The sequence below is a fragment of the Bacillus sp. EB01 genome (assembly GCF_000613125.1).
In the GTDB taxonomy this organism is placed as follows: Bacteria; Bacillota; Bacilli; order Bacillales; family Cytobacillaceae; genus Bacillus_D.
This window is the reverse complement of sequence record NZ_HG964497.1, coordinates 4,303,127-4,418,469: the sequence shown is the minus strand read 5'-3', so window position 1 is coordinate 4,418,469 and position 115,343 is coordinate 4,303,127. Positions and strand designations below refer to the sequence as shown.

Annotated in this window: 118 protein-coding genes and 1 other RNA gene (1 of these 119 cut by a window edge); 20 read left to right on the top strand and 99 right to left on the bottom strand. The window is 42.7% G+C overall.

The annotated features are described in order from the left end of the window. The 6 genes from TY16_RS20670 to TY16_RS20645 form a co-directional block, all read right to left on the bottom strand. On the bottom strand, window positions 1-138 hold the start of the coding sequence (locus TY16_RS20670; RefSeq protein ID WP_043933667.1) for a DegV family protein. It extends 711 nt beyond the left edge of the window; only the first 138 of its 849 coding nucleotides appear in the window; the start codon lies at window positions 136-138; the stop codon falls past the left edge of the window. A gap of 70 nt (window positions 139-208) precedes the next feature. After that, complete coding sequence (locus TY16_RS20665; protein WP_043933666.1) at window positions 209-691, bottom strand: glutathione peroxidase; 483 nt, start codon at window positions 689-691, stop codon at window positions 209-211. A 294-nt stretch (window positions 692-985) separates the two neighbouring features. Continuing rightward, complete coding sequence (locus TY16_RS20660; RefSeq protein ID WP_043933665.1) at window positions 986-1,519, bottom strand: hypothetical protein; 534 nt, start codon at window positions 1,517-1,519, stop codon at window positions 986-988. A gap of 74 nt (window positions 1,520-1,593) precedes the next feature. After that, window positions 1,594-3,270: a formate--tetrahydrofolate ligase gene (locus TY16_RS20655; protein WP_442853259.1), complete on the bottom strand. Its 1,677-nt coding sequence runs from the start codon at window positions 3,268-3,270 to the stop codon at window positions 1,594-1,596. A gap of 726 nt (window positions 3,271-3,996) precedes the next feature. Next, window positions 3,997-6,222 (bottom strand): type IA DNA topoisomerase, encoded by a 2,226-nt coding sequence (locus TY16_RS20650; RefSeq protein WP_043933664.1) that lies wholly within the window; start codon window positions 6,220-6,222, stop codon window positions 3,997-3,999. 122 nt (window positions 6,223-6,344) lie between these two features. Then, a complete protein-coding gene (locus TY16_RS20645; protein ID WP_043933663.1) occupies window positions 6,345-6,611 on the bottom strand; it encodes a hypothetical protein in 267 nt (88 codons plus the stop codon). Between the two features lie 250 nt (window positions 6,612-6,861). Here TY16_RS20645 and cspD point away from each other — a divergent pair, with 250 nt between their 5' ends. Then, window positions 6,862-7,062 (top strand): cold-shock protein CspD, encoded by a 201-nt coding sequence (gene cspD, locus TY16_RS20640; protein WP_043933662.1) that lies wholly within the window; start codon window positions 6,862-6,864, stop codon window positions 7,060-7,062. A gap of 154 nt (window positions 7,063-7,216) precedes the next feature. Here the strand turns inward: cspD and TY16_RS20635 are convergent, their stop codons facing one another. Together TY16_RS20635 and TY16_RS20630 are read right to left on the bottom strand one after the other, a co-directional pair. Next, entirely contained in the window at window positions 7,217-7,414 is a 198-nt protein-coding gene (locus TY16_RS20635) for a zinc-finger domain-containing protein (protein WP_442853234.1), read from the bottom strand. Window positions 7,415-7,424: 10 nt separating this feature from the next. Then, the gene (locus TY16_RS20630) at window positions 7,425-8,081 is read right to left on the bottom strand and encodes a reverse transcriptase-like protein (RefSeq protein ID WP_043933661.1); all 657 of its coding nucleotides are present in this window, start codon (window positions 8,079-8,081) and stop codon (window positions 7,425-7,427) included. 405 nt (window positions 8,082-8,486) lie between these two features. On the opposite strand from TY16_RS20630, the gene TY16_RS20625 reads away from it, so the two are divergent. Beyond that, on the top strand, window positions 8,487-8,897 hold the full coding sequence (locus TY16_RS20625; RefSeq protein WP_043933660.1) for a reverse transcriptase-like protein: 411 nt from the start codon (window positions 8,487-8,489) through the stop codon (window positions 8,895-8,897). Beyond that, the gene (locus TY16_RS20620; RefSeq protein WP_043933659.1) at window positions 8,897-9,838 is read left to right on the top strand and encodes a DMT family transporter; all 942 of its coding nucleotides are present in this window, start codon (window positions 8,897-8,899) and stop codon (window positions 9,836-9,838) included. The genes TY16_RS20625 and TY16_RS20620 overlap by 1 nt, the downstream gene beginning before the upstream one ends. Window positions 9,839-9,871: 33 nt before the next feature. Here TY16_RS20620 and TY16_RS20615 read toward each other — a convergent pair whose 3' ends face one another. Further along, window positions 9,872-10,153 carry a DUF6123 family protein gene (locus TY16_RS20615; RefSeq protein ID WP_442853233.1) on the bottom strand — a complete coding sequence of 94 codons (282 nt, stop codon included), beginning with the start codon at window positions 10,151-10,153 and terminating at the stop codon, window positions 9,872-9,874. Window positions 10,154-10,407: 254 nt separating this feature from the next. Further along, a complete protein-coding gene (locus TY16_RS20610) occupies window positions 10,408-10,938 on the bottom strand; it encodes a divergent PAP2 family protein (protein ID WP_043933658.1) in 531 nt (176 codons plus the stop codon). A gap of 82 nt (window positions 10,939-11,020) precedes the next feature. On the opposite strand from TY16_RS20610, the gene sspL reads away from it, so the two are divergent. Then, window positions 11,021-11,158, top strand: a complete 138-nt coding sequence (sspL, locus tag TY16_RS20605) for a small, acid-soluble spore protein L (RefSeq protein WP_043933657.1) — start codon at window positions 11,021-11,023, stop codon at window positions 11,156-11,158. A gap of 336 nt (window positions 11,159-11,494) precedes the next feature. Here the strand turns inward: sspL and TY16_RS20600 are convergent, their stop codons facing one another. From TY16_RS20600 to TY16_RS20575, 5 genes are all read right to left on the bottom strand, one after another. Further along, window positions 11,495-12,400, bottom strand: coding sequence for a 5'-3' exonuclease (locus TY16_RS20600; protein WP_043933656.1), 906 nt, complete (start codon window positions 12,398-12,400; stop codon window positions 11,495-11,497). A gap of 435 nt (window positions 12,401-12,835) precedes the next feature. Next, window positions 12,836-16,474 (bottom strand): dynamin family protein, encoded by a 3,639-nt coding sequence (locus TY16_RS20595; RefSeq protein ID WP_043933655.1) that lies wholly within the window; start codon window positions 16,472-16,474, stop codon window positions 12,836-12,838. 673 nt (window positions 16,475-17,147) lie between these two features. Further along, on the bottom strand, window positions 17,148-17,720 hold the full coding sequence (locus TY16_RS20590) for an isoprenylcysteine carboxyl methyltransferase family protein (protein WP_269320315.1): 573 nt from the start codon (window positions 17,718-17,720) through the stop codon (window positions 17,148-17,150). Further along, window positions 17,717-18,799: a type III polyketide synthase gene (locus tag TY16_RS20585; RefSeq protein ID WP_043933654.1), complete on the bottom strand. Its 1,083-nt coding sequence runs from the start codon at window positions 18,797-18,799 to the stop codon at window positions 17,717-17,719. The genes TY16_RS20590 and TY16_RS20585 overlap by 4 nt, the downstream gene beginning before the upstream one ends. A gap of 1,004 nt (window positions 18,800-19,803) precedes the next feature. Further along, the gene (locus tag TY16_RS20575) at window positions 19,804-20,577 is read right to left on the bottom strand and encodes an SDR family NAD(P)-dependent oxidoreductase (RefSeq protein ID WP_043933652.1); all 774 of its coding nucleotides are present in this window, start codon (window positions 20,575-20,577) and stop codon (window positions 19,804-19,806) included. Window positions 20,578-21,149: 572 nt separating this feature from the next. Between TY16_RS20575 and TY16_RS20570 the strand changes: the two genes are divergently transcribed. From TY16_RS20570 to TY16_RS20560, 3 genes are read left to right on the top strand one after another with little or no spacing between them, the layout of a single operon-like run. Further along, window positions 21,150-21,311 (top strand): cytochrome c oxidase subunit 2A, encoded by a 162-nt coding sequence (locus TY16_RS20570; protein ID WP_043933651.1) that lies wholly within the window; start codon window positions 21,150-21,152, stop codon window positions 21,309-21,311. 21 nt (window positions 21,312-21,332) lie between these two features. After that, window positions 21,333-21,809, top strand: a complete 477-nt coding sequence (locus tag TY16_RS20565; RefSeq protein ID WP_043933650.1) for a cytochrome c oxidase subunit II — start codon at window positions 21,333-21,335, stop codon at window positions 21,807-21,809. After that, complete coding sequence (locus tag TY16_RS20560; protein ID WP_043933649.1) at window positions 21,809-23,464, top strand: b(o/a)3-type cytochrome-c oxidase subunit 1; 1,656 nt, start codon at window positions 21,809-21,811, stop codon at window positions 23,462-23,464. The genes TY16_RS20565 and TY16_RS20560 overlap by 1 nt, the downstream gene beginning before the upstream one ends. A 34-nt stretch (window positions 23,465-23,498) precedes the next feature. Here the strand turns inward: TY16_RS20560 and TY16_RS20555 are convergent, their stop codons facing one another. The 3 genes from TY16_RS20555 to TY16_RS20545 all read right to left on the bottom strand — a co-directional run bounded on the left by TY16_RS20555 (window position 23,499) and on the right by TY16_RS20545 (window position 26,524). Continuing rightward, entirely contained in the window at window positions 23,499-24,407 is a 909-nt protein-coding gene (locus TY16_RS20555; protein ID WP_043933648.1) for a DMT family transporter, read from the bottom strand. A 9-nt stretch (window positions 24,408-24,416) separates the two neighbouring features. Continuing rightward, a complete protein-coding gene (locus TY16_RS20550) occupies window positions 24,417-25,946 on the bottom strand; it encodes a carboxypeptidase M32 (protein ID WP_043934881.1) in 1,530 nt (509 codons plus the stop codon). 344 nt (window positions 25,947-26,290) lie between these two features. Continuing rightward, on the bottom strand, window positions 26,291-26,524 hold the full coding sequence (locus tag TY16_RS20545; protein ID WP_043933647.1) for a DUF2249 domain-containing protein: 234 nt from the start codon (window positions 26,522-26,524) through the stop codon (window positions 26,291-26,293). A 396-nt stretch (window positions 26,525-26,920) separates the two neighbouring features. Here TY16_RS20545 and TY16_RS20540 point away from each other — a divergent pair, with 396 nt between their 5' ends. From TY16_RS20540 to TY16_RS20520, 5 genes are read left to right on the top strand one after another with little or no spacing between them, the layout of a single operon-like run. Continuing rightward, entirely contained in the window at window positions 26,921-27,610 is a 690-nt protein-coding gene (locus tag TY16_RS20540) for a Crp/Fnr family transcriptional regulator (RefSeq protein WP_043933646.1), read from the top strand. A gap of 19 nt (window positions 27,611-27,629) precedes the next feature. Beyond that, a complete protein-coding gene (locus TY16_RS20535; RefSeq protein ID WP_043933645.1) occupies window positions 27,630-27,872 on the top strand; it encodes a DUF2249 domain-containing protein in 243 nt (80 codons plus the stop codon). Next, a complete protein-coding gene (locus TY16_RS20530; RefSeq protein WP_043933644.1) occupies window positions 27,869-28,075 on the top strand; it encodes a DUF2249 domain-containing protein in 207 nt (68 codons plus the stop codon). The genes TY16_RS20535 and TY16_RS20530 overlap by 4 nt, the downstream gene beginning before the upstream one ends. A gap of 14 nt (window positions 28,076-28,089) precedes the next feature. Further along, a complete protein-coding gene (locus TY16_RS20525) occupies window positions 28,090-29,334 on the top strand; it encodes a membrane protein (RefSeq protein WP_043933643.1) in 1,245 nt (414 codons plus the stop codon). Between the two features lie 14 nt (window positions 29,335-29,348). Next, complete coding sequence (locus tag TY16_RS20520) at window positions 29,349-29,648, top strand: metal-sulfur cluster assembly factor (protein WP_043933642.1); 300 nt, start codon at window positions 29,349-29,351, stop codon at window positions 29,646-29,648. Between the two features lie 57 nt (window positions 29,649-29,705). Here TY16_RS20520 and TY16_RS26370 read toward each other — a convergent pair whose 3' ends face one another. The 9 genes from TY16_RS26370 to TY16_RS20490 all read right to left on the bottom strand — a co-directional run bounded on the left by TY16_RS26370 (window position 29,706) and on the right by TY16_RS20490 (window position 37,504). Further along, window positions 29,706-29,867 (bottom strand): hypothetical protein, encoded by a 162-nt coding sequence (locus TY16_RS26370; protein ID WP_155922291.1) that lies wholly within the window; start codon window positions 29,865-29,867, stop codon window positions 29,706-29,708. A gap of 232 nt (window positions 29,868-30,099) precedes the next feature. After that, on the bottom strand, window positions 30,100-31,236 hold the full coding sequence (locus tag TY16_RS20515) for a THUMP domain-containing class I SAM-dependent RNA methyltransferase (RefSeq protein ID WP_043933641.1): 1,137 nt from the start codon (window positions 31,234-31,236) through the stop codon (window positions 30,100-30,102). Window positions 31,237-31,457: 221 nt separating this feature from the next. After that, window positions 31,458-31,834: RNase P RNA component class B (rnpB, locus tag TY16_RS25905), an RNA gene on the bottom strand. Between the two features lie 82 nt (window positions 31,835-31,916). Further along, complete coding sequence (gpsB, locus tag TY16_RS20505; RefSeq protein ID WP_043934880.1) at window positions 31,917-32,228, bottom strand: cell division regulator GpsB; 312 nt, start codon at window positions 32,226-32,228, stop codon at window positions 31,917-31,919. 96 nt (window positions 32,229-32,324) lie between these two features. Continuing rightward, the gene (locus TY16_RS20500) at window positions 32,325-32,912 is read right to left on the bottom strand and encodes a DUF1273 domain-containing protein (RefSeq protein WP_043934879.1); all 588 of its coding nucleotides are present in this window, start codon (window positions 32,910-32,912) and stop codon (window positions 32,325-32,327) included. 70 nt (window positions 32,913-32,982) lie between these two features. Further along, window positions 32,983-33,153, bottom strand: coding sequence for a CotD family spore coat protein (locus tag TY16_RS27340; protein WP_442853258.1), 171 nt, complete (start codon window positions 33,151-33,153; stop codon window positions 32,983-32,985). A 112-nt stretch (window positions 33,154-33,265) separates the two neighbouring features. Then, a complete protein-coding gene (locus TY16_RS26975) occupies window positions 33,266-33,364 on the bottom strand; it encodes a hypothetical protein (protein WP_231505655.1) in 99 nt (32 codons plus the stop codon). Window positions 33,365-33,900: 536 nt separating this feature from the next. Then, window positions 33,901-35,211: a ribonuclease H-like domain-containing protein gene (locus TY16_RS20495; RefSeq protein WP_052342813.1), complete on the bottom strand. Its 1,311-nt coding sequence runs from the start codon at window positions 35,209-35,211 to the stop codon at window positions 33,901-33,903. A gap of 4 nt (window positions 35,212-35,215) precedes the next feature. Then, complete coding sequence (locus tag TY16_RS20490; protein WP_043933639.1) at window positions 35,216-37,504, bottom strand: DEAD/DEAH box helicase; 2,289 nt, start codon at window positions 37,502-37,504, stop codon at window positions 35,216-35,218. 194 nt (window positions 37,505-37,698) lie between these two features. On the opposite strand from TY16_RS20490, the gene TY16_RS20485 reads away from it, so the two are divergent. Next, the gene (locus TY16_RS20485; protein WP_043933638.1) at window positions 37,699-38,394 is read left to right on the top strand and encodes a Crp/Fnr family transcriptional regulator; all 696 of its coding nucleotides are present in this window, start codon (window positions 37,699-37,701) and stop codon (window positions 38,392-38,394) included. Window positions 38,395-38,501: 107 nt separating this feature from the next. Here TY16_RS20485 and hcp read toward each other — a convergent pair whose 3' ends face one another. Further along, the gene (gene hcp / locus TY16_RS20480) at window positions 38,502-39,803 is read right to left on the bottom strand and encodes a hydroxylamine reductase (RefSeq protein WP_043933637.1); all 1,302 of its coding nucleotides are present in this window, start codon (window positions 39,801-39,803) and stop codon (window positions 38,502-38,504) included. Window positions 39,804-40,045: 242 nt separating this feature from the next. On the opposite strand from hcp, the gene TY16_RS20475 reads away from it, so the two are divergent. After that, entirely contained in the window at window positions 40,046-40,531 is a 486-nt protein-coding gene (locus tag TY16_RS20475) for an Hsp20/alpha crystallin family protein (RefSeq protein WP_043933636.1), read from the top strand. A gap of 617 nt (window positions 40,532-41,148) precedes the next feature. Here the strand turns inward: TY16_RS20475 and TY16_RS25410 are convergent. Next, entirely contained in the window at window positions 41,149-41,631 is a 483-nt protein-coding gene (locus TY16_RS25410; RefSeq protein ID WP_052342812.1) for a YppG family protein, read from the bottom strand. 182 nt (window positions 41,632-41,813) lie between these two features. Here TY16_RS25410 and yppF point away from each other — a divergent pair, with 182 nt between their 5' ends. After that, entirely contained in the window at window positions 41,814-42,014 is a 201-nt protein-coding gene (gene yppF / locus TY16_RS20465) for a YppF family protein (RefSeq protein ID WP_043933635.1), read from the top strand. Between the two features lie 34 nt (window positions 42,015-42,048). Here the strand turns inward: yppF and TY16_RS20460 are convergent, their stop codons facing one another. The 3 genes from TY16_RS20460 to TY16_RS20450 form a co-directional block, all read right to left on the bottom strand. Next, on the bottom strand, window positions 42,049-42,426 hold the full coding sequence (locus tag TY16_RS20460; RefSeq protein ID WP_052342811.1) for a DUF1798 family protein: 378 nt from the start codon (window positions 42,424-42,426) through the stop codon (window positions 42,049-42,051). Between the two features lie 118 nt (window positions 42,427-42,544). Then, window positions 42,545-42,808, bottom strand: a complete 264-nt coding sequence (locus TY16_RS20455) for a hypothetical protein (RefSeq protein ID WP_043933633.1) — start codon at window positions 42,806-42,808, stop codon at window positions 42,545-42,547. A 463-nt stretch (window positions 42,809-43,271) separates the two neighbouring features. Then, window positions 43,272-44,243, bottom strand: coding sequence for a DUF2515 domain-containing protein (locus tag TY16_RS20450; RefSeq protein ID WP_043933632.1), 972 nt, complete (start codon window positions 44,241-44,243; stop codon window positions 43,272-43,274). 124 nt (window positions 44,244-44,367) lie between these two features. Here TY16_RS20450 and recU point away from each other — a divergent pair, with 124 nt between their 5' ends. Together recU and TY16_RS20440 are read left to right on the top strand one after the other, a co-directional pair. Beyond that, window positions 44,368-44,979: a Holliday junction resolvase RecU gene (gene recU / locus TY16_RS20445; RefSeq protein WP_197028431.1), complete on the top strand. Its 612-nt coding sequence runs from the start codon at window positions 44,368-44,370 to the stop codon at window positions 44,977-44,979. A gap of 32 nt (window positions 44,980-45,011) precedes the next feature. Then, window positions 45,012-47,801: a penicillin-binding protein 1A gene (locus tag TY16_RS20440; protein ID WP_043933631.1), complete on the top strand. Its 2,790-nt coding sequence runs from the start codon at window positions 45,012-45,014 to the stop codon at window positions 47,799-47,801. Between the two features lie 60 nt (window positions 47,802-47,861). Here TY16_RS20440 and TY16_RS25405 read toward each other — a convergent pair whose 3' ends face one another. The 18 genes from TY16_RS25405 to TY16_RS20355 all read right to left on the bottom strand — a co-directional run bounded on the left by TY16_RS25405 (window position 47,862) and on the right by TY16_RS20355 (window position 65,790). Next, window positions 47,862-48,338, bottom strand: coding sequence for a YpoC family protein (locus TY16_RS25405; RefSeq protein WP_052342810.1), 477 nt, complete (start codon window positions 48,336-48,338; stop codon window positions 47,862-47,864). Next, window positions 48,325-48,990, bottom strand: a complete 666-nt coding sequence (nth, locus tag TY16_RS20430; RefSeq protein ID WP_043933630.1) for an endonuclease III — start codon at window positions 48,988-48,990, stop codon at window positions 48,325-48,327. The genes TY16_RS25405 and nth overlap by 14 nt, the downstream gene beginning before the upstream one ends. 166 nt (window positions 48,991-49,156) lie before the next feature. Next, window positions 49,157-49,861, bottom strand: coding sequence for a DnaD domain-containing protein (locus tag TY16_RS20425; RefSeq protein ID WP_043933629.1), 705 nt, complete (start codon window positions 49,859-49,861; stop codon window positions 49,157-49,159). Window positions 49,862-50,244: 383 nt separating this feature from the next. Further along, the gene (asnS, locus tag TY16_RS20420) at window positions 50,245-51,537 is read right to left on the bottom strand and encodes an asparagine--tRNA ligase (RefSeq protein WP_043934874.1); all 1,293 of its coding nucleotides are present in this window, start codon (window positions 51,535-51,537) and stop codon (window positions 50,245-50,247) included. 209 nt (window positions 51,538-51,746) lie between these two features. After that, entirely contained in the window at window positions 51,747-52,934 is a 1,188-nt protein-coding gene (locus tag TY16_RS20415) for a pyridoxal phosphate-dependent aminotransferase (RefSeq protein ID WP_043934873.1), read from the bottom strand. A gap of 30 nt (window positions 52,935-52,964) precedes the next feature. Then, on the bottom strand, window positions 52,965-53,438 hold the full coding sequence (locus TY16_RS20410) for a cell wall elongation regulator TseB-like domain-containing protein (RefSeq protein WP_043933628.1): 474 nt from the start codon (window positions 53,436-53,438) through the stop codon (window positions 52,965-52,967). Window positions 53,439-53,449: 11 nt separating this feature from the next. Continuing rightward, on the bottom strand, window positions 53,450-53,620 hold the full coding sequence (locus tag TY16_RS25895; RefSeq protein ID WP_081773056.1) for a YpmA family protein: 171 nt from the start codon (window positions 53,618-53,620) through the stop codon (window positions 53,450-53,452). A gap of 253 nt (window positions 53,621-53,873) precedes the next feature. Further along, window positions 53,874-56,660, bottom strand: coding sequence for an ATP-dependent DNA helicase DinG (gene dinG / locus TY16_RS20405; RefSeq protein WP_043933627.1), 2,787 nt, complete (start codon window positions 56,658-56,660; stop codon window positions 53,874-53,876). Between the two features lie 97 nt (window positions 56,661-56,757). Then, window positions 56,758-57,141 (bottom strand): aspartate 1-decarboxylase, encoded by a 384-nt coding sequence (gene panD / locus TY16_RS20400; protein ID WP_043933626.1) that lies wholly within the window; start codon window positions 57,139-57,141, stop codon window positions 56,758-56,760. Window positions 57,142-57,183: 42 nt separating this feature from the next. After that, window positions 57,184-58,029: a pantoate--beta-alanine ligase gene (gene panC, locus TY16_RS20395; protein WP_043933625.1), complete on the bottom strand. Its 846-nt coding sequence runs from the start codon at window positions 58,027-58,029 to the stop codon at window positions 57,184-57,186. Beyond that, a complete protein-coding gene (panB, locus tag TY16_RS20390) occupies window positions 58,026-58,862 on the bottom strand; it encodes a 3-methyl-2-oxobutanoate hydroxymethyltransferase (RefSeq protein WP_043933624.1) in 837 nt (278 codons plus the stop codon). The genes panC and panB overlap by 4 nt, the downstream gene beginning before the upstream one ends. Window positions 58,863-60,186: 1,324 nt before the next feature. After that, on the bottom strand, window positions 60,187-61,191 hold the full coding sequence (locus TY16_RS20385) for a biotin--[acetyl-CoA-carboxylase] ligase (RefSeq protein WP_043933623.1): 1,005 nt from the start codon (window positions 61,189-61,191) through the stop codon (window positions 60,187-60,189). After that, the gene (locus TY16_RS20380; protein WP_081773055.1) at window positions 61,164-62,366 is read right to left on the bottom strand and encodes a CCA tRNA nucleotidyltransferase; all 1,203 of its coding nucleotides are present in this window, start codon (window positions 62,364-62,366) and stop codon (window positions 61,164-61,166) included. Before TY16_RS20380 ends, TY16_RS20385 begins: the two co-directional genes overlap by 28 nt. A gap of 6 nt (window positions 62,367-62,372) precedes the next feature. Beyond that, complete coding sequence (gene bshA / locus TY16_RS20375; RefSeq protein WP_043933621.1) at window positions 62,373-63,503, bottom strand: N-acetyl-alpha-D-glucosaminyl L-malate synthase BshA; 1,131 nt, start codon at window positions 63,501-63,503, stop codon at window positions 62,373-62,375. A 3-nt stretch (window positions 63,504-63,506) separates the two neighbouring features. Beyond that, the gene (gene bshB1 / locus TY16_RS20370) at window positions 63,507-64,223 is read right to left on the bottom strand and encodes a bacillithiol biosynthesis deacetylase BshB1 (RefSeq protein WP_043933620.1); all 717 of its coding nucleotides are present in this window, start codon (window positions 64,221-64,223) and stop codon (window positions 63,507-63,509) included. Next, window positions 64,220-64,627, bottom strand: coding sequence for a methylglyoxal synthase (mgsA, locus tag TY16_RS20365; protein ID WP_043933619.1), 408 nt, complete (start codon window positions 64,625-64,627; stop codon window positions 64,220-64,222). The genes bshB1 and mgsA overlap by 4 nt, the downstream gene beginning before the upstream one ends. A 12-nt stretch (window positions 64,628-64,639) precedes the next feature. Beyond that, window positions 64,640-65,461, bottom strand: coding sequence for a 4-hydroxy-tetrahydrodipicolinate reductase (gene dapB / locus TY16_RS20360; RefSeq protein ID WP_043934872.1), 822 nt, complete (start codon window positions 65,459-65,461; stop codon window positions 64,640-64,642). A 2-nt stretch (window positions 65,462-65,463) separates the two neighbouring features. Further along, a complete protein-coding gene (locus TY16_RS20355; RefSeq protein ID WP_043933618.1) occupies window positions 65,464-65,790 on the bottom strand; it encodes a nucleotide pyrophosphohydrolase in 327 nt (108 codons plus the stop codon). 192 nt (window positions 65,791-65,982) lie between these two features. Between TY16_RS20355 and TY16_RS20350 the strand changes: the two genes are divergently transcribed. Then, complete coding sequence (locus TY16_RS20350) at window positions 65,983-66,855, top strand: YitT family protein (protein ID WP_043934871.1); 873 nt, start codon at window positions 65,983-65,985, stop codon at window positions 66,853-66,855. 45 nt (window positions 66,856-66,900) lie between these two features. Here TY16_RS20350 and TY16_RS20345 read toward each other — a convergent pair whose 3' ends face one another. From TY16_RS20345 to TY16_RS20195, 30 genes are all read right to left on the bottom strand, one after another. Continuing rightward, window positions 66,901-67,575 carry a zinc metallopeptidase gene (locus TY16_RS20345; RefSeq protein WP_043933617.1) on the bottom strand — a complete coding sequence of 225 codons (675 nt, stop codon included), beginning with the start codon at window positions 67,573-67,575 and terminating at the stop codon, window positions 66,901-66,903. A 56-nt stretch (window positions 67,576-67,631) separates the two neighbouring features. Then, on the bottom strand, window positions 67,632-68,423 hold the full coding sequence (ypjB, locus tag TY16_RS20340) for a sporulation protein YpjB (RefSeq protein WP_043933616.1): 792 nt from the start codon (window positions 68,421-68,423) through the stop codon (window positions 67,632-67,634). A gap of 207 nt (window positions 68,424-68,630) precedes the next feature. Beyond that, entirely contained in the window at window positions 68,631-69,221 is a 591-nt protein-coding gene (locus TY16_RS20335) for a DUF1405 domain-containing protein (RefSeq protein ID WP_043933615.1), read from the bottom strand. Window positions 69,222-69,817: 596 nt separating this feature from the next. Next, window positions 69,818-70,591 carry a menaquinol-cytochrome c reductase cytochrome b/c subunit gene (locus tag TY16_RS20330; protein WP_043933614.1) on the bottom strand — a complete coding sequence of 258 codons (774 nt, stop codon included), beginning with the start codon at window positions 70,589-70,591 and terminating at the stop codon, window positions 69,818-69,820. 211 nt (window positions 70,592-70,802) lie between these two features. Next, window positions 70,803-71,477 (bottom strand): menaquinol-cytochrome c reductase cytochrome b subunit, encoded by a 675-nt coding sequence (gene qcrB, locus TY16_RS20325; protein ID WP_043933613.1) that lies wholly within the window; start codon window positions 71,475-71,477, stop codon window positions 70,803-70,805. 3 nt (window positions 71,478-71,480) lie between these two features. Continuing rightward, the gene (locus TY16_RS20320; protein WP_043933612.1) at window positions 71,481-71,987 is read right to left on the bottom strand and encodes a ubiquinol-cytochrome c reductase iron-sulfur subunit; all 507 of its coding nucleotides are present in this window, start codon (window positions 71,985-71,987) and stop codon (window positions 71,481-71,483) included. A 217-nt stretch (window positions 71,988-72,204) separates the two neighbouring features. After that, a complete protein-coding gene (locus TY16_RS20315) occupies window positions 72,205-72,669 on the bottom strand; it encodes a DUF2487 family protein (RefSeq protein ID WP_043933611.1) in 465 nt (154 codons plus the stop codon). Between the two features lie 207 nt (window positions 72,670-72,876). Next, window positions 72,877-73,443, bottom strand: coding sequence for a ReoY family proteolytic degradation factor (locus tag TY16_RS20310; protein WP_043933610.1), 567 nt, complete (start codon window positions 73,441-73,443; stop codon window positions 72,877-72,879). A 31-nt stretch (window positions 73,444-73,474) separates the two neighbouring features. Next, window positions 73,475-74,734, bottom strand: coding sequence for a tetratricopeptide repeat protein (locus TY16_RS20305; RefSeq protein WP_043933609.1), 1,260 nt, complete (start codon window positions 74,732-74,734; stop codon window positions 73,475-73,477). 167 nt (window positions 74,735-74,901) lie between these two features. Next, window positions 74,902-75,789, bottom strand: coding sequence for a hypothetical protein (locus TY16_RS20300; protein WP_043933608.1), 888 nt, complete (start codon window positions 75,787-75,789; stop codon window positions 74,902-74,904). A gap of 513 nt (window positions 75,790-76,302) precedes the next feature. After that, window positions 76,303-77,589: a 3-phosphoshikimate 1-carboxyvinyltransferase gene (gene aroA / locus TY16_RS20295; protein WP_043933607.1), complete on the bottom strand. Its 1,287-nt coding sequence runs from the start codon at window positions 77,587-77,589 to the stop codon at window positions 76,303-76,305. A 19-nt stretch (window positions 77,590-77,608) separates the two neighbouring features. Beyond that, on the bottom strand, window positions 77,609-78,715 hold the full coding sequence (locus tag TY16_RS20290) for a prephenate dehydrogenase (protein WP_043933606.1): 1,107 nt from the start codon (window positions 78,713-78,715) through the stop codon (window positions 77,609-77,611). Window positions 78,716-78,727: 12 nt separating this feature from the next. Beyond that, window positions 78,728-79,831, bottom strand: a complete 1,104-nt coding sequence (gene hisC / locus TY16_RS20285) for a histidinol-phosphate transaminase (protein WP_043933605.1) — start codon at window positions 79,829-79,831, stop codon at window positions 78,728-78,730. Window positions 79,832-80,186: 355 nt separating this feature from the next. Next, window positions 80,187-81,260 (bottom strand): 3-dehydroquinate synthase, encoded by a 1,074-nt coding sequence (aroB, locus tag TY16_RS20280; protein WP_043933604.1) that lies wholly within the window; start codon window positions 81,258-81,260, stop codon window positions 80,187-80,189. After that, a complete protein-coding gene (gene aroC, locus TY16_RS20275; RefSeq protein WP_043933603.1) occupies window positions 81,260-82,429 on the bottom strand; it encodes a chorismate synthase in 1,170 nt (389 codons plus the stop codon). Before aroC ends, aroB begins: the two co-directional genes overlap by 1 nt. A gap of 328 nt (window positions 82,430-82,757) precedes the next feature. Further along, on the bottom strand, window positions 82,758-83,204 hold the full coding sequence (ndk, locus tag TY16_RS20270; RefSeq protein WP_043933602.1) for a nucleoside-diphosphate kinase: 447 nt from the start codon (window positions 83,202-83,204) through the stop codon (window positions 82,758-82,760). A gap of 413 nt (window positions 83,205-83,617) precedes the next feature. Next, window positions 83,618-84,580, bottom strand: coding sequence for a heptaprenyl diphosphate synthase component II (hepT, locus tag TY16_RS20265; protein ID WP_043933601.1), 963 nt, complete (start codon window positions 84,578-84,580; stop codon window positions 83,618-83,620). Window positions 84,581-84,706: 126 nt separating this feature from the next. After that, window positions 84,707-85,411, bottom strand: coding sequence for a demethylmenaquinone methyltransferase (locus TY16_RS20260; RefSeq protein WP_043933600.1), 705 nt, complete (start codon window positions 85,409-85,411; stop codon window positions 84,707-84,709). Window positions 85,412-85,415: 4 nt separating this feature from the next. Continuing rightward, a complete protein-coding gene (locus TY16_RS20255) occupies window positions 85,416-86,204 on the bottom strand; it encodes a heptaprenyl diphosphate synthase component 1 (RefSeq protein ID WP_043933599.1) in 789 nt (262 codons plus the stop codon). Between the two features lie 386 nt (window positions 86,205-86,590). Further along, entirely contained in the window at window positions 86,591-86,827 is a 237-nt protein-coding gene (gene mtrB, locus TY16_RS20250; protein WP_043933598.1) for a trp RNA-binding attenuation protein MtrB, read from the bottom strand. Between the two features lie 28 nt (window positions 86,828-86,855). Then, a complete protein-coding gene (gene folE, locus TY16_RS20245) occupies window positions 86,856-87,422 on the bottom strand; it encodes a GTP cyclohydrolase I FolE (RefSeq protein WP_043933597.1) in 567 nt (188 codons plus the stop codon). Window positions 87,423-87,797: 375 nt separating this feature from the next. Beyond that, on the bottom strand, window positions 87,798-88,070 hold the full coding sequence (locus tag TY16_RS20235) for an HU family DNA-binding protein (RefSeq protein ID WP_043933595.1): 273 nt from the start codon (window positions 88,068-88,070) through the stop codon (window positions 87,798-87,800). Window positions 88,071-88,652: 582 nt separating this feature from the next. Continuing rightward, window positions 88,653-90,131: a stage IV sporulation protein A gene (gene spoIVA / locus TY16_RS20230; protein ID WP_043933594.1), complete on the bottom strand. Its 1,479-nt coding sequence runs from the start codon at window positions 90,129-90,131 to the stop codon at window positions 88,653-88,655. A gap of 426 nt (window positions 90,132-90,557) precedes the next feature. Beyond that, the gene (locus TY16_RS20225; protein WP_043933593.1) at window positions 90,558-91,274 is read right to left on the bottom strand and encodes a hypothetical protein; all 717 of its coding nucleotides are present in this window, start codon (window positions 91,272-91,274) and stop codon (window positions 90,558-90,560) included. Between the two features lie 27 nt (window positions 91,275-91,301). Further along, window positions 91,302-91,502: a DUF2768 domain-containing protein gene (locus tag TY16_RS20220; protein WP_043933592.1), complete on the bottom strand. Its 201-nt coding sequence runs from the start codon at window positions 91,500-91,502 to the stop codon at window positions 91,302-91,304. Between the two features lie 277 nt (window positions 91,503-91,779). After that, window positions 91,780-92,817 carry an NAD(P)H-dependent glycerol-3-phosphate dehydrogenase gene (locus tag TY16_RS20215; protein ID WP_442853257.1) on the bottom strand — a complete coding sequence of 346 codons (1,038 nt, stop codon included), beginning with the start codon at window positions 92,815-92,817 and terminating at the stop codon, window positions 91,780-91,782. Window positions 92,818-92,843: 26 nt separating this feature from the next. Beyond that, on the bottom strand, window positions 92,844-94,154 hold the full coding sequence (gene der, locus TY16_RS20210; RefSeq protein WP_043933590.1) for a ribosome biogenesis GTPase Der: 1,311 nt from the start codon (window positions 94,152-94,154) through the stop codon (window positions 92,844-92,846). A 188-nt stretch (window positions 94,155-94,342) separates the two neighbouring features. After that, on the bottom strand, window positions 94,343-94,528 hold the full coding sequence (locus TY16_RS20205) for a capping complex subunit for YIEGIA (protein WP_043934870.1): 186 nt from the start codon (window positions 94,526-94,528) through the stop codon (window positions 94,343-94,345). Between the two features lie 12 nt (window positions 94,529-94,540). Beyond that, a complete protein-coding gene (locus TY16_RS20200; protein ID WP_043933589.1) occupies window positions 94,541-95,416 on the bottom strand; it encodes a YIEGIA family protein in 876 nt (291 codons plus the stop codon). Then, a complete protein-coding gene (locus TY16_RS20195) occupies window positions 95,409-96,020 on the bottom strand; it encodes a YphA family membrane protein (protein ID WP_043933588.1) in 612 nt (203 codons plus the stop codon). Before TY16_RS20195 ends, TY16_RS20200 begins: the two co-directional genes overlap by 8 nt. A gap of 106 nt (window positions 96,021-96,126) precedes the next feature. Between TY16_RS20195 and TY16_RS25890 the strand changes: the two genes are divergently transcribed. Next, a complete protein-coding gene (locus TY16_RS25890) occupies window positions 96,127-96,267 on the top strand; it encodes a YpzI family protein (RefSeq protein WP_081773053.1) in 141 nt (46 codons plus the stop codon). Window positions 96,268-96,341: 74 nt separating this feature from the next. Here TY16_RS25890 and rpsA read toward each other — a convergent pair whose 3' ends face one another. From rpsA to TY16_RS20100, 19 genes are all read right to left on the bottom strand, one after another. Then, window positions 96,342-97,481, bottom strand: coding sequence for a 30S ribosomal protein S1 (gene rpsA, locus TY16_RS20190; RefSeq protein WP_043933587.1), 1,140 nt, complete (start codon window positions 97,479-97,481; stop codon window positions 96,342-96,344). A gap of 146 nt (window positions 97,482-97,627) precedes the next feature. Further along, complete coding sequence (locus TY16_RS20185; RefSeq protein WP_043933586.1) at window positions 97,628-98,221, bottom strand: lysophospholipid acyltransferase family protein; 594 nt, start codon at window positions 98,219-98,221, stop codon at window positions 97,628-97,630. Further along, window positions 98,221-98,898, bottom strand: coding sequence for a (d)CMP kinase (gene cmk, locus TY16_RS20180; RefSeq protein ID WP_043933585.1), 678 nt, complete (start codon window positions 98,896-98,898; stop codon window positions 98,221-98,223). Before cmk ends, TY16_RS20185 begins: the two co-directional genes overlap by 1 nt. Window positions 98,899-99,261: 363 nt before the next feature. Next, window positions 99,262-99,441 carry a DUF5359 family protein gene (locus TY16_RS20175; RefSeq protein WP_043933584.1) on the bottom strand — a complete coding sequence of 60 codons (180 nt, stop codon included), beginning with the start codon at window positions 99,439-99,441 and terminating at the stop codon, window positions 99,262-99,264. Window positions 99,442-99,669: 228 nt separating this feature from the next. Further along, entirely contained in the window at window positions 99,670-101,019 is a 1,350-nt protein-coding gene (ypeB, locus tag TY16_RS20170) for a germination protein YpeB (protein ID WP_043933583.1), read from the bottom strand. 12 nt (window positions 101,020-101,031) lie between these two features. Further along, a complete protein-coding gene (sleB, locus tag TY16_RS20165; RefSeq protein ID WP_231505717.1) occupies window positions 101,032-101,730 on the bottom strand; it encodes a spore cortex-lytic enzyme in 699 nt (232 codons plus the stop codon). Window positions 101,731-101,889: 159 nt separating this feature from the next. After that, window positions 101,890-102,579 (bottom strand): glutamic-type intramembrane protease PrsW, encoded by a 690-nt coding sequence (gene prsW, locus TY16_RS20160; protein WP_043933581.1) that lies wholly within the window; start codon window positions 102,577-102,579, stop codon window positions 101,890-101,892. 165 nt (window positions 102,580-102,744) lie between these two features. After that, complete coding sequence (locus TY16_RS20155; protein ID WP_043933580.1) at window positions 102,745-103,701, bottom strand: asparaginase; 957 nt, start codon at window positions 103,699-103,701, stop codon at window positions 102,745-102,747. A 311-nt stretch (window positions 103,702-104,012) separates the two neighbouring features. Further along, window positions 104,013-104,969 carry a YpdA family putative bacillithiol disulfide reductase gene (locus TY16_RS20150; protein WP_043933579.1) on the bottom strand — a complete coding sequence of 319 codons (957 nt, stop codon included), beginning with the start codon at window positions 104,967-104,969 and terminating at the stop codon, window positions 104,013-104,015. A gap of 222 nt (window positions 104,970-105,191) precedes the next feature. Then, window positions 105,192-106,466 (bottom strand): Glu/Leu/Phe/Val family dehydrogenase, encoded by a 1,275-nt coding sequence (locus TY16_RS20145; protein ID WP_043933578.1) that lies wholly within the window; start codon window positions 106,464-106,466, stop codon window positions 105,192-105,194. A 367-nt stretch (window positions 106,467-106,833) separates the two neighbouring features. Then, window positions 106,834-107,412, bottom strand: a complete 579-nt coding sequence (locus tag TY16_RS20140) for an adaptor protein MecA (protein ID WP_043933577.1) — start codon at window positions 107,410-107,412, stop codon at window positions 106,834-106,836. Window positions 107,413-107,531: 119 nt separating this feature from the next. Continuing rightward, on the bottom strand, window positions 107,532-108,302 hold the full coding sequence (locus tag TY16_RS20135) for a metallophosphoesterase (protein ID WP_043933576.1): 771 nt from the start codon (window positions 108,300-108,302) through the stop codon (window positions 107,532-107,534). Between the two features lie 14 nt (window positions 108,303-108,316). Continuing rightward, entirely contained in the window at window positions 108,317-108,670 is a 354-nt protein-coding gene (locus TY16_RS20130) for a hypothetical protein (protein WP_043933575.1), read from the bottom strand. A gap of 70 nt (window positions 108,671-108,740) precedes the next feature. Further along, a complete protein-coding gene (locus tag TY16_RS20125) occupies window positions 108,741-109,376 on the bottom strand; it encodes a CBS domain-containing protein (RefSeq protein ID WP_043933574.1) in 636 nt (211 codons plus the stop codon). Between the two features lie 594 nt (window positions 109,377-109,970). Continuing rightward, a complete protein-coding gene (locus TY16_RS20120; RefSeq protein WP_043933573.1) occupies window positions 109,971-110,429 on the bottom strand; it encodes a YpbF family protein in 459 nt (152 codons plus the stop codon). Window positions 110,430-110,622: 193 nt separating this feature from the next. Further along, on the bottom strand, window positions 110,623-111,372 hold the full coding sequence (locus TY16_RS20115; RefSeq protein WP_043933572.1) for a LysM peptidoglycan-binding domain-containing protein: 750 nt from the start codon (window positions 111,370-111,372) through the stop codon (window positions 110,623-110,625). Then, complete coding sequence (locus tag TY16_RS20110; RefSeq protein WP_043933571.1) at window positions 111,369-111,959, bottom strand: CPBP family intramembrane glutamic endopeptidase; 591 nt, start codon at window positions 111,957-111,959, stop codon at window positions 111,369-111,371. The genes TY16_RS20115 and TY16_RS20110 overlap by 4 nt, the downstream gene beginning before the upstream one ends. Then, window positions 111,949-113,448: a RecQ family ATP-dependent DNA helicase gene (locus tag TY16_RS20105; protein ID WP_043933570.1), complete on the bottom strand. Its 1,500-nt coding sequence runs from the start codon at window positions 113,446-113,448 to the stop codon at window positions 111,949-111,951. The genes TY16_RS20110 and TY16_RS20105 overlap by 11 nt, the downstream gene beginning before the upstream one ends. Beyond that, complete coding sequence (locus TY16_RS20100) at window positions 113,448-114,527, bottom strand: helix-turn-helix domain-containing protein (protein ID WP_043933569.1); 1,080 nt, start codon at window positions 114,525-114,527, stop codon at window positions 113,448-113,450. Before TY16_RS20100 ends, TY16_RS20105 begins: the two co-directional genes overlap by 1 nt. Before the next feature lie 222 nt (window positions 114,528-114,749). On the opposite strand from TY16_RS20100, the gene TY16_RS20095 reads away from it, so the two are divergent. Next, a complete protein-coding gene (locus tag TY16_RS20095) occupies window positions 114,750-114,998 on the top strand; it encodes a ferredoxin (RefSeq protein WP_043933568.1) in 249 nt (82 codons plus the stop codon). Window positions 114,999-115,343 lie beyond the last annotated feature (345 nt).

Here is a 115,343-nt window from a genome sequence, read left to right as displayed (position 1 = left end):
TGCGGTTAAATCAATGCCGTCCGCATATTCCTCTCCGTCCATGATCACGGTCAATGGAATAGAATACAGGTCCGGATTGCCGCGCAGTTCCTCATCGAGGAAGGCAGTGCTATCCGTAACCCAGGCCGTCTTTTTCAAAAAAAGTCCCCCTTGTCCCTAAAATATTCGTATTTAGTCTTAATATAATGGACGATGCAGAAAAATAGTCCTATTTTGATAGCAGCTTCTCAATATCCTTCTTTATATCTCCTGGTTTTATCGTGGAGGCATACCTTGCTACCGGCTTTCCATCCCGGTCCACAAGGAATTTTGTGAAATTCCATTTGATGCTTTTGCTCCCGAGGATACCCGGAGCCTCTTTTGACAAGTACTCAAAAAGCGGATGCGCATCATCACCCTTGACATCCACCTTGGCAAACATCGGGAAGGTCACACCGTAATTCAGGCTGCAAAACGATTCAATCTGCTCTTCGGTCCCGGGTTCCTGGCCGCCAAACTGGTTGCTTGGAAAGCCTAAAACAGCCAGGCCCTTATCCTTATATTCAGTATAAAGCTCCTGAAGGCCGTCATATTGAGGAGTAAATCCACACTTGCTAGCCGTATTGACAATGAGCAGAACCTTTCCTTCGTAATCACTCAGGGAAACTTCCTCGCCTTTGATTGTCCTAGCTTTAAATTCATATACTGACATAGGTCCCTCCACTATTCGTTATAGTTTCACCATTCACCATTTATTTAATTTATATTGCTTGGGTTCGTTCTGTTAAACTGAAGTTTTTCTGTAATTTCCGCTCCAGGCACTTCGCTTTCCTCGGGCGGCCTGGGAGCCTCCTCGTCGCTTTGCTCCTGCGGGGTCTCCCACTGACCTTTTCTCCCGAAGGAGTCTTCGTGCCTTCCGCTTCAATTAATAAAACGCCTATGCTTTAAATTTTTAAGTTTACTTGCATGGTCAACTTAAGTAAGAGTGGAAACTTATAGAAGGAATCTACTCTATGCTTTCCAGGTATGTTTGGAGGCGGCCGAGTGTTTCTGAGGTATATGCGATAATCTCGGGAAGGTCCTCCATTTGTCCTTCTGTTATAAGCCTATTAAACTCAACGCTAATGCAATTATGTATATAGTCTTCGCTTGAAAAAGGATCAAAGGAAGCTTTCTGGACAATCGTACGCTCCACCCCCCATAAAGATTCCATAAGGGATTGAATATCCTCGTAGACATCTGTGTCATCTGGATGTTTGGTGCGGAATTGCAGCACAAGTTCGCTTCCGGATTTGCCCTTAGTTGACTCGCCAGGCAATAGTTCGGCGGCGAGATTGATAAGCCCCGCATGAAGTGATACTTCCGCTTCTATGTCCGGGATACCATCCTGCATGAAGATGATGGAAAACTCCCTCGACAGCGTGGCAAGGTCAACGATATCCCTGCGTCCGCTAATGATAATCTTCCCTGCTATATCCATATCGTATAGGGACCCTTCAACTATTACCTTCATATTATCAAATGCCGTTGGATCGAACAATTTTTGACCTCCATCATTAAAATTATATTGAAAAGAGGCTCCGATAAAGAGCCTCTCGCATATTCCTATTTTCCCTAGAAAAGCCCGACCGCGTTCCCGTTATCATCAACATCCATATTCATCGCGGCAGGACGTTTTGGTAGGCCTGGCATTGTCATAACTTCTCCGGTCAGAGCGACCAAAAACCCTGCGCCAATCGACGGCTTAAATTCGCGGACAGTTACCGTGAATCCTGTTGGTTTTCCAAGCAGGGATGGGTTATCTGATAAAGAGTACTGTGTTTTTGCCATACAGATCGGCAGATTCGACCAGCCGTATCTGTCATATTCCTCAAGCTGTTTTTTTGCTTTTGCCGAAAACTCGACATCAAGGCCGCCATACACTTTTTGGACGATGGTCCGTACCTTTACATCAATTGGATCGGCAAGGTCATAAAGCGGATGGAAAGTGTTAGGTGTTTCCTCAATTGCCTTCAACACTTTTTCAGCGAGGTCAATACCGCCTTCTCCGCCTTTTTCCCATACTTCGGTCAACGCAACAGGAATTTGTTCCGCCTCACACCACTCGATCAACGTTTTAACTTCTTCAGCACTATCGGTTACAAATTTGTTAACCGCAACTACTGCTGGCAAACCGAATTCCCTGATTGTTTCAATATGTTTTTTCAAGTTGTCAAAGCCGAGAGTCAGAGCCGGGATATTTTCAGTTGAAAGTTCATTTTTAGGTACCCCGCCATGCATCTTCAGCGCGCGGATCGTTGCAACAATGACAACCGCTTCCGGATTGATTTGAGCACTGCGCGATTTAATATGCAAAAACTTTTCCGCTCCAAGGTCTGCCCCAAATCCAGCCTCTGTTATCACATAATCAGCCAGTTTCGCCGCAGTCGTCGTCGCAATGACAGAGTTACATCCATGTGCGATATTAGCGAATGGACCCCCATGCACCATCGCAGGTGTATGCTCGATCGTCTGGACTATATTTGGCTTAACCGCATCCTTAAGCAGCAAGGTTAGTGCGCCTTCAACACCAAGGTCGCCCGCAGTGACAGGCTCCTTTTGGTCATTATAGGCGACGACCATCCGGGCAAGCCTTCGTTTTAAATCCTCCAAATCAGTAGCAAGGCAAAGGACTGCCATAATTTCGGATGCTACCGTAATATCAAAACCATCCTCACGCGGAACACCCTGGATTGGTCCGCCAAGGCCGATAATTACTTTCCGGAGTGCCCTGTCATTCAGGTCGACGGCACGTTTCCAGACAATCCGCCTGGAATCAATGCGAAGTTCATTTCCTTGCTGCATGTGGTTATCAATTAAAGCAGCCAATGCATTGTTTGCTGTGGTAATCGCATGGAGGTCGCCAGTAAAATGAAGGTTAATATCCTCCATCGGCAGCACCTGGGAGTAACCGCCGCCAGCGGCACCTCCCTTTATGCCCATTGTTGGGCCAAGCGAAGGCTCGCGCATCGCAATCATCGCTTTTTTTCCAATTTTATTAAACGCATCGCCAAGTCCGACTGTAACCGTCGACTTTCCTTCTCCCGCCGGAGTTGGATTAATAGCAGTTACAAGAATAATTTTACCGCTAGGCCGGGTCTGCAATTTTTTAAGTACGTCAGTCGAGAGCTTTGCTTTGTACTTTCCGTATAGCTCCAAATCGTCTTCAGCCAGTCCGAGCGTTGCTGCGATCTCAGTGATTGGCTTCATTTTTGCTTGCTGTGCAATTTCAATGTCGGACTTGTGCTTAATTTTTTCCAAAAGTATCCCCCGCATCCATGACTGAATTAGTGTAAACTTTTCTAACAATTTCTATTGTAACAAATTCTCCGTCTTCTGTGAGTGATTTTTATCCCACTCTTAACGGGCAGTAAGACCACCAACCTTATGATTCAGAGATAAAGAAGAATATATGTAAGGGTCGACTGCCCGTAAAGGTCCGATTGGCTCACCTAACCATCAGCGGGGATGAACACCCCCCACTGATGGAAGGTTCACTTTATCCCACTCTTAATGGGCAGTAAGACCACCAACCTTATGATTCAGAGATAAAGAAGAATATATGTAAGGGTCGACTGCCCGTAAAGGTCCGATTGGCTCACTTAACCATCAGCGGGGATGAACCCCCCACTGATGGAAGGTTCACTTTATCCCACTCTTAATGGGCAGTAAGACCATCACTGATGGACGGATCACTTTACTAGACAAATCTCATCATCCTGACCTCTGTTTCGTCGAGTAAACACACTTTACTAGACGAATCTCACCTTCATAACCTCGGTTGCGTCGAGTAAACACACTTTACTCGACGAATCTCACCTTCATAACCTCAGTTTCGTCGAGTTAACTTACTTTACTAGGCGAATTTCACTCTCATAACCTCAGTTTCGTCGAGTAAAAATACTTTACCAGATGAAATCTAGTACAAACTTTAAAAGAGGCAGGTGCCTTTAGAATTCTACCGGCCCTGCCAAATTATTACACTGTCGGGTTGGAAGTTTTCCGAGTTCTTGCCGAAGCGGCTTTTTTAGCAGGCCCGGTAGTCTTTTCCGGAAACTCCATTTTCCACGAGTAATACCCTTTTTCCTCGTTCTTTTCATAACGGAGGATTGCATCAAACTTCGTGCCTTTCTTGCTCGTTAGTCCCTTGACATTGGCATAACCATTTTTCAGGATGCTTTTCACCATTGTTACGGTAGGCTTCTTTTTTAACGCAGCAAGGAATTTATCGTTTTTCCAGACTACAAACTTGCAGCCGCTCTTCCAGTTGCTGCAGCCGAATCCCTTAAACCCTTCAATAATGCTGCCCTCGCTGCATTCCGGGCATTTGCCAAGAGCTTCCGCAGACTTCCGCTCCCTTTTTACTTCCTGGAGGATTGTGGCCTCGCCGGCCTTAATCTTTTCAACCGATTCAGACGTAAATCCGAAAATCATCGATAAAAATTCATCCTTTGCGACCCTTCGCTTTTCAATATCAGCAAGTGTCTTTTCAAGTCTTCCGGTAAATTCGAGGTCAAACAGCTCGTGGATCGGAAACGTTTCGACCAGCCTTCTGCCAAGCTCGGTACAAATCAAATTCTTGTTCTGAGCTTCGATATAACCAATATCCTTCAGCTTCTTGATTGTTTCCGCCCTTGTCGCCGGCGTACCGATACTGAAGCCTGCGAGGATCGCCTCCATCATTTCGGTGCTATCTTCTTCCTCGTGCCCTTTTCCGCAAGTCTCCATCACCCGGAGCAGCGTTTTCTCGGTATGGTGCTTTGGAGGCTTGGTTTGGTGCGTTGACAAATCGGTTCCGGCAACTGCGACTTTTTCCTGAACCTGCACATTTGGAAGGAGAGTCTCCTTCGAATCAATTTTTTCAACCTTCTTCCAGCCTTCGACAAGCTCAATTCGCCCCTTGGATAAAAATACCCCGGCGAGAGCTGCCTCTGGAATTTCAGTCGTAATCCTTGTTTCCTCATACTCTGCCGCGGGCATAAACTGCATAATGAAACGGTTCTTGATTGCGTTGTAAACAATCGCTTCGTCAGCAGTAAGCGACTTCGGCATCATATAGGTCGGCATGATCGCACTATGGCTTTCAACCCTTGACGAGTCAAATACGCGCTTTGATTTTTTAAAAACAACTTCATCCTTGTATGGGAGGTCCTTTTTTAAATTATCCAGAACCTTTGCTGCCTTGCCCGCAAGTGATTCCTCAAGCACAGAGCTGGCCGTCCTCGGATATGTGATGAACTTTTTCTCATAAAGCGACTGGGCAACCTTCAGCACCTTATCTGCTGTCCAGCCCTTGTATTTGCTCGTAATATATCCCTGCAAGTTGGAAAGATTGAACAGGAATGGAGGCAGCTCCCGCTTTTTCTCCACCTTCTTGTCGGTAACAACTCCATCGTGCCCTTCAAGCTTTGCAACAATTTCCTCTAGCTTGGACTTATCCTTGAACTTTTCCGTCTCTTTCTCGTTATAAGTTCCCTCGTATTCTTCATTCTTTGAAGTCTTGAATAGTGCCGAAAGCTTGAAATATGTTTCCGGGACAAACCTTTCAATTTCAAGGTCCCTGTCATAAATGATTTTCAACGTTGGCAGCAGCACCCGCCCGATATTGAGAGCCTTCCCAGAACCCTTCTGGTACTTTAATGTCGCAGCTGATGTCAGGTTGATGCCAATCGTCCAATCCGCCCACTGGCGGCTCACCCCTGCATCCTGCAGCGGACGTAAATCCGTATTTGGCTTCATTGAAGCAAGGCCATTCAGCACTTCATTCGGTGTCCATTCATTCAGAAGCAGCCGAAAAACAGGCTTCTTCGTTTTACTGTTGTAAATAATACTGTCGCCAATCAACTGGCCTTCCCGGTCGAAGTCGCATGCCGAGACAATTCCGTCAACATCCGCTCGCTTAATCAGGCTATGGATAACCTTTAGCTGCTTTTTCGCGCCAAGGTCCTCCTTATCCCGATTCCTCGGATCGCTCTTCACTTTATATTTAAACTGTTCGGGAATGAAAGGGAAATTATCCATTTTCCACTTTGCCATCTTCGTATCATAATCTTTCGCATCCCAGAGCTGCAGCAGATGCCCGAACGCCCATGTAATAATATAGTCGTCCCCTTCATAATAACCGTCCTGTTTTCCCTTGATTTTCAAGGCATCGGCAATGTTTTTCGCAACCGACGGCTTTTCGGAGATAATTACTTTTTTCACGTTTTACCCACCAATCCAACTAGACAAGATATCTCCATTTTAGCCTAAATTGGATTCTTTTTGTGAAAGAAAACTCAAGTGCTTTTTTTTTCGCAAAAAAAATATGCCTTTCGGCAAAGGGTCTACAGCTCCCTATAATTGAACCATCTATTCTTTGGCACTACTGCCGTCACTGTTAAAACAAGAGATGGCATCCGCTCCACGTCTAGGGCCACCGCCCCCACATTTTCAACAAAAAGCAAGGCGCTGCCATCAGAAGCAATTTCTGAAATCTTTACGTTGCAGCCAGTGAATGCCCTGCAAATTTCCTCTTTCTGGTTCAATGTCAAGTTCAGCTTCGGCCAAAATCTAAGAATTAGTTCCTGGTTTTTTTGTGCGATGCGGTACAATACGCTCACCCTCCCATACTAGAGAGTATGGCCTGTTATAGGCGATTATGAAATATTTTTATAATGTTGGGAAAATTGGATCTATTCCCAGGAAAAGCGCTTACATCCCTTGACTGCCCTGTAGGTATCATGTATAGTTAAATCATCATGATACAGACTAAATCAGGACATACCTGTTACATCTGTTTCATGATAATATTCAACTTGGGCATATTTTATGCTTCGAAGGTTTTAGGAGGAAAAGGTTACTATGCAAAACGGTAAAGTAAAATGGTTCAACAACGAAAAAGGCTACGGTTTCATTGAAGTAGAAGGCGGAGAAGACGTATTCGTTCATTTCTCAGCAATCCAGGGAGACGGTTTCAAATCCCTTGAAGAAGGTCAAGAAGTTTCTTTCGAAATCGTTGAAGGAAACCGTGGACCACAGGCTGCGAACGTAGTAAAACTTTAATTTTCATTGCGTTTACAAAGTCGAATGTTTCAGGCTGGCAGATGCCAGCCTTTTTGTATGGTTAAAATAATTACATTAGTGCCATGAAGCGATAGCTTTATCAGTGAGTGAATTCTAACCAAGCAACTATTCAGCCAAATAAATTAAGGTAAAGTTATTTTCCTGATAACTGGTCTCCAAGCGATTTCAGCTGCTCGCCTACCGTACATTGGCTAATGCAAAATTTATGTGACTTTCTTCTTCCGGAGTCGGCCAGATTCTGCTTTTGCAAAAAACAGCCATCACAGTATTGAACCAGGAGAGAATTGATTTCCCGGAACAACTGCCTCCGTTCAATTGTTCTTTTTTCCATCCCCTACCTCCTACAGCAATTGGGTCTTTGCCATGATTTTTTTTCCTGCCAGCGCCTGGCTTGCAAGCTTATCCGCTTCTTTATTTTCATTACGCGACAGAACCTTGTAAGAAGGTTTAATCCCTAATTCCTCTAATTTCTTTTCAATTCGATCGAGCCATTTGTTCAGTACTTCTTCATAGCATGGCCATTCGCCTTCGAGCTGCTTCAGTACTCCCTGGGAATCGCCGCGGAACTCGCAAGGCATATTGCTGATCCCATACTCCTCGAATAATGAGACAGCAAAGTACATCGCCGCATATTCCGCCTCATTGTTCGTTTCCATCTCGGCGATTTTTTCATTGGCGCGCACCCGGAACTTTTTCTTCCCCTGTTTGAAAAAGACAACAGCTCCAAGCCAGGCCTCATTTGTTTCTTTTTGGAAGCCGCCATCAAAATAAACGACAACATCATGCGGGTCTTCCTCGGTCTCTTCAAGCAATTTCCGCATTTCCTTTAACGTCCAGGTTGTACCTAGTTCATCCTCATACGAAATTTCAACCGCTTTTCCTGTCTTTTCAAGTTCTTCGCCGGTTGAAAGTGCGGTTTCTCCGTCCAGCAAATCTGAGCTGAAATGGACATTGTCACTGCCCTTTATTTTAAAATCCCATTCTAATCTATATTTCATCTGCATAGCCTCCGGTTAATGAGAGTACTCTTATTTTTGCCTATTCCTTAAAAATATGGCGGCCTAAAGAAAAAATGTATTAATTCTTTTCAAAGATACCGTCTTAAGGTGATTATGTCATCTTTATTGGAAACGTTTCGGATTGAATTTTGGTTGAAAATGTTACCAACATCATCTATTGGTAACGTTATACTGTAATTTTTAACATAAAATGTCGCCAATAGCCTTTATTGGGGACGTTTTGATATCGAATGCAGCTTAAAATGTCTTCAATAATTGTCCTTTAAAAATGAAGCGTCATTCAATACGTTTATACACAAATGCAACTTGCTAAACCAATTTACACTAAAATTCTCAGCCTGTTTGTGATAAAATCGCTTTAGCACATTAATGGGGGAATGGAACTTGATAGAAGTATACGTCGATGGGGCCAGCGCAGGCAATCCCGGGCCGAGCGGTGCTGGTATTTTCATCAAGGGGCATGGCGGAGCCGACAGCTTTTCAATTCCGCTCGGTACAATGTCCAATCATGAAGCTGAATACCACGCCTTTATAAAAGCCCTGGAAATTTGCCTTGAAAAAGGATACAAGACAGTTTCCTTCAGAACAGATTCAGAATTAGTTAACCGGGCTGTTGAGAAGGAATTTGCCAAAAATAAGAACTTTGCCCCCCTGCTTGAACAAGCTCTCAAGCTCAGCAGGCAATTTGATTTGTTTTTTATGAAATGGATCCCAAGCAGTGAAAACAAGACTGCCGACGAGCTTGCAAGAATTGCAATTAGAAAGAACATCCCGATTGCAGGGGAGGAAGCCTGATGAACAAACAGCTTCTAGCAGACGGTACCCTAATACTCGTTGCATTTATATGGGGGACCACCTTTGTCCTCGTGCAAAATGCGATTAGTTTTCTCGAGCCTTTTTCTTTTAATGGAGTTAGGTTCATGGCTGCCGCCCTGGTTTTAGGACTCTGGCTTATTTTATTTGAACGGAAACAGCTAAAGCAGCTAAACAAAAACATAATCGTTGCAGGATTTTTACTCGGTGTGTTTTTATTTATCGGCTATGCCGCGCAAACTGCTGGACTGTTATACACAACTTCTTCAAAGGCTGGATTTATTACTGGGCTTAGCGTCGTCCTTGTTCCGATGTTTTCTTTCTTGCTGATGAAACAGCAGCCAAGCCGAAATGCCATTCTCGGTGTCATTATCGCGACTATCGGACTGTTTTTACTGACAATGGGCGGTGTTGCCGGACTGAATAAGGGTGATGCCCTTGTATTTATTTGTGCAATTGGTTTCGCATTGCAAATCATTCTTACTGGTAAGTACAGCAGCAGCTTCCCTTCGCTATTATTAACTGTTATACAAATTGGAACAGTCGGCATTCTTTCAACTGGCTCCGCTTTTATTTTTGAGGATTGGGGAAATGCATTCAAACCGGACATTTTGCTCTCCACGGAAGTATTGGTCGCCCTTATCATTTGTTCTTTATTTGCGACTGCTTTCGCATTCCTGGTTCAGACATCACTTCAGAAGCATACTTCTCCAACAAGGGTAGCATTAATTTTTGCAATGGAGCCAGTTTTTGCTGCAGGCGCCGGATATTTTTGGGCGAATGAGACCCTTACATTGTCTGCACTAATTGGTTGTTTATTGATTTTTGCAGGGATGATTTTCTCAGAACTTCCTTCAAAGGCAGCAAGGCGGCTTGATCAGCAAGCAACTCTTGACTATAGCACCGAAAAGCCGGGCGCGTAAGATGCGTCCGGCTTTTTACAGGTATATGTGTTTTTAAATGGCAAGCAGCTGGTTATCTTTTACAAATTTCAGAGCTGCTTTACGTGTTTTAACTTTATTTGCAACAAGTGTTTCCAGCAGGGAAACATAAAAACTCCCCTCGAAGCTGAATTGGGCCTTCAGCGTGAGTTCAACAGCAGCAATCGCAAGTTCATCGCTCGCATTCGTATAAAGTTTCCCAAAATAAATGAACCCGATTGCGTCTTCCTGAAATTGGAATCCCTTGCTCTGCAAACCTTGCAGAAAACTATCAAGCGTCTGCACGTTCACACCCATTCCTTCCTGATTTTCAACTGATACTCCCACAGCTATTGCAAATGGGGTAAACGGCCTATCTTCCTACCAGCGGTCACAGCAATGCTTGGCATCCAAGGGTGGCTCTAAAGCTTTTTTATTGCAGACACGCCCTCTTTATGCGAACATTTGTTTCCTTAATTATAATATTAATACAAAAAAAAGACAAGAGTTTCCTCTTGTCTTTGAATTATTTTAATCGCATTTAGTGCCATAAAGGGTCGTTGTACTCACGTTCATCTCTCACCTGTAGCTGTGTTCTTTCTTTCCCGGTTCATCTGTAAAGTAAAATCAGACATCGTTCCATCGTTTTTTGTCAAAACGTGTCCGACATATCCCATCAGGATCCCGAGTGCTGCACCTCCAAGCACTTCCTCGGGCTTATGGCCCAGCATTTCTTTTAACTTTTTCGGTGTTTTTTCCACAAACTCAACTTTTGCATCTTCATCATGGATTTTATCAACCAACTCACCAAGAGAGTTCACCTGCAACGTTAATTCCCCAGTTTGCCTTCTGATTCCCTGGGCATCGTACATAACAATCAGCCCATACACGAGGGAAAGGGCAAAATCGACTGTTGGAACTCCTCTTTTTAAAGCAATGAATGTTGTCAGTGAAGAAACTCCAGCCGAGTGTGAACTTGGCATCCCGCCAGTTTGGAAAAATAATTCCGGACGCCATTCTCTCTTCTTTGCATAGTGGATAGGTATTTTCAAGCCCTGCGCCAACCCAATGCTTAGCAGGGATACGATTACGCCTTTATTCATATCTCCTCACCTCATCTACTTGTTTAACGATCGTGTTTTATTATTCCCCGTGGAGATACTAAGAAAACAGGAGGTGACGAGAATGAGCAAAAATAACTCAAACCGCGGGACTAAAGCCCCAGGTGTAAATCCGCAGGGTTTCGGCCAGGATGCCGACTTCACTCCTGCTCCGAAAAGCCAGCTTGAAAACAACGCGAAGAAAAGCAATACAAAGCGATAAACACTTAGGAGCCCCTGGCTTGAGGGCTCCTTTAAAATGAAACAACCTTATTGGGTTCATGATGTCTTTGTTCCCCTATATGGCTAATATTAGGGGTAATTGGAATGACACAGCTATGTCTTTTACCTTTTTAGCCTGAGTGCCTCGCTTCGGGCACTGACAGGCCTTTTCTGTTACCTTTTGAAGCTCGGGTGATTCATTTCGGGCACTGATAACGCTTCTCTGTTACCTTTAAAGATCGAGTGACTCCTTTTCTGGAACTGATACCGCTTCTCTTAAGTTAATGATATAAAAAAGACCATCCTTAATAATAAGGACAGCCTTAGAAACAAATAATTAAAATACTGGTTCTGGATCAAATGGAATCATCTTGGAGACTCCGCGAATGCCGGTTTCAGTTAACATGGATTCAACCTTTTGCCTGTCTGGTTTAAACAGAGCTGAGTCGATATCGCAAATGACAGGGACATTGCAATCAATTTCGGCAAGCCTTCTTGAGAGATGAAGCATCTCAAGGTCCTGCTCAATTTTCGATTTGTGTGACTTTGAAAGCTTCTCAAGGTTTTCAAGAATGCCTTCTATGTGGCTATGCTCAAGCAATAGCTTTAAAGCTGTCTTTTCACCTATTCCCTTAACTCCTGGATAATTGTCACTCGGGTCACCCATTAGTGCCTTCAAGTCAATCATCTGGCGAGGAATAAGCCCGCATTCATCATAAAATGTTTGAGGAGTATGGACAAGGTAATTTCCGAAGCCCTTTTTGAGCAAAATAACCGAAACTTGTTCATCAAGTAACTGCAAGATATCACGGTCACCTGTCAAAATTGACACGGGCATAGTTCCGCTAAGCTGCCGGGCAATTGTACCGATACAGTCGTCCGCTTCGTACCCAACCAGACCGATATTCGGGATATCGAAAGCCTCGACAACCTCTTTAGCAAGGTCAAACTGAGGAATTAGTTCAACAGGCGCTTCTCCTCTATTTGCCTTATAGCCATCAAACAGCTCAGAGCGGAAGGTTTTTGATCCCATGTCCCAGCAAACAGCCAAATGAGTAGGGCTGAACTCCGAGACAGCCGTCAGCATATGCTTCAGGAAGCCCTGTACCCCGTTAGTAGGCATTCCTTTTGAATTTATCATAAACTGGCCCGTAACCGATGTGGCATAAAACGCCCTAAATAAGAGGGCCATGCCATCAACGAGCATCAACGATTCTTGTTTTTGCAAAAAAATAACCCCCATTTATCATTCGTATTTTAAAAGATCATTAATAAATTACAATTCAGGCCATGGCAACTTTGACTGAATATAACTATTACAGTCATTTACACAGCTGTGCTCGAACTGTTTTCAGGGACATAATGCTTGCTGGCCAATTCAAAAATGTGCTCGACACTGTTCTTCAAGTACAAATTGACTTGAAATCAACCTCAAAATGTCCTTGAAAGTGCTTTTCAAGGACAAATTGAATTGCGGCGAACCCCAAAATGTCCTCGAAACCGTTCTTCAAGTACAAATCGACTTGCTTCATACACCAAAATGTCCACCAAGCACTAAAGCCTTCAATTTGAACCATTTCCTATGAAAAATAAAAAGGCGCAACCAGCGCGCCTTTATCTTATAAAATCATAGTTTCATTATACCATAGACAGCGTCATTATGGGGGTTAATTGACAATTAAGAAGCAATTTCCTCAAGCTGCCTTAATACAGCTTCAAGTTTCTCTGCATCAAAGCTGCCTCCATACACTTCAAGGAACCCGTTTATATAATCTTCGGCCTTTTCTGAAGCTTCTTCAATCACTGTCGCAAACCAGTCCGAAACGAGTTTGGCACAGTATTCATTTAGTCTAGCGGATTCTGCTTCGAGATAGGCATCAGCTTCAACGGACAACAACGTATTCAATTCGTCCTGCATGATTTGTTTGCCATTTTTCTCAAAGAAATCCTTAGGGTTTTTGAATAGTGCCAATTGGCGGTTGAAACGGCTAGCCTCTACAGAAACAAATCCCCGCGGAAACTCAATGCCAGCCGGTTCCTGCAGATTCACGGTCCCAAAAGTCAAACCCTCGCATAATTCCCCCGCATCCTCTTCCAGGCCAGCCATAAAGTCGCGAATCGCTTTCCCAGTGAACTTTTCAATCCTCAGCCCGGTCGCCCGCATTTCCTGGGCGAGGTCGTGACCAAGGCTTTCAAGGAGTTCCTCTAATGCCGCCTTTAACGCATGTTTTATGTTTCGATTGGCATTGATGGCAGATGGGTTGAACGATTCCTTGAAAAAGTCGCCGAAACGCAGGAACACCCTCTGCTTTACGTAATGAACGAGTTCCTCCGCCTCCTGGGTGACTCTTTGCTCGAGTCCGGCGGGTGATTGCTTTGCTATCAAGCTGGAAAGGTCTTGCTTGATTTTATGGAGTTCTTTAATTTTTTCTTCTGCCATGGTTTTATCGAGTTTTGCGGATTGGACAAGGTTCGAAACCATTCCCTTGATCCGCTGGAACTCTTTTTCAGCTGAAGCTGCCGCCATGCCGGAAAGCCCTTCGGAAATAAATCGATAGAAGTCTTCCTCAAACTGCGGCAAACCAGATTCTGCTGTATCCAAACTTCCCAGCTTCTCTTTCAAGCCAAGCAGACTGGAGACAGGATTTAGGTGGGGATTGCGGATTCCGTATGCTTCAAGCTGACCTTTGACATAGGAAAGGACATGCTGTTTTTCTTCCTCATCCTTAGCCAGGTCAATGGCATTGACGATGAAGAACATTTTATCAAGCTCGAATACTTCCTTAACCCGGCCGAGCTGAATAAGAAATTCACCGTCAGCCCGGGAAAAAGCGTGGTTGTAATAAGTAACAAACAATATCGCATCTGCGTTTTTTATATAATCAAAGGCGACTCCTGTATGCCTGGCATTGATTGAGTCGGCCCCAGGGGTATCAACAAGAGTAATTCCTTTTCGGGTGAGTTCGCAATCAAAATGGAGGTCAATCCATTCGACAAAGCAAGACTTCTCTTCACGTGCAACATAATCCTTGAACTCCTCGTACCCTGCAGTAAGGCGGTTTCCCAGCTTATCAGCTGCTTCAGCAAAGCCAGTGTTGAAGGCGTTCAGGAATGCGAGATTCGCTTTCTCGGCAGCATCTCCGTTGAAAGGCACGCTTTGCAACTGACTTATTCTTTCAGCTGCTTCCTCCAGGCTATCAGCTCTGAACTCATATGATTTCAACGCACGGTTTACATCGTCGAGGAGGCTGGCGCTTTCCTTCATCTGAATGACCACTGTACCATGTGCCTTCTCTGCAGTGACAGGCTTAATCCGACAAATCGCTGCCGTAGTTGGGTTAGGTGAAACCGGAAGAACCGTCTCACCGATAAGCGCGTTCGCAAATGAAGATTTGCCGGCGCTGAATGCACCGAATAAGGCAACGGTGTAAGCCCTGTTTTCCAGGCGTGATGCCCTGTCTCCTAGCTCTTTCGCAAGGTGTGCAAACCCCGGAAGCGACACAACGAGCCCAGCGCCTTTTTTGAGTTTTATAGCAACATTTTCAGCATTGACTGTCCTTTTTTCAGGTTTTTCCTCATTAGGTTCAGCAGCAGGTACTATATCGTCGTTATCTTTAGCTTCTGATTCCAAAGGCACCTGTCCGCGAATAATCCTGACATCTTCGTCTTCTTTTTCAAAAACCTCTACCTTCAAGTCCTCAGCCGGACGGTTGTTCAGAAGCTCTGTTAAATCTGATTTAGCTTTCCGAATCGTTTCATCAAGGAAGTCGAGGTTGCGCTTCGCGTCGAGTATTACAGAAAGCCTCGCCACCTCAGCTTCAAGGATTGAAGTTTCCTTTTTCACCTGTTTATCCAGGAACTCACCTAAATCCTTCTTGAATGTATGAACAGCATTCCTGGCTGCTTTCTTGATCTCGGACGAAACCCCGTCAGTATAATTCAACAAATAATCGCCTGTAACTAGGGCGCCGCTCTTTAGCGGCTTTTCAATTAAATCCTCCGTTATCCCTATCGAAAAATTCCTGGCCAGCGAATGGAGATGCTCATCGCGTATTTCATTTTCCTTTAGAATGTTTTGGAGCAGTTCTCGGATATGCCATTCAACCTGCTCCTTCGCCCTGCCGTTAACATCATTGAAAAAAGCTTCGCGCCGCGCCGTCTTTTCCGCATTTGTTTTTCCGGTTGAGAAAAGCAAGCCTACTTTGAATCCTGGCTGGGTTGATTCCAAAAATGAACGTGCCAGCTCCCTCGTTTCAAAAGGCATCAAATATGCATTTTCCAAAATTTTGTTCATGTGTTGATCCAGGTCCCTCAGAGCCTGTTCCGTTTTAGCTGAACTTGCTTCAAGCTGGCCTTTCACTGTAGATACTTCCTGCTCAACGCTGTCAATATCTGAAATTCGCGAGAGAATCTCAGCAAGCCTGGCACGCTCTTCCTCCTGGCTTTCAGATAGCTTGTTAAGATATTGGCTGACAAGCTTTTCAATTGAAGCGCGCATTGATTTCTGAAATACCTGCTCATCCAGCTGAAGCTTTTCGTGCGCCAGCAGCTCTAATTGTGGATATTCGTTTCCAGGGTGCAGCGAGTCCCTTAGCGACGTATAAAAGATTCCTGACGGGCGGACACCCCACGATTGGAACGATGAGAGGACACTATTTTTAAAAGCTTCAAAACTCAATTCTTCATCGCGGTGCTTATCGATCTGATTGACGACCAGATAAACTTCTTTCCCTGCTTCGGTAAGCTCTTTTGTGAAAAGAAAATTCACTTCAGACTGAACATGATTGTAATCCATGACATAGAAAATCAAATCGGCAAGATGAAGAGCCGACTCTGTCGCTATCCGGTGGGCATCGTCTGCGGAATCAATCCCTGGCGTGTCAAGAATGGCGCCATTAGCTGGAAGAGTGATTGTCGAGCTGCTTATTTCAATCTGGTCAATTTCATCGCCATCCATTGCATGGCTTTTTACGACCCCATAATCATAAGGAGCCATGTACATCCAGGGCATGCCAGTTTTAAAATAAACCTTCGCATAGTCAGCGCCGGATTTTATTTTGACCAGGTTTGCGCTTGTTGGTATCGGGCTTGATGGCAAAATATCTGCCCCAGCAAGCTTGTTGATCATCGAAGACTTTCCTGCGGAGAAATGCCCGCAAAATGCAATAACATTTTCCTTAGCTTCATATTTTGTTGCAAGCTGCCTTATCTTTTGTGCATTTTCTGTATCGCCGTGTTCTTTCAAATAGAGGTATAGCCGGGCTAAAACCCCTTTTATCGCCGGTAGCGAATCCTGTTGATATTTCGTCTGAACCATAAATTGTTTCCCCTTATATAAGAATAATAATTTCCCCTACGGCTATTTTATACGAAAATTCACTATATTCCCATTGAAAAAGAACAAAAGCGTAAGCGCCTCTGTCATCGCCATACAAAATGGAGGGACTTCGACTGAGATAAAGTGAAACTTCCATCAGCGATTTTTGCTGATGGTTAGTTGAACGAATCGGACCTTTAGGATCAGTTGCCGACGGAGGAGGCTTACTGAGCCTTAAGAGTGGGATAAAGGAATCACGAAGAGCGCTAGCGATTCGATGATGACTTATCGTAGGGAGGAGGCCTGAAGTTTGCGCACGCGTAGGCGCTCCTCATTACGCTATCGCGTAATTTCGTGCGATGCAATTTCGGGGAAGCTTTCCTTGTGGAGCTAGAGGTAGACACGCATAGTAAAAAGATTATCAACAGTAGCGTTTCATTTCCTCAACCACGAAAAAGCCAGGGGAACCTCCCCTGGCTTAACTTATAAAGATAGAATTACTTTACTGTTGGCCTAGCAACATGACCTAATACATATTTCATTACTGCGGCGTAAATGACAACGGTTCCTCCAACGAAAACAACAGCCATATGTAACACCTTCCTGAGTGAGAATGATTTTCATCGTTAAGGAAAGTGTATCATGAATGATAAACGTTTTCAATAAGCCGCAGTCAATTGTCAAACTTCTTTAACATTTGAGGAATAAATCTACTCTGCCTTCCCTTCTCCCGCTCATACTCGGTCAGCTTCTTTAATGCTGCTTCTTCGGCTGGAATCCTGACTGACATCATCATAAAATTCAGAGCCATAAACAAAATTGCTGTATAATACGCCTGAAAAATGAGTGGCAGAGTCAACAGCTCCAGAGCAACTATCAGATAATTTGGGTGGCGGATAAACCGATACGGCCCTTTTTGGACAACCTCAGCCCCAGGAAGGACAATGATCTTTGTATTCCAATACTTGCCCAATGACGCAAGCGACCAAATCCTCCCTGCCTGCGCCAGCAGAAACACCAATAAGAATAACGGCCAAAGAGGTGAGAGCCCCCTTTTAAAAATAAGGACTTCGGCTATCAGCGAAACAAAAAATGCAATATGCATCAATACCATCCAAGGATAGTGACCCTTGCCGAATTCAATCGCTCCTTTTTCCTTCATCCACTTTTCATTCCTGCGTGCGATAGTGAGCTCCAGGAGACGCTGGACGATGACGACTGACAGAATCGCAATAAACAGTATCATTCCTTCCACCTCACCAAAAGAAGCTCAGAACTAAAGCCCGGCCCAAGGGCGGCAGCAAGACCAAGTTCCCCCGCACTTGGCTGCAGTTCCATATGCCTACGTAAAACATAAAGGATGGTAGCAGACGACATATTCCCATAATGCCGGAGCACATCGGCTGAAATACTGGTCATCGACGGTTCAAGGCCTAAAGAAGCAACATATGAATCGAGGACTTTTTTCCCGCCAGGGTGCGCGATAAAGTGGCGGAGGTCTCCCAGGCTCACCCCCTGCTCGTCCAAAAACGCTGTAACATTCGGCTTTAGCCATCCTTCAATGATCGTCGGGATGTCACGAGAAAAAATTACATAAAGCCCTTCGTTTTTAATATCCCAGCCCATCACATCCAGTGAATTAGGCATCAATGTCGAATGTGTTGCAACTATTTCGGGGACACTGCCATTGTGTAAGCCAGTTACTTCATCTCCACAAATAAATGCACAGCTGACCCCGTCGGCAAATAGGGATGTGCCGATCAGGTTGCTCTTGGAGCGATCATTTTTTTGAAAGGTCAAGCTGCAAAGCTCAACACTTAGGACAAGAACCTTAGATTTTGGAAAAGCAAGGCAATACTCATACGCCCTTGACAGACCCGCGGCACCGCCAGCGCATCCAAGTCCCCAAATCGGTATTCTCTTCGTATGGGGCGAAAACGGCAGTTTGTTCATAATTCTCGCATCAATACTCGGCGTTGCAAGCCCAGTAGTAGTTATGAAGAAAATTGCTTCGATTTCACTATAATCTACAGCACGCTTAAGAAATGTGGAGTTGTCGAGACAGCGTGCAATTGCCTCGCTGCCTAATTGCACTGCTAATTCAATGAAGGCGTCATTCCGCTCCGCGAAGCCCCGATCCTGTTTGAACCATTCTATATCTTTAGCAAATCTTCTGCTTTCGATTTGCCCATTCTGAAAAGCTTTCAATAATCGCTCAATGTCCTTAAAAGTATCTGAGAACATTTCTCTGGCAAACTCAACGGCACTCTCTTGTTCCACTTTGAAAGGAGGCAAGGCCTCGGCTACTGATAAGACTGCTGGCATATATCATTCTCCTTAAAGGGCAGTAAGGGTATTTTTGGCTAATAGGAAAGTATATATGTATACTTTCCTAACGCATAAGAAAAACTATGCCTTTCGCCGAATGGCTGGGCGAATGGCAGTTTTTTTCCCATCTTTATTCAGGGTGGGTATAGACCCATTCCCTTTTTTGGCAAAAATTATACCCAATCTCCTTAAGGCGCCTGAGAATAAAAGTGCATGCAGCTTTGGTATTTGCGAAGAATCCTACAAAGTGAACGGGTTTGGCTTTTTGTATAAAATGGAAAATACCAATGAACAAGAATTTTGTAAGTAATTTTAACAAAAAACGATTGGAGTATTTTGTCTCCAATCATCTATATACCAATCTTTTGAAGGCATCATTGCCTTTAAGTACACTTTCTATTTTTTCGTTGCCTTTGTATATAACCAAGGAATCCCATAAAAGATAATAATTGCTGACAGAAATGATAGGAAGGTGAATTGACTTATAACATTGGACAGGAAAAGCACCACTAAAGCCACTATCACAAATATTCTCCAATATAGAATAAAGTTTTTCAAAAAACTCTCCCCTTTTATTTTGCATTGAAAAGCTGTTTATAAAGATTCCTTTAAGATTTCAACCGATTAATAGTAGTAAATTCATCATTACTATTGAATAATCCTTTACCATTTCTTCTCGTTAGGGGTTATTTTTATTGATAACTCTTTTTATCAAAAATCGCAGTGAAAATCAGTTGATAATCCCACTGCGAATCGCATACTAATTAAGTTTTTACTCAAAGACCGACCTGTTTATGCTTCCAAAGCCTACCTTGTTAAGTAAAATGAAGACATCCTGGCAAAAGAACTATCCACAATAGCGAAATCTACTATTCTTAAACAATATAAAAAATGCTTCCCCGAACTGAGGAAGCAAACGTTTTGAAGGTTTGTTGCTGTGCAATTTAAGTATAAACCGTATTGGTGTATAGTTCATTATTAAAACTTTTCCAAAAAACTGCCTAAAATCCCTGGATTGTCATCCCGCCATCAACAAATAACGTCTGCCCATGTACATAGCTTCCTGCGTCCGAGGCAAGAAATATAGCAGGACCTGCCAGTTCAGGCAGTTCACCTACCCGCTTCAAAGGAGTCACGTCTAGGATATCCTTCACATATTCCTGATCGGCAAGGAGTTTTTCAGTTAAAGGCGTCTTAAAGTACCAAGGTCCAATGGCATTCACATTGATGTTGTACTGTCCCCATTCTAGGGCCAGCACTTTTGTCATTTGGATGATTGCAGCCTTTGTTGCTGCATAAACAACGCCAGTTCTTAATGCAACATGGCCGCCAACTGATGTAATTGATAAAATCCTGCCGCCTGTTCCCTGCTCTTTCATTACCCGTCCTGTTTCCTGCGAGAACATAAAGGCTGATTTTAAATTAGTGTTCATGATTGTTTCCCATTCATCATCTGTCACATCCAGAGCCTTTGAGCGGATGTTCATCCCTGCGTTGTTAATGAGGATATCCACCCCGCCCCATTCTTCCTTCACCGTGCGGATGGCCTGTACAGCAAACTCCCTTTTCGTCACATCCCCCGGGATAATTAACGCTCTTCTTCCTTGCTTATGTATAAGTTCTGATGTTTCTCCCAGGTCAGATGCGGTCCTGGATAGGATAGCCACGTCGGCTCCAGCTTCAGCAAGCGCCAATGAGAGTGCCCTTCCTATCCCTCTGCCTGCCCCCGTAACAATCGCCCGTTTACCGTCCAGGCGAAATGATGGTAAAAACATAGTTAATCATCCTTCCTCCATCCCTATTTCCTACTCTTTAATTATAAAAAACTAATATAGAAAAAGCACCGTTTAAGTCGGTGCCCCTAGGAATTCTTCTTATGTTTCTGGACCTCTATCCAGATTTTATTTGCAGCCTGTTCTCCGCAATTTTTGCAAGTTGTAGGTGAATTGTAGAGCAGACGGCATTTTTCACAATAATATTTTTCCATGATCCTTCCCCGCTTTCACACTTCAAAAATGGTATTATTACATCTTATTTTTTTCTGTTTCCAGCGTGAATGAAAAAGAGTTTAAAACCGGATTTCATCCTTCAACCTGTTAGAAATGTCACTCAAAATCACCAAAGTTCACATAGTTGTAAACAGCCGTTCAATTTTTAGACACAATTCGATTTACACAAATTGTGATTTAAATCACTGATTTAATAAGTTTTCACTATTAACATAGGTAAAACATAGTTATGAACACTTTGTGAATTTTAGAAAACCATATTTTACTTTTTTGAGAAATTTGTATGATGAAGAAGAACTTATTGATTTTTTTAACTATTTAGAAGGGAGTGCGAGGGGATGGCAAAGATAGAATCAGCAAAAACCGCCCATAAGGTGAAACACAAAACCGCTGGCACGGATCAGCCATTGAAAGGGACAATGGTTTCTGTATTTTTATTGGGGTTGTTTATCATCGTTTCGTGGTTAGGCGTTTACTTCTTATTCCTGGACCGCTTTTAAGAAAGAAAGGGGGATTTTTTCATGCATATCCATAAATCAGAAAAACTATGGCTCATATTCGGTATTTCAATTCTGGCCATCTTCCTGACAACCGTCGGGGTAAGCGCTTTCCATATGGGACACCAGCCTCCCAGCGCTATAAAGACTATCAATGTTGAAGAAGTCGGGACAATTGCTCCATTCGACCAGCCTGGCCTTAATAAGGTCGAAGGCAAGGATTGGGACTATGAACTTGTCTATGTCGCTTCCGCTTTTTCCTATAATCCTGCGAAAATAGAAGTACCGTTTGGAGCAAAAGTAAAAGTTATCGCTACAACAACGGATGTTATCCATGGCTTTGAGGTTGCTGGAACAAATATCAACATGATGCTCGAGCCTGGCTATATCAGCGAATTCGTTACGACCTTCGACAAGCTGGGGGAATTCCTGATTGTCTGCAACGAATATTGCGGATCTGGACACCATTTAATGCACTCGACAATTGAGGTGATTGAGTAATGCAGGAAACTACCATTCAAACAAAAGTCGATCCTCGCGATGCAAAGCTTTCCATGGCCCATTTTTATGTAGCTTTTATTGCGCTTGCACTTGGAGGGCTGATGGGTCTTCTGCAAGTGCTAGTCCGTTCAGGTGAATTCAAGCTTCCCTGGGGAATTGACTACTACCAAGTTTTAACCGTCCACGGTGTATTGCTGGGCCTTGTTTTGACAACATTCTTCATCATGGGCTTCCAAACGGCAGCAGTGAGTCGGACAGCCGGGACATTTACCGATAAAGCCCGCTTGACTGGCTGGATTGGTTTTTGGACAATGACTGCCGGTACACTCATGGCAGCTGTTATGATTTTATTAAATAAAGCAACTGTCCTGTTTACCTTCTATGCGCCGCTAATGGCACACCCAATCTTTTATGCCGGCCTGACGTTTGTTGTTGTTGGCAGCTGGATTTGCGGTGCATCCAATATTATGGGCTATATCAGATGGAAACGGAATAATCCTGGAAAAACCGGTCCGCTTTTAACCTTTATGGTTGTGATCAATACCGTCCTTTGGATTGTTGCAACTATTGGTGTCGCAGCAACCGTACTGTTCCAGCTTCTTCCATGGTCACTTGGGATTGTTGACACTGTTGACGTGCTGATTAGCCGGACGCTGTTCTGGTATTTCGGCCATCCGCTCGTTTACTTCTGGCTCCTTCCTGCCTATATGGCGTGGTATGTAATTATCCCGAAGATCATTGGCGGAAAAATCTTTTCTGACTCGCTTGCAAGATTATCGTTCCTGCTATTCCTGATATTCTCGATCCCGGTCGGATTCCATCACCAGCTCACTGAGCCAGGGATTGACCCAACTTGGAAGTTTATTCAGGTCATCTTAACATTCATGGTTATTGTTCCGTCACTTATGACGGCGTTCTCAATGTTCGCTACCTTTGAAAGAACAGGCCGCGCCAAAGGCGGGACCGGTTTGTTTGGCTGGATTAAGACGCTTCCATGGGGAGACGCAAGGTTCACGGTTCCCTTCATCGGCATGGCTGCTTTTATACCGGCAGGTGCAGGAGGTATCATTAATGCTTCCCACCAAATGAACCAGGTTGTTCACAACACGATTTGGGTAACTGGTCACTTCCACCTGACTTTGGCAACAACCGTCATCCTGACATTCTTCGGGATTTCGTACTGGCTGATACCGCATTTGACAGGCAGGAAGCTCACAAAATCAATGAACAAGCTTGCGATTATCCAGGCCTGGGTGTGGGTTGTCGGCATGACCTTCATGTCCGGTGCCATGCATGCAGCAGGGCTTCTGGGGGCACCGCGCCGATCTTCGTTCTCTGAATATGGCGGTTCCGCCCAGGCAGCTGAATGGATTCCTTACCAGGTTGCACAGGCAATCGGCGGATCAATCCTGTTCATTGGAATTATTCTCGTCTTAATAATCTTTGTTAATTTGGCTTTCTTCTCTCCTAAGGGTGAAGAGGAATTCCCGGTTGCAGAAGCAAGCGACCCAACAGAAAAAGCCCCTGCGCTTTTCGAAAACTGGAAGGTTTGGCTTGGCATCACTGCCGTCCTGATTTTGTTTGCTTATACGATTCCGCTTATGGATATTATCCAGCAGGCACCTGAAGGTTCCAAGGGCTGGGTTACATGGTAAACGTACTTTAAAACTCAAAGGGCTCCGTCGTTAATTACGACTGGAGCCCTTTTTTATGTGTTCTTATCCCGCCTTCCAAATTAGCAACCGATACAGATAACAGAATGAAAAGTGCGCCGGCAAGTTGGATAAGACTTATGTTTTCACCGAACATAAAAATTCCGATTAAGGTTGCGACCATCGGCTCAACTGTTGCAATGATGGAAGCCAACGAGCTGTCGGTTTTTTCGAGTCCTTTTGTATAGAGGAAATAGGCGAGCACGGTCGGGAAAAGGGCCAGGCCTATTTCATATAAAAGCGTCTCCCCTTCAAGCAGCAGCGGTGCTTTCTTCCATATTTGCGTATATGGGACAAGAAAGAGCGAAGCAGCCAGAAAGGTGTAAAACGTAACAGTAAAGGTTGTATACTTTTTCAGGGCAATTTTCCCAAAAATGCTATATAAGGCATAACCGAACCCAGCGCCAATGCCAATCAACAAGCCCCATAGCCCAATCTCGGTACTGTTCCCATTAATGCCAGATACAAGGACCACGCCAAGGAACGTCCCTGCCAAAGCCAGCGTTTTCATCCTTGTAAATCTTTCCCGGAAGACGAAAAACGAAAGGATCGAAACAAAAATCGGCGAGGTATATAAAAGAATGACAGCCATTGAAACGTCCATATTATTTAATGACGTAAAATAGCACCAATTAAAGAAAACGATGCTGAAAATCCCGGTTCCGACAAACATCCAGCTATCCTTTGCCCGAACAGCCAGCTCATTCCGGTAGTTGAGCAATCCAATAAACGCAAGCAAGATTGTTGCAAGTACCACCCGGACTGTTACAATTTCCATTGAACTTAAACCGAGTCCGGCAAGGCCCCTTACAAAAATTGCGATTGTCCCCCATAACGCCGCGCCAAGGGCAATTAACACCAAAGGGAGTTTATTCTTAAAAGTCATCCCGCACACCTATTCGGCCAGTGCGTATAGCTTACCGTATTTTTCATGGAGATAATCAATCAAGTATTGTGGATTCAGCCCTTCCCCGGTTACATCCTGAAGGATCTCGAGTGGCTGCTTCATTTTCCCATATTGATGGACATTCTTGGTTAGCCACTCCTTAATCGGCAGGAGATTTCCCTCCTCAAGCATGATGTTGAAGTTAGGCATTTCGGACTTCAGCTTGTTCATGAATTGAGCGGCATACATATAACCAAGCGCATAGGACGGGAAATACCCGAACGACCCTCCTGCCCAATGGACATCTTGCAGGACTCCTTCCGCATCATTTTCAGGCCGGATGCCGAGGTACTCCTCATACTTCCTGTTCCAAACTTCTGGCAGGTCAGCTGGCTGGATTTCATCGTTGAACAAAGCCTTTTCAATTTCATAGCGGATAATGATATGCAAAGGATATGTCAGTTCATCCGCTTCAATGCGAATCAGCGATGGCTTTGATTCATTGATTGCTTTGTAGAAGCTTTCAACACTAACATCATCGAATTGCCCCTCAGCATACTGTTTCAACAAGCTATAATTGTTTTTCCAAAAGCCCTGGCTTCGGCCAATAAAGTTTTCATAAAATAGTGACTGAGACTCATGGATCCCCATTGAGGTTCCATCGCAAAGCGGGGTGCCAATCAAGTCCTTCGAAATATTCTGTTCATAAAGGGCATGGCCTCCCTCGTGGATGGTACCAAAAACTGCTACCCGGAAATCGTGTTCATCATAATTGGTTGTAACCCTGACATCACCTGGATTCAAACCGGTTGCGAATGGATGGACCGTTTCGTCGAGCCTGCCAGCATCGAAGTTGTATCCAATTTGGCTAAGTGCTTCGAGGCTATAGCCTTTCTGAGCTTCCTTCGGGAAATGCTTGAAAAGAAATTCTGTTTCTAGTTTATTCGATTGGGAGATTTTTTGGACTAGTGGTACGATATTGTCGCGCAGCCTGGCAAAAACATCGTCCAGTACTTCCACGGTAACTCCAGGTTCATATTGGTCAAGCAACGTATTGTATCTATTTCCTTCATACCCCCAATAAGTGATGAACCGTTTTGTCGTATCAATCAGCTTTTCAAGATATGGCAGGAACAATGCAAAATCAGAAGTTTCCTTCGCCTTTTCCCATACCGATTCCGCTTTGGATTGGAGAACCACAAACTCACGATATTCATCGGCAGGAATCTTTTTGTTCAGGTCATATTGTTTTTTGCATTCTTTTAATGACGCTGCCGTAATTTCACTAATCTCGCCGCCTGTAAGCCCTTCTATGTATTCAGCCATCTGCTCGGAAACGGACATGTTGAACACTTCTGAAGACAACATCCCTATCACTTCAGCGCGTTGATCATGGCCGTCTCTAGGCGCCCCAGTCCGCAAATCCCAGTAAATTAATCCTAACGCCTCTTGGTATGCTGCCATTTTCTTTATGTAGTCCAGAAATTCTGATTCTAATTTTGTTTGATCCAACTCACTTCTCCCCTTTCCTGTGCCCATTTTATCACATTTTTCAGAAAGTAAGTACATAGGGCTGAAGGGACCTTTTTTGCACATGGGTTTGAGAGCCAGTCGAAAGAGATAAGGCAAGTACGAGTACATTTTACTTACTAGGTAGCATCGAAATGTACTCGAAACTCCATTTCAAGGACATTCCACCTCCCAAGCGACATCGAATTGTACTCGAAACCCTATTTCAAGGACATTTCACTTGCACGGCGACATCGAAATGTACTCGAAACCTAATTTCAAGGACATTTCACTTGCCGGGCGGCACTGAATTGTACTCGAAAATTTTTAAAAAGATATAACCCCGAGTTCACTAACCTCGGGGCTTCAATCTATTATTTCCTCAGAATCGAGACCTTCCAGGTTTCCGGTCCTTCCTCAAGGTATTGCCATTCAAAGATTTCAGGACGTTCCATCATGAATTGATAAAGCAGCGGGCGTGGATCGTGATCGTTGACGATTTGCATTTTTTCACCCTTGTTCAGGCTGTCAAACGTCCGAAAAATAGTTGGGTGCTTTTCACGAGGCGGGAAATCAGGAACATTTACAACTGCAGCAAAAGTTTTCATTATTATCACTCCTGTAATGTTGTTATTTCTTTTTGATTATAACTGCCGTGTAGTATGGCTGCTGTGCGCTGTATCACATTGGCTTAAAAACAGCTAATGCTGCTTTTATTCCTGATCGTCGTCCTCGGCAAGATCCATTTTTGTTCGCTTTCACGACTTTCGGGACTTTCGTTTCTCTTTGTAGTTCCATTTCCTAAACTTCCTTTCTTTTTGGTTTACAAATGAAATTCTACATGTTCACAAAACTGTTAAAAGTGCTGAAGTCCATGGCCTTACTGCGATTTTTCACACAGGGCACTTTAATTTTAAATGAGCGTGATGAACATCACATATTTGGCTTTTTAACCCTGATACACTGTGGTTAACAACAAATATATAGGGTAAAAGGTGATGCCGATGAAGCGGACTGACATCATTAAACGGTTATCAGCCGTTCCAATTTTCAGGGAGTTGAATTTTTGTGAATTGGAGGAGCTAGTTAAAATCGCCCAGGCGCGCAATTTTAAAAATAAAATGTATGTGTTTATGCAGGATGATCCTCTTGACCGTGTCTTTTTCATTCATTCCGGTAAGGTGAAAATTTACAAAACAGATTCTGCCGGGAAAGAACAAATCGTTTCAGTTTTAGAGGCCGGAGAAATGTTCCCGCATGCAGGATTTTTTAGAAAAGGAAACTACCCTGCACATGCAGAGATCATTGAAGAAGCTCAATTAGTGGTTATTCCAATTAATGAATTCGAAAAAGTGCTGATCGCCTATCCTGAGCTGAGCATTAAGTTATTCAAGGTACTTGGTGAAAAGATAGTCGACCTTCAGGAAAGGCTTGAAGCCCAAATCCTTCATAATACCTATGAGCAAATCGTCCTTCTTTTGCTCAGACTTACTAAATCAAACGGAGTCGAGCTGGGGGACCTTCACAGATTGACTACCCAATTCACGAACCGCGAGTTGGCCAACATGATTGGAACTTCGAGGGAAACCGTCTCTCGAACAGTAAACCACTTAAAGAAGAAAAAGTTTATTGAACAGGATGATTCGGGATTTTATCTCATTAACTCCGAAGCACTGCAATCGGAACTATTTTAATAAAGGGAGAGGATTACCTATGGAAAATAAGATCATTGAATTGGATGTTCGGGAGGATTTAAAAAATAAGATTGAACCATTCCAAAAGATTATGGACGCAATTAGAGGGCTCGAGGAAAATGATGCATTTATCCTTCATGCCCCATTCAAGCCTGTTCCTCTATTTGCGGTCATGAAAGCGAAAGGGTTCACTCACGACCTTGAGGAGTTGGAAAAGAAACATTGGAAAGTGACCTTTACCAAGAGAGGTGCACATTCATGATTCTTGATAACCGCGGACTTGAACCGCCGCAGCCGATGATGCGGACATTAGCCACCCTTGAAACACTTGGTAAAAATCAAACACTGACCATTATTAATGACCGCCGCCCAATGTTCCTTTATGAGCAGCTACAGGAGCTTGGGCTTAAGCAGCGGACTGAGGAACAGGAAGATGGCAGCTACAAGATTGAGATTTTTCGATAAAAGGTGTGATTTAGATGATTCAACAAACTTCAGGGAATGAAACAAATATAAAGCTGCCATTTGCATTTATTCTAATAGCGCTCGTTTCCCTTGTTACTTCCCAGGTATTGCTGATTGTAAATGGCGACATGGTTTCTGAAGGAGTATTCCGGATTCCTGCTATTTGGTCAGCGGCTCACCTATTGTTGCTGGGATGGGCGCTGATGACGGCAATGGGGGCGGTGTATCAGCTGGTACCTGTCGCGTTTCTAACACCCATCTGGAGCGAAAAATTCGGGTTTGTCCAGTTTGCTGTCACTGCTATCGGTATTACGCTATTTTCATTAATGCTATATGTTAGTCCTGGAAATGCGTTTCTACCCGGGGTGCTAATGCTGATTGGCATTCTGATGTTTATTTTTCAAATGGGTATGACGCTGAGAAAGCAGGCTAAGCCTAACATCCTGACACTTTTCGTCGGATCTGCACTAGTCTGCCTGCTAGTGACAATCATATTAGGGATTACAATGGTTTGGTCAATGAAAACCGGATCAGGCGGAGATGCCTACATTCCAATATTGAAAAGCCACATTTTACTAGGAACAGCCGGTTGGTTCACCTTATTGATCTTCGGGTTTTCTTACAAAATGGTGCCGATGTTTTCACTTGCCCATGGGTTTGGGATGAAAATGGCTGCCTGGGTGTACGCGGTTTATACTATAGGGCTTGTGGTTACGGCAATAAGCTTCTGGACAGGAAACGATGTCCTTTTAGGCTTAGGTTTAGCACTGCTGGCGATTGGATTCATGATGTTTGCCTGGCATATTCTCCAAATCATCGGAAAAAGAATCAAGAAAAAGCTTGATAAACCGTTCATGTTTGCGCTGCTAGGTATCTTATTCGGTGCCCTTGTCCATCTTGCCTCTCTTGTATCTTTCTCCGCGGGCAGCCTTGCCGAAACGATTGGACCGCTTCTATATGTATATATCATGCTTTGGATAGCCTATAGCATCCTTGGCTATCTGTATAAAATAGTCCCTTTCCTATGGTGGACGCACAAATACAGCAAGGAAATTGGGAAAACTGCAGTTCCAGCACTCAAGGATATGGTTAACGATAAGGCTGCTGTCCCTTTGTTTATCACCCTGGCCGCCTCCTCGATACTTGTGTTCTTTGCGCTCCTTTATAAATCAACAGTAGTATTCCTGGCCGGTCAGATTGCTGCATCGATTACCCTTGTCATTATTAGCATTACAATCATTCTTGTTTTGGAAAAGTAAAGGAGTGTTCTTGAATGAATACAGTTGAAAAAATACACGCAGAGCTAAAAAACGTTCTTGACCCGGAATTAAATATTAACGTTGTCGACCTTGGCCTTATATATGATATAAAACAAGTGAATGATCAGGATGCGGAAATCACCATGACGCTGACAACGCCTGGCTGCCCGCTTCATGACAGTATTATTGGCGGAGTCAAACACAAGATCGAATCTCTTCCTGAGATCCGGAATGCCCACGTTAATCTTGTCTGGCAGCCTGCCTGGTCGCCTGACATGATGTCTCCAGAGGCAGTGAAACAGCTTAGAGGCTAGTTCCAACAAAAAAAATATAAAAAACCGGAAGCAGCTAATGTGTGCTTCCGGTTTTTGTTATTTGGCAATCTGCCTTGCCGACAGAGCCCGCTTCCAATTCTGCTCAGCTTCTTTTAGCAAAAGGAACGATTTTTCTTTCAACATCGCATCCTGGCTGGCCATTTCCATGGTTCTGGCAATGGCTGCGGCAATTTTAGCAAAGTTAGGTCCCTGGTTCATTGTTCATTCCTCCCGAAAAAAGGTAACATGTTCTAGCCTATTCAAGGAGTGCAGTTATTATTCCAGGAGGGTTTTACTTTGTATGAAAATAAGCCATTATAACCAGGTAAAAACAGAGAAATTATGCTGCCTCACCAAACCTTTTCTATCCTTTTTCACTAGTAATCAAAAGAAGTGCAAATCGACTTTCGCCCATACACCCAAATCACCAGTGAACCTAATACAAGCGGTATTAGTTACGCGGCGGCCTTGGTCCCCAGTATTGGTAAAAGTCTGTCCGGATAAAGCCATTGAAAAGCTTGCGTTTTTTCGTCGCCGGCTTACCGTAAAATTTCTCAAAATCTTCATGGGAAGTCAGAATATATTTACTCCATGTATCCAATTTATCAAAGGCCTGGCCCATTTCGCGGTACATTTGTTCAACGGCTGGACGGTCCCCAAGCCGTTCTCCATATGGCGGGTTGCCGACGATGACACCATATTGCTTGTCTGAGGTTAAGTCTCTGACCTGCATTTGTTTAAAGGTAATGATTTCGCCAAGCCCCGCTTCAAACGCATTGCCCTGCGCAATCTTGACCATTCGGTGGTCGATATCGTAACCTGCAATATCAAGCGGCTGGTTATATTTTGCAAGATCGTCCGCCTCCGTACGGGCTTTCTCCCAAACATCTTCGCCGATCCAGCTCCATTGTTCAGAAACAAATTCACGGTTGAAACCAGGTGCGATATTCTGGCCTATCAGGGCTGCTTCAATTGGAATCGTTCCGGAACCGCAGAAAGGGTCAATGAATGGTTTTTCAGGATACCAATTTGTCAGCTGTACAAGTGCGGCGGCCAATGTTTCCTTTAAAGGCGCCTCCCCTTGTCCAGCACGGTAACCGCGCTTATGCAGTCCAGCCCCGCTCGTATCCAGGCTGATCGTTGCTACGTCCTTCAATAAAGATACCTCAATCTTGTACAAGGCCCCAGTTTCTTCAAATCGGGAAACTTTTTTGTATCGCAGTTTCATTTTTTCTACAATTGCCTTCTTCACAATCGCCTGGCAATCTGAAACTGAGAATAACTTGGATTTTACAGACTTTCCGCTAACAGGAAATTCAGCATCCTCTGGTAAAAATTTATCCCAAGGTAGTGCCTTCGTCTTTTCAAACAATTCATCAAACGTATAAGCTTTAAACTCACCGACTTTTATTTTCACACGGTCAGCTGTCCTTAGCCAAAGATTCGCCCTTGCAATCGCAAGCTCATCCCCAACGAACGTTACCTTACCGTTTTCAGTTGAGCCTTCATAGCCGAGATCCTTTACCTCTTTAGCTACAAGCGCTTCAAGTCCCATTGCTGCCGTTGCGATTATTTCATATTTACCCATTTGTTCACCTTACCTGTTATGTACTTGTAAAACCGCATTTCACACTATGTTACATGTTAACAGAATTGCATACCCCACATCAAATGTCCAATAGACCCTTTTTTCAAGCTCAGTTCTGATAATAGCATGAAGACAGACTCACTAGTTCCTTAAAAAAACAAAAAGGCCATCCATTCAGGAGGGCCATAGCTGTTGTTATTGAATAATTTCCAGAAATTGCGTTCTGTAAGCCATGTTCTGTACCTTTGTACTGCAGGCGACTAAAAGTCTCGTACTAGGGTGGTAATCATCTATCTCCAGGCAATGCCTGCCCTTCTCCTGCGTTGAATTCCGCGGAGAAAGTTCCCCTACCATAGTTTGGGTTTCTCGCTCGTGGGGTTTACCGCGTTCCACCCTTCCTGTTTCCAGGAAGGCTCCGTCACTGTGGCACTTTTATAGGTATTCATGCCATATCCAAAGGACTTAGGCATTTTCCCGGCCGTCAGCCCAAAAGGCTGCCCTGGCTTATTTTTTCGCCAGGCACGAACACTACAGGCATCTCAGCCTGTGCGAGCATGGACTTTCCTCTACAGCAAAGCTGCAGCGATTACCCGAACGCAATTCATGAACAATGTCTATTATATGTATTTCCTGCAGATTAATCAATGGATACCTCAGGAAAATACGGGACTTCCTGTCAATCAATCATAAAGCTTGTTGCCGAATACATGCTTTTCCAGGTTGGAAAGGCGTTTCAGGATGTCGAAATTGGTCGTTCCGGCAGGCTGAACAGGCGGCTGCTGTGCAGGCCTTTTACTTGCCTCCTCGAGCTGTTTTTTCAGGCGCAGGTTTTCCTGCTGCAGCTCCTCGATTTCCTGATGGAAGGTTTCATAGTCCTTGATAATCAAATCAAGGTACTTATCAACATCTTCTTGTTTGTATCCTCGCATCGCTGTTTTGAATTCCTGTTCAAGGATATCTTTTGCGGTCAATTTGATTTTATCCGATAGCATTGTTTTCACCTCTACAGTAAGCCAATCATTAACTATTATTTTTTCAAAAATAGACCCTTTTGTCAATTTATCTTTTCCCACAAGCACTCATCGTAGTTAGTATTCATACTTATTTAACTGTTCTTCCTCAACAATTTGCTGAAGATCGTAGAAAGTTATCAATCTTACCGAGTACCCATTAACCTGTTGCGCCAATTCATACATGAACTTTGGGCTTCCTTCTTTTTCAGTGTCATACAAGAGAATAAGCGCATCACTCTTTTGGATCAGGAATTGATTTTTCAAACGGAACTGGTTAGGGCTATCATATTTCTTCTTTGTGACAGAATCGACATAATCCGCACCGAGCAAAATCGATTCATACCATTCCTTATTCTTGTCGTTCCATTTTTCTTCTTGTTCCAAAAACGGAGTAATGACAGCGAGTTTAAGATCGGGAAAGTCCTCCTGAAGTTCGAAAACTGCTTCTGCTGCCCAAAGCTCGGCACCAAGCTGTCCGCTGATAAGAACCCATTCAAGGCCTGTTTCCGCAAGAGAGAGGATTTCTTTTTTATAGGCTGCTTTTATATAGGACGCCGCCTGGTGATCCGGCTGAAAAATGCCCAATTCAAAAGGCTTATAGCCTGAAATTGCAATAACTTTAAACGTAGCTATCGCCCCCGATACTTCTTCTCTTTCTACCATATTAACATTGAACTTGGAATAAAACACAAAAAGGGCTTTTTCGCCCTCATTGAGTTTGATTTTTACCGCATCATACCGGGCCAGAGGGATTCCTGTGAGTAAGTTGGTTAATTGTTGAATGTGAATGCGGGAAAAAGTGCTTATGAATAATACGCTGGTGGTTGACAGTCACGGTATGGAATGGGTGGAAATGCGGTATCACGACAGTTGAGTACACATGCTGGACACGGACTGGGCCCATTGGAAAACCTGGTCCTGGCACAAACGGCCTGGGAAACATAAGCATCGCTCCTTCATTTTGGCTGTAATAGCCTATTCAGAAAAATCATCGATGCTTAGGTGCAATGCCTACTTTAAAACAAAAAAGTGTAGAAGCTGTCCCTCATATTAGTAAAAACAAATGCTGTGAGAAAAACGACAAGAAAAAATAGAAAAAATACTGCTTTATACATTAAAACTTCAGCCCCGTTATTGATGATATTTGTCGAAAAACAAGTACGCTCAATGTCCCATTTTAATGGGTTTTACCCATATTAACAACTAGAAAATACGAATTTTTTAATTTTAATTATGAACGTTTTGTGACAAGTTTAAAAAGCGCAAGCGCCTCGGTCATCGCCGTACAAAATGGAGGGACTTCGACTGAGATAAAATGAACCTTCCATCAGTGTTTTTTGCTGATGGTTAGGTGAATGAATCGGACCTTTAGGGACAGTTGCCGACAAAGGAGGCCTACTGTCCTTTAAGGTGGGGTAAAGGAATCACGAAGAGCTTAAGCGATTCGATGATGACTTATCGTAGGGAGGAGGCCTGAAGTTTGCGCACGCGTAGGCGCTCCTCATTACGCTAGCGCGTAATTTCGTGCGAAGCTTATGCTACCGAAGCCTTACTTGTGGAGCTAGAAATAATGAGAAAACCGCAGTCATTACCCGATTATTAACTGGTTCAACTGCGGCATAAAAGCAAATTTACCACCGTATGAAGTTTCTTAATCTTGGCCAATATTCAGCTTCCTTTGCAGCCTTTTAAGCCTGGCAAGCATATCTGTTTTAAGAAGTGTTCCAGATACTGCGCGGAGTTTATCGGATTCAAACTTCTGGCAAGCCTGTGAAGAAAAACGATGTGCCTTCTGGTAATCCTTAAACTTATGTTCAAGAATCTTCGCGGCCTCAATACTGGCTTCGATAGAGACTTCAAGCGCATGCGATTCAGCAGCTGCAGAGAAATATTCCAAAGCGTCGTCCCACTGCTTCCCTTTCTTAAACGAATACCCAAGCCTCAGCTTTGCAATAGCGGCCTCTTTGTCATTTCCTTCGATGAGTCCCGTATATGCCCTGCTTGCTTCAGAATGGTTTCCGACGGCCGAAAACCATTTCCCCACTTCAAGGGCTTCCTGTCTCGTCTGTTCACCATCCATGCCGCAAAGCTGGAAAGTCAAATGAGTATATAAGGTAACAAGTGACAGAATGTCAATTTCATTATGTTTAAGGAGTCCGAGCATTCCATCTGGCCTGCCTGTCTCGACGTAATCAAAATAGATCATCGGAGCTAGAAAACCAGGAATGTCATCTTCCCTCTCCACTTCCAGCACCTCTGTTTCAACAACTGATAGCTTCATTCTGTCAAGCTTATGTTTCCAAAGCCTTCTAGCAGCATGGTAAAGATCGAAATGACCGAACTCAGGCAGCTTTGGTACATGCTCTCGAACGAGCGTATGCCTTGTTTTTACTTGAGGCCAATCAAACGATTTTCCATTATAGGTGACCAGTGTCCTATAATTAATGCTTTCCAGGAAGCTTTGATATAGTGGTACTTCTGCTCCAGGATGAGGGAGGATATGCTGTTTTAAAACCAATTTATCTTTTACGACACTTGCCTGGCCCAGCAGGAATATCGTATTTCCGGTTCCGCCGCCAAGCCCTGTCGTTTCAGTATCAAAAAAGAATAACTCCTCAGCGGAGTGCCCTTTGGAAGAGAGCGGGTGCTCTATGCCGCTTTTCTCCCAAAGGGAAACCGCCTCCAGGAAGTCAGAGAACCTGTATCGCCCATGCTTATAGTCAAGAGGATAGACAACTTCCCTTACTAAACAATATTGTCCATCAAAATGGAACGCCTTTACTCCTGCTTTATCCCATTCCTCCCATTGCGGGATGTCGTGGCCAACATTCTCCAGACGCGGTTCAATAACAGCTTCAGAAGCTTGTGTGCCAGCTGGTGAAAAAATTTCTTTTGACAATGAATCTTTATGACTGGCCGAGAGATGGGGCTTTAATCTGTTCAATTTATTTTTTAACGACATGTCATCACAACCGTGCATTCCTGGCAGCGGCCAGGAAGTGATTTGTTATTTTAAATGCGTCTTTTTTTGCAGTCATTGACGTTGCATCCATGCCTATGCAGGATGGGCAGCCTTCTTCACATGGGCATCTATCAATCATTGCCGCCGCTTCTTCAAGGACTAATTCCATGCCGGCATAAAGTTTGTCGCTTAGCCCCACTCCGCCAGGATAACTATCATAAAAGAAAATCGTAGGCTTCTCATTGTGGTCGGCCTTAACCTGGGGAACAACATGGATATCTTGAGGGTCGGCCATAACAAACAATGGAGCAATATTGGAAAGGGCATGTGAAGCGCCAATCAGTCCTTGTTCCAGGCGGTCATGTTTGAGCTCGTCCAGGTTATCTTCAAGCGAAACCCAGGCGGAACTTGTATGCAGCTCCATTTCTGGCAAAAAAATCGGTCCTGAACCTATATTATCATGCGTCTCAAATTTTATTTTTTTGAATATCGTTGCCATTGCCCTTACGCTTACATCCCCGTACCCAATTTCCACACCGTTCCGTTCTGCGAGCTTGTCAACTTCCAGAACCTTTAATTGGACCGCGAGATTCGCATCGGTATAGTAGTCAACGTCAACCTCCCGGACGTAGGCCTTCTTCTCATCCCAATCAAGTTTCTCCACCTGGTACTGAATGCCCTGGTGAAGGTAAATGGCTTCGTCATGCAGCAGGGTCATGGCCGAGAATGTATCCATTTCACCAATCACCCTGACATTTGCGATATCGGATTGATCAATGATAATGACATTCTCCTGGGAAGCTGATCTCAAACTTATGTTATGGGCCGGAAAGGAATCATTCATCCAATACCATTTATCTCCGTTTTGGTAGAGGACCCTCTCCTCGACAAGATATTCGAGCAGCTCTTCAGTACCCAGTCCTCCAAATTCTTCATCTTTTTTAAAAGGAAGCTCGTAGGCTGCACACTTTAGATGGTCAATAAGGATTATCAAATTGTCCGGATTGATTCTGGCTGTTTCGGGGCTCTTATTGAAAAAATAATCCGGATTCTGGATGACATACTGGTCGAGCGGGCTTGAGCTTGCAACCATAATCACAAGCGCTTCACCATGCCGTCTGCCGGCACGGCCTGCTTGCTGCCAGGCACTCGAGATTGTTCCCGGATAACCGGTCATAATGCAAACTTGAAGCTGGCCAATGTCGACTCCGAGCTCGAGCGCGTTTGTACTGACGACACCGTATATGTCACCATTGCGAAGACCCTTTTCAATCCTCCGTCGCTCGGCCGGCAAATAACCGCCGCGGTAGCCCATGATTGATTTTGGGCCAAGTTGATTTTTGACAAGCTCCTGAAGATAAGTCAGGATAATTTCAACCCTAACCCGGCTCCGGGCAAAAACAATTGTCTGGATTTTATTTCGCAGCAGCTCCCCCGCTATCCTCCTTACTTCGAGGGTTGCGCTTCGCCTTAAGTTCAGGGGTTTATTAATGACAGGCGGATTATAAAAAACAAAATGCTTCCTTCCCGTTGGAGCTCCATTATTATCGACCAAAACCATATGAGTTTCAGTCAAGGTTTCTGCCAGTTCAAGCGGATTGGCGATTGTTGCGGAGGTACAAATGAACACAGGATTGCTCCCATAATAGCTGCATATCCGCTTAAGCCGGCGTATGACATTCGCAACATGGCTGCCGAACACACCCCTGTATGTGTGCAGTTCGTCAATTACGACAAACTTAAGGTTTTCAAACAGTGAAACCCATTTTGTATGATGTGGCAATATCGCACTGTGGAGCATGTCAGGATTCGTTATGACCACATGGCCGGCCTTTCGCACTCTTTGCCGAATGTTCGCCGGTGTATCTCCATCGTACGTATAGCTATTGATATCAAGGCCCGCTTCCTGGATCAATTCATTAATTTCGCTCTTTTGGTCCTGGGCAAGCGCCTTGGTTGGAAACATATATAATGCCCTCGAACTGCTGTCATTCAGGATTGTCTGCAGGACGGGCAGATTATAGCATAGAGTTTTCCCAGAGGCTGTCGGAGTGACGGCCGTGATGCTTTGTCCGGACATCGCTGTTTCAAATGCGGTTTTCTGGTGAGTATATAATTCAGAAACCCCTCTATGTTCCAGGGCCTTTTTTAATAACGGATTCAGCTGTTCTGGCATCGATTCCGTTCTGGCCGGTTTTTCATCAATTGTATGCCAATGAACAATATTATTCTTAAATTGTTCATCAAGCTTTAATTTTTCAAGCATTTCTTGGAGGTTTTTCCTCAATTTCATTTACATCACCCCATTTCCTCTATTGTAGCGAATGGACGTTCGTTAAAAAAGAAAAATATATTGCTAATGTTCCTAAATGTTCGTGGGAAATAATCCCAACAAATGTCAAGATTTTGACACGGAACATTTTCTTACCGAATTCAAATGGTTTGATACAATGAAGAGAGACATTTCATGATTAGGAGTGGGGAATAATGCTAGCTGAAGAAATAAGAACCGTGCTTTCATGGTTTCCGATATTCCGGGAATTGAACCGATATGAATTAGATAAAATAGCAGAAATTTCAATCGCCAGGGAATTTAAAAAAGGCGCCCATATTTTCATGCAGGGTGATCCCATTGAAAATGTTTATTTTGTCTTTAAGGGAAAAATAAAAATTTACAAATCTGATGCAAACGGGAAAGAACAAATCGTCAATATCCTTCAAAAGGGTGAAATGTTCCCACATATCGGCTTTTTCCGGAAAGGTGATTACCCGGCTTATTCGGAGGCAATTGAACCTGCAACATTGGTTGTTGTACCTATTTCCAGGTTTGAAAGTGTCCTGATGTACAATCCGGAATTATGTATCAAGCTATTCCGTGTGCTTGGTGAGCGGATTGTCGACTTGCAGAACCGGCTCGAGGAGCAAATCCTGAATAATACGAATGAGCAAATCATCAAGCTGCTTGTCCGCCTAGGCCAAAGGCATGGCACTGAAGTTAGTGATGGACGTGTTTTGCTAAAAGGCGATTTTACGAACAGGGATTTAGGGAATATGATTGGTACAACAAGGGAAACAGTGAGCAGGACACTAACAAAAATGAAAAAAGATGGTTTAATTGAAATGGACAGCCATGGAAACATGAAATTCAATCCAGAAGTACTTTTGGACCAAATACTGCAGTAACAAGCATGGAGATTCCCATCACTCCTTAGATTTTTGGTTAAAATGACTAACTATTAATGGTTTAAACAAAAGAGGTGTCCCAAGTAATCTATGGGACACCTCTTCTCTTATTTTGCTTCAGAAAGTTGAAGCATTTCGTTCATGTCTTCCTGAGCGTCACCAATTAGCTTTAGGTTGAACGCATTTTGCAATACTTCCAAGACACCAGCAGAAATGAATTCAGGCGGTTTTGGCCCAATCCGAATGTCCTTGATGCCGAGACTGAAAAGCCCCAACAAAATTGCAACTGCTTTTTGCTCAAACCAGGAAAGGACGATGCTTACCGGGAGTTCATTGATTTCACATTCGAACGCCTCAGCCAAAGCCTTTGCAATTTTAACTGTGGAACCAGAGTTGTTGCACTGGCCAAGGTCAATATAGCGAGGAATCTCAGTCCCAGGCACTGTTCCATAATCCACATCATTGAAACGGAATTTTCCACAGGAAGTTGTCAGAATGACTGTTTCAGGAGGCAGCGATGTTGCAAGCTCGCGGTAGTACTCTCCTCCTTTTCCTGGTGCATCACAGCCAGCAATAACGAAGAAACGTTTAATTTTCCCTTCCTTGACCGCCGCAATAACTTCAGGAGCGAGCCCAAGGACTGTTTCATGGTGGAAGCCAGTAAGCAGTGTTTCTTCCGACTCAATATTGGCCTCAGGCAATTCAAGAGCCCGGTCAATTAAAGCAGTAAAGTCGTCATTAACGATTTTTTGAACATTTTCAAGGCCAGCCACTTCATAGGAGAACATCCTGTCAGCGTAACTACCTTTGATCGGCATAACACAATTGGTTGTTGCCAGGATTGCTCCAGGGAATTTTTCAAAAAGGCGGCGCTGGTCATACCAGGCCTTACCAATGTTACCCTTCAAGTGAGCATATTTCTTCAGTGCAGGATAGCCATGGGCAGGGAGCATTTCGGAATGGGTATAGATGTTAATTCCCTTACCTTCTGTTTGCTTTAATAGCTCCTCAAGCGCGAATAGGTTATGCCCTGTTACCACTATCGTCTTACCTTCGATTTTGTTTTGGCTGACGCGGATAGGCTGCGGAATGCCCAGGCGTTTTGTATGGGCCTCATCCAGCACTTCCATCATGCGAACCGCAGATTGGCCAACCTTCATTGCCATGTCAATATGTTCTTGGACATTGAAATTCGAATTCGTTAAGGTCATGTAAAGAGCTTCATGAGTTGTCGTATCCACAAAAGAATCCGTAAAACCGAGTTGATTTGCGTGTGTCCGGTAGGCTGCAATACCCTTCAGGGCAAAAATGATTGTATCCTGGAGACTTGCAATTGTTTCATCTTTCCCGCAAACTCCGACGACCGTACAACCGCCAGACGGGGTTTGTTCACATTGATAACAGAACATGTTTAACTCCTCACTTTCGTTCATTACTCCTAATCAAGAATATAATGCCGCACCGGTTAAAACCTGTGATGTAAATCACTTCTTTGACATCTGTCATCAATTGTTCAAATATTCACAAGTTGTATTTACTTTCACTTCTTATTTACCAATTTCATATGATATAATCGAAAATCGATTTTCATACATTTAGAATTATAACAGGACCTAAGGGTTCTAATTGACTTATGAGAGAGGGAGATGGGATGAACGAAAAAGATAAAACAAAACGTTATGTTCAGAAGGGGCTTCGCAACTCCAAGCAGAAGGATCCGGATTATCCATTGTCATATTTGAATGACTTTTTGCATTATCCGCCTGTAAAAGGCTTCCTTCAGTCCATAGATGATTTCTTCCAAAATCCATTCACACATTCACCTTTCCGCGTAAGCCTTGAAGATCATAACAACGAATACATCATTACGGCAGAACTTGCAGGTGTTAAGCGAGATCAAATCCATATAGATATTTTTAGAAATCAAGTTGTCATTTCAATAGAAAACAAAGTCGAACAAACAGAGACAAATGAAGAGCATGGAAGCTATCGCAAAAGCATATCGCAGCGACGTGATACAAGAAGCGTTCACCTTCCAAAACCGGTTCTTGATCATAAAGCAAAAGCCTCCTATCAAGATGGACTCCTCAAAATAACCTTGCCAATAGACAAAGGCCATACATTGCAAATAGATTGAACCCTACTATAAGAACGAATGTGGAAGCATACGTGTCCCTGGGGATGTTTATTCTGTAAGCATTCTTTGTAGACCTAGACTAAAGTTGCATTGGACACGTTTCAGTGTTTTTAACGAGGTGAAATGTACCCATTAAGCCGCATTGGACACATTTCAGTGTTTTTCATAAGGCAAAATGTCAACCAACACCATACACAGTCTGGATAAATGAACTATCCACATTGGTGATATCTTTAATTACCTTTACAAAAAGCTAATGAGCGCAGCCAGTCTGCGCTCTTTTCTCATGTTTAAGGAAATTATAAATTTCGCGACTGTAGATAACTTTTATTACTGAGCGTTTCTACATCTAGCTCCAGCGCCTACGCGTGCGCAAACTTCAGGCCTCCTCCCTACGATAAGTCATGCACGAATGCGCTAGCGCTCTTCGTGATTCCTTTATCTCAGTCGAAGTCCCTCCATTTTGTACGGCGATGACCACTAAGGAAAGCTCCTCAGAATAATCATCGCAGGGACAGGCGGCATTTTGCCTGTCACGAAGGCGCTTGCGCTTTTGTTCTTTCACAAGAAAGTGATGGTTCCTGGAAAAAAAAAGAAACGGTATTCCCGTTTCCTTGTTAAGCCTTGAATACTCCGCCCAAACCTTTTAACAAGGCTGATGCCTGGCTGACAGTACTGACCATCTGACCTGCTGTATTCACCATTTTATTGATATCTAATGTGCCATCCTGTGATTTAAACGAGCCAAGGATGGATTGCATGGCTCCTGGTGTTTTTTGTACAAACTGCCCCTTAGGGTATGGATTAAATTGTGGCGGAAAACCCATTTGCTGCATTGGCTGTGAATTGCCAAAAAATCCATTCTGCCCTCCGGGATCCAGGGGATTTTGAAAAAGAAAATGGCTGCCCGGCCTGTTTTGCTGAGTTTGTGGAACAAATTGGTTATTTGGCCACATATTCTCCCCCACTGGAAAACCTGGCTGAAACCCTGGCATCACGTGGGAGGCAGGCATTCCCTGCTGGTGATAAACTCCATAAGGCATTTGCTGCGTAAAAGGCACCTGTCCATATACCGGAGCTTGGTATCGATTATATTGCATGTGGGCTACCCTCACTTCCGTACATCGTTTCCCTATACTATATGTTGAGGGTGAATCAGTGTGATTATTGAAAATTCAAGTGCTAAATAGCGAAATTTTTGTCGGAAGTTTAAATTTTTTAAAAATAAGGATTTCTTTTTAATTGTGTTACGATATAGAAAATGGGGAAAGGGGCGCTTTAGATGGATATTTCAACATTGAAGACAAGCTTTATCCTGCAAAGAGACAATGATTCCGTAGATGCAAATGTTTTGAGGGATTATGCAAGGAAACTTTATATTCAAAATGAAATCACAGCTTCCACATATCGGAGGCTAATCCAAGAGCTCGAAGCTACAGGCGCCACTGTACCGGAAATAACCGGTGAAAAAGTTACTAATTAAGAAAAATCCCCGCCACTTGGCGGGGATTTTTTTATTAAAGAACTTTCCCGGTTCCTGCAATTTTTTCAAGAATGCTGCTTAATGTATAATCAACCGTCCTGCTTGAATTTATAAACGTGTACCGGCTCGTCTTGACAAAAAAGGCCTGAATCGATAGTTTTTCAACGTGTTCATGGGCAAGTTCAATCTGACGGCTGGCAATGCCGTTACGGCCAAGGAATACCGCCTCTTTTAGAGCAGCTTCCTTCCATTGGTCATTTATAATTTTTACTTTATCGGCGAAGGGCTTTACCTCCGAGTAAAAATCACCATCCTCGTTTTTCTCCCTAGTTTGTTCAAAAGTTTGGACAAATACCTTATTATAATCCAGAAGCTGTTTGGTCAGCTCTTCTAACAAAATCAATGAGTCCATCATACCCCTCCACTATCTGAAACTCTAATCAGTATGGATATTACGGCTGATTATTGGTTCCTGTTAAGGAATGAAAGAAGCCATTTATATAAATGGCCTCATTCCCACTCACTTTAGTTTATCTTCCGGTTATGGCGAGTTCAAGCTTTGTGTTTAAAACAGCTGGCAAAGAGCGCTTAGTTGGTGCAGGTGGCTTAATGTCCTGCTCCAATCGCTGCACCCTCACCTCCATATTCTCCAACTGCTCGAACCGTTTGCCAATTAACTCCATCGATAACCCTGAAAACGCCGTGTCCATTTCTGCTTCTAATAATAATAGCTGTTCATTTATCCCATTCAAACGAAGCAATAATTTATTCTTTTCACTGCTAGATCCCTTCATTGCGTTTTCCCCTTTACGGTTTATTTACTACCCTTTATTCTTCCTTCCCCTCCTGTTTCCTGCATCGGTGACAAAACTAGAAGCTACCTGTCAAAAGTAGTGGTAATCAGCTTCTTTTTGATGCTGGTTACGGAGTATATTCGACAAGATCCCTGAATGAAGTCATGTGTTTCGGGAACGATACTATTGGAGGTGTTTTAGCCATGGCGAAAAAGGGTAAGGAAAACAAGAAAAACCATAATGGCCAGGAACAAAAAAAGACTGGTTATGGCGATAAAAAGCTTGTAGGCGAAAATAGGCCAGCTGAATAACCTGCTATAGCCAAAAAGTATATTTCTCCACTCATCGGGATGTCCAGGTCTCTTACAATGGATTCTGTTAGCAATTTGGTTACTGCTGGATATAAAGGCAAGGGCATCCCCCTTGCCTTTTTAGTGCCCCATCATATTATTTTTATGGAAGCTTATAGCTTAAAGCCCCTTGACAAATAGTCCTTTTTTACTTGTGCCATCAATTGGAGCTGGTCCCGTTTTTGTATATACCAGTCCGTTAAATGGGGTGTCTCTTTTAACTTTACTGATAAATACAGCTTGTGTACGGGGGCCATTTTAATTTGGCTCCAATCTTGATATATATGGCGGTGGTGCTCGATAATTGGAAACGTCATTCTTAAATAAGGTGTTTCGCGCCGGACCTTTTGTTTGAAGTACTGCTCATAGTCATGTCTTGAACCCGTATGAGCCGTTCGCCGGGCAAATTCGTAAAAGTGGGGAAACAGCCTTGGGTGGAAAAGTATTTTGGTTAGCCTTCTGCCAAGGTCTATCCGATTGGAAACCTTACGAAAGCCAGATACACTCGCACCGTATAATTCTCCACCGCAAGTTGGAAAAAGGACACAGCTAAAATGGAACCATTCCTGTAGATTGAACTCAATGCTTTGAAAAACTTTACTTTTGTATACTGGATGTTCAATGATCGGTTCCTGGATAACATTTTGTTCATTAATAATCAATGCTGTGGTCAGCCTGTTTTTATCCTGTTTCTCCCAATAAATCGCCCACTCTTTTTGCATAAACGACGAAATATTAAAATATTTTAACAGATGAAACAATGGCTTATTCATTTTCGTCGAATAGGAGTAAAGCAAAAGTTGTGGATAAGCATCATGGAAAATGAGCCAGTTTGCTCGCTCATACGTAAGAAAGAGTTGCTTCCTTGTCGCACCTGTAAGGAAATGGGGAAAAATCGTTCCTTCAAGGTCGCACATATTCCATCCACCGTTCCGTGAGACCATACTAGCCAAAAAAGCCCATATAAGATCAGGATTTTGCTTAAAGAAATTAAAATATGCATTTGTTCTGGTGATATTATCCTTATTCAATTTGACTGTTTCTTTCCTAATTTCCTTTATTATTTCTTTTTCAGAAATCTGCATTATTCTATTCCTTCTTTAAAACAGTTTGAATTGGTCATAGTTAGATTGGCTCCATTAAATTATTTTATACAGCAAAATTCAAGCTCCTTTGGTATGATAGGTAATAGTTTGTGAGGTGCTAATCTTGTTCAATTACCCAAATGGAAAAAAATACACTGGACGACAGCCCCTTCAAGGAGCGAAACTAAAACGGGAATCAATCAATTCTTATAGCAACCGAGGAATGACTTTAGAAGACGATTTGAATGAAACGAATCAATTTTACCTAAGCCGAGGCATTGCGGTCATTCACAAAAAACCGACGCCGATTCAAATTGTCCAGGTTGATTATCCCAAGCGAAGCGCAGCAGTTATCAAAGAAGCCTATTTCAAGCAGGCCTCCACAACAGATTATAATGGAGTATATAAAGGAAGATATATAGATTTTGAGGCGAAGGAAACCCAGAATCCCACCTCTTTTCCTTTGAAAAACATCCATGAGCACCAAATTCGCCATATGGATGCTGTGCTAAAACAAGGAGGAATTTCATTTGTTATCCTGCGATTTTCAAGCAGTGATGAATTATTTCTTTTAGATGCTCTCCCTCTTTTAGGGTTTTGGGAAAGGATGGAACAGGGCGGAAGAAAATCAATAACCAAATCCGAAGTAATGGAAGCTGGCATCCCGATTTCACTAGGCTACCAGCCAAGGATTGATTATTTAAAAAAAGTTGATGAACTCTACATTCTAGATTGATAGTTTGTATTGCATGAAAGGAAGGAATTTTAATGGCAAGTAATTATAAATCCAGGGAGGAAAGAAGGAAACAGATTGCCTCCAATGGGAAAAAGAAGAAAAAAAGTGCTCCTACCCGCGGCGGACTTTTTAAGAAAATATTCCTTATTCTTATTGCGCTTGGCATAGTAGGAATGCTGTCAGGCATTGCAACATTCGCTTTCCTCGTCCAGGATGCACCTAAGTTGGACGAAAAGCTTCTAAAGGATCCCATTCCTTCTAAACTACTTGATAAAGAAGGTAAGGTATTCAGGGAAGTCGGTACGGTTCGAAGAGAATATGTTGATTATAAAGATATCCCCAAATTGGTTGAAGATGCATTTTTAGCCACCGAGGATGTCCGCTTTTATCAGCATCATGGTATTGATATTATCCGACTGGGCGGTGCAGTCATTGCGAATCTAACGAATGGCTTTGGTTCTGAAGGTGCTTCAACCATTACCCAACAGGTAGTGAAGAACTCCTTTTTGACCAATGAAAAAACAATTAAACGGAAGGTACAGGAGGCCTGGCTTTCCTATCAGCTTGAACGGAAATATACGAAACAGCAAATTTTCGAGATGTATGTCAATAAAATCCTTATGGGTGGAGATATCCATGGGGTATCAACAGCGGCTGAAGTATATTTTGACAAGAGCTTGGATGAGCTTGAGCTTCATGAAGCCGCACTGCTTGCCGGGCTTCCTCAAAGCCCTAATAATTATAATCCATTCGTAAATCCAGACAGAGCAGAGAAAAGAAGGAATTTGGTTCTTTCACTCATGAACCAGCATGGCTTCATTAATGAACAGCAAATGAAGGAAGCACAGGCCATTCCTGTTGAAAAAACCCTTGTTCCTGAAGAAAAACGCAAAAAAAATGAAAAACCATATGACTCGTTTGTTGACGCTGTTATCGAAGAGGTAAAGAAAGCTGGAGATTTCGATATATACTCCGACGGCTTAACGATTCATACAACACTAGATCAGGATGCACAAAAATATGTAGATAAGATGATGTTTACAGATGATGTTGTGGCGTTTCCTGATGAAAAATTCCAGGCCGGAATCGTCATGGTTGATACAAAAACAGGCGAAATTCGGGCGGTAGGCGGAAACCGCAACAAGGATGTCCAGCGTGGCTATAATTTTGCCATGGATATTAAAAGGCAGCCAGGATCATTGATAAAACCGATTCTTGACTATGGTCCAGCAATAGAGCACCTTCAATGGGGCACATACCATATGATGGAGGATAAACCAACCAAGTATACAGGCGGGACCGAATTCGGGAACTGGAATGACCAATATGATGGCTGGATGACAATTCGCACTGCCCTTGCGAAATCAAAGAATACAATCGCTGTGCAAACTCTTCAGGAGGTCGGCACAGAAAAAGCGAAGGATTTTGCCGTAAACCTTGGCATTCCTTTGAAAGAAATTTATGAATCCTATGCAATAGGCGGTTTCGGCGGGAAAACGGTCGGGGTATCCCCTCTCCATCTTGCCGGGGCATACAGCGCATTTGGCAACAATGGTTATTATACAAAGCCACATGCTGTAGCTAAAATAGAACTTCGTGATGGAACAGAAATTGATACTGCACCTGAATCAAAGGCTGTCATGAAAGACTATACAGCGTTTATGGTAACAGATATGATGAAGAGCGTTTTAACAAGCGGTACAGGTACGGCTGCCCATATACCAGGCCTTCCCGCTGCTGGTAAAACTGGGACGACCAACTATACAGAAGATGAGTTGAGAAAACTTAATGTAGGTAAGGGCGCTGTTCCTGACGCCTGGTTTGCCGGCTATACGACCAACTATACAATTGCGGTTTGGACTGGGTATGAAAGCAGGATGACACCAATCATGCCTGGCAAAGACCAGCAAATAGCCAAAGCGCTATACAGAAATCTGATGCAGCATGTTTCTAAAGACGTGGATACACCGGATTTCAAAATGCCAAAATCAGTTGAACGTGTAAGAATTGAAAAAGGTTCAATTCCTGCCAAATTGGCAAGTGAATATACTCCAGATAGCATGGTATTGACTGAATACGCTGTAAAAGGTAAAAAACCGAAGGAAGTTTCCAAGAAGTTTGATAAACCTGATGCACCTACTGGTCTGAAGGCAGAGTTGAACAAAGAAACCAATTCAATTTCATTGAGCTGGAACCATAAAGAAAAAGAGAATATTAGCTACTCCATCTCGGTTACAAAGGATGGCAGCAAGGTTCATTCCAACACGACTTCCAATACTTCGTATGAAGTCCCTAACATTACTTCTGGCGGCACATATTCGGTAACCGTAACTGCTGTAAAAGACGGAACTAGCAGTGATCCTGCAACAGCTTCTGTTGTTGTCGAAAGCCAAACACCTCCACCTAGCGATGAAAATGGAGGAAATAACGGTAACGGAAATGGCAACGGAAATGGTAATGGTAACGGAAATGGTAATGGCAACGGAAATGGAAATGGCAACGGAAATGGAAATGGCAATGGCAATGGTGAAGGTGATGGCGAAGGCGAGGGTGATGGTGACGGCGAAGGCGAAGGTGATGGCGGCGGCGAAGGCGAAGGTGATGGCGGCGGTGATGGCGAAGGCGAAGGTGATGGCGAAGGCGGTACTGGCGGAGATACCGGCGGCGGTACTGGCGGGGATACCGGCGGCGGAACAGGCGGGGATACTGGCGGTGGAACTGGCGGCGGTACTGGCGGCGGTACCGGTGGTGGAACTGGTGGCGGTACCGGTGGCGGTACTGGCGGAAACGGCAGTGGAAACGGCTCCGGCCGTGGTAACTAACCACACCTTGAGCTCGCTTCCCTAAGAATATAATTTTATAATCAAAAAAGGGAGCACCCATTATCGGGTGCTCCCTTTCTTAATAGCAATATTTTTCATGAACTGCTTTTTTTGTTCTTCCATTAATTGTTTTAATTGAATGTAGGAATGAAAGAGCTCCGGTCTTTGGATTAAGAAATATAACCGTTCCTGGCAATTAACTGGCTTAAGTGCCAAGCTATCGACTTCGTTGAGCTCGTTTAACTTTACTGGCTGTTTATTGCTCCAATAAAGAATTTTAAGAAGGGTTGATATCCCTACCCTCATTCCCTCTCTAACGCGCGGCTTATTTTTCTCTTTAAAAGACTCTTCTATCTTCTTGCTAACTTCATTCCATACCTCATATTGTCCTGGAACACTGATATACGATTCCTCCCAAGGCCCAGCCGCCATGGCTCCGTAAAAAAAACCAGCTTCATCAGGAAACAACTGAGCTGCCACTTCAGAAAAAAAGGGATGTTCCAATTGTTTTGGTAAACTGGAATTATGCTCTGGCATTTTGCAGTTTTCCCTTCATCCGTTTTTGGCCTTCCCTGCATACCTTTAATAGTGGACATGTTGGGCATTGCGGATTTTGGGCCTTGCAATGATAACGCCCGAAAAAAATCAACCGATGATGGGTTACGGACCACTCTTCCATCGGTACTTTCTTCATGAGTGTTTTCTCAACTTCAAGGACAGAATCCTTCCATCTGCAGATACCCAGCCGCTTGCTGACTCTTTCAACATGTGTATCAACAGCAATTGCGGGTACTCCGAAAGCAACAGAAACGACCACATTGGCTGTTTTCCTGCCCACACCAGGAAGCTTCGTCAGTTCATCCCTGTCCATGGGAACCTGGCCCCCATATTCCTCCAGGATCATTTTGCTAAGCTTCTGTATATTTTTCGCTTTATTTCGGAACAGCCCAATTGAACGTATGTCATTTTCAAGCTCTTCCAACGGCACATTTAAATAATCCTGTGGCGTATTATATTTTTTAAAAAGAGATTCAGTCACTTTATTAACAAGAACGTCCGTGCATTGGGCAGATAACGCTACTGCGACGACGAGCTCAAACGGATTGGAATGATTCAATTCACAATGGGCATCAGGAAACATCCTGCCCATCTCGTCGAGGCAGTATCTGATTTGTGCTTTATTCAACATATTCAGTCACCTTCTTTTTAACGTTTGCTACAAGCTATTTTACCAGCATGGTCAATCATAATTTGAAAAATAAGCTTAGAAATTAGTCTGGATTAAAGGGAATTTAGTTAAAACAGCCTAAAATTAAATAAAAACGAGAGTAATGTCCTCTCGCTTCAAATTATAATTACTGTTCCAGCCAGTTGTAGAAAGGTACGGCAGAAACAGGGGGTGCCTGTCGGTCCTGAGGTAAATTCTTTGCCTGCTGCCGTTGGCGGAACTTTATGCTTTGGCTTTTTGCCTGTTCAATTGTTTTAATACCATTCTTTTTCCATTCAAAGAGAATTCTGTCTATGTACCTGAAATTCAATTTTCCGGACATAACGGCTTCCCTAAGTGCAGCTTTAATAATTTGCGGGCCATGCTTATCATCATCAACCCACATAGCCAGGGTCTCACATTCAAAAGGAGAAAGCGGCCTGCCAAATTCCTTTTCAAATATCGTATACAAGTTCTGTTCTTCCGTTTTCCGATCCTTTTCCTTTTCTGCTTTTTCCTTAAGCAGGAATTGATCAATAAGCTTTTGCCATAAAGGCTCTAGCGAATATTTTTCACAACGAATTCCGTCCTGGCTATACTCATCCATAATTTCTATGTAGCCGCGCTGGATTAATTTACGCAAAGCATCGGTGCATTGAAGATCAGAAAGAGTCATATGGGAGGAAAGCTGTTCAGGAGTGGGAAATTCGTTGCCTTTTTGGGCGTAATTCAAGATGTTCAAAAGAAGAACAAGTTCATATTCATTTAAGTTTAAGTTTTTATATTCTGTGAAAAGCAAGGAAGGTATGGTAACATTCCCTTCATGCATCCAGCCAAGGATACTAGACTTCATAATTCGACACCTCTCTATCAGTATACCATGAATCAAAGAGGGACAGGTAAACATTTCAAACAGGGATAATCTTACAAAAAGAACTAGTTTTATATCCCATTTTTGTACTGTTCTTTACACTATGCATGCTATGTTGCCTGTGTTGCTAATAGAATAGCCTGCCAAAATTGGTCTTGGCAGGCTTACATTATTATTAATTATTTTTGGCTGTGTTGAAGAAGTCTGTTGTTCTCCGCTACACAAAGGAAAGCTCCAGCGAATTAACATCGCAGAGACAGGCGCATTTTGCCTGTCACGAGGCGCTTCAATCAACTCTTTTATAAAGCAACAATTTTCTATAACAGGGCCTATTTTTATAAATCCGATTCAATATATACCGGTTTTTATGGATACAGCCTGTTCAATAGACGCGGGAATGGGATGGTTTCCCTGACATGCTCGACACCGCTAATCCAGGCAACGGTCCTCTCGAGGCCTAGTCCAAATCCTGAATGGGGAACAGCACCATATTGGCTTAGCTCCAAATACCATTTATACGCAGCTTCAGGAAGCCCATGTTCCTCAATTCGCTGCCTCATAAGATTGTAATCATGTATACGCTCTGAACCGCCTATAATTTCCCCATACCCCTCCGGAGCAATCAAATCGGCACATAGCACAACATCATCGCGTTCAGGATGCGGCTGCATGTAGAAAGGCTTGAGTGAAGTTGGATAATGGATAATGAAAACAGGCTTATCGTAGCTTTCTGCAATCGCTGTTTCATGCGGAGCCCCAAAATCATCTCCCCACTTGATATCATCGAATCCCTTTTCATGAAGGAGCTTGATTGCATCGTCATATGTTATCCTAGGGAACGGTGCCTTGATTTGCTCCAGCTTCGATGTATCACGGCCAAGAGTTTTTAGTTCAAGCTGGCAATTGGCCAATACCGATTGAACAATGTATGAAACATATTGTTCCTGGACAACTAAGCTTTCTTCATGTTCTGTAAAGGCCATTTCAGGTTCGATCATCCAAAATTCAATTAAGTGGCGCCTTGTTTTTGATTTTTCGGCACGGAATGTTGGGCCAAAAGAGAAAACTTTTCCTAAGGCCATAGCAGCAGCTTCCATATAGAGCTGGCCGCTTTGTGAAAGATAGGCATCTTCATCAAAATACTTTGTATGGAACAGTTCAGTTGTTCCTTCAGGTGCACTGCCGGTCAGGATAGGCGGATCCACTTTAACAAAGCCATTGTTATTATAAAACTCATAGGTTGCGCGAATGATTTCATTTCTGACTTTCATCACTGCATGCTGGCGCTTTGACCTTAACCAAAGGTGGCGATGATCCATTAGGAATTCAGTACCATGTTCTTTAGGTGTTATCGGGTAATCGGTGGCAAGTTGAATAATGTCGACCTTTTTGACTGACAATTCATATCCAAATGGAGAACGTTCATCTTTTTGTACAATTCCCGTAACATAAAGTGAAGACTCCTGGGTTACTGATTTGGCAGTCTGGAAGATTTCCTCTTCCACTTCACTTTTCACGACCACACCCTGGATAAATCCAGTTCCGTCCCTCAGCTGTAAAAAGGCGATTTTTCCGCTGGAACGTTTATTGGCAAGCCATGCGCCAATTCTGACTTCCTCGCCAACGTATTTATGAACTTCTGCAATTGTTGTTTTAATCACTGGTATATTCCCTCCAAGACTTGCACTTACGGTTTCTATGTATCCACTTTATTATACAGATGCGGACAAGGCCTAGCAAGGGTGCAGCATGCTTCTCCTGGTCTGTTTTGTCCTAAAGTGGCCAGGTAAATGAGGCGGACAATCAATTAGCGGGAGAGGTTTTCCCCAACCGCTAATTGATAGCAAACCGTTAATGCGAGTTACATTCAGTTTTTTAATTTGGATTCTACAAACCTGTTTATCCGCTCTATAGCTTCTTCAAGCTGGGAAAGTGAAGTCGCATAGGAAAGCCTGATATTGTCAGGAGCTCCAAAACCAGATCCAGGAATCACCGCAACCTTCGCTTCGGTCAAAAGTGCTTCTGTGAATTCATCTCCGTTCTTGAATCCTGTAAGCCTTACAGCCTCACTGATATTAGGGAAAAGATAGAAGGCTCCATCCGGCTTAATACATGTGAAGCCGGGAATTGCAGTTAGTTTGGAAAATACGGTCTCAAGCCGATGTTCAAAAGCCTGGCGCATTTCTTCCACAGGTTCTTGTGTTCCTTCATAAGCAGCAATTGCCGCATATTGCGCGGTGGTTGTAGGATTGGATGTACTATGGCTGGCAAGGTTGGACATTGCCCCTATGATTTTACTATTCCCTGCGGCATAGCCTATCCTCCAGCCTGTCATTGAGTGGGATTTGGACACACCATTAACAACAATTGTCTGATTCTTGAGTTCGTCGGAAATTTCCGCGATAGAAACATGTTTTTTATTTCCATATACAAGCTTTTCATAAATTTCATCAGAAACAATCAGTATGTTATTCTCCAGGCAAACTTGTCCCAATGCCTCAAGTTCTTCCTTTGTATAAAGCATTCCTGTAGGGTTGCTAGGAGAATTGATTAACACTGCCTTTGTTTTGTCTGTGATTGCAGCCCGTAATTGTTCAGGAACAATTTTATAGTTATTTTCTTCTGTTGCATTAATGTAGACCGGGGTGCCGCCGGCAAGCTTGACCTGCTCTGGATAACTGACCCAATACGGCGCAGGGACGATTACTTCATCCCCTTCATCAAGGATGACTTGAAAAAGGGTGTACAGCACATGCTTTGCGCCATTACCCACGATGATTTCATTCATTTTATAGTCCAGTCCCTGATCTGCTGCCAGTTTTGCGATTATTGCCTTTTTCAGCTGCGGAAGTCCGGCTGTTGGGGTGTATTTGGTTCGCCCTTCATCCATGGAGTTCTTTGCAGCCTCCAGAATATGTTCCGGAGTGTTGAAATCAGGTTCGCCAGCTCCAAGCCCGATAATGTTATGTCCCTGTGCCTGAAGCTCCTTGGCTTTTGCTGTAATTGCCAAAGTTGATGACGGGGTTAAGGAAAGTACTCTTTTAGCCAATTTCATTTCCATGCTGCTACCTCCACAATATAAAAATTAAAGATTTTCAATTATTTTATACATTTCTCCGGTTTCAAAGTGAACATAATAATAGTTGATCAGACCATTGCCGGTAGAATAGTATACTTCCCAGAACGGGATTCCGTTCTCCATGCCTGGACGTACAGAAATGATTTCTTGGGGGCTTTTGTCGGCAATGACCTTATTGATGGCATCCTGTCTTGAAACCCCATCCTTTTTTTCATGCACGACGATTTTCCCGTCACTATCCGGCATCCATACAATGATTTCATCGCCTTCGTTATTTTTTCCTTCGACTACGTAAACTTGCTCCTCGCCATTATAGAGAGTAAATTTGCCGTAATCTGCCAAGTCGGCTTCTTCAGCTGCACGTTTAACCGCCTTCTCTTCTGCTGTCCTGACAGGCTCAGTTGCGTTTGAGTAAATCCATCCAGCGGCCCCTAAAAGAATAGCTATTATCAATAAAAAATAGAGAATTACTTTCTTCACAGTACCGCCCCTTATGTCCGGTATATCGTAAAAACGGCCTTGCTTTGGTCTTCTGTATCGAGCGCAAGTCCGAACATAAGATTTTGATGTTTCAACGTCCGGTTCAATGCATCGACCACCTTGTACAAGTCCGGCCCATGTTGAATTTTTACAGTTGATAGAACTTCTATTTTGTTCTCCATGCATGTTCCTCCATTGCTTCCCATTGGGGCTGTTCATTATTTTAGTCTATATTTCTTCATTATAACAGGGAAGAAGACGATTGGTAGCGGAATTCACCCGAGTTTTTGGCTTTTACCCCTAACACTTAATCACTAGGCTGTGTTAAACAATATTGTTGATTCGCTCTAGGCGCTTCAATCAATTATTTTTGAAAAACAACAATATCCTTATCCTTTAACACAGCCTTTTACCAAAAAGTAAATAAGCTTCCTACTAGAGCCACTTTTCAATCCCTTCGATAAGTTCGTCGATTCCCACCTTATGGACGGGAACTTTGGGAATGGAGCGAAGAAAGGCTTTGCCGTACGCCGCTTCTCCAAGGCGTTTATCAAATACAACAATAACTCCCCTGTCCCGGCCAGTCCTGATCAGCCTGCCAAAGCCCTGTTTGAACCGTAGCACTGCTTCAGGCAGGGAGTATTCCGAAAATGGCTTGCCTCCCCGCTGTTCTATCATTTCGCACTTTGCCTTCGTCCACGGTTCATCTGGCGGGCTGAAAGGAAGCCTTACGACCACAAGGCATGATAGTCCCTCACCGGGAATATCGACACCCTCCCAAAAGCTGTTTGTTCCGAAAAGCACAGCCTTATCAAACTTCAGGAAGTTCCGTGTCAGACGTGATCTGCTTCCGCCGGATATTCCTTGGGCAATCAGAGCAAACTCTTCTAGCAGACCGCTTTCTTTAACAAGTTCATATGTCTTTTTGAGCATCTCATGCGATGTAAAAAGAATGAGCATCCTTCCTTTAGCGGCATCGCAAATGGAAATGATCCTTCCTGCTATTTCTGCTATATATTCATCCTGCGGAACGGTGTTGACAGCTGGCAAATCTGTTGATATAAACATCTGAACATTCCGCTCATAATTAAACGGGGACGGTATGGAAACAGTGTTGACATGATGTGAATCAAGACCAAGATTAGAAAGAATAAAGCTGAAAGACTGATCGACAGTCAATGATGCCGATGTCAGAATTACAGATTTTTTTTTGTCAAAAAAACGCGCTTTCACCTCACTTGCCACGGACAAAGGCATTGAATAGATACTCGTTGCATTATGCGGCGACCTTGTATCGGTTTCAATCCATTTTACATACCTCGTATTATCTAAAAAAATTACATTTAATTTATGCCTTAGCTTCTCCGCATCCTCCATAAAACCATGGAGCTGATCAGCCAGTACTGCAATATCAGTCGAACCAATTGGAATAATCAGGTCAAGCATCGAGGCCGCAGCCCCATGAAGATCCTTTAGTAAAAAAGAAAATCGGTTTGCTGCATTCTTAAGAACTTCCCATTCACGATGATTGGTTTTTTCATCAATACGCGCTTTCAAGCGTTTCGGGGCATGATTCTTAACAGTTTTTGTCACAAAGGAAATAAGTAAATTAAAAAAATCGTCCATTTCGTATATAGTATCTGAAATAAGCTGATTAAATTTCACCCTTGAGACTGCTTTCCCACGGTCCGGAAGACTGGAGATCACCTTTTCCACTTTATAAAACAATTGCTTTTGCTCATATAATCCAAATTGGCCAAGGGTGAGCCTTGCACCTATATAATCCAGCCGGATGCCCATATGGTCACTAGAGGCATGCTCAAAATGATGCCCTTCATCAAGGATGGCATAATCGTATTGCGGCAGGACAGTACTTCCTGCATCCACATCAGAAAGCAGAAGTGAATGATTCGTAATGATTAAATCTGCCTGGTTGGCAAGTTTTAAGGCATAATCGTAAAAATGGTAGCCCTGCCACGCTTCTTTTCCTATTGGATTATTTCCTTCTTCTGAAATTGAATTCCAGTACAAAGCACCACCGCTTGAAAGGTTTAGCTCATCTCTGTCCCCGCTTTCGGTCCTGGTCAGCCAAACAAGGATTTGCATTTTCGCAAGAGCAGTGTCGTAGTTGTCGTTTTCCTCTTCAAGGCTTTTTGCAAAGGCTGGCAGGGAAAGATAATTATTCATTCCCTTCATTAGCGTGGCTTTAACTGGAAATGGTAAAGTCTCCTTTAGAAGGGGGATATCTTTTTTCATCAGCTGCTCTTGAAGCTGAATCGTATATGTACTAATTACAACTCTTGCCCCTCTCTGCCGGGAGAAAAAGGCAGCAGGAAGCAAATAGCCAATCGACTTCCCAATCCCTGTTCCAGCTTCAATCAGCGCATGGGTATGATTGGTTAAGGCATGATAAACTTCATCCATCATTTCAAATTGACCCGTTCTTTCCTCATATTCCACAAAAGAACGGAGCATCATTGTCTTTTTGTCTTCATCCTTAAAAGGATAGCTAGTATCATCATTTGTAAATTCCTTGGTGGAAAACTCATTTTTTCGCTTCAGGCTTATCCCATTGATTGTCACAAGCTTGCCAGTATCGGACACATGCGCAGAAACAGCCTTGGATGAATACTCTTCCAGAAGGAGATGGATATCGCTCTTAAGTCCCTGGGATAGGGCAGAGAGCTGTTCCAGTGTATTTTTAGGCAAAGATTCCATCTTGCTGAGGAACAAAAGGAACAGTTCGGCTGTAACTAGCGCATCACTGTCAGCTTGATGAGGACGATCATGTTCCAGTCCTTCCTTTTCAGCGAGGTCTGACAATTTATAACTGTCTGCTTCAGGTTCAAGGAACCGTGCCATTTCAACAGTGTCAATGACAGGGCCTAGAAATCCTTCCTCGCCCGCCATTAGAAGTTCTTCTTGCAGGAAACCCAAATCGAATAGCACATTATGGGCTACAAAATAAGCGTCCTCCAAAATCGAAGAAATTTCCGGGGCTACTTCACTGAACAAGGGGGCATCCTTTACATCTTCATTCTTGAGGCCCGTCAGTTCTTCAATAAATATCGGGATTTGTTTCCCGGGATTTAAAAGAGATGTAAACTGATTTGTAATTTTGCCTTCTTCAATAACAACAGCAGCAAACTGTATTATTCTATCGCCTTTCTTTGGTGAGTTGCCGGTTGTTTCAAGATCGACTACAACGAATTTCTTATGCATCCTTACACATCCCAATAATTCTTTCAATCAAAACCGTACCATAAAATGTAGAAAATAAAAAGCGGAGGCCATCTGGATGGCGCTTCCGCTTTCATATTTACATAATGGTATTTGCCGGTTCAGCATGAAGGAGCTCAATAATCCTATTATTTTCATCCATGATTGCTACCTTTGGTTTATGGTAGGCAACTCTTTCTTCCGCAACTAAGCAATAGGAAATAATGATGACAACATCGCCTTCCTGTACGAGCCTTGCAGCCGCACCATTCAGACAAATAACACCACTGCCCCTTTCCCCGGGGATGATATACGTTTCAAGGCGAGCGCCATTGTTGTTATTGACAATCTGTACTTTCTCATTCGGAATCATACCAACTGCATCGAGAATGTCCTCGTCAATTGTAATACTGCCAACATAATTCAGATTTGCCTCGGTCACCCGGGCGCGATGGATTTTTCCGTTCATCATGGTGCGAAACATTAGCTTCTCCTCCAGTTATATCAGAATAGCCTGCTGAGGCTCTTAGGCGTCCAAAAGAATGTTATCGATAAGCCTTGCCCCCGAGAATCGGACAGCCAAAGCAATGATGCATCTGCCATTTATTTTCTCAACAGGTTCCAGCGAAGGATAACCGTATAGCTCAACATAATCAATTTGGCCATTTGTTTCGGTCTCTATCATTCTTTTAATTAAATCAATGACCTTGGACGGGTCCTTCTCCCCATTATCGACAGCCTTCCGCCCTTCCTTTAATGCCTTGAAAAGGGTCGGGGCTTCTTTGCGTTCTTTTTCAGTCAAATACACATTCCTGGAGCTTTTTGCAAGGCCGTCTTCTTCCCTGACCGTCTCAACCGGAACAAGTTCCAACGGGAAATTGAAATCGTGAATCAACCCATCCGCAACAGCGACTTGCTGTGCATCCTTCAAACCGAAATAAACTCTGTCAGGCTGAACTATAGTAAATAACTTCGTGAGGACGGTTGCAACTCCGTCAAAGTGGCCAGGCCTGGACCTGCCGCACAAGACATCAGTCCTTGATTCCACAGCAACCCTGACACTTGGCTTTGAGGGATACATCTCCCCGGCAGTTGGTACAAATACAAAGTCCACTCCTGCATTTCGGGCAATTGTTAAATCCCGTTCCAAATCCCGGGGATATGCATCAAAGTCTTCGTTAGGACCAAATTGAAGCGGATTAACAAAGATACTAATGACAACAATATCATTCTCTTTTCGTGCTGTTTGAATGAGCTTCTCGTGCCCTTCGTGGAGAAAGCCCATTGTAGGAACAAAGCCAATCGAACGGCCTTCGCGTTTATGTTGTGAGAGCTGCTCACGCAAGGGTTTTATTTGTTCTACTTTTTTCATCTGATACCACCGTATAAAGCTTGAAGTTCTTCCTCTTTCATAGTAAAAGTATGGGCATCTTCAGGGAATACACTGCTCTTTACATCGGAAACATATTGGCCGATCATATCGATAATATCATGGCCAACTTGCCCATATTGCTTAACAAACTTTGGAACGCGATCAACACCGTAACCTACAAGGTCATGATAGACAAGAACTTGTCCGTCCACTTCTGCGCCTGCACCAATTCCGATAACGGGAATCGAAACCGTGTTCGCAACCTCAGCAGCAAGCTGCCGGGGGATACACTCAAGGACAACAGCAAATGCCCCAGCCTCTTCACATTTCCTTGCATCCTCAACCAGCTTAGCGGCAGCGGAAGCGGTTTTGCCTTGAACCTTGAATCCTCCCAGGACACCAACCAATTGTGGTGTAAGCCCAAGATGCGCACATACTGGAACACCCGACTGAGTCAATGCTTTGATTTTTTCCAATACATCATCGGCCCCTTCAAGCTTGACTGCCTGGGCGCCGGTTTCTTGAATAATTCTAGCCGCATTCCGGAGAGTGTCTCCCACCGAAACGTGATAGCTCATGAATGGCATATCAACAACAGTGAACGTACCTGGTGCTCCCCTGCGTACTGCCTTCGAATGATGAACCATATCATCCACCGTCACGGGGACGGTCGAATCATAGCCAAGCACAACCATTCCCAGTGAATCTCCGACAAGAATCATGTCAACCCCGGCTTGTTCCGCAGTCTTGGCAGCTGGATAATCATAGGCTGTTAGCATGACAATCTTTTCGCCATTTTGTTTCATTTTTGTAAAATCCGTTGTACTTTTCACTATCAATATCCTCCTTCTATTAGGAAGAGGGGATAAAAGGAATTTGCCACAGCATAGAAAAAGATCCTGCTGAAGGCAGAGGATCCCGTTGTCGTTTGCATTTTATCCCTCTGTCCCGGTCCAATACGGATCTAGGCAGAAACCATGTTTAGTTAGGAATTGCTCTTTTTAGGTGCAGTTCTTTTGGATACCGCCCAATCGAATTATAGCAAAAAGGCTTAGCTGTTGCCAACGTAAATAATTTGAAAACTTTTGATTTTCGTTCCACAAAGAGAAGCTCCGAAGGATACCGCAGAGCACTTTTAAATATAGGCTCTGTTATAGCTAAATGTGGATTTCACTCTGTTTGAAAAATGAGGGGAGAAATTCCAGTTAAATCGGGAAATACACATATTTCCCTTAAAATAAGGGGAGTTTTTCCGCTTATCAAACCAGAATCATTGGTTTTTGACTTATTTTAAGAAGTTAAGGGGAATTTCTCCGCTTATTTCTGTCTCTTAAGGTGCCCGTGGGTACAATAGGCGGAAATTCTCCCCCTAATAAATTCTTATACCTCAACAAAAATCAACAATGAATACTAACAGAGCCTAAAAATAAAAGCTGGGTTAATGGATATTGGATATATTAGCATTGTTGGTTGGAGCGGAAGGCGCATAGACTCGTTCGAAAATGCAAATAACGCATTTTCTCCTGCGGTGCCTTTTCAGGGAAGCTTACTCAACGTCCTAACGGGAGATAATGTCAGTGGGAGACCCCGCAGGCGTCGCGCCGAGGAGATAGAAAAGCGAGGCGACTGCCCAGCTCCGACAAGCGCTCCTCGAAAATGCAAAAAACGCATTTTCTTCGTGCGATGCTTAAGCTTCCGAAGCATACTCTTGTGAAAGGACTGAAGCAGAAGTCGTTCTTTGACTTCAGCTGAGGTACTGAAGCGACCTCGAGCTGTAACAATCATCGCTTTTCCAAAGCCATGATTGTTACAAGATACTCAGGATGCTTAGTCAAGAAGAAAACTAGCTAGGAGCCACAGCTAGACAGGCTCCCAGGCCGCCCGTGGAAAGCGAAGCGCCTCGTGACAGGCAAAGAACGCCTCGCGACACGCAAAATGCGCCTGTCTCTGCGATGTTAATTCGCTGGTGCTTTCCTTTGTGTCCCTGCGATGATTATTCTTGGAAGATTCCCTTTGTGGAGCGGAAATCAACAACGTTGTTTAAAATAGCTAAAAATAAAAAAGGCTGTCCAAAAGTGTCGTCATTCAACGGCCTTTTGGACAGCCCACATTTTATATGTGTCATCGCCAAGTTTATACTATTGATTTCAATAAGCACTAACTAGATATGCTCGGCAGCTCTATATCTGCTGAATAAATAGAGTGGATTTTACCATTTAAATCTTCAATCTGAAGGACACCATCTTCAGTAATTCCTAATGCTGTTCCTTCAATAGTCCCATTGTAAGTCCGAGCCCTGATTGGCCCTCCAATTCCTTTTGCATAGCTCTCCCAAAGAAGCTTTATAGGATGGAAGCCTTGTTCAAGGTAAAGTACATACAGCCTTTCAAATTGAAGGCAAAACTCGCGGATTAGTCCCGCGCGTGATTGCTCGGTTCCTGTTTCAAGCGCAACGGATGTTGCAAGTTCTTTCAGTTCATCTGGAAAATCGCTTGCCAGCTGATTTACATTGATCCCTATCCCAATGATGACTGAATGTATTCGGTCAGCTTCTGCCTGAAGTTCGGTAAGAATTCCAGTCAGTTTTTTTCCATTCGCCAAAATATCATTGGGCCATTTGATTTCAGGTTGAAGCCCAGTAGCAGCTGCAATTGCCCGTACAACCGCGACAGCCGTTAACAAAGTTAACTGGGGTGCTTTTTGAAGCGGAATATCTGGCCTGACGATCAAACTCATCCATATTCCCGTGCCGCTTGGAGAATGCCATTTCCGATCCATTCTCCCCCTGCCAGATGACTGTTCGTTTGCTATTACAAGAGTGCCATTGGGGGCAGATTCTCCAGCAAGGGAATGTGCTATTTTTTGAGTTGAATCCACTGTTTCAAAATAATCGATCGTCTTTCCAATAAAGTCCGTTTTTAACCCAAGGCGGATTTCATCCGCTGTCAAGGATGCAGGAACCTCGATCAGTCTGTAGCCTTTTTTTCTGACTGCTTCAAGTATGAAGCCTTCTTCCCGAAGCCCTTCAATGTGCTTCCAGACTGCAGTTCTCGAGCAACCAGCCGCTTCTGCCAGGGCTTGGCCAGATACGAATTCCTCACCGGCATCAGCAAAAGCATCAAGGAGCTTTTTCCTTATCTCTGATTGCAATTGAATAGCCACTCCTTTATCTTATCTTTGCGATTATCAAGCTGGCCATGAATAATCGCGTCTTCTACCATAGCGAGTTGTTCTTTCACCCAGGGGCCTCCCGTTTTACCGGACCACTTTACCAAGTCTCCGCCAGAAACATCCATTTCATCACTAGACTTTATCGGCAGGCTATTATGCATTTCAACCCATTTTTCGATCGTGGCCGCACCAGCCTGGCCACCTATGGACTGTATAAGTTTTTCCACCGATATTATATTTTCCTTCCCTGCCTGATAAAGAAGGCGAAGGTCCCAGTTAGATTGCAGCCTTTGTTGAAAAAAGTAAAGCAGTTTGGCAATAGCTTTTATTTTTTTGACTGGCAGTTTCCAAACCCGAAGGAACTCATCGACACCATCTTGTTCGATACTGATGCAATAAAGAAGCAGTGCCCACATTTCATTAAGGTTCAGGTTTGAAATTTGATAGGATGAAAGCTTCGAAATTTCTGTTTTCCGCCCGCTTAATCCTGGAAGGTAGTCCAGGATTCCTGCTTCGGTTATCATCCTGATTCCTTCAGCCCTCCCAGTTCCCTGGAGGATTTTTTCAAACTCTACGGACTTTCGTTCAACAGCGATATGGGTTAACAGGTGTGCAGCTTCAGACAAAGAGGATAATGTTCCCTTTTCGATTGAAAAGCGAAGCTGGCTAACAAAGCGAATCGCCCTCATGATCCTAAGCGCATCCTCACTGAATCGTTCCACAGGATTGCCAACCGTTCTTATTTGTTTTTTGACGATATCCTCTTTCCCGCCAAACGGATCGATTACCACACCATGCCTGTCCATTGCCATCGCATTTATTGTAAAGTCTCGGCGCATCAAATCTTCTGTTAAAGAGGTAACGAATTTCACCTCATCAGGCCTGCGGAAATCCTTATATCCTGTTTCAGTCCGGTATGTCGTAATTTCATAGGACTCACCTTTAAATAGGACAAGTACTGTACCATGTTCAATTCCAATGTCGACTGTACGGGAAAAAATTGTTTTAATTTGTTCTGGCCTGGCAGAAGTAGCAATGTCAACATCCCCAATAGGCCTGTTGAGGAAGTTGTCACGGACTGCCCCGCCAACAAAAAAGGCCTCAAATCCGGCGGCTTCTATCTCCTCAATAACTGGCAATGCATCCAAAAATGGTTTTTTCACCATTTTCACCTAATTTCCCAGCAATTTATAATAAAGATTTTCATACTCAGCAACAATTCGGTCAGCATTGAACTTTTCCTTCATGTCTATAGCGGCTTTTTGTGAAAAGCTTTGATGAAGAGCGGAATCTGACAGAATGGCTATCGCGCGATTGGATATATCTTCTATATCTCCCAACCTGCAAATATAGCCTGTTACTCCATCTTCAATTACCTCCGGGATGCCGCCAATATTTGTACCGATGCACGGTACCCCGCAAGCCATTGCCTCAAGGGCAACTAGCCCAAAGCTTTCTTTTTCAGATAAAAGAAGCATAAGGTCACTAATAGAATATAATTCCTCTACATTATCCTGTTTTCCAAGGAATAATACTTTTCCCTTTAATCCCAATTCCTCGACGAGCCTAGTAACATTCCTCATTTCAGGCCCATCGCCAACAAGGAGCAGTTTTGCTGGCATTGATTCAGATATCCTGGCAAATGTCCTGATTACATCACCAACCCTTTTAACAGGCCGGAAATTGGAAACATGAATAACGACCTTTTCTTCGTCCTCAATCCTCAGTTTTTTCTTTAAATCAGGATCGGCGCTTCTAAGATATACCCGTTCATCTATGAAGTTATAAACCGTTTCAATTTGTTTATCAGGATGGATCATTTCCATCGTTTGAGTAACGAGTGAATTTGAAACGGCTGTAACAATATCGGATTTTTCAATACCGAATTTGATGGCATCAGCCAGAGATGGGTCATTCCCAAGCACCGTGATATCCGTACCATGTAAAGTTGTCATTATTTTCAGGTCCCTGCCACTCATTTGCCTTGCCAGGATAGCACAAACGGCATGTGGGATCGCATAGTGGACATGCAGGAGGTCGAGGCCTTCCCTGTTGGCAACCTCGGCCATTTTGCTAGCGAGCGCAAGGTCATATGGCGGATATTGAAAGACTGAATATTGATTCACTTCCACCTGGTGGTAATAGACATTATGATACATTTTTCTCAGCCTGAATGGCATACTCGAGGAGATAAAATGGATCTCATGTCCTTTCTCGGCGAGGAGTTTTCCCAGTTCGGTCGCTATAATACCCGATCCTCCAACTGTTGGATAGCATGTAATCCCGATTTTAAGTGTTTTCATTTTTTAAATTTCTCCCAGTAGGTCACCATCAAGCAATAGCGGTCCGCGAGTTTTAAAGCCCTCAGCATAGTTCACGCCAGCCTGTTTCCCAAATAAGTATTCCCGTGCTTCTAAAGATTCAATATAACCATTAACCAGCGGGGTATCGAAGCTTTTATCGTTTTTCATAAATTGGCTTCCATAGGCATTCAGGGAGCTTTTCTTCATTTCAAAAAACTCAGAGATGTCTATCAAAAAATCCGGTTGGTGAAAGCCATTTATCATATAATAATGCAATCTGTCTGCCTTGTGAGGAGGAAGCCCGGTTCCGTCATCAAATTTACGGATACCAGCAGAAAAAACCGCCTCATCAACAAGGCGGGCACAATTTCCATGATCGGGATGCCTGTCCTCAAAATAGGGTGCAAATACAAGCTTAGGCCTGTAGGTCCTAATTATACCAACAATTTGTTTAATATAATCTTCTTTTAAAAACAGTCCTCTATCAGGCAAGTCAAGACCGATCCGTTCGGCTCCGAGAATAGAGGCAGCTTTGGCCGCCTCTTTATTTCGAGTTTTTACATTTCCGTTTGAAGACAGCTCTGCCTGTGTCAAATCACAAATGACAACCTTCTTCCCCCGTGCTGTAAACTTTGCAATTGTGCCGCCCATACCAATTTCAACATCGTCTGCATGGGCACCAAAGGATAGTATATGTACGGTTTCTGCACCGCTGTTCATTCGTTCTTCTCCCTTGCTACCGTCCGCCAATCCAGATGCCCTTCCTCTATCCCTTTTATAAGGATTTCTGCAGTACCCATATTCGTCGCCAGCGGTATTGCGTAAACATCGCAAAGCCTTAATAAAGCAGTTACGTCAGGTTCATGAGGCTGTGCTGTGAGTGGATCACGGAAGAAGAAAATTGCGTCCATCCTGTTGTTGGCTACCAGTGCTCCTATTTCCTGATCCCCGCCTAGGGGGCCTGATTGAAAACGATGAATCGAAAGGCCGGTAGCTTCTGATATTCTTTTCCCGGTAGTACCTGTAGCAAAAAGGGAGTGCCCCTCAAAAATCTTTGTATATGCAGTAACAAAATGGATTAAATCATCCTTCTTTTTATCGTGAGCAATTAACGCTATGTTCATTATTTTCCCCCGCTATTCCAAGATATTTTCCAATCCATATACAAAAGAATCAATTTTCATTACAGTTTCCACTGCTGTTTTTACACCGGACATAAACGATGCCCTTGTATAGGAGTCATGGCGTATTTTTAAAGTCTGGCCTTCAGAGCCGAAAAGCACCTCTTGATGGGCGATAAGCCCAGGAAGCCGGACTGAATGTATTCGCATGCCTTCCAAATCCGCGCCACGCGCACCTTTAAGCGTCTCCTTTTCCTCAGGGTGACCCTGCTTATGCGCACTGCGAACTTCAGAAATCATTTGAGCTGTCTTTACTGCAGTCCCAGATGGAGCATCCAGCTTTTTATCATGATGCATTTCAATAATTTCGACATTTTCGAAGAACTTTGCTGCCATTTTTGCAAATTTCATCATTAAGACGGCGCCTATAGCAAAATTCGGTGCGATGATGCAACCGAGTCCCTTTTCACTTGAAAGCTGTTCAAGTTCTTTCAGGTCAGCTTCTGTAAATCCAGTAGTGCCAACAACAGGTCTAACATTATGTGTTAAAGCCGTTCTCGCGTGATGCATGCCCGCTTCTGGAACTGTAAGGTCTACCAATACATCGGCGTCTACCGACTGGAGGCATTCCTCAATGTCCGAGAATACAGGTACTTCTTTTAGAGGAAAGCTTCCAATTTGGCCAAGTGTAAGGCCATTGTTGCTTCTATCCAATACTGCAATCAATTCAAATCCAGGAGTTTCAGCAACAAGCTTGACAGCTTCCTGCCCCATCCTCCCTCTGGGGCCGGCTATCACTATTTTTATATTTTTCTCCACTAGTACTCCACCATCCATTATTATTTTTTCGTCCAACGGTCCTTATCCCGGGTCCTGAATTTTTCCATAACCATATCGTGAGCTTCCTGCAAATCAATATCCAGGGAATTAGCTAGACAGATTAGCACGAATAGCACATCCCCTATCTCTTCATTAACCGTTTTTGTTGCCTCGGTAGCCTTTTTTGGTTTTTCACCGTAATAATGATTAATTTCACGGGCAAGCTCCCCCAATTCCTCAGTGAGCCTTGCAGTCATCGCCAGCGGGCTGAAATAGCCCTCCTTGAATTGGCCTATGTATTCATCGACTTCTTCCTGAAGCTTTTTAACTGTCTTATTCTCTTGCATCCTTTCACCCCTATGCCTAAGGAATGTTTACATTATGTATGATAGGCTATAACTCATGTTAGCTAAATTAAAATGCATTTACAAATATTTTTGCACACTATTGATTTTAGGTGGAAATTGCCGGAACTTGCTTCATCGGATATAATTATATCCGGCTTAATTGGTCAAAATATGGCAAAGGAGGCATCATATATGATAAAAGGCCTTAAAGTAAAAAACATCCTGCTCATTTTGCTAGGGACGGCAATTATGGCATTCGGGGTTATTAATTTTAACATACAGAATCAGCTGGCAGAAGGCGGAGTTACAGGGATCACGATCCTCATCTATTTCTTGTTCAAATTTGATCCTGCTTATTCCAACTTGATTATAAACATCCCTATTTTCTTTCTAGGTTATAAATTACTTGGAAGAAGAGCATTCATTTATACGGTTATTGGAACTGTTGCCCTTTCCGTCTTTTTGTGGATTTTCCAAAGGGTCCCTCTTAATATTCCACTGCGTGATGATATGTTTTTGGCGGCTTTATTCGCCGGTCTCTTTATTGGCGTCGGCCTTGGTATTATTTTCAGGTTTGGAGGCACCTCAGGAGGCGTTGATATTATTGCCAGGATTGCCCAGAAATACTGGGGGATCAGCATGGGAAGAACTATGTTCATGTTTGATGCTCTCGTAATTATCGCATCTTTCTTAACTTATCTCGATTATCGTGAAGCCATGTATACGCTCGTTGCAGTAGCCGTTGGGGCCAGAGTGATTGACGTGATGGCTGAAGGTGCCTACTCTGCCAGAGGCGCAATGATTATGTCCGAAAAGTACGATGAGATTGCAGAACGAATTATGAAGGAAATGGACAGAGGTGCTACTGTTCTTAAAGGCTATGGCTATTATAGCAAAAATGAACGGGAAGTCCTGTACTGCGTTGTTCCAAAAAGTGAAATCATCAGGCTTAAAAACGTCATCACAGCGGTCGACCCTCATGCATTTGTCTCGGTAACAGCCGTCCACGACGTCCTTGGAGAAGGCTTCACACTCGATGCAAACAAGAATCCATTTGATGTATAAGTCTAAAAACAAAGCAAAAGAGCGGGGAATTAGTCCCCGCTCTTTCTATTCGTCACGTGTCATGCCGGTATAAATCAAAACAAGCCTTAACAATTCAAGTACCGCAACTGCTGCTGCCGCCACATAGGTCAAAGCTGCCGCATCAAGGACCTTCTTCGCAGGACGCTCTTCTTCATTCCGGATTATCCCAAGTGAAACTACTTGATCCAGTGCCCTGCTTGAAGCGTTGAATTCAACAGGAAGAGTGACGATTTGGAACAAAACCGCTGCCGCCATGAATATGATTCCTAGCAAAAGCAATTCACTCATATAGGCAAGCATTCCAATTATGATCAGGATCCAGGAGAAGTTGCTTCCAATATTGGCAACAGGTACAAGCGCATGCCTGAACCTAAGAAATGCATAATTCTCGCCATCCTGGATGGCGTGCCCGACTTCATGGGCAGCAATAGCTGTGGAAGCTAAAGAATGGCCATGGTAGATGTCAGGTGACAGCCTGATAGCCTTTGCCCTAGGATCGTAATGGTCACTCAAGAAACCGCGTCCTTCTTCAATCCTTACATCATAAAGCCCATTGGCGTGAAGAATTTCTCTGGCAACTTCCGCCCCAGTCTTCATGGAGGATGAGGAGACCTTCGAGTACTTTTTGTATGCCCCTTTGACCCTCATTTGTGCCCATAACGGGATGAGGATTATTATGGCAAAATAGATTAAAAACATGTTCAACCCCCTGTCCAGTTAGTTAATATAACTTTACCGAACGAGGGGGAATAATGTCAATCTTTTAGCCCGCGGCGTTTTCGCGTAACTTCCTTATCACCCTGATATTTTCGCCAGCCGACATACGACAATGTCAGAATAATAATGCTGCCTGTCGAGATAATCACCCACCATAGGGATGGATCAGCCTCATCCTCTTCTATTCCCTCAAAAATATCCTGAAGACTCGACTCGAGAGCTTCAAATTCCTCTAAATCATTCTGGCTGGCTGGAAGTGTTGTGTTTAGGCGTTCAACCGAGCGGACTCTTGCATCTACCTGCTGGAGCTGTTCCTTGGGTACATCAATTTTCATGCTAGGGTAAATAAGTTCATATAATGCAAGAAATGAATTCAAATTAGCATGATATTGTGAGGCCTCACCATTTACGGCAGCCTTTTTTGCCATTCCAAAGGCGCCCATTACCTCATCCTCCATCTCGGACCAGAGAGGCTCAGAAGATGTCGACAAAGCATCAATAACCAAACGGAAGCTAGTGACTTTATTTAGTCTTTCCTGATATTCCATGGTAGGACTAGCGGCGGCTTCCATTGCTTCGTCCCTGGAAACTGAAACAATCCTCAATTCATCCAGAGTAAACGGTATATTATCATCATACATTTGCTCGAATTCCCTGGAAAAATTACTTAATAATTTTTGCGCATCCTCATATCGCTGATTCTTGACCATTTGAAACGCATCGTCTGAAATTGCATCTAGCTTTTCTACGTTAGCGAGGTTTTCATCTGCAAGAGCTGCAATCGGAAAAGTAAATGATAAAAGAATTATAAGGAAGCATCTAATCTTCATATATTGGCACCCCTCTCATACTAGTAAAAATGTATGAAAAAAAGGACAAGTATAGAACTTGTCCAAATAATAAATTAATAGGTATGCCAATGGGTAAATATTTATCGGTTAAGGAGCATCCCTGGGGGATAACCGCCCTTTAAGTTAGTAGTATGGCTTTCCTCTACTTCCCATCAGTCGAAAATAGCCACTAATTGAATTTTCAGCTTATAAATCGAGTTTGAACCGTTTAGGCCTCACACATAAATACCAGGTAATGAAAATGGATGAAACCGATAGCCAAAACGTGAAATATCCAATCTGAGGGATAAACCTATCCAAAACCGGATACCTGGGAAGCATGAAGAAAACATAATCAATAACATCATTATGTAAAGTCCATAAAGCAGCAACTACCAGATGCCAGGATTTTATCCTGTAAAAGGGCGCATAAAGGACACCTTGCACTGCCATAGCCAGGTGGGACAGCATAAGCATCCAAGCAATCAAATCCAGCTTGTCCGTTACGGCGAATACTAATAAATTCATTACAACTGCCCAAATACCATACTTAATCAACGTCACGATTGCCAGTGCTTCGATTAGCGGCCAATTCCTTTTTAATAGAAAAGCAATTAATACAAATACAAAAAAGAGGCTTGCTGTTGGGCTGTCCGGTACGAAAATCAAGAATATTGCAGGCGTTTCTTCCAGCTGCCACCCGTACCAAATATATCCGTATATTGTACCGAAAATATTCACAACTAGCAGGAGCATAAGCATTGGCCTATAAGCAAGGAGAGGGTATAAACGATTCATAAAAAATTTCCGCCTTTACGTAAAATATGTATGGGTTGATGGTATCACAAAATCGAAAACAGCAAAAGATAATCCCGCCTTATATTAAAACATGGTAGTGTATGTTGGATATCGCTTCGTGGAAACGTTAATGCCTTGTACATCTTATCGTTCCGTCCCTGAACATTACCATCAACCTAGTTTAAAGCACGAATATATTAATTCTAAAAATGGAAATTAACAGGAAGTCGGTCAAGTGGAGAAATACAATACTTAGTTCTAATAGAATAGAACTATAATGTGTATCTATCAACTAGAAAATTACATACCAATCCGCAGCTCCACCCCTGCATAAAGAACAAGCGCAAGCGCCTTCGTGACAGGCAAAAACCGCCTGTCCCTGCGATGATTATTCTCAGGAGGAGGCCTGAAGTTTGCGCACGCGTAGGCGCTCCTCATTACGCTATCGCGCAATTTCGTACGATGCATTTTCGGGGAAGCTTTCCTTATGGAGCTAGACGTAGATATGCTCAGTAATAAAAGTTATCCACAGTCGCGAAATTTATAATTTCATTAAACATTAAAAAGACCGGTGGTTCACCCCACCGGCCTCAAGATTATTCACTCTTTAAGTTAGCGATATATTCGGATAAAACTTTCAGTTCTTCATCAGTACCTTTAAACATACCAGCTGGCATTTTGCCTTTACCTTCAACCGCAACTTTTGCGATGTGCTCTGCATCAAAGCCTGCACCGATTAGTTTTGCACCACCGGCACCACCCTGAAGCTCTGCACCGTGGCAGCTGATACAACCCTGATCCTGATAAATTTTATATCCGTCGGCCTCTTTATCAATATTGGCGCCTTCCACAATTGCTCCCTGGCGCTTTGCAGCTGCCCAGTCATGAGTATCAACAACTTCCCATGTAAGGTAGAAGATCCCAGCGACAGCGAGAAGCATGAAAGCTGTTGCAGCAGGGCGTTTCGAAGGTTTCCGTTCGGGTCCCCTATCAATGAATGGAGCAAGCAGTAATGCGCCGAATGCAAGGCCAGGTATGACCATTGAACCGATTGCATTATATGGTCCCGAAGCATACGTATATTTCAACAATTGATACAAAAACATAAAATACCAGTCAGGAAGCGGAATATAGCCCGCATCCGTCGGATCTGCAATTCTTTCTAACGGTGATGGATGCGCCACCGTCAAACATAGAAAACCAACCAGGAAAACTGCGCCAACCAGCCATTCCTTCAAGAGGAAGTTTGGCCAAAAGGCTTCTGTTTTTCCAGGGTATTCCGAATAGTCTTTGGGAGTCATCGGTTTACGCTCAGAAGGCGCCAACACACGTGAATCGCCAACAAACTTCATACCTTTTCCGCGATGCATCGAAAAATCCCCCTCCTTTATCGTCATTTAGAGCAGGACTATGAAAGTCCCGCCGCAAATTATTAACCTACTCTTAACGTGCAGTAACTCTCTCTGCAAGATTCAAAGAGTTCCCTGGAATCCAGGCAAAACGTCAACTGCCCTGTCAAGGTCCTATCGGATAACTTACCTCTCAGCGGGGAAAGTTATCCCCTCCTGATGGAAGGTCCTTTTATAGCGGCCCCGAGATACCCTGCTTACGGATCATAAGGAAGTGGGCTCCCATTAGACCCAACAGAGCAGCAGGCAGGAAGAAAACGTGAATCGCGAAGAAGCGGGAAATCGTCTGTGCACCAACAATTTCCTGGTGTCCTGCCATCAAGGCTTTTAGATAAGGTCCAATTAATGGTACAGATTCGACAATTTGCAACGTAACCTTTGTTGCAAATAGCGCTTTCATATCCCATGGCAATAAGTAGCCTGTAAGTCCAAGGCCAAGCATAACGAAGAAAATAAGTACGCCAACAATCCAGTTCAGTTCACGAGGCTTTTTATACGCTCCCTGGAAGAATACCCTTAATGTATGTAGGAACATCATAACGATGACAAGGCTCGCACCCCAGTGATGCATACCTCGGACGATTTGTCCGAAAGCGACTTCATTTTGAAGATAATAAACAGATTGCCAAGCATTTTTTATATCCGGAACATAATACATGGTCAGGAACATTCCGGACAGGATTTGAATGACGGTGATAAAGAACGTCAGTCCGCCAAAACAGTATACGAATGCAGAAAAGTGATGGGCAGGGTTAACGTGCTCAGGCACTTCGTGGTCAGCAATATCCCGCCATAACGGCGTAATATCGAGACGCTCGTCTACCCAATCATAAATCTTGTTTAACACGGGCTAGACCTCCTTCCATGGCTGCGGCTTGCCTAAATACAGATAGCCGTCTTTTTCCTTAACCGGGTACATATCAAGCGAGTTGATTGGCGGTGTCCCCGGGATAAGCTTACCGCTTTTTTCATAACGCCCCCCATGGCATTGGCAGTAAAACTCATTTTCAAATTCTGGGTTGTTATTCCAGCCGACCGTACAGCCAAGGTGTTTACAAACTGGTGAAAGGGCAATAATTTTGCCTTCCTCGTTTTTATAAACCCAAGCAGTTTGGGTCACTTCAGATTCATACCAAGCATCCTTTTGCTTGAAGGAATAATCTACCCGTACCGGCTCTTCGGTCAGGTCTGACATTTTTTGTGACGTCGGAATAAAATCCCCGGCACTGTCGGCTTTTAGCATTGGATCAATGGCAAAGCGAACCATCGGCATTAGCATGCCAGCAGCCATGAATCCCCCAACGCCTGTTAAAGTATAGCTTAAGAACTGCCTTCTTGAAACTCGATGCTTACTCATGCTTCTCCCCCCTCTGTTCACACGTTAAGTCCGTACATTTACTAATTTTAACTAGGACATTATCATGATATATCAATCTGAATTCAAGGTCAATATTATACTATTTTGTGAACTTTTCATTTTTCCTTAATTTCTTGCTTTTTTTATTATTACATTGTGTTAAAAATGCCCAATATGGATGGCAGAAGTAAAATTGATTGTTGGATTGAATAATTTATTATTTTTCTTCTCGCCATTTCGATGTAAAAAGCTCAGACAATTGTTTCACCTGTTCGTTGATAAGCGTTTTCTTTTGTTGATCATCCATACTTGATAACGGCAATGATGGAAGCCACAGCAATGTACCCGCAAGTGCGTCATTGGACTGTATCCATACCTGGTCCGAGGTCACAAAAAATATATGGCGGAGCCCCTCCTCTTCTAGACCTGTTTCCCAACGTTTCAGCCGCACCTCAATTTCCTGGCGATTTTCAGTATGTAAATATGTAAAAGAAGGCAACAACAGCGCTCTTCCGGCAAATTGCCTTTCAAGTCCTAAAGCCAGAATTCCAATAAATTCGGACATCGAGGCAGACTGTGGCATCTTGTCCCCTAAACTAACTGGCACCAGCGGAACAATTGCGGTATCAATATATTCTTTTGATTGTATGTATTGAGCAATATCCTGTGAAACCCATTTCATCCAATGTCTCTCCTTTGTTCTGTAACTGTTTCCATCATACCATCCTTAAAGAGCGAAAGTGAATTTAAAAGATAAAAAAAGAACAAAAGTGCAAGCGCCTTCGTGACAGCCAATAAACTCCTGTCCCTGAACAAAAAAAGAAAGCCCGCGTTTGGCGAGCCTTCCATCCTAATATTAACGTCATGCTTCCCTTATTGGGAAATCCGCCTACAATTGGTTTTCATATTGGTGCGGCTTTTTCATTCTGTTCAATTGTTCGGTAAAGAGAAGGAATGCTTCTTTGTCCTGCTTATCAAGTGCCTCATCAATCAGAAGGAGCAGTTTTTCCTCATTAAAACGCTGGATACTATAGTTGAGGAACTGTTCCGCAATTACCTTATCCTTTTCATTCACCTGCAAATGCCTTGGCATATAAGGGTTATCTTCAAGAACAGCCGCATACTGATGAACTTTATTGGAGGCGTTAAAATTGAGCTGGATATATATTTCTTCCTCCCTGTTCAGCCTGATGTCATGAAAAGACTTCTCAGCATCGGTTGTCATTATATTTTCCTTATAAAATCGAAACGGCACTTTGTCTGTGCAATGAGTGGACATGATAAGGCCCCTGGGGCAATATTGTGCCTGATCAACAAAATGCACCTTTTCCATCAGTTGGTCGTGGCTCATAAGATAATTGAGGATCCAAACACATTCTCGCCTTTTTAATTGATAATGGTTCAAAAACCATCTGATAAAGTCTTTTTTCTCGTTGACAGATACAGGGGTTGCCATGATCATTTCCCTCCTCTGCTTAATAACTTCTTTATTCCTGTGAAAGCCGTTCAACCAATTCGGCATATTCCTCATTTGTTGGATCGATATTTAATAACTTACTAAAAACTTCGGCAGCTTTACCCGTTTTTCCTTCTTCTATTAGAAAATATCCATAATCATTCATAAAATTTTCATTGTTCTTAAAGAAAGTGTATGCATTCTCATAATTGTCTGATGCCTTTTTATAATCCTCTAGTTTGTTATAGCTGATAGCTGCATCCCAAAGGAATTGGGGCTCGGCATGTTCTGCTAGGTCTAGTTCCCCAATCAAGTCAATTACGTCAGCGTATCGCTCCTGATGTATGAAAAGCTTATTGAGCGTAAGCGCCGCCTCAGAAAACCCCGGATCCAGTACGATTGCACCGCGGAGCAGCTCTTCTGATTTATCTTCGAGACCAAGCTTCAGAGCAATTTTTCCACCAAAGAAAAACAAGTCCTTATTAAATTCATCAAGCCTTATTCCCTCTTGGACAATCTCAAACGCCTGCTGGAGTTCTTCTTCCTGCTCATGTGCCTTTGCCAAATACAGGTATAATGAGTGATACTCGGGATCAATGCTTTTTAATTCGGTGAACTTTTCTATTGCAATACGGCTGTATCCCGCTTGCAAAGCTGTAAATGCAAAGCCGAATAAAGTATTGATTTCCAGCTTGTCTTCCAGAGCCTTTTCAAAATGGGGCAGAGCTTCCTCAAAAGAACCAGATGCACTCAGAATTTCCGCTAGCCTTTCATGAATATTGACACCGGCTATTGTTTCACTGTCCTTTAATACTTCATCATAAAAATGTAGTGCTTTTTTCACTTCGCCCATCGTACTGTACAATTCCGCAAGGGCAAAATCAATCACAGGCTCATTTGGCAACGATTCTTTAGCAGCGATTAATTTCCTCTCACTTACCTCATAAAGTCCATCCATCTGATATAAATCTGCCAATAACAATAAAGCTTCGCCATAGGAAGGGTCGTCTTGTTCGATTTCCTCAAGGAGCAGGATTGCTTTTTCCTCCTGATTATTGTCAATATAGGCTTCTGCAAGAAGGACCATGATTTCACCTTCACCAGGATAAAACAAAAGAAGGTTTTCAAATAAAGCGATTGCCTCCTCGAGAAAACCGTATTGGAGGAATTCCTCTCCAAGAAGGAATTTTTCATCCGCTGACCCTGTTTTTAATACTTCATTATATTCATTGATAGCTTCTGTATGTTGTCCATTTTCCAGCATGGCAATAATTTTTTTAATTCGAACCATTAGATTTTTCCGCCTCTATTCCTTATTTACAAGGCTATGTTAAACAGCGTTGTTGATTTCCGCTGCATAAAGGGAAGCTCCTGAGAATAATCATCAACGAGTCTTCGCACCTTCCGCTCCAATCAACAATGCTAATAAATCAACAATATCCATTAACACAGCTTATTTCAAAAAGAGTAATACGAATGTGTCTTTATACTTATATGTTCGCCATTCATTATTGGAAATCCTGCATGATTAGCATGGCGAATGATTTGGCCTCTCCTCACGGTTATCGCAAGCCTGTTCCTATGATAAATAAACATCGAAGCTTCATCAACATTTTCAGCTTCAAAATCGTCTATATAAAGATTATAACTTAATTCTGATTTATGGAGCAGGCTGGAGCGCTGAGGATAGATGCCCAATTTATTTAATTCGTATGGGGACAATGGGATGTTTTCTCTCAATTCATGCAGGACACTCGGCAACTTCTCTGAAGTCATTGTCTTTTTCCATTTTGATAGCAGGTGTTTTTCTGCGCCATTTTCACTTTCATTGAAGATTGGAATAAGCGGGCAGTTGCCCGGGAACATCGCTTCCCTAATCCACCCCCAGGCTGCCTTGTCCAAAAAAGCTCCTGATGACACTTCAACAAAAATTGCAGGAACCTTTCTTCTTTTACATTCCCTGACAATGGCTGGGGTAAGGCCTGAGAGGGGGATTTTAACAGCAATCGCATAATCGGCCGGTGATTCTTCAAGCTGTTTGTGCGCTTCCTCCAATTTGATATGTAGCTCACGTTCATAACGAATCTGTATATAGGTTATAACCGTTGTTACACCACTCATTAAATAGCCATGCAAAGACTGTACTGCGTTATCATTAGCTAAAATTGAACCATCAAGTACAGAAAAAGCTGGTGTCATTATGAAACCACCGACATTCATTTTGGTAAAAGTATAGCGCGACAGGTCAGGCCGAATCGCTTCGATTACAGTCCCATCAGTCATAATTGATTCCCTGGATAATTTGTCACCCCTAAGTATAACTGCATTTTCAATGATATAAGTCATTGTCCCACCCCCATGCTTCTCTTAAGACAAGCTATGCTTGGGAATGTGTTTTATGCAGGGATTCTGAACGGGAGGCGGTCATTATATAGTAAAGAAATTTTAGTTTAAGGTCAAAATTATTTTCCTTTTATATCAAATGAACAAAAGCGCAAGCGCCTTCGTGACAGGCAAAGAACGCCCGTCCCTGCCATGATTATTCTAAGGAGCTTTCCTTAGTGGTCATCGCCGTACAAAATGGAGGGACTTCGTCTGAGATAAAGGAATCACGAAGAGCGCTAGCGCATTCGTGCATGACTTATCATAGGGAGGAGGCCTGAAGTTTGCGCACGCGTAGGCGCTCCTCCAGTGAGCTATTGCGTAATTTCGTGCGATGCTTATGCTGCCGAAGCGTTCCTTGTGGATCTAGACGTAGATACGCTCAGTAATAAAAGTTATCCATAGTCGCGAAATTTTTTATTCCCTTAAACATCAAAAAGACGCAGTTGTCGACTGCGCCTTGTAAATGCACTTATATTATTTAAGACTGTCGAGATCTTTAAAGAAGTCCGGGTAAGATACAGCAATGGAACCTGCATCCTCAACAATTACCTCATTTTCACATATTAGTGAAGCGATTGAAAGCATCATCCCGATTCGGTGATCGCCATGGGAAGACACCCTTCCTCCCCTCAATCTGGTACCACCCTTAATAATCATCCCATCTTCAGTTGTTTCTATCTTTGCTCCAAGTTTTCGGAGTTCGCTGGCAACTGTTTCAATCCGGTCCGTTTCTTTTACACGAAGTTCATGGGCGTCACTGATAACCGTCTCTCCTTCTGCCTGGGTGGCTAGCAAAGCGATGATTGGAATCTCGTCAATAAGCCTTGGAATTAGGCTGCCCCTAATAGTTGCAGCACGCAAACTTGACGATTCTACAACTATATCACCTGCTGGTTCGTTTGCTTCCCTGTCAGATTGGCTGATTTTAATAGAAGCGCCCATTTCTTCAAGAACATCAAGAATTCCTGTTCTAGTCCAGTTCAATCCTATGTTTTTAAGAACTATTTTACTATTGGGCACAATTGCTGCAGCAACGAGAAAAAATGCGGCCGATGAAATGTCTCCAGGCACCGTGATATCGGCTGCTTTGAGTTGTTGTCCGCCTTTGATTAGGATTTTATTGTCTGATACATTAACCGTTCCGCCGAATTGGCGAATCATTCTTTCAGTATGGTCCCTGGTTGGCGCAGGTTCGGTAATGACTGTCTCCCCTTCCGCCTGGAGCCCAGCAAGGAGAAGTGCCGATTTCACTTGTGCACTAGCAACAGGAAGCGTATAGGAGATTCCTTTTAAACCGCCGCCTTGCACAGTAATCGGTACATACTTGCCATTATCGTTTCCGTCTATTTTACAGCCCATTTCCTTTAAAGGATCGGTTACCCTGCTCATCGGCCTTTTGGCAATGGATGAATCTCCTGTGAATTTCGAAGGAAATGGCCGTCCAGCAAGAAGGCCCATCATTAGCCGGATCGTTGTACCTGAATTCCCAACATCAAGGGTTCCATTGAACTCTGTAAGCCCGTCGATCCCTTTTCCTGCTATTTCAACTGTTGTACCATTTACATCAATGTCAACACCAAGTTTTCTAAAACAGGAAACTGTGCTCAAACAGTCATTTCCCGTAAGGAAGTTCTTAACTACTGTTTTACCAGAAGCTATCGCGCCAAACATTATGGCCCGGTGAGAAATCGATTTGTCACCGGGTATCGCTATACCACCTGATAAACCTGATGTAACCGGTGTAAGTATTTTAGTGTCCATACGCCGCCTCCGGTCATTTCTAAATTTCGTATTCCAATGGAAAGGTTGTATATGTCTGTATGCACTTCACAGCTTTCTCCCTATCATGAGCTGTCTGGAAGCTGATTACTAGAACACCGTATATTTCTTCACGAGTTTCAATGATTCGAATATTTGTTATGCTTATATTTTCTTTTGCAAGATAGCCAGTAACTTCCGAAACAACCCCGGGATAGTCGGGAATATCGACGAACAAATCATAAAATGCCGGAATTGCACCTTTCTTATTTACTGGAAGGGCATCACGGAACGTTTTTGCATCAGAAAAATAAGCAGCAATCGCCTCTTCATTTGAATCGATTAGCAAGGATTTAACAGAATCCATTTCCTTGGTCCACATATCAAGCAGTGAAACAAGAGTTTCTTTATTGTGAAGAAGAATATCCCTCCACATTTCGGGACTGCTTGAAGCTATCCTTGTAATGTCCTTGAAACCTCCAGCCGCCAGCCTCGGCAGAAGTGGATGGTCACCAGAAAGCTTTTCTGTCTGGTGGACAATCGAGGCGGCAATAATATGAGGAAAGTGGCTAATCACACCAGCAAGAAAATCGTGCTCGCCCGGTGGAAGTTCCAGAAATTTTGCGTTCGTTCCAACTAGCCAATTTTTCAAGGATGAAACGTTCTCAGACTTTTCTTCCTTATCTGGTGATAATATGTAAAATGCATTTTCAAATAAATTTTCTTTTGCAGCCGTAATTCCGCTCTTGTGTGACCCAGCCATCGGATGGCCACCGATGAACGAAATCCCCTGCTTCCTTAACGGTTCGGATATTTGAAAAATTTTATCCTTCGTACTCCCCGTATCAGTGACAATGGCTGTGTCTTTAAGATTGCAGGTAGTCAATTCCTGCAGAATCCTCTCAGTCTCCCTTACCGGCGCTGAAATGATGATTAAATCAGCTTCTTCCGCGCCTTCCCGGATGGTTCCAACGGCTTTATCGACTGGTCCAAGCATTTCTGCCAGATTGGCCTGCCTGCTCCTGATATCATACCCAATTACGGTTGAGGCCGGATGGGCCTTCTTTATACAAAGGCCCAAAGATCCACCTATCAACCCTAGTCCGATTATAAAAACCTTTCCGTTCACGTCCGCACTCCCCTATACTTTAGCCTGGCTTTCTTTTTCAAGGAATGCTCCAAAAACATTGATGATTCCCTCAATCTGTTCCTGAGATCCAACAGTAATCCTTACACTCTCAGGGAATCCCAATGCAGCTCCGGAACGGACAATGAATCCGCGTTCAAGCAAGTATTGAAACACACGGTTTGCATCCTGATGGACATTTACAAGTATGAAGTTTCCCTGTGAAGGATAATATTCCAGATCCCATTTTTCACAAAACCTGTAAAACATCTCTAACCCTTGTCTATTCTTTTCACGGCAGGTACGAATGAAATCCTGGTCCTTTAGTGCGACACTGGCGGCAAACTGGCCAAGTGAATTTGTATTGAAAGGTTCACGCGCAGGTTCTAATGCCTGGATAATGGATTCATCTGCGATCCCATAGCCTACCCGAAGGCCTGAAAGACCATATATTTTTGAAAAAGTCCTTAATGCAATAACATTAGGAAAGCGATTGACAATTGCAACCGAATCATGGAAATCACTTGCTACGACATATTCGTAATAGGCTTCATCAAGTACCACTAGCACATGTGGAGGCACTTTTTCCAAAAAAGCAAGTAGTTCAATCTCGGGAATATAAGTTCCTGTTGGATTGTTCGGGCTGCAGAGCCAGAGAACATTTGTTTCTTCGTCTATTGCTTTCAGCATCCCATCCAAATCATGTTCTCCATTCACAAGCGGAACTTCACGTATTTCTGCACCCTCAAGGATGGCATTGTGGCGATACTGTGGGAATGTTGGCGCAGCCATGACTGTATTTGCTCCCGGATAAAGCAGTGCCCTTGAAATAATTTGGATGAGTTCATCGGAACCATTCCCAAAAATAAGTTGGGAATCGTTAACACCGAGTTTTTCCGCTAGTGCTGAACGAAGCTCTCCCGCATAGCCATCAGGGTAAATTTCCAATGAAAGTTGATATTCTTTTAAGGCTTCAGCAACCTGATTCGAATAGCCAAATGGGTTTTCATTTGAGGCAAGTTTCACAATTGACTGTAAACCATATTCTTCTTTTACTGATTTTATTGACTTTCCTGGCTGATAAGGCTTTAAGGAAAGCATCTGCTCTTTCCACCGCATACTTCCACCTCTTTTATACTTAGACGCATTACCATGATAAAGTATTTTGATTTATTTTTTAATTGTAACACAGCGAAAACGGAAAGTCAGTGTTTTTATAATTTTTTATTTTATTATACAAGTATGTTGATTTCCGCTCCTGCGCTTCGCTTTCCGTGGGGCTGGCGGTGAGCCTCCTCGTCCTTTGCTCCTGCGGGGTCTCACCTGTCCCGCTACTCCCACAGGACGTTGAATAATCGTCCCTGAAAAAGCACCGCAGGAGAAAATGCGTTTTTTGCATTTTCGAACGAGTCCTTCGCGCCTTCCGCTACAATCAACAATGCTAATAAATCAAAAAGATCCATTAACACAGCTATTAAAGTAGAAGCTTCAGCTCCTGTTGAAGGAATTCGGTATCAAGTTCGCTAAGGATTGGTTCACCTAGCTTTTTCAATAATACAAAGCGAAGACGCCCACCTACTGCCTTCTTGTCTTTTTTCATTTTTAAAATTAAGCCATCCATAGTAAGCCCTTCTGGAAGTCTTGTTTGATATCCAAGTCTGCTTATCCAAGTAATAAACTCCTCCGTATCAAACTGAAGCCCGCTTTTAACCTGACTCAATTTCAAGGCAAAAAGCATCCCATGCATGACCGCTTCTCCATGAGTTATTTGGCCAAATCCAACCTCTGCCTCAATTGCATGGCCAAGGGTATGCCCAAAATTAAGGTATGCTCTAATTCCCTGTTCACGTTCATCTTCCGATACAACATCTGCCTTAACTTTTATTCCTTTTGCAAGCATGATTTCGTATTGGTCTGCCGTTATTTGTGAGAGGTCTTTAATCGTTGATTTTAACCATTGATAGAGATCCTGATTGCCAATAAGGGCGTGCTTAATAAGCTCTGCGAATCCTGAGCGCATCTCATGTTCCGGGAGACTTTTAAGGAAAGACATATCATAAAATACCGCAACGGGCTGATGAAAGGCGCCGATTAGGTTTTTACCAATATGATGGTTAATCCCTGTCTTCCCGCCGACTGAACTATCATGTGCCAGGATTGTTGTTGGCAGTTGGATAAAAGCTATTCCTCTCATAAAAGTCGCAGCGATGAAACCTGCCAGGTCCCCAACAGCTCCCCCGCCAAGGGCAAGTATGAGTGATTTCCTGTCAAGCCCGGCTTCAAGTGCTGCTGTCATCCCTTTATAATATGTCTCTATCGTCTTCCCCTTTTCACCGCCGGGAGCAGTAAAGACAGAGACAGGGTAATTCTGTAACCTATCAAGAAGCGTTTTTAAATATAGGGGAGCAACATTGGCATCTGTAATAACCAGTAGCTTAGTAAGACCAGAAAACTTTTCTTGCAGGAAAGGCTTCAATTCAGCTATTGCATTTTGGCCAATGATAACTGGATATTGTTTGTCGCCTGTACTGATGTAAATGGTTTCCATTAAAACAGCCTCGATGATTCCCGGTAGGCTTTCATATTCTCCAAGAATAAATCAAACCTGTCGGATTGGAACTGTTCGACAAGTGCAGAAGCAAGTTCCCATGCAACGACACTTTCAGCTACGACTGCCGCGGCGGGTACAGCACAGCTGTCTGAACGCTCAATACTGGCGGTGAATGGCTCCTTCGTCTCAATGTCAACACTTTGAAGCGGCTTATAAAGCGTTGGAATCGGCTTCATAACCCCACGAACCACTACGGGCATCCCAGTCGACATTCCGCCTTCAAATCCTCCAAGCCGATTGGTTCTGCGTGTATAGCCATTTTCCTCGGTCCAAAGAATTTCATCATGCACCTGGGAGCCAGGTATAGTTGCCGCTTTGAAACCAATTCCAAATTCAACACCTTTGAAAGCATTTATGCTGATCATTGCACCTGCTATTTTCGAATCCAGCTTTCGGTCATAATGGACATAACTGCCTACTCCCGCTGGCATTCCCTCTGCGATAACTTCAACAACGCCGCCAATAGAATCCCCATTTTCTTTTGCTTGATCAATAGCGTCCATCATTAAGCCCTCTGCATTAGGATCGAGACAGCGAACTGGTGAGTTTTCACTTTTGACTTGTATCTCCTTCACACCCATTGGGCTGCTTTCAGCTTTAATTCCCCCAATTTCAACAACATGGGAGCCGATTTCAATGCCAGCTCCGGATAGAAGGGCCTTTGCTACCGCACCAGCAGCAACCCTTGCTGCGGTTTCCCGGGCAGAGGATCGTTCAAGGACATTCCGAATATCCCTATGCCCATACTTAATGGCACCGTTTAAATCGGCATGGCCTGGACGCGGCCTTGATATTTTCCTTTTCATGCCTGCTTCAGCATCTTCATCAATAGGTTCCGACCCCATAATGGCAGTCCAATGCTTCCAATCATCATTTTTTATAATCAATGCAATTGGGGAACCAAGAGTCTTTCCATGGCGGACCCCGCCAGCAATTTCAACAGTATCCTTTTCAATTTGCATCCGTCTTCCCCGGCCATGACCCTTTTGTCTGCGGGCAAGTTCTTTATTGATTTGTTCAGCGGTAATAGGCAATCCTGCTGGTACGCCTTCAATAATCACTGTCAATTGTGGTCCATGCGATTCGCCTGCTGTCATGTATCTCATCTTCCATTTCCCCTTCTCCATATATTATTGCTTATTATACCCATACCAGTGAACTCCGCCAAGGGAAGCACTCTGACAAAGGTTGTTTAGAGGCTATCAGAGTCTACAAGTTTGTAATTTGTCTACCTCTAGCTCCAGCGCCTATCGCCTAGCAAACTTCAGGTCTCCTCCCTACGATAAGTCATCATCGAATCGCTATCGCTCTTCGTGATTCCTTTATCTCAGTCGAAGCCCCTCCATTTTGTACGGCGATGTTCAAGGCACTTGCGCTTTTATTCTGAAAGCGGATACAAAAAGGGCACTTCGCAATGGAAAGTGCCCCCTGAGCTTAGTATACCCACTCATTAATTAATTTTGTGTACTGAACAAGTTCTTCTTCCTTGAAGAAAATGCCGATTTCTCTTTCAGCGCTGGCTGGTGAATCCGAACCGTGGATGATGTTCTTTCCAACAGTAAGGCCGAAATCACCGCGAATTGTGCCAGGAGCGGCATCTTTTGGATTCGTACTGCCCATCATCTGGCGTGCGGTTCCAATTACATTTTCCCCCTGCCATACCATGGCGAATACAGGTCCTGATGTAATAAAATCTACAAGCTCACCGAAGAATGGGCGTTCTTTATGCTCCCCGTAATGCTCCTCCGCAATTTCGCGCGGAATGCTCATTAATTTAGCTCCGGCAAGTTGAAATCCTTTTTTCTCAAAACGTGCAACGATTTCTCCGATTACGCCGCGTTGAACTCCATCGGGCTTGACCATTAAAAATGTCTTTTCCATTTTTCCACTCCTAAACAAGTATGTATGTATTGATGATTGCATATTATGGCAATCCACGAAAATAGTAACATTGTTTAGAAAATTTCGCAAGGTTGAACGGAAAGGCCTATTGTCATATGTGATGCAATCCAGTTTTTTCAAGTTAGGATGTATGTTTTTTCATGGCTATGAAACAACGTTGTTGATTTCCGTTGAACAAAGGGAGCTCCTAAAATAGCAGTGACACAAAGGAAAGCATCCTTGAATTAACATCGCAGAGACAGGCGGCTCTTTGCCTGGCTCGAGGTAAGATGCGCTTTGCTTTCCACGTTTTGCGGCCTTGGGACCCTGTCTGGGTGCGGCCCAAACAACAATGCTTAGAAAAATAATATCCTATAACATGACAAATAAAAAACGCCCTTATAGGGCGCATTTTAGTATTTTCGTTTTCCAATATATTTCGCAATATCATACAGAGTTTTCTTCGCCTTGTTTTGCGGCAAAGTTTCCAGGATAGAGAGAGCTTTCTCAAGATAACGATTGCTTAGCGCAAATGATTTTTCTATAGCACTAGAATCCTTGATCAGTTCAATAATTTCCTTCATTTCTTCTGGGTTAGTATGCTCGCTTACTTGAACAATCCTTTCCCTAAGAGCAGGATCCTCCATCGCATAAAGGACAGGGGCAGTGATATTGCCCTGCAGCAAATCTCCTCCAGCAGGCTTTCCCAGTTCCTTTTCGGTTCCTGTGAAATCTAGGATGTCATCAATTATCTGATAGGACATTCCAACATAATATCCAAAAAGGTATAATTTCCTGCTGATTTTTCTATCTGCGTCAGCCGCAATGGCTCCAAGCTCACAGCTTACCGCTATCAGCAGTGCGGTTTTCCGCTTAATCCGCCTGAAATAATCCCTCATCGTTTGATTAAAGCGATATTTATCTTCAATCTGCTGAATTTCTCCAACACAAACTTCAACAATGGTATTCGCAAGTATCTTATGGGCACTAGCATTATGAATATTGGTCATTACTTCAAGCGAAAGAGCGAGGATATAATCGCCTGTATACATCGCAATCCGATTGTCCCATTTCGCCTTAATTGTTGGCTGTCCTCTGCGCATCTCTGCATCATCAATAACATCATCGTGTACCAGGGAAGCCATGTGGATAAGCTCTAAGGAAACGGCTACATTTTTAATCCGGTCAATTTCATAGTTCCCGAATTTAGCAGCCAGCAAAACAAAAACAGGGCGGATCCGTTTTCCACCCGCCTGCAGGGTATGCAGCGAAGCTTGCCGTAACAGCATGGAATCCGCCTGTATTGTATCTTCTAGCGTTTTTTCAATCAATGTAAGGTCGGAGTTTAAAAATGAGGTCATCATTTTTAATTTCATTGCATCACCCTGCTTTTCCTAATACTGGCGGAAATCATACATTCCTGCATTAACGGGGCAGTAAGATTTCCGCCTTAAAACTCTGTGCATATATGTGGGATTAACGTGGGACAACTTCCCAATAATTTAATCCTTGTATCCAAAATGGACTGCTGCCGCTCCGCCGCTATATGCTTTATACGTTACTTTTGCAAAACCGGCTTTTTCAAACATTCTAGCCAGTTCTTTCATGCCCGGGAAGTCCCTGGCTGACTCCTGAAGCCAGGAGTATTCTTCATAACTCTTTGCGAATAGTTTCCCAAATACCGGCATTATGTACCTGAAATAAAAGAAATATAGCTGCCTGTAAACCGGCATGGTCGGCTGGGAAGTTTCAAGGCAGACCGCTACCCCACCGGGCTTAAGGACCCTGCGCATCTCACTCAGAACCTGCAAATAATCAGGAACATTCCTAAGTCCAAATCCGATTGTCACATAATCAAAGCTATTATCCGGAAACGGCAATTCCATAGCATTGCCATGGATGAGATCCACATTTGATAGGTTTAGTTCTTTGATTTTCTTTTGGCCGATTTTTAGCATATTTTTGCTAAAGTCCAGACCTGTCACATGTCCTTCTTTACCTACCGCTTCCGCAAGAGCAACGCTCCAATCAGCCGTTCCGCAGCAAACATCCAAGGCTTTTGAACCTGGCTGGACATTCATCCGCTTCATCGTGTCCTTCCTCCATGCAAGATGCATTTTGAAGCTGATCACGGAATTCATTTTATCATAGTTGTCGGAAATGCTTTCAAATACGGAGTGCACCCGTTCTTCTTTTGAGCGTGCCATGCAGCTACCCTTCTTCCACAAAAATTTTCAACTGGCTTATATCGGCTGCCAACTCATCCAGCCTGGTTTGCAAAACTGCATTCATATCAGTTAATGACTTGGCTCTAGCTTTAACATCTGTCGCCAGACCAGCAATTCCTCTATCAAGCCTTTCCAGGAAAGATACGCCAGGTTCAGGAGATGGTAGTGTTTCCATTGCTTCAAAAAATGGACTGAACCCCTTCTCGCTATACAATTTCCGTTCAGTAAGCAGTCTTTTCAAAAGCAGGAAACCTTCTGCAAACGGCTTCCATGGACTTCCGCCGAAATAATCTGAAAAACGCGCAAGAAGGGAAGCTTCAATATTCATTACACTAGTTAAAAGATGATCCATTGATGGAAAATCCTTTTGATAAAAAAGGATTTTGTTTTCGTTTACTTCTTTTATACCATTGGCGAGTGCACGAATCATCAGGATATCGTCGGACTCCGCAAGATGTTTATAATAAAGCCCGCTATAATAATCTCCAGCGAGAACAGTCAACTGACGTTCCTTTAAATCGAACAAGACCTTTTTATTTGTAACATGTTCATGAGTATCCAGGGCGATTTGAACAAGCATCGCTGTTAGTGCATAATTCATTTGTTCCTTGTGGGAAAGACCTAGCCCTTCCATTCTAGAAACTAGCAGCAATAGCTTATCTTCGTCGATGACAGGAACTTCAATATGCTGAAGCAAATAAGGATGAAGCACCTTCTGTTCAATCAGGGCCTTAACCTCACTGACTTTTTTTATAATAGTATGGTCATGCACTTTTATCACCCCGGGTACATCTTGAGCTGTTGTGCCTGTCCATTTTCGGGCAGCACTTTCTTAAGCTGTATCTTTATTTTTCCCTAAACATAGCAGACATCATTATATCATAAATTATTTTCCTTATGGGTAGGTTTCACAAAATATTAAAACGCGACCCATGAAAATTGTCGAAATTTCAGATTACCATCAATATAATCTTTAATTAGTTATAATTTCACATCAGTTGACTGAACTTTCTCAGACGCACTTTAATCATTTGTGAAGGCATACTGAAGTAATCGCTCTTTGAAATGGTTAAGTTATCCTAAAGTAGATTGTGACAAATTCACCAATTAATAAGCTCCAAACAAAAAGAACGGGAAGACATCCGTTCCATCTGACACTTATTTTTTTGCTTCACTCTCAATTTCCCCAAAAGCTGTGAGGATTTTTGCATTACCCCTTACTTTGATTGCTGAAGTATGCTCAGTAAACTGGGCAACCAGGACCTCTCCCCTGTCCAGTTTTTCAGAATGATGAAATTTCGTGTCAGTTCCTCTAGTTAAACCAATCACACTAACCCCGTCATCAATTGCTTTAATTACCACAAAATCTCCTGCCTGCTGTGTCTTTTTTTCCATGCTCCCGCCTCCACAAAAATGTATTGGATTATTCTTTAATCAAAGACAAGACTTCAGATCTGGCGATTGCATTTTCGTTAAAAATACCCCTTACAGCAGAAGTAACTGTCTTGGAGCCCGGCTTTTTAACTCCTCGCATCGTCATGCACATATGCTCAGCTTCAACAACAACCATTACCCCATACGGCTTAAGTGTTTGCATGATACTATTTGCAACCTCAGATGTAATTCGCTCCTGTAGCTGAGGCCTTTTTGCAACAGCTTCTACGGCTCTCGCCAATTTGCTTAGTCCAGTAACACGCCCATTTCTTGGAATGTAAGCCACATGCGCCTTTCCGAAAAAGGGGACAAGATGATGTTCGCACATTGAGTAAAATGGTATATCTTTAACGAGGACCAACTCTTCATGTTCTTCCCCGAAAATGGTTTCAAAATATTCTCTCGGGTCCTGATGCATCCCGCTAAAAACCTCTTCGTACATTTTTGCAACGCGCTTTGGTGTATCCAGCAGCCCTTCCCGGTCCGGATCCTCACCAATTGCTTCAAGAATTGTTCTAACCGCTTCCTCAATCCGGGCTTTATCTACTTCAGACATGTATGTATCCCCCTATGTAATCTAGCAAGTCTTCTTCATATTAGCATAACCCTTTAATCTCAGGCAAAACGATATGTTTCTACCCTTCCGTTAACCAGGGAAAACTCATCAGAAGACGAAAAGCGCTAGCGCATTTGTGCGTGACTTATCGTAGGGAGAAGGCCTGAAGTTTGCGCACGCGTAGGCGCTCCTCCAGTGAGCTATTGCGTAATTTCGTGCGATGATTATGCTGCCGAAGCGTTCCTTGTGGAGCTAGACATAGATACGCTCAGTAAAAAAAGTTCCACAGTCGCGAAATTTATAATTTCCTTAAACATGAAAAAGGCCATGGATTTCTCCATGGCCTTTTTGCGCTCAAAGCACATTAATATGTAATTATTTCACTGCGTCTTTGAGTTGTTTACCTGGTTTGAAAGCTGGAACTTTGCTAGCAGCGATTTCGATTTCTTCGCCAGTTTGCGGGTTGCGGCCTTTACGAGCGGAACGCTCACGAACTTCAAAGTTACCAAAACCGATTAGGGAAACCTTATCACCATTTTTCAAAGCATCCAAAATGGAATCAAACACAGCATCAACAGCTTTAGTTGCTTCCTTCCTAGAAAGTTCGCTAGCCTCAGCTACTGCATTGATTAGTTCTGTCTTGTTCATGCCATTCACCTCCTCCCAAATGATTTGCCCAGTAGCAGATAAGAATACTTATCTACATTTCTAAACAAATTTCATCAATTCTATACGTATGCTCGTATTTTATTGACAAGGCTTATCATAAATGAAGCCTCGCTGGATTTCAATCATTTTTACTTAAAAAGTTGAAAGAAACCCAATGAAATTAAGCTTTGTGCTTCATGAGGATAATTCTGTTAGTAGATTATCACATTAAAAACAGCATATCAAGATTATTCCTGTAAATAGTGGAAATCTTTTCATATAAAAGACGAATTTTCCTCTAAATTGTCGAAAATCAAAGAAATTCGCGAAAAATATCCGTTTTTAACATTCAGAAGCGGGGCTCTCCACACTCTTCATTCCCCTTCGTCTCAAGTTTTAATCTTATTTCAATAAATATCGCTGTGGAATTTTCGCTATTTATAGCGAGTTAACCAATATTCACCCCCTCGCCTACTCTCAGGCTAAACCTTTTACATTCCACAAAGAGGTAGTAATCTGAGGATAGCCAAAAAAAAGAAAAGGCCCCATAAAGGAGCCCATACCGAAGCATATATTTAATTGTTAGAGTATGATCGCAATCAGACCGCCTGATCCTTCGTTAATAATGCGCTCCAGTGTTTCTTTTAACTTATAGCGGGCGTTCTCTGGCATAAGCGAAATTTTCGCCTGGATACCTTCCCTCACAATGGAGCTGAGGCTTCTGCCAAAAATATCTGAATTCCAGATAGAAAGCGGATCGTCCTCGAAATCCTGCATGAGGTAACGAACCAATTCTTCGCTTTGTTTTTCTGTCCCGATAATTGGGGCAAATTCTGATTCAACATCTACCTTTAGCATATGAATGGATGGGGCAACGGCTTTCAGCCTGACTCCAAACCTGGCACCCTGCCTGATAATTTCTGGCTCTTCGAGGCTCATATCCGCCAATGAAGGAGAAGCAATTCCATACCCTGTTTGTTTGACCATTTTAAGTGCATCGGAAATATGGTCATATTCTGCTTTCGCATGTGCAAACTCCTGCATTAACTCAAGCAGGTGATCCTTGCCCCTGATCTCCACTCCGACTATTTCCTTCAGGATTTCGTCGTAAAGTTCATCAGGTGCAAATAAATCGATCTCTGCGACACCCTGGCCCATTTCAATCCCGGCAAGTCCCGCCCTTTCAATGAATTCAAAATCACTGAATTGGGTTACAACACGGTCAACGTCTCTTAATCTTTTAATATCCTTAACCGTTTCCCTAACAGCTTCCTGATAGCTTTGACGAAGCCAATGATTTTCCCTGAGTACCATAACCCAGCTTGGAAGGTTAACATTTACTTCAATGACCGGGAATTCATAAAGCGCTTCTCTCAGTACATTGAGTACGTCTCCTTCCCGCATACCTTCAACACTCATAGCGAGTACTGGAATATCATACTTTTCAGCAAGGCTGACTCGAAGTGCTTCCGTATTCGGATGATGCGGCTGGGCACTATTTACCACCATAATGAACGGCTTGCCAACCTCTTTAAGCTCATTAATAACTCGTTCCTCAGCTTCCAGGTAGGAGCTGCGCGGAATTTCCCCAATCGTCCCATCCGTTGTGATAACAACCCCGATTGTCGAATGTTCCTGGATGACTTTTCTCGTTCCGATTTCAGCAGCCTCATGGAACGGGATAGGTTCTTCATACCATGGTGTGGTTATCATCCTCGGACCATTTTCGTCCTCATACCCTTTTGCGCCTGGGACTGTGTAGCCAACACAATCTACCAGACGGATATTTACCTCAAGCCCCTCGTCGACAAACACTGTTGCGGCCTGATTTGGGACGAATTTTGGCTCAGTAGTCATGATTGTCTTGCCCGCTGCACTTTGCGGCAACTCATCCTGCGTTCTAGCCCGGTCCGCCTCATTTGCCATATTTGGCAGTACTACGAGTTCCATAAACTTTTTGATAAATGTGGATTTGCCGGTGCGGACAGCCCCAACAACCCCCAGATAAATATCGCCGCCTGTACGTTCAGCAATATCTTTAAAAATATCTACCCTTTCCAAGAGATCCCCTCCCGATCTTAGAGTTAGTGGGATAATAGTATCCATTTAGGTAATTTTGGACAGTATATGTTTATGACGTTGTCCTATCCTTTTATGCTAGTTTTGCTATTTATTTTTACCTCCTGTTCCGGAAAACCCATTATTCCGGAATAAACCGGTCTTAACCCCAGCAAGGGAAGCAAACATAATGAAAAAAAACCCTTCTCCTGTAAATATATTTCACAGAAAAAGGGTTATGACTTTCGTTTATGAATTTTTACCATTTGCAATTGATTGATTGCTAGTTTTTGAGATAGCAAATCTTTATCTTTCTCACCGATTGTTAGCCGCAAGCAACCAAAATTGATTTTTCTAAGGCATGAATCCCTAACTTTTAAACGGGTATTAAGCATTAGCTTTTTAACTCAGAAGCTTGTGCCAACGGGCTTACTGTCCTTTGTTCTGGATAAAAACAGGCTCTCCCTTATCATCAATCGTATATGGTAATGAGTAGGCAGGAACGAACATAGAGTTATCTGTAAGAATGCTCCGTATGTCTTCGCCCTTTTTAAAGTTTTTGTCTGACTCTTTTAGAGCCTGGTAAATATCACTGCGATAATCGACGTATACTTCAGCTTCCCCATTTACTACAAACGGTAAATTTTGTTGTGTAAATGGGCTAATTGCAAATTGATCCTCTTTGTAGCCAAGCTCTTTAAAATTCAATGTATAAACATTTGGGGCTATCTTGTCTTTGTAAGGAGGAAAGCCACTTGCGCTTATACGAATTTTTATTTCCCTTATCTTGTCGGCAATTCTCAAATCCAGAAGCTTTACGGTCGGGTTGGTTTCTACATCAATTAATACGTATTGGAAAATACCTCCGCTCTCAAAGGCATTACCTGGTGGTGATTCAATATATCTAGGAGCTATTTTGTTAAAGTCAATCAAATATTTTTCATAGATAGGCGTTTCCATATCCTTCGTTTTAATTGGAAGAATACCCCCATTATCTTCTTGAAAGCGATCAACCGCAGACTGAACAGAATCAATCTGTTCTTTATATGGAATTTGGTTTTGTGCAAGATCCTCACTTGGATACATGCAGCCGGAAAGGGTTACAATAAGAAAAACCGATAGCGAAAATTTCAATTTGTTTAGCATGTAATCAATCCTTTGGATTATGTAGTTCTATTCACTTGTCGGCCCGCTCATGACGACCAGGAAGATAATAATGCCGGAAAGCACCATCAGCCCATAAGCTATTACTGCTGTTATTAAACGAAGAACGCCTTTTAATTTAAATCTGCTTAGGTAGATTGTAAGCAAAGAAATAGCCATTAGGCCCATTCCAACAAACGAAATCCACATTTTCATCAATGCTGGTGACAAACATATCCCCCCCCTTTTACAAAGCAATATTATATCACAGCGTTCTTCCCGCGGGAACAACTATTACTTTCCTAATCTGCTGCTCACAGGATCAATTCTCAACTAAGAACATATTTAAGTATAAAAAAAGAGCAAGGGGGGCGAGTCCTTGCTCAATTATGGTACGACTATACCCAAACAACAATTCACCTTACTAAAATGTTTCGTTGCATTGTATGCAGACAGAAAAATAAATGCATCTCTAAAAAGCCCATGTTTAAATAATTATAGACCTAAATTAATTGTCATTTAAGATATTCGTCAAATCTTCCATCTCGTGTGTCCTGTTGCGGGCCATCAACAAATCAGCCGCATCCTTGGCAGGAAGCCCTTCAAATAGCACTTTATATAATGTATCGGCAATCGGCATCTCAACTTCATATTTCGCAGCAAGCTGGTGCGCAGCCTTAGTTGTCCGTACCCCCTCAACAACCATTCCCATGTTGTTAAGTACATCTTCAAGAGTTTGCCCTTTGCCTAGCATGTTTCCAGCTCGCCAGTTCCTTGAATGGACACTTGTGCAGGTTACGATTAAGTCACCGATACCGGCCAGCCCCGAAAATGTTAATGGATTGGCTCCCATTTTCGTGCCAAGCCTGGCTATTTCAGCTAGCCCCCTAGTCATTAACGCTGCTTTGGCATTATCCCCAAAACCAAGCCCATCTGTAATTCCTGCAGCTAAGGCTATAATATTTTTCAAAGCACCGCCAATTTCAACACCGATAACATCTGGATTGGTATAAACTCTGAAGTTTTGGTTGATAAACAAATCTTGTATCCGCTCTGCCTCTTCCATATTCTCTGAAGAAACAGTGACCGTTGTCGGGTGCCTTAAGCTAACTTCCTCCGCATGACTAGGTCCTGATAACACAACAATTGCTTTTACAGATTCAGATGGCATTTCCTCTTGGATCATTTCCGAAATCCGAAGCAGGGAATCCGGCTCAATTCCTTTACTCACATGTACAACCGTAACGGGCGAGTCTTGTACCGATTTCATTTTGCCAACAACTTCTCTTATTGCTTTTGTCGGTACGGCTAAAACAACGGTATCAGTGCCCTGTAGTGCATCACTTATGGAAGACACAGCTTCGATCAAGGCTGGTATTTCGATTCCAGGCAAATATTTTGCATTTGTCCTTGATTCATTAATTTCCTGTACTTGGTCAGGGTTGTGGCTCCATAATTTTACGTTATGCCCGTTATCAGCAAGCACGATTGCAAGTGCTGTTCCCCAACTGCCAGCACCTAATACAGCGATTTCCCCACTCTGCATGTGCATAAAAAATCACTACCTTTACTTTATTTTCTTTCTCTTGCAAATATTTTGATAGGTGTGCCTTCAAAGCCGAATGCGTCACGGATTCTGTTCTCGAGGAAACGTTGATAAGAAAAGTGCATCATTTCAGGGTCATTTACAAAAACGACAAATGTAGGCGGCTTAACGGCTACCTGAGTCGTATAGTAAATTTTTAACCTGCGCCCTTTATCAGTTGGAGTAGGATTCATGGCAACAGCATCTGTTATGATGTCGTTCAGTACGTTCGTTTGCACCCTCATCGAATGATTTTCACTTGCCATGTTGATTACAGGTAACAGCGAATGAACCCTTTTCTTTGTTTTAGCAGATAAAAAGACAATTGGAGCATAGTCAAGAAATTTGAAATGGTCCTTAATTTTGAGTTCAAACTCTTTCATGGTTTTCTCATCTTTTTCAATGGCATCCCATTTATTTACGACTAAAACCACCGCTCTACCCGCTTCATGGGCATACCCCGCAATATTCTTATCCTGTTCCTGAATACCTTCTTCGGCATTTAATACCACTAGGACAACATCTGACCGTTCAATCGCCCTTAGTGCACGGAGTACACTATATTTTTCAGTGCTTTCATATACCTTGCCTCTTTTTCTCATCCCTGCTGTATCGATGATGACATATTCCTGTCCATCAAATTCATACAAAGAGTCAATTGCATCACGGGTTGTCCCGGCAATATCACTGACAATGACCCGCTCTTCCCCTAGCAAGGCATTGACCAGGGAAGACTTTCCGACATTCGGACGCCCGATTAAGCTGAATTTAATAGCATCTTCAGGAAAATCTGCTTCCTCAACTTTCGGAAAATGTTTTGCAGCTTCATCAAGCAGGTCACCCAGACCAAGACCATGAGAGCCTGAAATTGGAAAAGGCTCGCCAAAGCCAAGTGCATAAAAATCGTAAATCTCCGCTCTCATTTCCGGATTATCGATTTTATTTACTGCAAGAACAACTGGCTTTTTCGTTTTGTAAAGTATTTTTGCCACTTCTTCGTCGGCAGCTGTAACGCCTTCACGGCCGTTCACAATAAAAATAATGACATCTGCTTCTTCAATAGCAATTTCGGCCTGCTGGCGGATTTGCTCAAGGAAGGGTTCATCGCCGATATCTATGCCACCTGTATCAATAATATTGAAATCATGTGCAAGCCATTCTGCAGAACTATAAAGGCGATCCCTGGTCACGCCTGGAATATCCTCTACAATAGAGACTCTTTCTCCGACTATTCTATTGAAAATCGTTGATTTGCCTACGTTCGGCCGTCCGACAATTGCAATTGTTGGTTTTACCATTCAACTCACCCTTAATTTACATTCTAAAAACAGGCATCTGCCTATTTCCGGTTACCGCAAAAACCAAAACGTCTAAAACACAAGTATAAAAATTGTATTTTACCAAAATAAACCCTTCATAGGAAGGGCTTAACTCTTCATTATAGTACCAATGTTCGTCCGTCCGCGCAATTAAAACTATTGTAGAGTCAGTGCTTTACAATAATATATAACTCTTCACCCAGTGCATGAGCTATTCCATCAAGGATCGCTTCGAGGTTCGCTGTCAGGGTATCCATTTCCTCTTTCCCCGAACAATGAAAAACACTTGCTCCTCCGGACACTTTAGCAGGATTGGTGGTCACCACAGCTAATATGAACTTTTCAAGGCTCACAATCATCCCTCACTACTCTTGTAATTTTTTCGAAGGCATCCGAATGGCATTCTCAAGCGTTGGAACCGCTCCAATAATATCAATTGCTTTTTGTTTGTCCCTTTCTTGGGGAAGGACAAAAACTGCTAGGCGTCCATCCTTGAGATCCCTTTTTGCCAAAGGGACGAGCGCCGGAGTACCTGAATCCCTATAAATCCCAAGAGCAGTCGAGACATCATGGAGAATTGCCTGCCGTTGACCTAAATTAGACAAAGTAATTTTCGAGTTGGCATTTTTCGGTTTTAAAATAAAACCCATTCCATTCTCAAGTATTTCCTGCCTGCGAGCAGGAAGACCAATATTCATGATATAAACCGTATCAACATATAAACCAGGGCCTTCAAATCGGGGCTGTACATATTCGATATCGGCTATTTTTTCAATAGTCCCCCCCGACATCAGGAACTTTACCACAATAAGCGCAATTATGGCAGCAATAATTGCACCAACTAAATTTATCCACAAGTATGCAAACGTTACGGCAAAGGAAGTGAGGATCACCAAGTAATTGCGGCTTTCAAACGCAACCGCAATTCCCTCTATATACGTGTTCCCACGTTTTACGAGCTCATACTCATCAAGCACACTTAGTGTATTCCGCTCCATATTCCTGACTTCGCGAAATTGCGAGGCGGCAATCGTTAAAAATGTCACTGCCGTAAATTCTTTCTCCATAATGGAAGGAACAACGACAGCCCCAAGTCCAGCTGCTATGAAGCCAACTGCAACATGAATAATTTTACCATGAAGATATGTTGGATACTGGCGATAGTCAGTCCGCAGCATGTACAGACGGGCAATCAATCCTGCAATAAGCCCTGCCAATATGGGATACGTGTATTCAGTCATGAGGTAGCTTATTGCCCCTTTCAATTGGTTTAAAAATAGTTCCTAAGATAGAAGCAGTTGTTTCGAAGGCACTCCAAAAAATTAGCAGTAAACTTGCTGTGGCGGTATAATCCAAAAAAACATACCCGCCAGCCTCATACGGAAATCCAAACTGCACAAGAACAATGGAAGTGAGAAATTCACCTTGCAATGATGCAAATAAAACTAAAAGGAAACGTTTTGCCAGCGAGTTTCTTAAGAAAATTGCAAGGATTCCAATGATAAAAGCAGAAAGAATATCTTTATCAACAAAGAAAATAACCGGGTCAAAAAGGAAAAACATCTGAATGACGCCGTATGCAATCGAGAGTATTAATGAGCACACATAAAAATACGCAATGTCTGACACTTTTTCTCCTCTTAAAAAAGAAAGTGAGTAGAAAAAGAGCAACAGAGAGCCAATGTTAATATTTAAGCTCATTACCTGCACTTGGTAAGGCGCAAGAATAATGACTGTCAGAATGGCGATAGCTATGCCCAGCCTTTGAGGCGATTTACGTTCAAGAAAAAAGGTTAAATAAATCCAAAGACACCATGCAGTTAGATAAAACAAAAGACCTGCCATATATCCTCCTCCTAACATTCCCATTATCGGCAGGTACTATGTACTTTCATACCCGAAGAATAATCTTTGTTTAATGATTCATTTTAACAATAAGGAGGTGTGAATTATGGGAAAGGACAGGCAGGAAAAAAAGCTGAGCGAAAGCGGCAGAGTTGAATCAGACCGAGACCAGGATTTGGGTTACCCAGGTGCTACAGGGCTTCAAACACCCGAGGAAGCAAGGAAGATGAATTACAAGAAACAATGAAAAGTTTAAAGCGTACGCACTCGATGTAAAATAAAAGGCCTCCGCGATAGCAGAGGCCTTTAAAATGAATCTAATTATTTTTTAAGATTTTTGAGCTTGTCACCGAGCAGTTCACTAAGCTGGAAGCCTTTTGATTCCTCTGGCAATTCATAGTCGGTATTTTCCTCGTAATCCTTTTCCAGTAAATCCTTAATGCTTAAGCTGAGTCGCTGATCATTCTCACTGACTTCCAGGACTTTTACTTGTACTTCCTGGCCTTCTTTTAAAGCCTCATGAGGAGTTGCAATGTGCTTGTGTGCAATCTGGGAAATATGCACAAGCCCTTCAACACCAGGGAAGACCTCAACAAAAGCTCCATACGATACAATTCTGCGGACGGTACCAGTTAGGATGCTGCCTTTAGCAGCCTTCTGAGCGATATTTGACCAAGGCCCTGGAAGAGTTTCTTTAATTGATAAAGAAATTCTTTCATTATCCCTGTCTACACTCAGGACTTTCACTTGTACCTGTTGCCCTTCCTCAACAACATCGCCAGGTTTTTCAACATGTTCATGCGAAAGCTGGGAAATATGGACAAGACCGTCGATTCCACCAATATCTACAAACGCACCAAAGTCAGTAATCCTTTGAACTGTTCCTTCGATTACTTGTCCAGGCTGGAGGTTTTCCAGCAAGCCTTGTTTCTTTTTGCCTTTTTCCTCTTCAACCACGGCACGGTGGGATAGGATGAGCCTGTTCTTTTCCTTATCAAGCTCGACAATCTTAAAGGACAGCTCCTTCCCTTTATAGTCGGAGAAGTCTTCTACAAAGTAAGCTTCAACCAGGGATGCAGGTACAAAACCACGGACTCCCAGGTCAACTACGAGGCCACCCTTTACAACATCCTTTACCTCAGCTGTGAACACTTCGCCGCTTTGGAATTTCTCTTCAAGCTCGTCCCACGCTTTGACAGCATCTACCTTGCGCTTGGAAAGGATAAGGGCCTCCTCTTCAACTTTAAGGACCTCCAGTTCAAGTGTATCGCCTTCCGCAACAGCATCCGATGCTTTTTCAATATGGATGCTGGACAATTCGCTAATAGGAATGATTCCGTCAAGTTTGCTGTTCTGGATGTCTACGAGAACTTGTTTTTCCTCAACCTTAGTAACTTGCCCAGTCACGCGATCCCCGATCTCAAAAGATCCTACTTCAATCTGATTCATATCTTCCGACATATGTACTCCTCCTTAACCATTGGCTGCCCATTTGAAATACAGATGCCAAGCCATGCAGATACACAGCACGCATCTTTGGCTGCAATTCTATCGAATATTCGAAAAAATATCCTTTTTTAATAACTTCTTACAAAAGGACTTTTTTGTCAAGCGGAAACACCTTTGTGTTCATCAATAAGTTTACGTATTTCCGACATTATTAATTCAGTTACAACATCGGCAGAAGCCTTTTCCATTCTTGCTTTTTCCATATCAATTGGCTTGCCATAAACAACCTTTAATTTGGAAAAAGCCTTATAGGGGCCGATGATGGCGCATGGAACTACATGCGCATTTGAACGGAGTGCGAAAAATCCGGCACCTGCCAGACCCTTGCCCAATTCCCCCGTCTTGCTTCTAGTTCCCTCTGGAAACAAACCTAAAACCTTTCCTTCCTTTAAAACATTTAATCCTTTTCTTAATGCTTCCCGGTCACTCATTCCCCTTTTCACAGGAAAAGCGTTGCACATTAACACGACATTCTTCAGCACTGGCACTTTAAAAATCTCTTCCTTGGCCATAAAATGGACAGGGCGTTTGGTCGTGATTCCAACCAATAGGGGGTCAAAATTCTCGATATGATTTGAACATAAGAGGACTCCGCCATCCTTTGGTACGTTCTCCTGGCCAATTATTTCATAATGATAAACAGGCTTAAGGGCTATCTTGACAACGTTTTTTGCAAAATCATAGAACGCCATTATTTTCCCACTCTTTCCTTTACTAATGACATTATTGAGTCAGCAACTTCTTCAATCGAAAGGGATGTTGTATCAATTTCAACTGCATCGGCAGCTTTGACTAACGGTGCGACTTCCCGTTCCGAATCAAGTTTATCCCTGGCCGCAATTTCTCTTTTGAGCGTTTCCAGAACTGATTCAAAACCTTTTAATAGATTCTCGGAATGCCTTCTTGCAGCCCGTTCTTCAACACTGGCAAGTAAAAACACCTTTACTTCTGCATTCGGAAGGACATGAGTGCCAATGTCTCGGCCATCCATAACAACGCCGCCATTCTCAGCGAATTGCTGCTGTCTCCGTACCATTTCTTCCCTAACCTTGCGATGCCTCGACACAATGGATACCGAGTTGGTAACTTCTGAAGTTCGTATATCAGCGGTTACCTCTTCTTTATCAAGAAATACGAGCTGCCCTTTTTCTGAAGGAAAAAGCTCAATAGTTGAGCTAAGCAGCATATCAATTAAGCTTTCTTCATTTTCGAGGTCAACCCCATTTTTCAGTGCTTTATAGGTAAGAGCCCTATACATCGCTCCAGTATCAATATAAATATAAGAGAGCCTTTCAGCCAGTATTTTAGCTACTGTACTTTTACCTGCCGCTGCAGGGCCATCAATTGCGATTGAAATTTTCGTTTCCATAAATCCTCCTGTACCTTTTCCATTACTCATTTATAAAAGATGAACTTTTAGTTTTACCAGTTAATTTCGCTCGAGGTTCTATAGCGTCCCGAGAGCTGGTGTTTCTTTTAGCACCTAGTCAGTGAAGAACGAATCACACCCTTAAGTGAAGTAAAGAATTGCTTTCCTCCATGCCCTACTGCGCTTGTCTGAAGGCTAACCAAGGCGGTTACATACTTCTCGGCTAGCAACTCCTCCAGTGCCTCCAATGACTTAGTTCATCTTATTATAGTACTTGCTGCCAATTATTTATTTTACCATACTTTTAAAAATAATTTAGCCTATATAAGTTAAATAACAAAAGAAGGGCAGGAATATCCTGCCCTACTTTCCTTGAAAGGTTTCCAGAAATTCCGAATAGGTTCCGGCCTCTGTCCCTTCATATTTTGATATTGGAAGCACCCCAGGCAAAAGACCATACCAATGAAAAATCAACTGGGACAAAAGTAAAAACAAAAACTGAACTACGGCAATTTTCAAGAGGATACGTTCAACTGTTTTCATGGCGCCTCTCTTTTCAATAAAGTGAATCTTCCATCAGTGAGGGTTTTCCTCATCCCACACTGATGGATAGATGAACCAATCGGACCTTTACGGGCAGTTGATCCCCCACCTATCTTCTTCGCTTCCTCTGAATCTTGAGGTGGGGGTCTTACTGCCCGTTAAGAGTGGGATAAAATTTACCTACAGTATCGTCCACAGCCGCATTTTTAAAACAGGGTGCTGAGAAAGCTATAAAGCATCTTCGTATAATTCTTCGGCTTCTTTCAGCTTGTCAATCTTCTCCTCATCCCCATTAATTGCATTAATGTAAATTCTGTATGAATCATCACCAAGGGTACCAAGGAATTCATAACAAAGTACCTCTTGTCTAACATCATTGACAATGATTGCCTGCCGTTCCTCCATGACTTTTAGCTTTGGATTGATTTTCTTCCTGGCTTCCGCAAGAGGCAGTGCTGGTTTTTCAGGCTTTCGATTCTTATGGTTCTTCCAATAATCTTCAGCAGATAATCCGACAGGCGTGCCATCGTCCAGGGCAATTTTCACTTTAACCGAGTCGGGATAAACTCTAATGTCACCTATTTTAGTAACAAATGTGAAAACGCCAACAGAATCGTATTGGGCACTTTCAAATAGTTCCATTGAAGCAAAACCATTTTCCTTGAGAAATGCGAGTGCTCTATTGCCAGCATCATTTAAGGAAATGGATGCCTTATTAACTGGCCTATTATTTAAGAACCAAATTGGATACCCGCCTTTCTGAGTAATATCCATCATCGCTTCCATTCCGGTATCCTGATTGTTTACGGTAACGGAGTAAAAACCGTAATCAGACCCTTTACCATTATCCGTCACCTTTGTTTTGGCATTCCCGTCAAATCCGATGTATTTTTTTGCAATTGAGACTGCTTCTTTTTTTGTGATTTTTTTGCCAGGAAGATTATTAAAGTTGGCATCATTTTTCTTCATATCAACAAATCCTGGCCCGAAATCAGTCTCACCATAACCGGAGACTGTTTTTTCAACCGTTTTAAATCCATCAATAATGGTATTGTCCCCGTTTTCCTTCCCGGAAGCGAGGGCAAGCTCTACATCCATCCAGCGAAGATTATTTTTCAGGACCATATGCTGAACTTTGCGTAAATCCTCTTGGACGTCGCCTGCCTCCTTATATAAGTTTTCAAGGGCTTTATATTCAGTATCGGTTAAAGGTTCTTTTTCCAAATCCCTGACAGCAGCTTTGTAACTGAAATCTCCCACATTAGCAAGGAATTCCTCTGTCTTATTGAATGGAAGCAGCGCCAGAGGAAGTTGTCCCACATCCTGGCGGGCTTCTGCCGTAATTCTCCATACTTCTGCCAGAGAAGGAGATAATGACTTACGGGAATTCATTGCTAGGGTTGATCCAATCTCATCGTGAAGTAAATCGATTTCATAGGTAAGTTCATGAAACGACTTCTGATAGGTGTTTTCAGCGTTAATTAGTACTGCTGTCTTTTCTTTATGTTCCTGATAACCCCAGTAGCCGGTTCCAGCCAGGGCAATTACAAGGATTACGATTATCACGTTTCTAACCATATCTTCACCCGCTTATTTACAGAATATATGCTTGCCAATCCTCTTGATTTGGGGCCTTGACCAAATCCATTTGCTAGTTGCTGTTTCGGGATTGAAGTAATATGTGGCATTCCCCGTAGGATCCCAGCCATTGATGGCATCCATTACAGCCTTTCTTGCCGTATCATTCGGTGTAAGCCAAATTTGTCCATCCGCTACAGCGGTAAACGCGAGTGGTTCAAAAATAACTCCTGAAATGGTATCTGGAAAAGTTGAACTTTCAAGCCTGTTGAGAATGACCGCCGCAACTGCAACCTGGCCTTCATAAGGCTCCCCTCTCGCTTCTCCATAAACCGCGTTTGACATGAGTTTAATATCATTTTGCGAAAAGCCGTTTGGAACATTTGTTGCAGTAGGCTTGGCGGGTGCGGACGTATTTTTCCCGCCTGCACCTTTGGCGTTATACTTTGTTGTTTTTACAAGCTTTGCCTTAGTGTCCTTGCCTGCGATACCGTCTATAGGCAATCCAAATTCATATTGGAAATTCCTAAGAGCCCAATAGGTCCTCCAGCCAAAAACCCCATCTATCTTCCCCGTGTAAAATCCAATGTGTTTCAGCCTTGATTGGAGCTCAATCACATCCTCTCCAACCGCACCATGCTGAATGACCTGATTGGTGAACGCCTCTGCTTTTTCTCCTGGCCCAAAAAGCACAGGAAGGCATAACAACATAACCAAAAGGCATTTTGGAAATGCCCTCCACTTCCTTTTCATAAGTTGTACCTCCAATTCCATTTCTTCTATATTGAGTTTATTTTTTGTATTACTGCCGGTTTTATTCATTGAAGTGGAGGTCTGGAAGGTACTAATAAAAATGTAAAACCCTCTCCACTATGAGTGAAGAGGGTTTTGGGCTTGGTATTTACTTTCTAAATGGGCTGCGCTTAGGATGCGTGCCTTCTTAACCTTCCTTATTGCAAACCACCAAAGGAAGGCCATAAATGGCATAATAATATAAATCCAGTTTTCTTGAGTGATTAATATATAGTCATAAATCCCGTGAAGTAAGACCGGCAATGCTAGTGAAAAGAATAACCATAATTTCTGTTTTGTTTTGGAGAACTTGGTTTTCCCTATATAAAATCCCATAATAACCCCAAAAAGAGCATGGCTTGGGACGGGAAGCAGCGCCCTGCCGATTGCATGTTCGACACCATTGCCAATTAAATAAAGAATATTTTCAACGGTGGCAAAACCAAGGGAGACCGCGGCACCATAGACGATTCCGTCAAATGGCTCATCAAAAGCCATATGCCGGTAGATAACATAGTAGAGGATGAACCATTTCATGAACTCCTCCAAAAGACCAGAGGAAAGGAATGCTGTTCCCCATCCCGAATTGATAACATTCTCAGCATTCAGGACATGCTGAATGAACATAATTGGAAACACGAGCAAAGCTCCATTGATAAAGGTCCTGATTACCACTGGAAGCGGCTCTGATTCCACTTCATCCTTCAAATAGAAATAACTTAGTAATGCGAGGCCGGGTGCAATCCCGGCAGAAAAGATCCCCAGCATGCACGGCCACCTTTCTTTGCGAGTGTTGAATAAAGATCTAATTCACGAATTTTTCCATTACCTTCATGGTAACACGGACGGTACCGAAAGAAAATGGGAACTTTTTTTCCTGAAGTTGTCCAAGATTATAGATCTCTAACTGCCACAAAAAGAAGTGTGAAAAAATTAAAATTGTACTTCTGTTTTTCCGCTTGCAAGTGCGACTCCAAGCTTAATTCGGGCTTTTTTCGAATCATTGTCACTGCCTAAAATAGCACCTTTTTTGTACAGGTCAAATGCGCTCCCTTTATAGTCATAAGTGGTATAGACCGCACCTTCTTCAGCACTGGTGGTAATAACTATAATAATCCCTTCAGCAATAGCCTTTTCAATTTCCTCCATCATTAAAGGAGATACTTGGCCGCGCCCGACTCCTTCAAGCACAATCCCTTTAACTCCGCTTTCCCTGGCCGCTTTTATGAATATGCCATCTCCGCCCATGTAGCATTTGACTATTTCTATACGAGGAATGGTTGTTTTTAGCTTATAGACTTCACGCCTGATCGGTTTTTGATAAACGGAAACTTCATCATTGTCAATAATACCTAAATAACCAAAACCAAAAACACTAAATCCCTGTATGTTGGATGCATGTTCTTTTTTAACATACCGGGCAGCAAATATCCGCTCATTAAACACAACGACAGCACCCGTTCCTCGTAAATCTTTCGAGCAGGCCGAATATATCGCATGCCTGAGGTTAATAAAGACATCGCTTCCCAAATCATCTGGTGACCGCTGAGACCCAGTAACAATGACAGGACGTTCGTCATCAACAGTCAGATCCAAAAAGTAAGCCGTTTCCTCCATTGTATCCGTGCCGTGTGTAACTACAGCACCCCAAATCGTTTCATCCTGGAAGTAATAGTCAATTCTACTCTTCAAGTAAATCAAGTCGTCAAATGTAATATGCATGCTAGCTTTTTGAAAAACTGATTCAACAATAACTTCAATATCGTCAGGCAGGTTACAAAGGGCGGCCAGTTCTTCCCCTGTCATTTCCCCTGAAGCCAGTTTGCCTGAATCCTTATTGGGTTTGCTGGCTATGGTTCCGCCTGTTGTTAACAATACTACTTTTCTCATAGAATCACCCTGCAAAAGTTTATAGGAACTGCTCTAAACAAGATGAACTTATTAGTTTTACCTTTAATTTCCGCTCTAGGCGCTTCGCTTTCCACGGGCGGCCTGGGAGCCTCCTCGGCGCTAGCGCCTGTGGGGTCTCCCACTGACCTTTTCTCCCGCTAGGACGTTGAATAACCTTCAGCGAAAAGACATCGCAGGAGAAAATGCGTCTTTTGCATTTTCGAACGAGTCTTCGCGCCTTCCGCTCCAATTAAATTAAGGATTCTTTAGTTCATCTTATATAGTTTAATTATTACGTTTTTCCGGATTCTTCACTTTAGTAAAGCTTTTGCTATCAAGCCGCCGTGGAATCGTCCATTTTCGATAAAGATCTCGTTCGCATTATTTCCGGCGGCGATTACACCAGCAATAAAGATTCCTGGCATATTCGTTTCCATCGTTTCTGGATTGAACTTTGGCCTTCCTGTCTCGAAATCAATTTCAATACCGATTTCCTTTAAGAAGTTATGATCGGGACGATATCCTGTCATCGCAAAAACATAATCATTCTGAAATGAATGGACTTGTCCACCCTTTTCAAAATAGACTTCCCTGTCTGTTATTTCCTTGACATGCGCATTGAATTCAAGACGGATTGAACCATTTCTGACAAGCGAATCGAATTCGGGGAGAATCCATGGTTTGATGCTCGTTGAATATTCACTTCCCCTATATAAAACTGTTACCCTTGCCCCAGCCTTATTCAATTCAATCGCTGCATCGACACTGGAATTCTTGCCGCCGATAACACATACATCTTTATCAAAATAAGGATGTGCTTCTTTAAAGTAATGAAATACCTTAGGTAAATCCTCTCCAGGGACACCCATAAAGTTAGGATTATCATAATATCCAGTGGCAATTACAACATTGGGCGTATCGTATAACCCTTTCTCTGTATTCACTAAATATCCGCTTCCACTTTGAGTAATTGACGTAACTCTTTCAAAGGAGTTGATTCTCAGCTGCTTCCTCTTTACAACTTCCCTGTAATATACCAGTGCTTGAAGCCTAACCGGCTTATAGTTTTCCGTAATGAACGGGACATTGCCAATTTCTAATTTTTCACTTGTACTAAAAAAAGTTTGATGGGTGGGATAATGATAAATCGCATTCACTATATTCCCTTTTTCAATAACAAGGGGATTTTTACCTGCTTCCTTCAACGATATGGCAGCTGCGAGACCACAGGGGCCAGCCCCGATAATAATAACATCTTCCTTTTGCATAAAAGCATCTCCTATATAAATGTTCAATTACATAATGTACTCCCAAAGCTATCTTCTTACTTCTTTCAACCGGACCGATAAGCTGAAGCTCCAAGGAGTCCGGGAAATTAAAATAATTATAAGGAAATTATACAAAAAAATCTCCCATCAGTTTATGATAGGAGATTTTCTTCAAGGTTTCAATGTAAATCCAAAAGTCACGTTCACATGAACGTATTCTGCTTAAATCCAGCCTCTGAAACGGCTGGCTTCAGCCATTTTGCGCACTCCAACCATATAAGCTGCCAGGCGCATATCCACACGGCGATTTTGAGCCGTATCATAAATGTTCTTAAAGGATTTCACCATTACTTTTTCAAGCTTTTCTTCTACTTCTTCCTCAGTCCAATAATATCCTTGATTGTTCTGTACCCATTCAAAATAAGATACTGTTACACCGCCGGAGGATGCAAGTACATCCGGCACAAGCAGGATTCCCCGCTCTGTAAGGATTTCTGTGGCTTCCAAGGTAGTAGGTCCATTGGCAGCTTCGACAACAATACTCGCCCTGATATTATGGGCATTTTCATCAGTGATTTGATTTTCAATAGCGGCAGGAACAAGGATATCACAATCAAGTTCCAGCAATTCCTTATTTGTGATTGTATTGTTAAATAGCTTAGTGACTGTTCCAAAACTATCCCTGCGGTCGAGGAGATAATCGATGTCCAGTCCATTTGGATCATATAGAGCACCATAGGCATCGGAAATGCCGATTATTTTAGCTCCAGCATCGTGCATGAATTTAGATAGATAGCTGCCAGCGTTTCCAAACCCCTGAACAACAACCCGTGCTCCTTCAAGCTGGATACCTTTTTTCTTGGCTGCCTCACGAATGCAAATGGTAACTCCTTTTGCTGTTGCAGATTCACGGCCATGGGATCCTCCAAGTACAAGTGGTTTCCCTGTGATGAAGCCAGGAGAATTAAATTCATCAATCCTGCTGTATTCATCCATCATCCAAGCCATGATTTGAGAATTTGTAAATACATCCGGAGCCGGAATATCTTTTGTAGGGCCGACAATCTGGCTTATCGCCCTAACATATCCTCGGCTAAGTCGTTCTAGTTCACGGAATGACATGTCGCGAGGATCGCAGATGATCCCGCCCTTCGCTCCGCCATATGGAAGATCCACTATTCCGCATTTAAGGCTCATCCAAATAGAAAGTGCCTTAATTTCTTTTTCTGTTACGTTCGGGTGAAAGCGAATCCCGCCTTTTGTAGGTCCGACTGCATCATTATGCTGGGCCCTATAACCGGTAAATATCCTAATTGCCCCATCATCCATACGCACTGGGATTTTAACAGTCATCATCCTGATCGGCTCCTTTAAGAGCTCGAAAACTTCTTCAGGATATCCAAGCTTTTCTAGTGCCTTATGGATAACCGTTTGAGTGGATTTTAGAACATCATGTTTTTCAAGATTCGTACTTTCATTACCTTTCCCCGTTGCCATTTATAAACCTCCTAAGATATCACTGCTCGAAAGTTCGTGGCTTTCAGAGACTAGTATACACTTTTAAAAAGTTAAAGCAAAGATAAAAAATTTCAATTCAGTCTATTCACGCATTTATTTGCAAGCGTTGTCATTGATTAGAGGAATAGCCCATTTTATCAACTCAGTTCCATTTCAGTTCCACAAAGGGACGTTTCGGAATAGTTATTGCAGTGACACAAAGGGAGACCTTGCAGGAACTGCAGATATTGCCTTTTACAAGTCGCTTCACTCAACTAAATTTTTTTTTAAAAAACACTTCCTATACCACCTAAAACTATGTATACATACAAAAAAACAGCGGCTGCCGAATGATCGGTCAGTCCGCCTATGAAAAGTATTGAAGGAGTGTTTCTACAGCGCAATCCTTCATAATTGTTTTTCCATATTCCTCAAGATATATCAGACTAAGTATTGACGCATGCCCATATTCAGCCATTATCGAAGCATTACGCTCGGCATCATCAGGGGTGGCATCGAAAAGGAGATAATAGTGGCCGTTTAAAGAATAGAGGCTTCCCCCTTTGGTTCCTAAAAAAGAAAGGCGTTTAACAAGCTGAATAACATCCTCAATGGACTCAAATTTAAACAACAGTTTTTCAATACCTTCAACCGTTACTTGCATTTCAATAAAGCCGTCATAAAGAAGTTCATCCTCTTCCTCATGGTCTGTAACGGTGATTATCATGACCATCCCTTGCGCCTTGAGTGAAAAGACTTCAACTGCGACCGCGCCCTGTATATCTACATCGAGCGTGTCGCTGGCTTCTTCAAGCATATCAGTAAAGAGCTGCCTCCATTTGAGTGAATCCTTTACAATATCCTCTTTGGACAACCCCCTGTCAAAAAGGTCATCGGAAGTTATAAATATCTTAATTTTATTCTCTGTCAATCTTTCGAGACGCATGCCTTAAGCCCCCTGCCATGACTCACTCTTTTCAATAGTTTATGTCATTGCGCCGGGTTGGTGAATTGTCTATTCACCCCTATATGCTTTTTAACTTTCGGCTTGTATGCACAAACAGGTCAGCCTTTCCGGATGGTCAGCAAGTGGCATTCCGATTTAGCGCCAAGCCTTAGAGGCAGCATGGTCGTACCATATCCGTTGCTGGTTAGCAATGTTACATTGCCTGCTTTTTCGATTCTTCCCTTTTTATACGGACCGATTCCCGCAAACCTTATCTGGCCGCCATGGGTATGTCCGCTTAACACTAAAGAAATGTTATGTTCTGGTTCTATTTTTTGGATAATTTTAGGATTGTGGCTCACCAAAATCCTAAATCCTCCTTCACCAGCATCAAATAACGCAAGATCCAAGCGGTCTTTGTTTAAACCCAGATCATCTACCCCCAGAAGGACTACTCTATCCCCTGCTCCCGATTCAAAGGAAGTTGCAGTATTATCAAGAATTTTCACTCCATGGCTGAGCAGCAAATGATCCAAGGCGCGGTATTCACCTTCGTAATCATTATTGCCCCATACAAAGAATACGGGCGCTATCGATTTCAATTTCAGGATATTTGCTTCTACATTTCCAAGAGGCACTCCTTTTTCTCTGATATCTCCACCTATGATTACTAGATCCGCCTTTCCTTTAACGGAGGATATCAATGTATCCGAAACGATTCTTTTATGAATATCAGAAATGAAAAACAACTTCAGCGAGCCAAATGTTTCTGGGAAGTCGGAAAACAAAAGCTCTTGCTCTTTTAGGTTATTTTCAAAAGCAAGATATAGCATATAGATTAACAGCAAGGCACCTAGAGCAACTATGCCCATCAAAAAATAAAAGCCCATTTCTTCAGCACCCTTCACAAGTATATCGAAATGATACCATAAATCAGGCTGGAGCCGAAGAATACAAGCGTATGTACCGGTGAAATTTGGTAAAGGTAAACAAATATGAACACCGAGCCAAGACAAACCAATAAAGCTGACAGCTTTTTAAAATTACGGCGCTTTGGCGTTTCCGAATATAAACGTATCAGGTAACCATTGATTCCTACACCGGAAAAGTAAACTAATGCAGCAGCAAAAAAGCCGAGTGGATTCAAAACCAATCCGAGCAAAAAACTATGGAGTGAAAAAGGGCTGGTTATTTCCATCCATTCACTGAATAAGTAGCCGCACACGAACATGGCAAGCATAAGAACAATAATATGCACAGTTAAATCCCCCCATATAACTATATATGAGGGGATGTTAACTACTTGCTATTTATTTTACTCAAAATGTTTATACATCTTCATGTATGTTCAGAATTCGAAATCCGTGTGACTCCAGCTTTTTAACAAATTTATCAATATTCTCATTTCGCTCAACCTTTAGCACAATCCTTCTGACCAATTTATCAGTTTCATCAAAGGTTACGAGTGAAATAATATGTTCATGGAACTGGTGGGCAATTTCCGCAAGACGGGCAATCCTTCCTTCAGTTTCAACAGAAGTAAAGGCAATCCGGACACCAGGCCTATTCATCCCAAAAGCGCTTTGGAACTGATTTAAAACATCATATCTGGTTACGACGCCAAGAAAGTTTCTTTTACTATCGACAACTGACAAAAGTGGGAAGTTCCTCAATTCCATTAATGTATTTTCAAAAATCTCGCCGCCATCCAAATACGCTTCCTGATGGGTTGCGATATCTGAAATGACAGTTTCATCAAGAAAATCCTCTTTTGATTGACCAGATTGGAAATATTGTTCATAAATCCGATGAAGTGTAATAACCCCTTCATATTCGTCGCCCCTTAAGACAGGAACACCATCGATTTGATGTTTTTCAAGGCATTCCAGCGCCTTACGAACTTTTTCATTTCCCTGGACAACATGGCAATTATATTTAGGAATCATGATGCTTTTTACAAACATTACCATCACCTCAACATTTTAAATCGTTCACTTACTATTTCAACATAATCGCCTTCAAATCCTTTTCATTTATCAGAATATTTTTATCCTAGGCTATGTTAACTGCAGAAAGTACACGCACATAAATGTTATTAAGAATACTCGAGGAGAATTTCACGGTCAAACTAAGGCGCTTACGCATTCATACTCCTCGGAGCAAGCGACTGGGGAAGTCTCGCTGGTCCATGACGCCCCTCCCGGTTAAGAAATGGAGAGTCCGGTCGTCAATAAAGGTACTTAACGACTCTGCAGGTTAAGAAAGAGGAGGCACGGTCGTCAATAGAGGTTCTTGACTACCCTGTTGCCTTAGAAATAGGGCTTCCGGTCGTCAATAGAGGTTCGCTGGCGTTTTCTCCCGTTAAAGTTGAATAAGCTTCCCAGAAGAGTCTCCGCTCCTTCCGATTTAATCCATTCCGTTAAGAAAATTATATTCTATAACTCTTTATCTAAATCAAGGTACAATAAAGGGAAGCTTCCTAAGGAGCTTCCCTGGCCCAATATGATTATAAAAAAATAAGATCAGTATATTCTGTTTGAGTTTAAAAACTGGTATCTTTATTTTTTTTCATGATAAAGATTTATATCATATTCCTTTTTCATCATATCAAAGACAATATGTCTTGATTTCCATTCTTCTTCCTTCTTCCATAAGTCTTTACTGCGATCCACTATCTCGCATCTAAGTTCGTGGTATTCCTTTTCTTTTTTATCACTTTGCTGTTTCAGGAGAATCATCAGTCCATAAAGTGACCCTGTAAGGACAAAAAAGAAAAAGTTTAAGCTATTGCCGACAAATGAGGAAAACATGGCGTAAAACGAATACGAGTAAGGAACAACAATTGAAAAATATAGATAGGCCAAATACATCGCGGTTACTCCAAGGAGTGCGGTAATCGATGCATAATGTTTTAACTTCGCTTCGTCAAATTTCTTTTTTCTTTTTACCACATTATTGAGCATCTCTTTTGTTGCTTTGTCAGTACGGTTATCAAGCATGCTGATTTGTTTTTCCATACCTGAGTGTTCCCCCAATCCAATCATTAAGAAGCTGGACATCTTATAGAAATGTATGAACCTGTCCACTTATTTATGAAGAATGGATATTAAAAAGGTCAGGAAAGCATCTATGAATGAACCCCGTCCAAAACTTTGTTTCCATTTGGGAAGACAAAGGCGGCATAAAAAAACGGCCTTAAGTGGGGGCCGTCTAATTAACAGGAATTTTCAAGGTTTGTCCTGTCTGTATTTCATTTTCTATTATTCCATTGGCATTTCGAATTATCTCTATCCCGGATTGGCTTTTATAGTATGTCATTGCAATTCTGAATAACGTTTCACCTGGCTTTACAGTATGGTAAAGGACTTTCTGTTCACTTTCAGGTTTTCCATTTTCAGTCTCTTCATTGCTTGAATCGTCATTTGACTGGCTATTGTCAGCACTCTGATTTTCAGCTTTAGGTGCAGGATTAGAAGAGGCGACCTGTTGCGGTGTGTCCGCATTAGAATTTTCAGGAGACAAAGTTCCTTTGTCTTTCCCCTCCGAAACTTGCTGTCCTGCTGGTGAAGCTGGGGACATGGTTGAAGTTGCTTCTTCATCCGCGCCATCAGAAGCTGCAGGTGACTGGACTTCTTCTGTATTTTCTTTATTCTCGATGGAAACTTCATTTTCCCTTTCTTCAAGGCTTACCATATCATAGCCAGTCTTTAGAGTTTGCTCGGCCTGATTCTCATCCATGTATGATATCACGGTAATAACGGTGATAGGTAAAAGGATGAAGAAAAGAACAAGTAACCGAATAATCGGATACTTTAATTTAAATACAGTTTTTTTCTTTTTATCTTGGTGGACTTTTGACCTGGAAGGCATTGAAGACACATTATTTGGATCCGGTTCGGATCTTGAGATTCGCTTTCGGTTTTTTTCTGCCCGTTCCCTATATGGATCTTCCTTGTTCATCCATTCCCGCCTCCATTCTTATTTTTCAGCTTAATAGCCATCCCTAAAAGAAAATCAATTGTAAAGTGCATCACAATAGTTACTGCCAAATTATCTGTCCAGCTATAGATAGCTCCAATAAAAAAGCTTAGCGCAACAATATTGACAAATAAAAACCAATTAAATAAATACCGATAATGGATTAGGGCAAAAATGATACTCGCAATGATTAGCCCTGTTTTCTCCTGGATAATTCCTCTGAAAAGAATTTCTTCGCTAATTGCGACAATTGCAGCAATCAGGGCGATATGAAGGGTATTTCTTGAACGAAATATCCTTTCATTTAAACCACCGTCATTATAATAGGATGGGGGCAATACTTTCATTAGAATCAAGTCCACTAGAACGACCGCAAGCCCTGCTGGTATTCCTATTGTCCATATAGCCAGATCATTCCATTGTGCCAAATCCAAAAAGAAGCCATTTTCAAAAAGGAATAGACCTAATACAAACGATATAATCAATAAAAATAGCTGTGTAGCATATAAATGAAAAAGCAATTCTCTGTCCGATAGTTGCCCAATAAGTTCTGCTTGTTTATTTTTCATTAACTTCACCCAGAAGTAAAAAGGATAAATGCTTTTTCCAGTCCATATTTATTTCTGCCTTTTTCTCTGCAATTATTTCACCCATAAAATCTGTTAACTGTAGCCCGCATTTGTCACAGCAATTATACCGCCCAATTTCAAGGGAAGGTTCCTGAAAGTAGTCCAGAAAGTAGTTTCGAATACACTCATCGTGGTCAATAATGCCCTTCATTTTATGAATATAATTCACCTTAATCCTGTTTCTGTTTGCTACATAGCTTTTCAACTCTTCTAAAACTTTTTGCAGGTTTTCACCTCCAAAGCTGTCAAGAGCATCCTTAAGCCAGCGCCATTGGGTGTCAGTTAGGCCCCCAGCTTCCCGCGCGTGTTCAAAAATGGCATTCTGGTCCTTTTTCAATTCCCCCATTTTTAAATAAGAGAAAAATGCATCCAGCTGTTCACCCGAAGGCAATTCACCTTCCGCCAGATTATATTGCAGGAAATCATCCCCCTCAGCATAAAGCAATATTGCCAAAGATGGTTCACCATCCCTTCCTGCTCTGCCAATTTCCTGTAAATATGATTCTATTTGCATTGGCATATGATAATGAATCACAAAACGGATGTCTTCTTTATCCACTCCCATACCAAAAGCGCTTGTAGCACAAATAATATCCAGCTGGCTGTTCAGGAATTGCTGCTGAATAAGGATGCGCTGTTCCTGATCCATACCGCCATGATAAGGCATGGTTCTTGAAAACCCTTTGCTTCTCAGCATTGCTGCGGTTTGCTCAGCCGCCCTCTTACTGGAAAAGTAGATAATCCCTGGTCGTTTCAATGTCCCTACAAGCTCCAATATTCGTCTTTCTTTTTCCCTGTAATCTCCCAATTTCTCAATGTGGAATGAAATGTTAGGACGGTCGACACTTGAAACGATTCTCACCGGATTATTCATTTCAAGCCTATTTACAATGTCTTCCCTTATATCAATGGTTGCTGTTGCTGTCAAAGCGAGAGTCAAGGGATTACCAAGCCTTTGGCGAAAATCTCCAAGCTTTAAATAATCCGGCCTGAAATCATAGCCCCACTGTGATATACAATGGGCTTCATCTATTGCTAAGAGGCTAATAGTGACTTCCCTTAGTCTGTCAATGATAAAAGGCAGTGTAAGCATTTCCGGTGAAAGAAAAATAAATTTATAGTATGGCAGCTTTGCTAGTGCTTCTTTTTTTTCAATGGGAGACAAAAAGGAATTAATCGCAATAACTCGTTTTTCCCCTCTTTTCCTCATTTGTTCAACCTGGTCCTGCATAAGGGAAAGCAAGGGGGAGATGATAACGACCGATCCATCCATGATATATCCAGGAAGCTGGAAACAGAGCGATTTCCCTGTTCCAGTAGGCAGCATTGCAAGTGTATCTTTTCCTGCAAGGATAGAAGATACCACTTCCTCCTGGCCCGGCCTGAATGACGAATATCCAAAATATTTATAAAGCTGCTGTTTCAACATTAATAATCACCAAGCCTTGCCAATACGAGCCGAATTTTAAAATATGAAACTCCTGCTAATAGCTCCCGCAAGTGGCGAAGCTGTCTGGAAGAGGTTCTTGCAGCAATGTCAGCAATCTTTTTTTGCTCCTCAGGACTAACAAAAGGTTCAATTGAGAAATCCTCCCGATTCAATGCAATCTCAACAATATGGTCTTCAATAGTACTCAACTTAAGATTGCGAAACATGGCGATATCCTCTAGGGAGTAACCTTCCTTTAAAAGTTTATAAGTTTGGAGTGATGTAATGGTTAATGCATTGCTTTTACTGCTCTCGCGAACCAATTCATAAAAAATAGGATATGCTTCGCTGTTTGTTAAGGCCATTTCGCAAATGAAATGGAGAATCCCCAGGAATTCCAAATGATAATGTACATCTTCCATGCCAAGCTGATGTGCCGCCTGTTCAGAAGTCAGCCCCGCATGTTTATAACCGCTTAGTCGTAGAACCAGTATTTCAGGCTTCAAATCTTTCTTGCCATCGAAAAGACGAGTAAACTCCTTTAACAACAAATAAGGTATTTTTCCTCTTTCTGATTTATTTCTTTTCGAGAGGAATGCTTTTACCCATAACTGTGTTTGTCTGCCTTTCTGAATTGGCACATACGTGTTATCCATATTTGAAATATGGGAACATACCTGAACAAGGAGAGTCAGTCTTGCCCACAACATCTGGCTCGCCTGGTTGTACTTCAACCCTGACAAGTATGGAGAAATGGGAGTTAACAAAAGTGTCTCCTGGAGCTGTTCAAGCCCTTTATCGGTAATAAAAAAACGAAGGTCATCATTGCTCTCAATATAACCCTTGGATATGAGTGTTTCAATAATCGCATCGAGCTGATCCCTCGACAATCGATCGTATGCCTTAAATAATTCAGTTAATCTGAATAAATGTACATCCTGAATTGTCTGGGCTGATTTTTTGCCATTAAGAATATGGTATATAGAATAAATTGTTCGCTCACCATTTAACTGTTTAAGACAATACAAGATTAAGGCTTCTAAAAAGGAAAGTTGAAGTGTTTCTTGCAAATTTCGCATATTTGTCCCCTGTACATTTGTTGTATCTCCATTTTACCATGAAAAGTATGCTTTAGTTGTCTAAAATTAGGGTAAATTAGCGAATGAATGCAGGAGTGAGAAGTATTATCAATATAATTTCTATTGAAAAGTTTGGAATTCTTTTTTACAATAGATATGCGGAATACGTTTCCAATGTTTTGCGGAGAAATAAATTGTTCACACTAACGGGAGGGTTTTTTCATGGCCAAGTATACGATTGTAGACAAAGAAACTTGCATTGCATGTGGTGCATGCGGAGCAGCTGCACCAGACATCTATGATTATGATGATGAAGGCATTGCATATGTAACACTTGATGACAACGAAGGTATTGTTGAAATCCCAGATGTTCTGATCGATGATATGATGGATGCTTTTGAAGGATGCCCAACTGATTCTATCAAAGTTGCTGACGAACCTTTTGACGGCAATGCAACGAAGTTCGAATAAATCTTTATCTGAACGTACATAAAGAGGCTGTCCCAAAAGTATACTTTTGGGCGCCTTTTTTTGTTAGGTGAATAGTACAATTTCATTTCCGCTGCCGGTACTTTGTCAAATCAAACGCAATAACTTCAATCGCCTGCCCTTAAGAGGCCTGTCCAAAAATACTGTGGACCTGGCTCTGCTTTTCTGGGCCCACAATTTTTTAAATGCCGCTAAACACTGAAAAACAACAAGAAAATAGGTTAAGAACGTGAAGAACAGAGGGAAACCCAACACGAACGAGAAATTGTAGAAATTTATTAAATATTAAAAACAGAAAAAGCTGTCCCAAAAAGTCATCGTTCAACG

Coding starts and splice junctions, on each gene's coding strand:
- TY16_RS20665 (WP_043933666.1), bottom strand. CDS start 691: ATGTCAGTATATGAATTTAAAGCTAGGACAATCAAAGGCGAGGAAGTT.
- cspD (WP_043933662.1), top strand. CDS start 6,862: ATGCAAAACGGTAAAGTAAAATGGTTCAACAACGAAAAAGGCTACGGT.
- TY16_RS20635 (WP_442853234.1), bottom strand. CDS start 7,414: ATGGAAAAAAGAACAATTGAACGGAGGCAGTTGTTCCGGGAAATCAAT.
- TY16_RS20630 (WP_043933661.1), bottom strand. CDS start 8,081: ATGAAATATAGATTAGAATGGGATTTTAAAATAAAGGGCAGTGACAAT.
- TY16_RS20620 (WP_043933659.1), top strand. CDS start 8,897: ATGAACAAACAGCTTCTAGCAGACGGTACCCTAATACTCGTTGCATTT.
- TY16_RS20615 (WP_442853233.1), bottom strand. CDS start 10,153: ATGGGTGTGAACGTGCAGACGCTTGATAGTTTTCTGCAAGGTTTGCAG.
- TY16_RS20610 (WP_043933658.1), bottom strand. CDS start 10,938: ATGAATAAAGGCGTAATCGTATCCCTGCTAAGCATTGGGTTGGCGCAG.
- sspL (WP_043933657.1), top strand. CDS start 11,021: ATGAGCAAAAATAACTCAAACCGCGGGACTAAAGCCCCAGGTGTAAAT.
- TY16_RS20600 (WP_043933656.1), bottom strand. CDS start 12,400: ATGGGGGTTATTTTTTTGCAAAAACAAGAATCGTTGATGCTCGTTGAT.
- TY16_RS20595 (WP_043933655.1), bottom strand. CDS start 16,474: ATGGTTCAGACGAAATATCAACAGGATTCGCTACCGGCGATAAAAGGG.
- TY16_RS20590 (WP_269320315.1), bottom strand. CDS start 17,720: ATGATACTGTTTATTGCGATTCTGTCAGTCGTCATCGTCCAGCGTCTC.
- TY16_RS20585 (WP_043933654.1), bottom strand. CDS start 18,799: ATGCCAGCAGTCTTATCAGTAGCCGAGGCCTTGCCTCCTTTCAAAGTG.
- TY16_RS20575 (WP_043933652.1), bottom strand. CDS start 20,577: ATGTTTTTACCATCATTTCGCCTGGACGGTAAACGGGCGATTGTTACG.
- TY16_RS20570 (WP_043933651.1), top strand. CDS start 21,150: ATGGCAAAGATAGAATCAGCAAAAACCGCCCATAAGGTGAAACACAAA.
- TY16_RS20565 (WP_043933650.1), top strand. CDS start 21,333: ATGCATATCCATAAATCAGAAAAACTATGGCTCATATTCGGTATTTCA.
- TY16_RS20560 (WP_043933649.1), top strand. CDS start 21,809: ATGCAGGAAACTACCATTCAAACAAAAGTCGATCCTCGCGATGCAAAG.
- TY16_RS20555 (WP_043933648.1), bottom strand. CDS start 24,407: ATGACTTTTAAGAATAAACTCCCTTTGGTGTTAATTGCCCTTGGCGCG.
- TY16_RS20550 (WP_043934881.1), bottom strand. CDS start 25,946: ATGGGCACAGGAAAGGGGAGAAGTGAGTTGGATCAAACAAAATTAGAA.
- TY16_RS20545 (WP_043933647.1), bottom strand. CDS start 26,524: ATGAAAACTTTTGCTGCAGTTGTAAATGTTCCTGATTTCCCGCCTCGT.
- TY16_RS20540 (WP_043933646.1), top strand. CDS start 26,921: ATGAAGCGGACTGACATCATTAAACGGTTATCAGCCGTTCCAATTTTC.
- TY16_RS20535 (WP_043933645.1), top strand. CDS start 27,630: ATGGAAAATAAGATCATTGAATTGGATGTTCGGGAGGATTTAAAAAAT.
- TY16_RS20530 (WP_043933644.1), top strand. CDS start 27,869: ATGATTCTTGATAACCGCGGACTTGAACCGCCGCAGCCGATGATGCGG.
- TY16_RS20525 (WP_043933643.1), top strand. CDS start 28,090: ATGATTCAACAAACTTCAGGGAATGAAACAAATATAAAGCTGCCATTT.
- TY16_RS20520 (WP_043933642.1), top strand. CDS start 29,349: ATGAATACAGTTGAAAAAATACACGCAGAGCTAAAAAACGTTCTTGAC.
- TY16_RS26370 (WP_155922291.1), bottom strand. CDS start 29,867: ATGAACCAGGGACCTAACTTTGCTAAAATTGCCGCAGCCATTGCCAGA.
- TY16_RS20515 (WP_043933641.1), bottom strand. CDS start 31,236: ATGGGTAAATATGAAATAATCGCAACGGCAGCAATGGGACTTGAAGCG.
- gpsB (WP_043934880.1), bottom strand. CDS start 32,228: ATGCTATCGGATAAAATCAAATTGACCGCAAAAGATATCCTTGAACAG.
- TY16_RS20500 (WP_043934879.1), bottom strand. CDS start 32,912: ATGGTAGAAAGAGAAGAAGTATCGGGGGCGATAGCTACGTTTAAAGTT.
- TY16_RS27340 (WP_442853258.1), bottom strand. CDS start 33,153: ATGGGCCCAGTCCGTGTCCAGCATGTGTACTCAACTGTCGTGATACCG.
- TY16_RS26975 (WP_231505655.1), bottom strand. CDS start 33,364: ATGTATAAAGCAGTATTTTTTCTATTTTTTCTTGTCGTTTTTCTCACA.
- TY16_RS20495 (WP_052342813.1), bottom strand. CDS start 35,211: ATGTCGTTAAAAAATAAATTGAACAGATTAAAGCCCCATCTCTCGGCC.
- TY16_RS20490 (WP_043933639.1), bottom strand. CDS start 37,504: ATGAAATTGAGGAAAAACCTCCAAGAAATGCTTGAAAAATTAAAGCTT.
- TY16_RS20485 (WP_043933638.1), top strand. CDS start 37,699: ATGCTAGCTGAAGAAATAAGAACCGTGCTTTCATGGTTTCCGATATTC.
- hcp (WP_043933637.1), bottom strand. CDS start 39,803: ATGTTCTGTTATCAATGTGAACAAACCCCGTCTGGCGGTTGTACGGTC.
- TY16_RS20475 (WP_043933636.1), top strand. CDS start 40,046: ATGAACGAAAAAGATAAAACAAAACGTTATGTTCAGAAGGGGCTTCGC.
- TY16_RS25410 (WP_052342812.1), bottom strand. CDS start 41,631: ATGCAATATAATCGATACCAAGCTCCGGTATATGGACAGGTGCCTTTT.
- yppF (WP_043933635.1), top strand. CDS start 41,814: ATGGATATTTCAACATTGAAGACAAGCTTTATCCTGCAAAGAGACAAT.
- TY16_RS20460 (WP_052342811.1), bottom strand. CDS start 42,426: ATGGACTCATTGATTTTGTTAGAAGAGCTGACCAAACAGCTTCTGGAT.
- TY16_RS20455 (WP_043933633.1), bottom strand. CDS start 42,808: ATGAAGGGATCTAGCAGTGAAAAGAATAAATTATTGCTTCGTTTGAAT.
- TY16_RS20450 (WP_043933632.1), bottom strand. CDS start 44,243: ATGCAGATTTCTGAAAAAGAAATAATAAAGGAAATTAGGAAAGAAACA.
- TY16_RS20440 (WP_043933631.1), top strand. CDS start 45,012: ATGGCAAGTAATTATAAATCCAGGGAGGAAAGAAGGAAACAGATTGCC.
- TY16_RS25405 (WP_052342810.1), bottom strand. CDS start 48,338: ATGCCAGAGCATAATTCCAGTTTACCAAAACAATTGGAACATCCCTTT.
- nth (WP_043933630.1), bottom strand. CDS start 48,990: ATGTTGAATAAAGCACAAATCAGATACTGCCTCGACGAGATGGGCAGG.
- TY16_RS20425 (WP_043933629.1), bottom strand. CDS start 49,861: ATGAAGTCTAGTATCCTTGGCTGGATGCATGAAGGGAATGTTACCATA.
- TY16_RS20415 (WP_043934873.1), bottom strand. CDS start 52,934: ATGAAATTGGCTAAAAGAGTACTTTCCTTAACCCCGTCATCAACTTTG.
- TY16_RS25895 (WP_081773056.1), bottom strand. CDS start 53,620: ATGGAGAACAAAATAGAAGTTCTATCAACTGTAAAAATTCAACATGGG.
- dinG (WP_043933627.1), bottom strand. CDS start 56,660: ATGCATAAGAAATTCGTTGTAGTCGATCTTGAAACAACCGGCAACTCA.
- panD (WP_043933626.1), bottom strand. CDS start 57,141: ATGTTTCGCACCATGATGAACGGAAAAATCCATCGCGCCCGGGTGACC.
- panC (WP_043933625.1), bottom strand. CDS start 58,029: ATGAAAAAAGTAGAACAAATAAAACCCTTGCGTGAGCAGCTCTCACAA.
- TY16_RS20380 (WP_081773055.1), bottom strand. CDS start 62,366: ATGGTGAAAAAACCATTTTTGGATGCATTGCCAGTTATTGAGGAGATA.
- bshA (WP_043933621.1), bottom strand. CDS start 63,503: ATGAAAACACTTAAAATCGGGATTACATGCTATCCAACAGTTGGAGGA.
- bshB1 (WP_043933620.1), bottom strand. CDS start 64,223: ATGAACAGCGGTGCAGAAACCGTACATATACTATCCTTTGGTGCCCAT.
- mgsA (WP_043933619.1), bottom strand. CDS start 64,627: ATGAACATAGCGTTAATTGCTCACGATAAAAAGAAGGATGATTTAATC.
- dapB (WP_043934872.1), bottom strand. CDS start 65,461: ATGGATGGTGGAGTACTAGTGGAGAAAAATATAAAAATAGTGATAGCC.
- TY16_RS20355 (WP_043933618.1), bottom strand. CDS start 65,790: ATGCAAGAGAATAAGACAGTTAAAAAGCTTCAGGAAGAAGTCGATGAA.
- TY16_RS20350 (WP_043934871.1), top strand. CDS start 65,983: ATGATAAAAGGCCTTAAAGTAAAAAACATCCTGCTCATTTTGCTAGGG.
- TY16_RS20345 (WP_043933617.1), bottom strand. CDS start 67,575: ATGTTTTTAATCTATTTTGCCATAATAATCCTCATCCCGTTATGGGCA.
- ypjB (WP_043933616.1), bottom strand. CDS start 68,423: ATGAAGATTAGATGCTTCCTTATAATTCTTTTATCATTTACTTTTCCG.
- TY16_RS20335 (WP_043933615.1), bottom strand. CDS start 69,221: ATGAATCGTTTATACCCTCTCCTTGCTTATAGGCCAATGCTTATGCTC.
- TY16_RS20330 (WP_043933614.1), bottom strand. CDS start 70,591: ATGCATCGCGGAAAAGGTATGAAGTTTGTTGGCGATTCACGTGTGTTG.
- TY16_RS20320 (WP_043933612.1), bottom strand. CDS start 71,987: ATGAGTAAGCATCGAGTTTCAAGAAGGCAGTTCTTAAGCTATACTTTA.
- TY16_RS20315 (WP_043933611.1), bottom strand. CDS start 72,669: ATGAAATGGGTTTCACAGGATATTGCTCAATACATACAATCAAAAGAA.
- TY16_RS20310 (WP_043933610.1), bottom strand. CDS start 73,443: ATGGCAACCCCTGTATCTGTCAACGAGAAAAAAGACTTTATCAGATGG.
- TY16_RS20305 (WP_043933609.1), bottom strand. CDS start 74,734: ATGGTTCGAATTAAAAAAATTATTGCCATGCTGGAAAATGGACAACAT.
- TY16_RS20300 (WP_043933608.1), bottom strand. CDS start 75,789: ATGACTTATATCATTGAAAATGCAGTTATACTTAGGGGTGACAAATTA.
- aroA (WP_043933607.1), bottom strand. CDS start 77,589: ATGGACACTAAAATACTTACACCGGTTACATCAGGTTTATCAGGTGGT.
- hisC (WP_043933605.1), bottom strand. CDS start 79,831: ATGCGGTGGAAAGAGCAGATGCTTTCCTTAAAGCCTTATCAGCCAGGA.
- aroB (WP_043933604.1), bottom strand. CDS start 81,260: ATGGAAACCATTTACATCAGTACAGGCGACAAACAATATCCAGTTATC.
- aroC (WP_043933603.1), bottom strand. CDS start 82,429: ATGAGATACATGACAGCAGGCGAATCGCATGGACCACAATTGACAGTG.
- ndk (WP_043933602.1), bottom strand. CDS start 83,204: ATGGAAAAGACATTTTTAATGGTCAAGCCCGATGGAGTTCAACGCGGC.
- hepT (WP_043933601.1), bottom strand. CDS start 84,580: ATGAAATTAAAAATGATGACCTCATTTTTAAACTCCGACCTTACATTG.
- TY16_RS20260 (WP_043933600.1), bottom strand. CDS start 85,411: ATGGCACGCTCAAAAGAAGAACGGGTGCACTCCGTATTTGAAAGCATT.
- mtrB (WP_043933598.1), bottom strand. CDS start 86,827: ATGGAAAAAAAGACACAGCAGGCAGGAGATTTTGTGGTAATTAAAGCA.
- folE (WP_043933597.1), bottom strand. CDS start 87,422: ATGTCTGAAGTAGATAAAGCCCGGATTGAGGAAGCGGTTAGAACAATT.
- TY16_RS20235 (WP_043933595.1), bottom strand. CDS start 88,070: ATGAACAAGACAGAACTAATCAATGCAGTAGCTGAGGCTAGCGAACTT.
- TY16_RS20225 (WP_043933593.1), bottom strand. CDS start 91,274: ATGCTAAACAAATTGAAATTTTCGCTATCGGTTTTTCTTATTGTAACC.
- TY16_RS20215 (WP_442853257.1), bottom strand. CDS start 92,817: ATGCAGAGTGGGGAAATCGCTGTATTAGGTGCTGGCAGTTGGGGAACA.
- der (WP_043933590.1), bottom strand. CDS start 94,154: ATGGTAAAACCAACAATTGCAATTGTCGGACGGCCGAACGTAGGCAAA.
- TY16_RS20200 (WP_043933589.1), bottom strand. CDS start 95,416: ATGACTGAATACACGTATCCCATATTGGCAGGGCTTATTGCAGGATTG.
- TY16_RS20195 (WP_043933588.1), bottom strand. CDS start 96,020: ATGGCAGGTCTTTTGTTTTATCTAACTGCATGGTGTCTTTGGATTTAT.
- TY16_RS25890 (WP_081773053.1), top strand. CDS start 96,127: ATGGGAAAGGACAGGCAGGAAAAAAAGCTGAGCGAAAGCGGCAGAGTT.
- rpsA (WP_043933587.1), bottom strand. CDS start 97,481: ATGTCGGAAGATATGAATCAGATTGAAGTAGGATCTTTTGAGATCGGG.
- TY16_RS20185 (WP_043933586.1), bottom strand. CDS start 98,221: ATGGCGTTCTATGATTTTGCAAAAAACGTTGTCAAGATAGCCCTTAAG.
- cmk (WP_043933585.1), bottom strand. CDS start 98,898: ATGGAAACGAAAATTTCAATCGCAATTGATGGCCCTGCAGCGGCAGGT.
- TY16_RS20175 (WP_043933584.1), bottom strand. CDS start 99,441: ATGAAAACAGTTGAACGTATCCTCTTGAAAATTGCCGTAGTTCAGTTT.
- ypeB (WP_043933583.1), bottom strand. CDS start 101,019: ATGGTTAGAAACGTGATAATCGTAATCCTTGTAATTGCCCTGGCTGGA.
- sleB (WP_231505717.1), bottom strand. CDS start 101,730: ATGTTGTTATGCCTTCCTGTGCTTTTTGGGCCAGGAGAAAAAGCAGAG.
- prsW (WP_043933581.1), bottom strand. CDS start 102,579: ATGCTGGGGATCTTTTCTGCCGGGATTGCACCCGGCCTCGCATTACTA.
- TY16_RS20155 (WP_043933580.1), bottom strand. CDS start 103,701: ATGAGAAAAGTAGTATTGTTAACAACAGGCGGAACCATAGCCAGCAAA.
- TY16_RS20150 (WP_043933579.1), bottom strand. CDS start 104,969: ATGCAAAAGGAAGATGTTATTATTATCGGGGCTGGCCCCTGTGGTCTC.
- TY16_RS20145 (WP_043933578.1), bottom strand. CDS start 106,466: ATGGCAACGGGGAAAGGTAATGAAAGTACGAATCTTGAAAAACATGAT.
- TY16_RS20140 (WP_043933577.1), bottom strand. CDS start 107,412: ATGCGTCTCGAAAGATTGACAGAGAATAAAATTAAGATATTTATAACT.
- TY16_RS20135 (WP_043933576.1), bottom strand. CDS start 108,302: ATGGGCTTTTATTTTTTGATGGGCATAGTTGCTCTAGGTGCCTTGCTG.
- TY16_RS20125 (WP_043933574.1), bottom strand. CDS start 109,376: ATGTTTGTAAAAAGCATCATGATTCCTAAATATAATTGCCATGTTGTC.
- TY16_RS20120 (WP_043933573.1), bottom strand. CDS start 110,429: ATGGAAAAACAAATCAGCATGCTTGATAACCGTACTGACAAAGCAACA.
- TY16_RS20115 (WP_043933572.1), bottom strand. CDS start 111,372: ATGAACAAGGAAGATCCATATAGGGAACGGGCAGAAAAAAACCGAAAG.
- TY16_RS20110 (WP_043933571.1), bottom strand. CDS start 111,959: ATGAAAAATAAACAAGCAGAACTTATTGGGCAACTATCGGACAGAGAA.
- TY16_RS20105 (WP_043933570.1), bottom strand. CDS start 113,448: ATGTTGAAACAGCAGCTTTATAAATATTTTGGATATTCGTCATTCAGG.
- TY16_RS20100 (WP_043933569.1), bottom strand. CDS start 114,527: ATGCGAAATTTGCAAGAAACACTTCAACTTTCCTTTTTAGAAGCCTTA.
- TY16_RS20095 (WP_043933568.1), top strand. CDS start 114,750: ATGGCCAAGTATACGATTGTAGACAAAGAAACTTGCATTGCATGTGGT.